We start from the raw sequence: 115,343 nt of genomic DNA on the forward strand, positions 1-115,343 counted from the left end.
TTTCCAGAATAATTTTTTAACTTACACAGTTAGTGAGACACTACCAGCTATTTTGAATTTTAATATCCTCAATGTAGGATTGTTTGACGGAAATATTAATGCAGATGTTTTCCATGCTTGGGTAACTCAGGAACTCCTTTATTCGATTCCTGCAAATTCAGTCCTGGTAATGGACAATGCAACGTTCCATAAAAGATCCGATAGTATTGATGCAATAGAAAAAAGTGGGCACAAGCTAAAAGTATGAGAAGAAAGTTAAGGTGTGATCCATATGAACTTTTTCAAAAATTTATCACTTGACGAAATATATTGAGTTAGCTATAGTAAGCAATTGGGAAAGTAAAAGTATTACCATAATATCTAGGATTTTTTAGAAAGCCATCAATCTTATAAATACCTTTTGTTAATGCCTTAAAATTCATAATTCCAGTGACATCATTTTTATTGTATTTATGCGTTTCGACCTCTAAATCTCCGTATTCATATAAAAAATCTTTTAAGAATTGTGGAAAATTTTCAAATCCTTTTATCTTATCAAATTTTGATTTTACATTTCGACCTTCAAACCAGCCAGAATTCTCAAAATATTTTTGTACTTCTTTTTTAAATTTCATGGTATATTTAATTATAAAAAGGGCTATTTCTAGCCCTTAAATTAATACTCTTCTACCCATTGTTTAGTTTCTGGATTCCATTCTAAAGTATCGGAATAATCTTCCATAATTACTTTTTCAATGCCTGTTTTAAAATCATTAGATACTAGACATTCGTAATCTCCTACGATATAAACTCTTCCTTCTGCATCACAAAGTAACGATGCATTTTCCAAATCATAATAAGCAATTGGAAAGGTTATAATATCTCCAAATTTTATAGGTCTTTTTAAACATTTTTCAATATCATAAATACCTTTATTTATTGCCTTAAAATCCATAATTCCAATAACATCATCTTTATTATACTTATGAGTTTTAACTTCTAAATCCCCATATTCATATAAAAAATCTTTTAAGAATTGTGGAAAATTTTCAAATCCTTTTATCTTATCAAATTTTGATTTTACATTTCGACCTTCAAACCAGCCAGAATTCTCAAAATATTTTTGTACTTCTTTTTTAAATTTCATGGTATATTTAATTATAAAAAGGGCTATTTCTAGCCCTTAAATTAATATTCTTCTACCCATTGTTTAGTTTCTGGATTCCATTCTAGTGAATTACCCCAATTATCTTCTATGATATTTTCAATACCAGCGATAAAACCATCATTCATTTTATAATAACCATCTCCAATTAAATAAATAGCACCATTAACATCAGTATATACTAAATAATGGTCAGGATAAAAATATCCTACTTTATAAAAGGTACCATTAAATGGCAACTCATTTGTTTCGTTGTCTTTTACAAACTCTGATTTAGTATTTAATGTATTAATAACATCAGATTTATATGGCTTATTGTCTTCAATAACTAAGTCCCCATAAGATTTAAAGAAATCCTTTAAATGGGAAGGTAAGTTATAAAAATTTTTAATTTTTTGGTTCAACTTATTTTCTATGTTTCTTCCCTCAAACCAGCCTGCTTTTTTAAATTGCTTTTGTACTTCTTTTTTAAATTCCATAACTTTTGATTTTAATGAATTTCTTTAATTTTAAAATAATGCAACATAGGATTACACGAAGCACATGCTTTTTTGGGCAATCCTTGGACTAGAGGTTCTTTTAAATTATCAATCCTTAAAGCTCTACTTTTAGTTTTGCTTAAAATTTCTCTTGCCTGTTCTATCTTCATGCTGTTGGCTTTCATCCCAAGCTGTTTTTCTGCTTCAAATAAAAACTCAGAAATACAGACTGGCTCTGCACACATGCCGTGGTTTCGCCTGCTTTTAATTGCTGGATCGGCTATTTCTGTTAACCATTCTTGCACCAACTTGTGTCGCCTTCCTATTATTTTGCTCCTTGCAATTCCTTTAGAAGAATAGCTCACCGTTTGATATACTTTCCCATTTATTTCTCCTTCTAAAACCCCAACTGCTCCGGGTCTAGTAAAAGGATCTTTCCATTTAGTAAGAGCATCATCTGCATATTGTCTAAGCAGAACGTTCATATCTATTTTCTTCAAGAAAACTTTCTGCTCTTTTGGTGTTCTTTTACCTTTTACTTTTACCTCCTCAATCTCCTCATAAACAGGGGCTTTTTCTTCTACTTTCTGCTCCGCTTCTTTAGAAAATTACAAACATTCTTTAAGCTTTTTAAAATCTTCAACTATTTTTAAAATTCCCATATCATTTTGTAAACCGAATGATACTAAAACTGCTTTAAGTTTTTCCCAATGTTTACCTAATAAATAAATTCTTGGTCTTTCTTTTTTAGAAATTTTTCTTATTAAATCAAGGGTCAAAAATAATTCTGATAATGTACCTACTCCTCCTTTTTGGACAATAAAAATATCTGAATTACTTATAAGTTTTTCAAGTCTTTCAAATAAGCTTTCACTAACAATATTTTCGGTCAAATAGCAATTTCCTTTTGTACTGCCAAAACTTTTGCAAGTATAACCTAATACAATTCCTCCTTGTTGATAAGCACCTTTTGAGACAGCTTCCATAAGTCCTCTATATCCTCCGTTTTTTACTATGAAGCCTTTTTTTGCAAGAAGCTCACCTATAAGAACCGACTCCTTATATTCTAAGGAGTCGGTATTATTTTGAGCACCACCAAAGAAACAGGCGTATTTCTTTTTTATTTGCTCTTCTTTCATAATAAAGAGTTTAACCGTTTTTCTTTTCCTATTATAAAATCTTGAAAATAAACGTGAATTATTTTTATGGTATCCCAAATATTATCTTCTGTAGCTTCTGGAGAGGCATATACAGAGGTATTATCTCTTAAACCTAATTCTTTAAAAACATTAGCTTTCTTACCATAATCCTGAACAATTTTTTCTAATGCCGTGCTTTCATCAATGTTACAATCTCTGCCATTAAAAGATAACAACGTAAACGAAACATCATTTTCATAACCATTTTCTATATATATTTCAGATTTAGGGAATATTATACTTACGCCATCAGCATCTTCCTCTAGTATATATTCTGCGGGCCAACTAAATTCTTTCATTACTTTTTCGACTATTGAAATACTAAAATAGTCTTTTGGTACGTACATTTTATTTTCCATAATTATTTAATTTTTGTTGCTAAATGTCCTTCTATTTTGTAACCGTTTTGTGATAAATATTCTACTTCTCTGCTAAAGATAGTAGGTATCTTATTTCCTTTATTATCAAGGACAAATTCTTTTCCTACTTTAACATATTTTCCTGCATCAGAAATCGGATCGGTTACAAAACGTATTGGATCTCCTCTTTTTATAGCTTCGTCTAACCAAGGTTTATTAGCTTGTTCCCAAAATTCATCAGTTACTTTTCTATAATATTTGTTTTTATCAATGCTCTCCAAATATTTATATTTTTCTAGCAACTCACCCCATTTGGAAGATCGAAGAATATTAATTCCCCCTTTGTTTACACCCATCTTGGTAACACCTTTTAAAGCTTCACCTCTTCTTGCAACGCTATTTACATCAAAAAGAATTCCTGTTACAGTAGTTGTTTCCTCTGTTGATAAAACTATTTTGTTTCCACCAAATAATGTGCTTTTTTTGCTTCCTATTAATTCTAAGTACTTTCCTCTTAAAAATTTACCAAACTCTTTTCCTGTCTCTGGATTTATAATCTTTTTGGAAGATGGTATTTTTGCCTCTTCATAAAAAGGAACTTTTTGTTCTACTTTTTGTTCGGCTTCTTTTACCGCTTGTTCCGTAGCTTCCTTAGTTTTTCCTGTTTCCAGAGCTTCTTTGGCAGATTGGGAGATGTGTTTGGCTTCTTCTTCCGCTGTTTCTTTTACTGTCTTTTCTATGGTTTCTTCCACAGTTTCTTTTCCTGCTACCGTTCCTATTTTTGCCGCTTTTGAACCTTTTAAAACAGGAATAAGAAACGTAAGAATATCTGGAACTAATTCTCCCAACTCTTTCAGTAAAAAGTAGCTTTTCCCTTCATACGTCAAATACCATTTACCAAAATCCAACAATATTTTGTAGAACTTTTTGCAAATTTTATTTAACAATTCAAATGTATTAGAAAAAAGATTATTAACAAAATTTTCAAATTTTTCGGTGAGTTTATCCGTCATCCTGAAGCCTATTTCATCTCTTAATATCAGGATGACTATCGCAACTAAATCACACAACCCTGCCAAAAATTCTAATATTCCGTTATAAAGCCCCACTTCAAAGGCATGATAGTGTTTTATGATGGTTTGTAAACTTCCATCAGGAATATAGATTTTGGCAAGACCTTCAAGATATCCGTCTGTTATCTTTTGGCATTCATCTATATTTTGATTGATCCATTTTTTTACCACTTTGGAAACGGGATCGTCGTGAGTAATTTTCTTATTAATCTCTGATTTCAAAGCATCATAAGGTTTATGAAAAGACTCTTTTAATGACTTCACCCGGTCTTCCTGCTTGTCATAAAAAAAAGAGTTCGGTAAAAAAGCAGGAGTATATTCTTTTTCAGGCAAATCACCATTCCAGTATTTATCTTCTTTGTATTTTTTGGTTCTTAGCCAATGTCCAATTCCAAAAGCCCAATTAGGAAGATTAAAATCCAAATACTCTCCGCCTTTTATAATCAGCATAAACCAAGAGAAGTCATCAAATTTGTGATTATCATATTCATATTGAATAGCTTTAATCATTAGATCTTTAAAATCTGGTGTACTCTGCTCTTGTTCCACCGCTTGTACTGTTTGTGCTGATACACTAGCTTTCCATGCTCTTTTAATAAATTCTTCTGCAATATCTTTAGGATCATTATCATTCCATGGCAGCTCTCTAAAATACTTATCCTTTAAATCATCAATTACGGCTGATCCAAATTTTACTCGTACTATTTTACCAAAATCAAACTTACCATCATCCGTTTCTATGAAAACTAAGACTTCAAAAGGCCTTTGAGGGTCAGGTATCTTGTTAGGGTCTTCATACATTTTTATGACTTCTTCTCCATCAGGATGAGCATATACTACAAAGTTATACTTTGATGTATCTGAAAAAGCACCATAAGCATCTGCTTGGCTATATGATACCCTTTTTGAAATATCAGCAATCGTAAGATTTCTTTTTTCTATTATTTTTGAAGCTCCAAAAATATTTTTTGCCCATTCATGAATATTTTTCTCCCAGTACTGTCCAAACGGACTATTCTTGAAAGCACTCAATTCCTCAAAAGAATTGCCTGCTAATCCCTGCAACGGGTTTTTATTTCCTTCAAACCCTTGGGTTACTTCATCAAAGGAGAGTATTTTATATCCGGATAAATCTCCGAATTCGTCATCAAAATTTTCCATTTTCTTTGTTTTTAGTTGTTAAACATTTCAATTCATTCAAAGGAAAAAATTGTTTGGAGGTCATATTCTCGGTGAATTTTCTGGTTTGGCTTTCGTTCAACACCAAAAGATCCGGTTGATATTCTTCATCTGACAGAAGCCTTGCATTTTTAAGTCTGTACTGTGCCTGTACCTGATCAACAATCTCAGTATTCTTATTGAGGTATGTTTTTAATCGGATGATATTCTCTTTACGCCATTCTTTATTGATCGTTTCTTTAAGTTCAAGTGTTTTCATAATTTTTCCTTTTTTTGAAAAAGGCAGAGCATAGTGCTCTGCCAGTAATTAATGTCTAGGAAAGTTTATCCAAAATATCTTTGTTATTTTTCACAAACTCATCCAGATAAGAAGCCAAAAGCTCAGTAAAGCCAGTCTTATTATTTTTCAACAGCCAAAGCATATACTGATAGCTTGGTACTTTTACCAGATCGGTATTCATATTACCTTCGGGTTCTGCAACAGGAAGCTCTATAAGATGATTGTCTCCGTAACGAAGGTAGCTCCACGTATCTTTATAGATTACCCATTCCGGAGAAGGAAGTGAAATATTAATTTCTTCTCCTGTTTCCTTGTCTTTGAGTATCTGCTTATATCTGAAGCTTATGAACTGCTGTTCAGATTTGGCATCAATATCCAGCACGCGGATATGTCTTTCGAATTGGGGAAGTCTTGGATGTGCCTGTAGAGGAAGCTCTGTAAGGCTTAATGGTGTATTTTCAATACTGTTAAGGATTTCTTTAATATTTTCCGGTATAATTAAATGTTCGTTCATAATTTTTTATTTTTTTAAGAGAATAATATTTTTCCAAGTATATTCATTGTTAGTGACCCTTGGCCGCCACTTCCTCTTGAGAGATAAAATCTCTTCGGCTGTAGATTAAAAGTAGAATGAAATTGCTGATAAGTAACGCCATTACTTTCCGCAATCACATATACAATTCCGTTATAATAAGCGATGTGAAAGGTTTCATTTCTGACGGGCAAAAAATTTCCCTGATAAATCATCCAGCCTCCATCACCTCCATAATTTGAAAAGCCATAAAATGCTCCATCATCCCCACGGATTCCACCATAAAAAGGACCTACGAAATTAGCCCCGTAGTTACTTAGTCCATTATTAACTGTAAAAGAGACCATAAATCCGGCATTAATATCTGAGATGGAAATTAAATTATCCGTTTGTGCAGACGAGCCCTGAGCAATTGATATAGATGTATCTGTGATTGTTGAACTCCCTGTTATCGAGGTCCAGTTAGCAATTCCCGTAAACTTGCTGTAGGTAAGTCCTGCTTTTACAATGAGCTCGGGTGAGCTGGGATTTGTTAACCCATTATGGGTCACGAATACTTTATAATATCCTTGCGGTTTTGTACTCCAGTTGATTCCAAAATTCAAATTATTGGGAAAGTTCTGCATCACTGTAAAATTATCTACACTATATTCCTCCGGGACTGCAAGGTTGATACCGTTGACATCTCTCACCCTTCTCACTTTGATATAGGCGTTAGAGGAAACATTATCCACAAAGAGATTTAATCCTACTAATGTTGTATACTGAATAAAGTTTTTTGAATTGTCAATAAACGGAAGCAGTAACACGTCTATTCTTGGTGTTCCGGTAGCATAATTTTCGGTAGAAAGTTTCATGTGGTTTCTCCATGCTGTTTTTTCAGCATCATTCAACAGCAGCGGATAATTGGAAATCATATTTTTCCCGTTACTCCATGAAAGCTGTCCGGAAGAGTTCTGAACCATCATCCTGTTAAAAGTTGTATCTGCAGATTTATCACTCAGCCCGGTTACCGAATAATAAAATCCGGAAGCATTGAGGGTCCAGTTAGCTCCAAGAGTCAATCCCGCTCCGGAAACAGTGGTTAAAGAAGAATTTGCTATATTTTTACCCAAATCTCCTGCAGGAAGTTTGGCAACATTTCCATTATCATTCAATCCTATGATTTTAGGATAATCCTGAGCATTTCCGTCTGTTAAAGGAATCTCTAATTTTTTAGCTAATTTCTCCTTTGTTTTAACATTGTATTGAGCCTGGCTTGCCATTCCTTCTGCTACAAGATCTGCATTTGAAATACTGACATGATTATCAGATAATTCCAGAGGAATAGTTCCATCAACAACGGCATGGGTCTTTAAATCACCGTTTTCATCAACAGCATAATCTGTGTAAGATGGAGAACCCGTAGCTGCTACCTGATAAATAGCATTCTTTTCCCTTTCTCCAATGGGAGGTAATTCGCTTACTCTTATAATTTTTCCTATAATTGGCATTTTTTTATTTTTTTAGATTAATAATTATGTTATTTCCAGTCTCCTGAAATGACTTTCTGACCTTCAAGTGATTCTACTCCAAGAAGGTTGTCATTGGGTTCAAAATTGAATCTATCCTCAGTAATTACTTCGGAAGGAACTTCAAATTCATCTGGATTTTCTTCCGTAAATGGCAGGGCATGAGCAACCTTTAATCCTATACTTTTTGCCTGAAGGATGTTCAAAGGAGTAGGAAGTCTTGTGATCCATGGTTTTCCATGTTTTTTACCTTTTGGCTGCTTCAATTCATCCACAATTGATAGATAAAGATCATCTCCGATGACAGGAACTTCTCCGCCTTTCCAGATCTTCCCGGTCGCAAGGTAAAATTGTACCGCATCCTCAAAACCAGGACGTACCGTAACAACCACCCTGGCCATACCACTTTGTAAAAATGCTCTGAATAACGGATCTACATCTTCGGCCTGGTAGAGATTAGACCACTCTGTTTTATTAGCCCAATAATATGGATACAGATAATAGGATATATTTTCCCACTCAAAGGCTTGTTCCATAAACTTAAGGAAGGCTGTGTATTTATCCAGATCTGATGAAAGGTCTGTTTCATAATCCATAAAAGTGCTTCCTGTAGTTAGCCCCGCCATTCCATAGCCATGGGTAGAGTTGGCAGTTCTGTTGATCATATAAGAGATACAGTTTTTACGAAGTACTGTATTCTCGATCTGACGGTAAAACCCTGGATTGGATCCTTTAATCTGGATACCGGTAGCTTTTTCGTCTGCTATTTTTTGTTCGTAAATAGCTAATGCCTTTTCATACCCCTCAATAATAGCATTGAATGTTTTTTGAAGCCATGCATTTCTTGCTTCAGGAGTAAGTTTCAAATTCAATTTCAGAGATCCCTGTATGATTGGACTTTCCCCGGTACCAAAACTAAACTCTAGCTTATTTTTGATATCCAGGTCTTTAATTTTTCCACCTTTCTGTGTACTGTATGTGGTGTCAATCCACTCAGCAGACACTCCTCCGATGGTCACGAAAGCCTGATGTTGCCCATAAAAGCCGTGTGGATAGGTTTGGAAAACATAATCAACTTCTTTTAATAAATACCCTTCCGGAATTTCTACTTCTCCATTTCCATTTACAATCTGAATATTTCCACCATCATTGCCATTAAAGTTACCATCACGAGCACTGAATGATTTGCTTATAGCAAAAGATTCTGCCGGTCTCTCATCAATTTCAATATTATATTTACTTACCCAGTAGTTTAACGTAACTTCATTATTTAAAGAAATATAATTTTCCAGGGGCAAATTCTTTGCATTTCTTGGGTCTTCTGGTTTTACAAGATCTGTTTTTGTTGCAGAATCATTCAATGTCATTCCCAGTGTATGCAGTTTTGCAGGCTGAGGAATCATAAACTCAAACATCATCCGTTTTCCATAATCATAGATCTGATTCTTCATCAGTTTATCTACCCATCGGTAAACACCCACTACATGCTTATCTCCTTTTGTGTTGTCAAAACCATGCTTATTGTTTTCTTCAAACTCTTCAATGATCTTTTCAATCCTTTCCTCATGAACTTTTGTGACGACTCTGTCTAACGCTCTTGCAGTAACATCCTGAGCCTGGGTAAGCGCCTGTCTTGTACTTTCTTCTTTAGATGAATGAGTGGCATATCCTCCTGCAATCCCTGTACTGATAGATCCTCCTCCTGTCATGTCCCATTTGGCATCGAAATGTGCCTGTACATTAGTGTCTCTGGATTCCTGCATCATTTTGGCAATCTCACTCTGCATTTCAAATCTGGTTGCAGTAGTTGTATCCGTAAGTTTTTCTCTTTCCGTATCTGAGGAGGTAGTTGTAGTATTTTCACTTCTCCTAAGTCTTCTGGTTGATTTTTCTCGGTACTCTCTGGCCATAATATTTTCAATATGGGCTACTTCACCTTCAACATAGGCATGCGTGGTCTGCTCCACTTTCAAATAGTCTGCAATACCAATTTGTTTAAATCCGAATCCTGACGGAATAAAGGTATTTTCATCCTCAGTATCTACAGGCTCTTCCTCATCTACCTCAAGTAAGAAGTTATCAGAAAGGCAAGCTCTGGCCTGCAGTTTACTGGCATACATATTGGCCAGCTTTCCATTCGTGAACATAATTTTAACACTTATAGAAGCATCCTGAATTGTATTAAAGTCTAATCCCGGCATACAAAGATCATTTAGAAAAATAATATTTCCTGATCTGGACTTTACATAATAATCACTATTGATGTTTGCTGAACCGTTGCCTGGAGTAAGACTGTAAGAGATATTGCTGACCTCCCAGGATGAATCCGGAACCGTAAGTGCTATGTCAAAAGTAAATCCCTTATGAACATATTTTGGACAAATCTGGTAGGTAAAAGGAACTGCCACTGTTCTTGCCACTGGAATAAGAACTCCTCCTATACTGGTATATCTTTCATGCTCCGTATTGGTATTTTCCACAATAATATTGTTGGATTTTTCAACCGCTTCTTTTACTAAGATATCAATCTCGGAAAAGGTATTTCTACCCTCTAGCAAAATATTAAGGTCTGCAGAGTTTAATGAAGCTGAACGTTCTTCTCCTGCATCTTTCTGAAAATCATACCCCAGTACATCCAATAATGTATCCAAATTTTCCGGCTTTATGGCTCTTAATAGAGAATCTGCCTCTATTTCCTGTCTAAACTGAAAATTAAGTTTAGGTAATTGCGGTTTAGGGATTTCCGGAATTTGCTGGCAAGGATCTGCCGGATCATATTTAATATCCGGATTTCGTACCTGGCAGTATCTATCCTTATTTGCGATTAGGTCTTTATTATACTGCTCAATTAGAGGTGCTATTGCTTTCTGGTGAATTTCTTCTGCTGCCGCATATTCTTTCTGATATTCTGCTTTATATAATCTTTCGATACTGGAAAGGTTTTTCTTTAAAGCTTCATATCTTCCCAGTTTAATCTTTGCTGTAGAGATAAGCTGTTGCTGTTGCATTTCCTGTGTTGGGAAAGTTTCTTTAGGGCCTTCAGAAGCCATTCTTGAAGAAGTTTGCAAGGGAGAAAGAGTCTTATCATCCATCATCAGTTCTTTAGGCAAAACAACTCTTGCCCCAAGTGCTGTCTTCATTTCCTCTTCGCCAGAAACAGAAAGAATGTGATGAGCCAGAAGCACCTGCATGACCACTTCCTTAACGTAAAAATCTTTCTGAGTTACCACCTGATAAATCAGATTATTCCATAAACTGATCAGAGGAGGAGTTGCAGGAGTAGCCAGGGGATCTGTCAAAACGGCTCTTTTAGCAATTACCTGTTCATAAGTACATGTCGTTTTATTTTTTGCTAACCAGGTTCCAAAAACATAGTAAGCCTTATAGGTTCTTTTGAAACCCTCCAAACTATTCGGGCTGTTTGGGTCCGTTGAAATACGTTCCGGATTATTTGCATAATTAGCGGCACATGTTTTCAGTAGTTTTTGTTTTGCTCCGGTTCCATTAACAACCGGGACATAAAAAGCGTTATCATTTTTCAGATCCTGAGGAATAACAATGAATCTTTTATCTTTCTTCGTATCATCAGATAGTTCAGGGCTTCTCAGGCTTACAAATCTGAAAAGTGTTTGTGATGGTGTATTTTCTACAGGAACATCTGTAGTACTATTTTCCATATCGTTCATTTTGTGTAATTTTGTATTGATTTATAAAGGTTAAGATTTTGAAGGTCTTTTTAGTAGAATGTCTTCAGGTTTTAGCCTTATTTTTTTAGGTGGTTTCCGGCAAAAGATGTCCACCTGGAATTTTGAAGTCTAGTTTCATACGCTGTGTTTTTTCTTGAAGCAAATATCCATCGCGGAAGCGACAGAACTTGACGTATAAAAAAGAATTTCACATTTCTATTCTAAGGCTTTGGTACAAACCATTTTAGTATTCTCAATATTTTAATACATTTGTTTAAAACATATTTCAGATGAATTTTGAACAGATCAACTTACACCTTGAAGCTTACAAAGAACACAACCAGATTCTGGATGCAGCCAAATACCTGATCCATTCTTTTGACCTGGAACATGAAAATTTTGCAGGGTTCGGCTTTAGAGAAGAACTTTCTCCTACTTCAATGCTTCTTACAGCAGAAGGGGAGATGGGAGGGCCACAGACTGTAATGATCCCCAAAAATTTGTTTGATTTTGACCTGAACCTTGTTCTGAATATGGTTGCCCACGAAATGCTTCATGTCAGACAAAAAGCTCCGGGACAAGTTATCGAAGACAAAAATGAAAGGGAATTTCAGGCGTATTATGAAATGCTTTTTCACAAAGTGTTTCCGCAGATTCCTGAAGTTTCGGATTTTCATAAAAAATTCTTTGGCGGTAAAGCCCTGGAATATTACAAAAGAATGGGCGAAGGCTCAGTATTACAACAAAAATATGCAGAACAGAAAACAGAAGTAGAACATTTAATTAACGAATTACCATGACAGTAAAACCAGATATCACCTGGGCAGATTTTGAAAAAATAGACATCAGATGCGGAACGATAATCTCAGTGAATGATTTTGAAAAAGCAAAAAACCCTTCTTACCAGCTGGAAATAGATTTTGGTGATTTGGGAATCAGAAAGTCATCTGCACAAATTACTTCTCTATATGAAAAAGAAGAGCTTATTGGAAAACAGATTTTAGCAGTAGTGAATTTCCCTAAAAAGCAGATTGCCAATTTCTTCAGCGAATGTCTTGTGCTAGGATTGTATGGAGACGACAAAAAAGATGTTACACTTTTGACCCCCTCATTGCCTACAAAAAATGGAATGCAGGTAGGATAGACAACAAAACACAATATGATACAAAACATCCCTTTAGAAAGAGTTTTATTCCTTGATATTGAGACCGTTCCGCAGGCTGGATCATGGGACGAGTTATCCGAAACAGAACAATACCTGTGGGATAAAAAGACAAAATTCCAAAGAAAAGAAGAAGTGACTGCAGAAGAGTTTTATGACAGAGCCGGCATCATGGCCGAGTTTGGAAAAATCATCTGCATCACCATCGGAATGGTTGAAAAGAATGAAACGTTAAAAATAAAGAGTTTTTCCGGGCATGACGAAAAGAAAATGCTGCAGGAGTTTGGAGAAATCTTCAACAGCCCAAGGCTTTATAACGTGATTCTCTGTGCTCATAACGGAAAAGAATTCGATTTTCCATGGATTGCCAGACGTTATCTTATCAATGGAATGCAGCCTCCTGCACCGTTTCAGATGTTTGGGAAAAAGCCCTGGGAAATTCCGCATATCGATACAATGGAACTCTGGAAGTTCGGTGATTATAAAAGTTTTGTATCCCTGGAATTACTGGCTCATGTCTTTGGTATTCCTACTCCGAAGGATGATATTGACGGCTCAATGGTTTCATCAATTTACTACATAGAGAAAGACTTGCAGAGAATTGTTGACTATTGTGAAAAAGATGTCTTAACTTTGGCAAATATTTTCCGGCGTATGCGTCAGGAAGATTTGTTGAAAAGGAATATCAATCTAGATTAAAAAATGAAATTTACAGACGATCAAATTGCTGACATTGGTGAGGAAATCATTAGTGTGCTAAAAACCGTATATGACCCTGAAATTCCGGTAGATATTTACGAATTAGGGCTGATTTACGATGTCCAGATCTCCGATGATGCTGACGTAAAAATTATAATGACCCTTACTACTCCCAACTGCCCTGTTGCAGAAACACTTCCTCAGGAAGTAAAAGATAAAGTGGCTGAAGTAGAAAACGTAAAAAGTGTAGATTTAGAGCTTACTTTCGAACCAAGCTGGAATAAGGATATGATGAGCGAAGAGGCGAAGTTTGAGCTGGGAATGCTTTAAAATTACCCTTAATAATATAAAACCCCGAAAAATTATTTTTGGGGTTTTTATTTTAAATATCTTTTGCTATTTCCTTTCCGTCTCTCCTGCTCCATTCACTCCATGAGCCTACATACAAATCCGGAATGGGAAACCCTGCGTAATCCAGAGCTAAAATAGTATGACAGGCAGTAACTCCCGATCCACAGTGAATGATCAGATGATCAGGCTTATTTTGTAATAATTTGCTGTATTTTTCTTTTAAGATTTCAGGACTCAGAAAGTTTCCGCTTTCATCCAGGTTTTCAGAAAAAGGAATATTAACCGCTCCCGGAATATGCCCCGCTACCAGATCAATCGGTTCAGATTCACCTTTATAGCGGTAAGCGTCTCTTACATCAATCACCGTAGAAGAATTGTTTTTCAATTCACTTTCAACAACTTCCAGGCTCGAAACCGGCAGACTCCAATGATCTTTTTCAATCAAAGAAGTTTTCTCAAAGATCTCTTCTCCTGAAGAAAATTCTAACCCGCCTTTTTCTGCAGCCTGCATTCCGCCATCAAGAACCTGAACTTTTTCCAATCCGAAAGATCTTAACATCCACCAGGCACGTGCTGCTGCATTCGAAGCATTTTTATCATCATATACAACAATATGATTACCCTCTGAAATTCCAAGATCTGAAAGTGTTTCAGCAAACTTTCTCACGGAAGGAAGCGGATGTCTCCCTCCAAAAGCTGCATTCTCTCCTATTTCAGCCAGATCTTTATCCAGATCAATGAATCTTGCTCCTTTAATGTGCTTATCAAGGTAAATTTGTTTTACGTCTTTTCCTGTTCTTGCATCAAGAATAACAAGATTTTCTGTTGGAACATTTTTGAGTTCGGTTGGTGAGATGATTGGAGACATTTTGTTGATTTTGGGGTTAATTTAATTATGTTTTGGCTAAAGCCATATATATTTCAATATAGTAAAGCGGGCTAAAGCCCGCTCCTATTGATTATTTTATTCTTCACTCCTATTTAAAAATGAAAAATATCCTTCGCTTTATTATAAGAACTTTCAAAGTTCAGAAGATTCAGTTTATGTTCTGCTTTTTCAACGCTCATAAAGTTGATAACCTGTTCTGTAGGCATATTTCCCACAAGATCATCCTTAGCCATAGGACATCCTCCGATCCCTTTGATGGCGCTGTCAAATCTTCTGCAGCCTTGATCGTAAGCAGCCTTTAATTTTGAATAGGAATCTTCATAACGGTTATGAAAATGTCCTCCGAAGTTGATATCCGGATATTTTGAAGGTATTTTTTCAAACAAAAGAGCAATGGTTTCTGGAGTGGCCACACCGGTTGTATCAGATAATAAGATATCTTTTACACCGATATCTGAGAATTTTTGTGCCCATTGGTCAACATCTTCCCACTTCCACATTTCACCGTACGGATTTCCAAAAGCCATGGAGAAATAGATATTCAGCTGTTTTTCTTCACTTTTTACAAGATCAAGCATTTTAATAATTTCATCAAAAGCTTCTTCCTGACTTTTATTGGTATTTCTGTGCTGAAAAGTTTCAGAAATAGAAAACGGGAAGCCCAGAATATCTACAGACTCATGTTTCAATGCTTTTTCCGCACCTCTGTAATTACCAATAATTGCAGAAACTTTGGTCTTGGAGCGTGATTTGTCGATATTTTTTGCCACCTCATCAGAGTCAGCCATCTGTGGAATCGCTTTCGGGGAAACAAAACTCAGACAATCCAATACATCAAAGCCAACATCCATTAAGGAGTTGATATAATCTATTTTTTTATCGGTAGGGATAAATTCTCCCCATCCCTGCATTGCATCTCTAGGACATTCGGTAAGAAACATTTTTACTTTTTGATTTTCTCAAATATAATAAAACTAAACTACTTAGTATACTGTACATACAAAGCTAACACTATTTTGATTTTCAAAGATTTATATCTGATTTATAATTTCAATACCTGATATTAAATCGCAAATAACGTATTCTCAGCCTCAAATTTGCTAACTTTGTTAAAATTTATGATATCTGATGAGTACAATAGAATTCAACCCTTTGTGGAAAGAAAAATTACTGAACCGTTTTCTTAGCTATGTAAAAATATATTCAACCAGTGATGCAGAAAGTGAAACAACACCTTCTACTGAACGTCAGTGGGATATTGCCAACTATATTACTGAAGAACTGAAGACCATCGGCCTGGAAGATGTTTCTATAGACAGCAACGGCTATATCATGGGCTATGTTCCTTCTAATCTTGAAAATGATGACAGGCCTACTATCGGATTTATTTCACATTATGATACTTCACCGGATTTCAGCGGAGAAAATGTAAAACCTCAGGTTTGGGAAAATTATGACGGAAATGATCTTCTTTTGAACCAGGCAACAGGATTCACCTTATCTCCTTCAAGATTTGAAAGCTTAAAAAAATATATTGGCCAGACATTAATTACCACTGACGGAACAACTCTTCTCGGAGCTGATGACAAAGCGGGATGTGCTGAAATTGTAACAGCCGCAGAATATCTTATCGCTCATCCTGAGATCAAACATGGAAGAATTGCTATAGGATTTACACCAGATGAAGAAATCGGAAGAGGTGCCCATAAATTTGATGTGGCTAAATTTGGTGCAGAATGGGCTTATACTATGGATGGCGGAGAAGTGGGGGAACTTGAATATGAGAACTTTAACGCTGCAGGAGCGGTTGTAAAAATCCACGGATTAAGTGTTCACCCTGGTTATGCTTACGGAAAAATGATCAATGCTGCTCTTTTAGCTGCTGAATTTGCTCAAATGCTTCCTGCTAACGAAACTCCTTCAACAACAAAAGGCTTCGACGGATTCTACCACTTAATGGATATTACAGCTGATATTTCTGAGGCTAAACTTCAATATATCATCAGAGATCATGATGCAGATAAATTTGAAGCCAGAAAGAAATTCATGGAGGAAAAAGTAGCCGAGTTTAATCAAAAACACGGTGAAGGAACTGCTGAAGTAGAGATCAAAGAGCAATACAGAAATATGAAGCAGCAGTTTGAAGGTAAAATGCACATTGTAGATCTTGCTGCAAAAGCAATGACTGAAGCAGGTATAGAGCCTAAGATCAAAGCAATCAGAGGAGGTACAGATGGCGCTCAGCTTTCTTATATGGGACTTCCCTGCCCGAATATTTTTGCAGGAGGAATCAACTTCCACGGACCATACGAGTATGTAGCTTTGGAAAGTATGGAAAAAGCAACCGAAGTTATTATTAATATTGTTAAAGCGTAATAAATCATGAAAAAGGTCTTAGCATCAGCATTCATTTTCTCTTTTATTTTCAGCAGTGCCCAGATTTCTGAATTTCAAAGGGCAGATTCACGCTATGAAAGAAAGAAAACGGCTCTGTATAATAAATATCCTAAGCCTAATGATTTAAGAACCAAGAAAGAATGGCTTTTGACAGAGGATAAAATAACTGCCTACAAGACCGCTTTGGATAAAGCTTCTCTTGAAGATCAGAAAATGATCACTGCAGATCCTCCTACGAAAACAAAAGTGAGTAAAGAAGCAGAATATGATAAAGGTAAAGCCGCTTTTCAAAAACTTTTATATGAAGCTGTAGATCTTGACTTTCTGAACTTTTCTTCGGAAACCTACAAAGCAACAATAAGTTTTGTGGTAGATTCTAAAGGGAACGCTCTTAATCCCAATGTAAAAGGAAATAATGAAGATGTAAACGCTTTCATTGAAGCCGCTTTTTACCGCATTAAAGATAAAGGCAAATGGAAACCCGCTGAAGACAAAGGGAAAACAGTCTCTTCCAATGTTTCTGTTCCTTTAACAATGTCCTTCAGAAAATAATATATAGAACCCGCTACGATGGTAGCGGGTTTCTTTTTCTCTATTTAAAAATATTCCCATAATTCATTATATTATTGATACTAACTTAATATTATTCTTTTGGAAGCATTCAATATCACCCTCTCATAGGGTCATTTGTCCAACTTATATGTTAATCTCATCCTGGATGACATCAAGCTTCAGGGTTTCGCAACTATTATATATTGTTTTGGAATCGCTCCTTTATCATACGAAGGAACTATCTCTCTTTTCAAAAAGAGTATCTGCTGTATCAGAAGAATTTCAGTTTCTAATACATTTTTTATCATAAGAAAACCTCCTTTGCAGTGGCTTTTCTTTATATAAAAGCTACACATAAAATTCATTTACAACACATTAAGACAATTTTATTATATTTACAAGGATGTACAATTTTAAACAATAACATTTAATACCCAATTATCATGAAAACAATGAAAAAACTTTTGAGAAAAGACTTATCTGCCATTATGGGCAGCGGTGGAGATGGCTGTCATATGGGAGGCAACTCTTATAATTGTCAGGACGACTGTCAATGCGCCTGGGGATATGCATGTGAAATGTATGAAGACGGAAATCCTGGACAATGTATCGCTGTAGGCGGTGGAGGAAACCCTGGCGGCGGTGGCTGTATTCCTCCTTCTATTTGTGAAGAACAGCCTTATTAAATAATAAAACCCGGGAGTATTAATACTTCCGGGTTTTTGTTATTCCTGTTTGTATCCAAGAAGATACCTCTCTCCTGGTGAACTTGCAACTATTTTTGATACAAAATTTATATAATTCTTTATGCTACATTTTTTCATGAAAACATCTCTTTCATCAATTCCTGTAACCTCATATGAGAATAAAGTTCGTTTGAATGAAAGTCATCAAACATCATTTATTACTAATACATTTTTTTTATTTCTTTATATTTTCAATTTATTTTTTACTCTTATTTGTTTTCTTAACAATATGATACCCAAACCACACTGCAATCAATGCCATTGCAGAACGGGTTATCACCATCGGAATAATAGAATCTGCTTCCAAAAAACCTAGCAGTGCTGACATTAAAAATGTAACCATCAGCTGCATAAAACCAAGTAATGCCGCAGCTGTTCCCCTTCCTTCCTTGAAGGGTGATAAGGCATGGGCTGACGTGATGGGAAACAAAATACCAATAGCCAGTAATGACAGATACAGCATAGCAATTTCCAATCCTACAGAAAGGTTTTCAGCAGCAATCAGAATATGAAGTGTACATACGATCAGTAAAACAATGGTAGCAGCGAATAAAAGGGTGGCATTGCTTATTCTTTTGATCAGTTTGGGCGTAATATAAGCAGCCGTTATCAAGGCCAATGAGTTGAAGGCAAAAATGAAACTGAATGTACTGCTCGAAAACCCATGGATCTCCATGAATAAAAACGGAGCATTGGAAATGTAAATAATCAAAGAAGCAAACGCAATACTTCCTACCATCGTACTGTTAATAAAATCTCTGTTGGAGATGATCATTTTCAACTGGTCTTTTAATCCTTTTTCATCCAGTATTTCATCATCAGAAAGGTCAATTCTGGTATTGGTTTCCGGTACATATTTGTAGACCATGAAAAATGTGATCAGTCCCATGATGCATAAAAAAGCAAAAGAACTGTTCCAGCCCCAGAATTTAAGAAATACACTTCCCAGTAACGGGGCTGCAATAGGTGCAATTCCACTGATCTGCGACTGTTGCGAAAAGATAGTGACTGCTTTATGCTTATCATACAGGTCTATAATGATTGCTCTTCCTATCACAATCCCGGCGCTTCCTCCGAACGCCTGCAGAAAACGCATCGCCCATAATACATAAATATCCGATGTAAAATAGATGGCTGTAGCTCCTATAATGAAAAGTAAAAGCCCACAGTACAACATGGGTTTCCTTCCTTTTTTGTCCGATAAAGGTCCCCATAAAAGCTGTCCGAAAGCAAATCCGGCAAAGAATACCGAAATAGATATCTGAATATGCCCGATATCCGTCTTAAAGATTTCGGCCATACTTGGGAAAGCGGGAAGATAAAGATCTATACTTAACGACTCCAGCGTGTTGAGCAGTGCAAGAATAAACACTACAATACTTAAATTCTTCTTCATAAATCACAATAAGCCTTTGCAGGCGTTTTTTCAGCTGCAAAATTGCTGTAAAAACAATCGTATTTCAATAAAAGAACTGAAGAAAGTATAGGACAAACTGAAGATTAAAAATGCAATAAAAGATGAAAATATTAATTTAACCCTATCATTATGGTAAATATTGAGGATTATCTTTTTTCATTATTCTTAAAATTATCAGGATTCTGACCCGTATGTTTCTTGAAAAACCTTGAAAAATATGAAGCATCGTTAAACCCGAGTTTAAAAGCAATTTCCTTCACCGTGAGCGCTCCAAAGCTAAGCTCTCTTTTAGCCTCAAGGATAATACGCTGAGAAATCAACTTTTTTACAGTTGTTCCTCTCAGATGGCGCACAATATCATTAAGATGATGGGTACTTATCTTTAACTGATCAGCATAGAAACCCGTCTCTTTATGCACTATATAGTGTCTGTCAATAAGTCCCACCAGTTCCTGAATACGCTGGCGGTCATTCAGTAAAGGTTCCTGAGGGATAATCTGCTCTCCGATGATGATGCAAAATGCCTTCAGATAGGCCTTTAAAAGGTCTGTCCTGGAAGCGGCTTTATATTCCTGCTCCATCAGTGCTATGATGGTACTGCAGGTTTTTTCATTCCCCGGATTTAAAATAAAAGGAATTTCCCCTCCTGTAAGTACGGATTCTATATCACATGCTTCGTTGAAAATTTCTCTGCTTATTGCCATTGCATAGCCTTCCTCTCCTTCCAGTTTCATATTGAATGCCTGTCCGGGTGCAATGATGCAGATCTGATTGTTTTCAAGTTGATAGCTTTCAAAATCCAGTTCTAAGCAGCTGTTTTCATACACTTGTCTGAACCAGATAATTTCAAAAAAATTATGCCGGTGAACATCATGAAAATTTTCAGGACCTGCCGCACTTAGCGTACTCATCTGAAATTCTTCAGAGGTCAGATGGTGAACAGGAATTTCTTTTTCAGGCGTAGTCATCACTAAAGTGTAAAATAATTAACTGGAAACAAAAACCACAGCAAAAAAATGCTGCGGTTCTCTTACAATATTTAAAATTAAATATAATTTTTCGGTTTTATTGGTTTAAAAAAGCATCCCATCCCTGAGCGGTGAGCGCTACCAGCTGGTTTGATCCTCTTGCCACCATAAAGTTTCCATCTTCTTTTTCTACGGCATGTCCTATAATGGTAAAATCCGGATGGTTTTTAATTTTATCAAAATCATTCGGTGAAATTGTGAACAGAAGTTCATAATCTTCACCACCGCTTAAAGCAGTCATTACCGGATTTAAATTCATTTCATCTGCCGTAGAGATGGTAAGGTTATCCAATGGAACTTTCTCTTCATACAATCTGAAACCTACCTTTGACTGATCTGAAAGGTGAAGGATTTCGGAAGCCAGACCATCTGAAATATCAATCATAGACGTTGGTTTAATATCCAACTCTTCCAGAATTGTTTTAACATCTGTTCTGGCTTCAGGCTTCAGCTGCCTTTCAAGGATATAATCATAGCCTTCCATTTCAGGCTGCATATTCGGATCAGCAAGATAAACAGCGTGCTCTCTTTCCAGAATCTGTAAACCCATATAGGCTCCGCCTAAATCTCCTGTTACTACAAGAAGATCGTTTGGTTTTGCTCCGCTTCTTTTTACGATATTTTCTTCATTTTCAATTCCTACAGCCGTAATGCTCATGACCAGCCCAGAATTGGAACTTGTGGTATCTCCTCCTATCAGATCTACTTTATATCTTCCACATGCTGCCTGAATTCCGGAATAAATTTCCTCTAAAGCTTCTACCGGAAAACGGTTGGATACCGCAAGGGAAACCAATATCTGTGTAGGTGTTGCATTCATCGCAGCAATATCGCTTAGGTTCACAACCACCGCTTTATAACCTAAATGCTTTAGAGGAACATACCCCAGATTAAAATGTACTCCTTCCGCCAGTACATCTGTTGTAAGAACTACTTTTTTGTTGCCGGGATTAATGACTGCCGCATCATCTCCTACTCCAAGTTCTGAAGATTCATTGGATAAAGGAAAATACTCTGTCAAATGTTTAATAAGACCAAACTCTCCTAATTTTGAAATGGGCGTCAGCTCCTGTGATTTATCTTCAAACATAAATTTCTTTTTATAAGTGATGATTGATAAATGATAATTGATATTCATGAATACAGATTTTTATTCTGCATCAACCATCATTCATCATTTTATATATTAATTTCTGCCGGGTCAATATTGTGTGGGTGGAAAGGAAACTTCTTGAAGTCTTCTTTCGATAATACAACAGTGTCCGGGGTTTTATATTTATTCATTGCTTCCACTACATCATCCGGTGGAGTGGTCATTTTTCTAAGCATCATATCAATCCATACCCCTGTAGCTTCCGCTGTAGCGCAGTGCATTCCGTCCGGAGTATAGAATTTGTGTACGAAACGGTAGATGGAAGAATCCTCTGCACATCCGTCTATTTCAACACTTACAATAACAATCTGATCTGCATAGATTTCTTTGAAGAAAGAATATCTTTCATGCAGGATTACCGGGCCTATTCCCCATCTGCTCAGCTGGGTAACTCCCATTTTCTCTTTAGTCATAAAAGCCATTCTGGCTTGTGCACAATATTGTACATAGGATGAATTAGCCAGGTGCTTGTTGGCATCAAGATCACTCCATCTTACTTCAAATTTATGGTAGAAAATCATTTGAAAATCGTTTTTGGGTATTATAAAATAATAATCTTCAAAAATACTCAAATAAGATGGTTTATAAAAATTGTACTTTTGAAAAAATAATCTTCCGCATAGGATTACATATACATGAAACAGATCATTATTATCGGAGGCGGTGCTGCGGGCTTTTTCTGCGCATCTAATCTTGACGAAAAGAAATATACAATTACTATTTTAGAGCAGAACTCAGATGTCCTTCAGAAAGTTAAAATTTCCGGAGGCGGACGATGCAATGTGACTCACGCATGCTTTGATCCAAGGGAACTTGTTCAGTTTTATCCCCGTGGAAACAAGGAACTGCTAAGTGTCTTTACTAAATTTCAGCCCGGTGATACAATGGAATGGTTCGATCAGCGTAACGTTCCTTTGAAAATTGAAAATGATAACAGAACTTTTCCTGAAAGTAATTCTTCCCAGACCATCATCAATACTTTTCTGAACGAAACTCAAAAGAAAAATATATCAGTAAAGACAAAATGTACGGTAAAAGAGATTGAAAAACAGGATACAAAGTATATTGTGAAAACCAATTCCGGAGATTTTGAAGCAGATTATATTGTTTACACAACCGGAAGTTCTCCAAAATCGTTGAAAATTATCGAAAATCTGGGTCATAAGATTGTAGACCTTGTTCCTTCCCTTTTTACATTCAATATTAAAGATGAATTGCTGAAAGATCTTCCTGGAACCAGTTTTGAAAACGCTGGTATTTCAATTCCAAAGCTTAAAACAGAAGAAAGCGGACCCTTGCTTATTACGCATTGGGGTCTTTCCGGACCGGCTGTTCTGAAAATCTCTGCGTGGGAAGCGATAAGCCTGGCAAAGCTGAAATACAACTTTGAAATTGAAGTTAATTTTATTTCCATAGATATAGATGAAGCGGAAGAAATGTTCCAGAATTTCAAGCAAAGCAATCCTAAAAAAACGATCGGGCAATCTAAGATCTTTGATATTACCAACCGATTCTGGCAGAAAATTTTAGAGATCTCAAAGGTCGATCTCAACAAACAGGTGGCTAATATTTCCGGAAAAGAAATGCAGAAAGTTCTGGAAAATCTTTGCCAAAAGAAGTTTCAGGTAACCGGGAAATCGACATTTAAAGACGAGTTTGTAACCGCCGGAGGCGTTGATTTAAAGGAAATTAACTTTAAAAATATGTCTTCCAAATTACTTCCTAATTTCTATATTGCCGGAGAAGTTTTGAATATCGATGCCGTGACGGGAGGATTCAATTTCCAGGCTTGCTGGAGTGAAGGATGGCTGATTGCACAGGATCTCAACGGCTTGTAAAAAAATTATTACTTTTAATAAAAACTAAATACATGAAAAAAAATTTCGGTTTCTTTCTTTTACTCTGGTCCTTTTTAGGATACAGCCAGGAAAAAACAATTGTCTCTGACTGGACATCATTCACACAAGCTGTCAATATAGAGCATAAACAGAATTGGAACTTCCGTATAACTGCAAAAATCAGAAAAGATAATGAGGATAATGGTTCCAATTGCGGGCTATGGTGCAGAATAGACAATAAAGATAAGTCTACCGGTTTCTTTGAAAATCAATATTACGGAATCAAAGTTACCCATGAATGGAAACCCTACGAAATAAAAGGAACCATCAGCCCCTCTGCGAAGACCATAAATATTGGTGCATTTGCCCAAAACAACGGTAATTTTTATTTTGACGATTTTAAGCTGGAAATCAATGATGGAAAATCAAAAAAATGGATTGAAATCCCTCTGGAAAATTCAGGTTTTGAGAAAGATATTACATCCGGTGGCTGGTTTGAAGGAATCCATTCTCAGAAAGTAACGCACGTAAAACACTTTACAATTGGAGCTTCAGATTATAAGCCATTCAGCGGCAATAAGTCATTACTGATCAAAGGGCATGACATTATCGGTACAATGCCGCATGGAAAATTTATGGATGTTAACGGCATCAAATTGTATTATGAAGTTTATGGAGAAGGTGAACCCGTGCTTATGCTTCATGGCAATGGCCAATCTATCAGTGCCTTTATGAACCAGAAAGACACCTTTGCTAAAAAATACAAAGTGATCATTGTCGATTGCCGTGAACGGGGACGATCTACGTATGACAAAACGAAAGAACTTACTTTTGATATTCAGACAGAGGATCTTAAACAGTTTTTAGAGAAGCTGAACATCAAAAAAACAAAAATTCTTGGCTGGAGTGACGGAGGAATTCTTGCACTGTCTATGGCAATGAAATATCCCGAAATGGTAGACAAAATTGCCTGTTCAGGAGCCAATATTTTTCCGGAAGGAGTTAAAGATGATGAGTTAAAATCCATAAAAGAAATGCTCGTGAACCTTATTAAAGAGAATAAAGACCATAAAAATGATGTTTTTATAGACCTTTTGAATCTGGATTTGAAATATCCTCAATGGAAGTATGAAGATCTTAAAAAAATTCAGTGCCCATCATTGATTATTGCGGGTGATAAAGACCTTATAAAAACAGAGCATACTGTAAAAATAGCAGAATCTATCCCAAAAGGGCAATTGGCTATTATACCTAATTCAAGCCATTATGCTCCTGAAGAAAAACCGGAATTGTTTAATGAATTAGTCATTGATTTCTTTGAAAATAAATAATACTCTAAAGCGTCAGTATTTAAATTAAAACAGACAATGCTATCTGCCAAAAGAAATATCTCTTTTTTCTTTAAAATCCTTACAATACTTTTAGTTTTAGGGTTCGGGTATTTCTTTTGGCTGATGCTGAAAATTACCTTAGAATATATTCCTTTTAATCCTGAAGTCAGCTTTCTGATGATCAAACAGACGGAAGTAACAGAAAGACCAGAGTATCTCACGTTTTTCTATACTCATGTTTATACAAGTATTTTTGTGCTTCTTTCGGGTTTTCTTGCTTTGCTCAGAAAGAATTTTGGACTCAAAAATTTTCACAGGAATATAGGAAAAATATATATTTTTCTCCTTCTGATTTTTGCCGCGCCTTCAGGTATTTATATGGGTATTTTTGCCAACGGAGGCCTTCTGTCAAAGATTTCCTTCGTTATTTTAGGCTTTTTATGGTGGTTTTCAACGTTGAAAGCTTATCAGCTGGCCAGACAGAAAATGTTCAAAGAACACAAACAATGGATGTGGCGGAGCTTTGCTTTTACATTATCTGCTATTACCCTGAGAATGTGGAAAGTAATTATTGTATATTTATTTCATCCCAACCCGATGGACGTTTATCAGATCATTGCCTGGCTGGGCTGGATTCCCAACATCCTTATTATTGAATATTTAATCACAAAAAAACATCTATGAAAATTCTAAATTATACCCTGATTTCCTTGCTGACAGTTTCCCTGATAAGCTGCAAAAAAGAGGGAAAAACTACTGAATCGGGAAAAGATTCTCTGACCACAAAGAAGGACTCTGTGGTAATCCCCGAGGTTCACAAAGAATATTACGGAATTTATACCGGTGAATTTGCCGGAATGGAAAAGGTTATTGACCCAACCGATGGCTCAGAATATGATGTCAGTAACTACAAAAGAATTTCTTTAAAGATCAACAGAATCACCAAAGACAGTGTTTACGGACAAAGTATCGTTAATGGTAACCAGCGTCCGTTCAGAGGAGTTTTCAATGAATCAACCGCTTCTTTTGTTCTGGATGAACCCGGCAATGATAAAACAGACGGAAGGTTTGAAGTAAAACTGAAAGGAGACAGCTTAACCGGAAAATGGAACGCTTTTGATAAAACTTCCGTAAAAGCCCCTTCAAAAACGCTTAAACTTACCAAAAAAGAATTTGTTTATAACCCTAACTTTATGCTGGATAAGGATTCTGATCTGGTAGACTGGTCAAATTCCAAAGAATTTACCGAAAAATATACAGATGAAGAAACCGGAAAAACGGAAAGCTATAAAACGACTAAAAACCGTTTCGCATCGGAAGCCATCTTCAAACTGAATGCATCGAAGCAAAAGCTTACGGAAAAAGACCTTAAAAACTTAAGAAAGCTGGATCTTGAGATCATCAAAAACTCAGTATTTGCAAGACATGGATATTCCTTTAAAAAAGAAACCTACAGGAATTTCTTTGAGCAAACAGACTGGTATATTCCTGTTTCCAGCAATGTAGATAATGATCTTTCGCCTATGGAAAAGGAAAATGTGGCTTTACTGAACCGTTTTACCAAATATGCGGAAGATAAATATGATAGTTTTGGGAGATAGAGAATAGGTTTTAGGTAGCAGGGATCAGGGATTAGGGGTTGAGGTTAAGCCATCACGGTTTGTCATTCTTACGATAAGATAGAGAATCAGACATCCTACAGCGTAGCACAGATTATCAATCCACGAGAAAGAATTTCCGATGACAATATACATCAGGCTTCCAGGACGGAAGCCTAGTTTTTCTGCGATATGGAAATATTGTGCAAATTCTACCGCAAAGGAAAAAATCAGAATTCCCAGAATCAGTTTCTGATCATTTACTTTTATAAAACTTTTTACAAACGTGTAAAGAAGCATAACCACAATCACATCCCCAAGATAAGCTCTCACGAAGAAAATATCACTTAGTTTGTTGGCAATCAATACTTCTACAAGAAAAATAAATACGGTGAGAAGCAGATACTTCAGGCTGAACTGGAATTTCATTTCAAATTGAGTTTAAGGCATAAAAAATTGGTGTTCCGGGAAACCTCTGTCTGTTCCGCTTTAAGAACTGTAAAGAACAGAAATACTTTTAATACTTTCATCATTTCTAAAATAGAAGAAATTATAATTCAACAATATACAAAAATGAAATTTATAGCTTAAAAATTATTTGTATCATTAATTCTTTTTTTGATACTTTTACAGCCTTAGAAAATAAATCATGAAAAAAACTTATTTACTTCTGCCAATCTTCTTTTTGGCTTCATGTTCAAGCAGCAATGACGATGATACTTCAACAGGTAATAACGGAAACAATAACAACAATGATCCGGTTTTGGTAACCAAAATGACTATGGATGGTGATGTTTTAACGTTTAGCTATAACGGTTCAAAAATTTCTCAGATAAAAAACATTACAGAAGGAAGTGTAACTACATTTATCTATTCAGGTGATCTGATCTCACAATCTGTAGTTAATGGTTCAAATACTGCTCTTACTACTAAATTTACCTATGACAGTAATAACAGGCTAATTAAAAAAACAACTTCAGGAACTGATTTCGGAGGGGCTTGGAACTCAGAATCCAATTATACTTACCAAGCTAATAACAATGTAAAAATTACATATACCGCAACTTCCTCAGCATCAACAAGAAGCGAAACCAGAAATGCAATTTTGAATGCTGATGGTTCGATGAGCAGCTGGACGGGTACTCTTTCAAGAACTCAGAATAATACTACTGAAACCGGAAGCTCTATCTTAAAAACAGTGGTATATGACTCCAAAAATGCTCCTCTAAAAAATATAACAGGATATTTAAAGATTATTGATAATGAAGATGAAAGTGGATCTGCCCACAATACATTAAGCTATAACCACATCATCAGTTATAATAACGGAATCGGAACTGAATGGACCATATTTAAATCTAATTTCGAATATAATTCCAGCGGTTATCCTACAAAAGAAATCCGAAGCTATTATGATAAAACAGGGACTACCACTACAGGTTCCACAGACGTTAATACTTACGAATACAATCATTTATAATACAAGAGAGCCGCTAAGGCTCTTTTTTTTTGCAGACATGTTGATTTTTTCACAAGTAGTAGAATTACACAGGTGATTTTTATATTATTGAGTTGAATGAAACTAAAAATACCATGAAAAAATCAAACATTCAGAAAAGAAAATTAAGCAAAATGGAGCTTAAAGAAATCAGTGGCGGCTCTAACAGACCTGTCTGCCCAAGAGTAATAAGCTGTACAGATCCTCATACCGGAGAAGAACGGTATGGAGTTCCGGGGATGCAGGATGGATTTTGCTGCTAATACAGAATAACCGTAAAAAAAATGATTGGATTAGCCTCCAATCATTTTTTTTATCGCATTCAGCTTCATTAAAGCTTCAATGGGTGTCAAAGTATTGATATCTATTTTCGTCAGTTCTTCACGGATATTCTCCAGAACAGGATCATCCAGCTGAAAGAATGAAAGCTGCATATTTTCCTCAGTCACTCTTTTGATACTCTCAGAAGTACTACCGCTTCCCTGCGTTCTGCTTGCTTCAAGAGTTTTAAGAATCTCATTCGCTCTGTTGACCACTTTGGCAGGCATTCCGGCCAGTTTTGCCACATGAATACCAAAGCTGTGCTCGCTTCCACCCGGAACTAATTTTCTCAGGAAAATAATATTCCCTTTGTTTTCCTGAATAGAAACGTGGAAATTTTTCACCCTTTCGAAATTCACTGTCATTTCATTCAGTTCATGATAATGCGTTGCAAATAGAGTTTTAGCCTGCGTTGGATGCTGGTGAAGATATTCTGCAATGGCCCATGCAATAGAAACCCCGTCATACGTGGAAGTTCCACGGCCGATTTCATCCAATAAGATCAGGCTTCGTTCTGAAATATTATTCAAAATATTGGCTGCTTCATTCATTTCTACCATAAAAGTAGATTCTCCGGCAGAAATATTATCGGTAGCTCCTACCCTTGTAAAGATTTTATCCAGCAATCCGATCTCCGCATGTTTTGCAGGCACAAAACTTCCGATCTGAGCCAAAAGGCATACAATAGCCGTCTGACGCAAGATAGCCGATTTACCCGCCATGTTAGGTCCTGTTACCATGATAATCTGCTGGGAATCTTTATCCAGGAATATGTCATTCGGGATGTATTTTTCTCCTAACGGAAGGGCATTTTCTATAATCGGGTGTCTGGCTTCTTTTAAATCTATAGCATAGCCGTCATTCAGAACAGGCCTTGTATAACTCTCAGAAACAGCCAGTTCAGACAATCCTGCAGCCACATCAAGTTGGGCAATGATATTGGAATTCCCTTGAATCTGATCAATATAAACCATGGTTTCCGCACATACATTTCTATATAGGGAAGTTTCCAGAACGCCTATTTTTTCTTCGGCTCCTAAGATCTGATTTTCGTATTCCTTCAGTTCTTCGGTAATGTATCTTTCAGCATTTACTAAGGTTTGCTTTCTCACCCAGTCATCAGGTACTTTATCTTTATGGGTATTCCTGACTTCAATATAGTATCCGAAAACGTTGTTAAAATCAATTTTAAGACTGGTGATCCCTGTTCTTTCAATCTCTCTCTGGCACATTTCATCCAGGAAACCCCGTCCTTTGCTCTGAAGGTTTCTCAATCTGTCAAGCTCTTCAGAAATCCCTTCTTTAATGATATTTCCTTTCGCAATATTTACCGGAAGCTCTTCATTAAGGTGATTCTGCAAAAATTTAATCAGTTCTTCAAGATCAAATAAAGGATCTAACCAAGCCAGCACATCTGCATAAGGGTGCAATAACGCCTTGATTTTATGAATATTAATTAAACTTTGGCGTAAATATCCCAGTTCTTTAGGTGAAATTTTCTCTGCAGCCAGTTTTCCCATCAATCTGTCAAGATCAGAAATGGATTTTAAAAGCTGGCAGATTTCATATTTAAGAGCATCATTTTCGTTTAAAAAGTCAATCAGGGAAAGTCTTCTCATAATCTCGTCCACAGATTTTAAAGGAAGAATGATTCTCCTTCTCAATAATCTTCCTCCCATTGGAGTAGAAGTCTTATCAATGATATCCAGCAGAGATTTCCCTTGTGGATTGCTTGGATAAACGATTTCAAGATTTCTCAGGGTGAAATTATCCATCATCAGATAATCTTCCTGCGGAATGATCTGCAATTTGGTAATATGGGCAAGCAGATTATGATGGGTATCTTCTACGAGATACGCAAAAATAGCTCCTGCAGCTGTAATCGCCAAGGGAAGATTTTCCACACCAAAACCTTTTAAAGAATTGGTTTTAAAGTGATTGGTCAGTTTTTCGTAGGCAAAATTATACTGGAAAGTCCAGTCTTCAAGCTTAAAGGCATTTTTATTTTTGATCTGTTCCGGAATCTGTGTGCTTCTCTGGAAAATAATCTCACTCGGATCAAAGGTATTGATGATGTGCAAAAGCTTTTCCAGGTTTCCTTCACTTACCAGAAACTCTCCTGTAGAAATATCCACTAAAGCAATCCCATACTTCTCTTTTTCTTTGTGTAATGATAGAAGGAAGTTGTTCTTTTTAGAATTCAAAACCTGATCATTGAAAGTAACTCCCGGAGTAACCAGCTCAGTGACACCACGTTTCACAATTCCTTTCACCATCTTAGGGTCCTCCAGCTGATCGCAGATGGCTACCCTCATTCCTGCTCTTACCAGCTTGGGAAGATAAGAATCTATGGAATGATGTGGAAATCCTGCAAGTTCTACACTGCCTTCTCCATTATTTCTTTTGGTAAGAACAATACCCAGAATCTGGGATGTTTTCACGGCATCCTGCCCAAAAGTTTCATAAAAGTCTCCCACTCTGAAAAGTAAAAGCGCATCCGGATATTTACCCTTGATGGTATTATACTGAGTCATTAGCGGAGTTTCCTTCTTCGTTTTTGCCATAGTAAAAAATGAACCCCAAATTTAAAAAAATAAATTCAGGGTGAGGAAATTGTTTGCAGGTTAATCTTCCCGGCTTTTCTTTATCAGTAATTAATTGTACTTTTCACCCATCAAATCACATTATTTATGGAATTTCCTGTCTTAGAGACTGAAAGGCTTATTTTACGCCAGCTAACTTTTAATGATACCCAGGACCTGTTTGAATATTTTTCTCTGGATGAAGTTATGGAATATTATGATCTGGAAACCTTCAAAACAGAAGAAGACTCAATACATATTATCAGGCATTTTAACAGTGAATTCGAGCAAGGAAAGGGTTTAAGATGGGCTCTGGAGCTGAAATCCAATGGAAAAGTTATCGGAACCTGCGGCTATCACAACTGGCACAAAGAGCATTTCCGCGCTGAAATTGGTTATGAACTTAATCCTAAATTCTGGCAGCAATCCTATATGAAAGAAGCCATTCTTCCCATTTTAACCTATGGATTTGAAACCCTCCGGCTTCACCGTGTAGATGCTTTCATAGACCCTTCCAATATTTCTTCCGAAAAGCTGCTGTCTTCTTTAAATTTCAGCAAAGAAGGAACGTTGAAAGATTATTTTTTTGAAAAAGGAAAATTCGTTGATGCAACGATCTTCGGGCTTATTAATAAATAGGCGGGAAGTCTGAAGATGGGTGATGGAAGTTTATATTGGTCGTTTAACTACTGATCACCTTTAAATAAAAGGTAATCTGTTGATAATAGGCCGTAAACAATCTTCCAGCTTCCAGCCTCCTTCTTCCTTCCTTTATTTTCCTGCTTTCATATGTTTTTCCAAAGCCTCTGAACTTTTCCTATAGGCCCATTTCTGTTTGTAATTTACCCATTTGGCTTTGAAAAGTTTTCGCATCAGCTTATCCGTATACCTCATAATAAAGACATGGTACAGCATACTGGCAAAAACATTGGGTTTATTGGGAAGCGCTCTTAGTGAAAGAGAAAAGCCAGGTTCCAGATATCTGTTGAAATGCCAGAATGCACCTGGAATAAAGAGGGCGTCGCCATGCTCCATGAAAATTTCGTATCCCCTGGCATATTTCAGTGCCGGAAACTTTTCGTAATCCGGATTTTCATAATCGATCTCGTAAACGGTGTGTACAGACAAAGGCACTTTATATAAAAACGAAGACTGTTTCTGGTCAAATAATAAAATTCGTTTCTTTCCTTCGAAATGAATATGCATAAAATCACCAAGATCCACATCATAATGCATTAAAACATGTGCCTCACTTCCCCCGAAGAATAATGTAGGAAGCCTTTTAAAGAACTTTATTCCAAGATCAGGATAAATGAAGTTTTTAAGAAGTTCAGGAAGCCTGTCCGTAATGATATAAAAGAAAATTCGCAGATCTGAAGGTTTGCTTTTGATGGTATCAATATAGTCCTTCATTTTCATACGGGTAACCGGAGCATCGGAACTTTTGGCAGCATCAGCCGGTTTGTTGTCATACAACGGAACTTCCTGATCTCCTGCCTTTTCTTTGATATAGGCAAGATTCCATTTATCAAAAGCATCCCATCGGCTGGCAAAATTCTTAATCAAAAGAGGTTTCTGCTTTTTAAAATAATTTTTCTGAAAATCTTCTTTACTGATATCATTTACAATATCTACGTTTTCGAGGATCATGTATTTTGTATTTAATGCGAAATAAAAATAGTGTTTTTTTAAAACCTGAGAAAATAAGATTAAAAGAGCCGGAAGCTGGGGGAACGATGCCGGGAGTTAAGATTTGCCTGCAAACGTCTGTAGATCAATCCACAAAACCTTTTTACAGAAAACTTAGACTTCTTCTGCTTCAATAGCTTCCTTATTCCAGCTTCAGACTTCCTTACTTTATTAGCAGAGCTCAGATGAAAAATTTATATTTGTGGTAATAAGTGAATTTATGAGAGTCTACAATACCAAACATTTCATTAAAATCCTTTTCAGTTTACACAAAAGTGATACCTTAAAAATTCTTTTCCCGAGTATGATCCTTGTTGGGATATACTCCTGGGGAATTCAGTATCTGGAAGTGGAATATCTGCATCTTACAACAAAATCAGGGGTAAGTAATGTAGGAATGATTCATTCTCTGCTGGGCTTTGTGCTGTCGCTTTTACTGGTTTTCAGGACCAATACCGCTTATGACAGATGGTGGGAAGGAAGAAAGCTTTGGGGAAAGCTTGTCAACGATACCAGAAATTTTGCGATAAAAATCAATACAATACTTGGTGATAACCATCAGGATATTGAGCAGGTTGCAAGGTATTTAAAATTCTTCCCTCACTTTTTGGCCAAACATCTTTCCAAAGAGTCTACCAGGCTCGCTTTGGATGAAGATTTTTCTGAAATTGAACGTTCTTTAAAAAACCATGGTCCAAGCGAAATAATTATCCTGTTAAGCCATAAACTGAATCAATTAAAAAAAGAAGGGAAAATTTCTGAAGTGGAAATGCTGTACTTAGATACCCAGCTTTCAGGCTTTCTGGATGTTTGTGGAGGCTGTGAAAGAATCAAAAACACTCCGATTCCTTATTCTTATTCTTCTTTCATCAAGAAATTCATTATTCTGTATGTTTTTGCGCTGCCCATTGCTTACGTTATTACGATTGGGCTTTTTATGATTCCGCTTACTGTTTTTGTCTATTATGTTTTGATGAGTCTTGAGCTTATTGCAGAAGAAATTGAAGACCCTTTCAACAATGATGAAAATGATATTCCAATGGAGGCCTTAGCTCAGAATATTGAGAAGAATGTTCATCAGATTACGAGCAGAAAATAAAACCTTGTCTAAATGTTTTTGTCTATATTTTGAACCCAAAAAACTATTTACTACTTTTGAATTAAGATAACGGAAAATGTCTTAATACTTATAAAAATAGCAAAGACAAACATCAGCAAAAAGAAAAAAATAATCTCACAAATAATATACAATTGGTACAGAAACTAAAACTGGAAGAACTGAACAGAATAGATGTAGAAACATTTAAGAAGGCTGAAAAAATTCCGTTGGTCATCATTTTAGATAATATCAGAAGCATGCACAATGTGGGGGCAGCCTTCAGAACGGCAGACGCTTTTTTAGTTGAAAAAATAATCCTTTGCGGAATTACACCACAGCCACCCCACCGTGAAATTCATAAAGCGGCATTGGGAGCAACGGAAAGCGTAGACTGGTCTCATGAAACTGAAACCAATACAGCCATTGCTGATCTGAAAAGCAACGGGTACGAAATCATCGGGATTGAGCAGACTACCGGCAGCCAACTTATTACGGATTTTACCATTGAGCGGTCAAAAAAATATGCTTTGATTTTAGGAAACGAAGTAGAGGGAATCAGTGATGAGGTGCTTCCAAATATTGATGTATTTTTAGAAATTCCACAGCTTGGAACAAAACATTCTCTTAATGTAAGTGTGTGCGCCGGAATTGTGATGTGGGAATTTGCAAAAGCATTAAAATAAAAAAACTGCATATGTCCTTAGTAGACAGTGCAGTTTGAAATAAATCTAATAAAAAGTAAAAATGAAAGGCGACAAAGGTACTTTATTTTTTTTTACAAACAAATTTTGACGGCATTTTTTTTGTTTCATCTTAAAAAAAGTCGGGTTTTCAGAAAAAGTTTCGTTTAATTTTTTATAAATTAGCACAATGTTTATCAAGGACTATATCTCAAAAGACTTTCCATGTTTTAGCCTTTCTGACTCCATAGAGTCGGCCAGAAACATATTGGAAGATTTCGGATATTCCCATGTTTTCATCAAAAAATCTCATCACTTCTACGGAGCTATTGCAATGGACTTTCTGTATGAGGAAGATGGCGGAACACTGAAGGATCTGGAGCACCAGATTGAACGGTTTGCGATTCTGGAGGACAACAATGTTATGGACAGCATCCGTCTGTTTTATACTTTCAGCTCCAATGTGATTCCTGTGATTAATAAAAATGAAAAATATCTGGGGTATATTACCTGTGAAGATGTTTTTCAGGACCTTTCCCGTTATCCTTTGTTTTCAGAAACAGGAGCTATTCTTACCGTAGAAACTCCGGCCAGAAAATATTCAATGACGGAAATTACCAATATTGTAGAAAGCAACAACTCAAAGTTTTACGGAGGGTTTATCAGCTTTATGTCTGAGGAGGTAGTTCAGGTCACAATAAAGATCAGTAATGAAAATCTGGCCTCGATAGATGCTACATTTGACCGGTACGATTACAGAATTGTTGAAAAATATTATTCTGATGAAAAATCCGATCTGTTTAAAGACCGTTATGGTTTTTTACAAAAATTCATAGAAATATAACATGAAGGCAGCCATATATTCTCAGAAAAAAGATCTTGATACTTTTTTATATTTAAGTAAGTTTATCTCTGAACTTGAAGCAAGAGATGTAAAATCTGTTCTGTATGATGAAATGGCTGAAGCACTTCAGTTTTCAAAAATATTCGAAACTTTCAATTCTAAGCAGGATCTTCTGGATAAAAAAGTGGATCTTTTCTTCACTTTCGGTGGAGACGGAACGATTGTAAATTCTTTAACCTTCATTGAGGATCTTGAAATTCCGGTGGTAGGAGTAAATACAGGAAGACTTGGATTTTTGGCCTTTTTCACAAAAGAAGAAGCTTTTAAAGAACTGGATTCCATTCTAAAAGGCGATGTAAAAACAAGCCGCCGTGCAGTAATTGAAGTGGTTTCGCCCAAACTGGAAGGAGCTTTCCCTTATGCGCTAAACGACGTTACTGTTTCCAGAAAAGAAACAACATCAATGATTACAGTAGATTCTTATATCAATGATGAGTTTCTGAATGTATTCTGGGGTGACGGTGTGATTATTTCAACCCCTACAGGTTCTACTGCTTACTCTCTGAGCTGCGGAGGACCAATCATTTCTCCCAATAACGAAAATTTTGTCATTACTCCCATCGCTCCACACAATCTGAATGTGAGACCTTTAGTAGTAAATGATAAAGTAGAAATAAAATTCAGGGTGGAAAGCCGTGTACCACAATACTCTCTTTCTTTAGACTCCCGGCTGATACACATAGAAACCGACAAGGAAATCATCATTAAAAAGGCAAAATTCCAGCTTCTTCTGGTGCAGCCCAACAGTTTGAGTTTCTATGAAACCATCCGTCAGAAGCTTCTTTGGGGCCGAGATAAAAGAAACTAGTAATTTCTTAAAAATGATTACCTTTACACGAAATTAAAACACCTAATAAATTTATAATAAAAAGTAAAACATGAGCAGAATTTTTCCGGCAGGAGTTGCCACAGGTCAGTTAGTTACTGATATCTTTCAGTATGCTAAAGAAAACAAATTTGCATTACCTGCAGTAAACGTAATTGGATCCAGCAACGTAAATGCTACAATGGAAACTGCAGCAAAATTAAACGCTCCTGTCATTATTCAGTTTTCAAATGGAGGAGCTGCTTTTAATGCAGGGAAAGGATTAAACAATGACGGGCAAAAGTCTGCAATCTTAGGAGCAATTGCCGGTGCAAAGCATATTCACACTCTGGCTGAAGCTTACGGAGCAACGGTAATTCTACACACAGACCACTGTGCAAAGAAATTACTTCCCTGGATTGACGGATTGATGGATGCTAACGAAGAATTTTTCAAGCAGACAGGAAAATCTCTTTACTCTTCTCACATGTTAGACCTTTCTGAAGAATCTTTAGAAGAAAATCTTGAGATTTCAGCTCAGTATTTCGAGAGAATGGCTAAGCTTCAGATGACTCTTGAAGTAGAAATCGGGGTTACAGGAGGGGAAGAAGATGGTGTTGACAACTCAGACGTTGATAATTCTAAATTATATACCCAGCCTGAAGACGTAGCTTATACTTATGAAAAATTAAAAGCTATTTCTGATAACTTCACAATCGCTGCTGCCTTCGGTAACGTACACGGAGTTTACAAGCCTGGTAACGTAGTTCTTACCCCGAAAATCCTTGACAATTCTCAGAAATATGTTCAGGAAAAATTCGGAACATCTGCTAAACCTATCAACTTCGTATTCCACGGAGGCTCAGGATCTACTTTAGAAGAGATCAGAGAAGCTATCGACTATGGAGTAATCAAAATGAATATCGACACCGACCTTCAGTTTGCTTACACAGAAGGGGTAAGAGATTATATGGTTAACAATATTGAATATTTAAGAGCTCAAATCGGAAACCCTGAAGGAGAAGAAAAACCTAACAAGAAATTCTACGACCCAAGAGTTTGGGTAAGAAAAGGTGAAGAAACATTCTCTACAAGATTGGTGAAAGCATTTGAAGATTTAAATAACGTAAATACTTTAAAATAAGAACTGTAAATTTGTATCAATGTAAAAAGTATTCATAGAAATACATTTACATTGGTGCATTTTACATTTATACATTAATACAAACAAAAATGGCATTCGACTGGTTTAAAAGAAAAGCAAAAAACATTACCACTTCTACTGATGAGAAAAAGGACGTTCCCAAAGGGCTTTGGCATCAGACTCCATCCGGAAAAGTAGTGGAACATGATGAACTAAAGAGGAATAACTATGTTTCTCCTGAAGATGGATTTCATGTGAGAATAGGAAGTGCAGAATTTTTTGACATCCTTTTTGACGGTGGTAAATTTACCGAACTGGATGCCAATGTTGAAAGTATTGATATCTTAAACTTCAAAGATACAAAGCCTTACAAAGACCGTTTGAAAGAAGTAAAAGCTAAAACTAAGCTTACAGATTCTATCAGAAATGCTGTAGGAACCGTAAAAGGAACTGAAATGGTAGTTTCTTGTATGGATTTTGCGTTCATCGGTGGATCTTTGGGTTCTGTAATGGGAGAAAAGATCAGACGAGCGGTAGACTACTGTATCAAGCATAAACTTCCGTATATGATTATCTGTCAGTCCGGAGGAGCAAGAATGCAGGAAGCCACTTACTCGTTGATGCAGCTTGCAAAAGTTCAGGCTAAATTGGCTCAGCTTTCTGAAGCAGGCCTTTTATACATCGCTTACCTTTGTGATCCTACATTCGGAGGAATTACAGCTTCTTTCGCAATGACTGCCGATATCATTATGGCAGAGCCGGGAGCACTGATCGGTTTCGCAGGACCAAGAGTCATCCGTGAAACAATCGGTAGAGATTTACCGGAAGGATTCCAGACATCAGAATTCTTACAGGAAAAAGGATTTGTAGATTTCATCGTAAAAAGAACTGAAATTCAGGATACTGTTGCCAAAACAGTCAATTTATTAGCTGTAAAAGCATAGTATCTGTAACAAAAACAATACAATCTCTCTCTAATTAGGGAGAGATTTTTATTTATGAGGACTTTTAAGATATTTTTCAATACCATCAGAAGTATGAGTTTTAAAAAGATTATCCGTCTTTTATCACTTGTCCTTCCCCATCCTCTTTTCGCTTTACTCAGTTTTTATGCCACGGTAAAGGCATTTACCATTGCACAGAAAAAATTTCCTGAAACAGCCTCCAATAACGGAATTGGAAATGCTTTCAGACACGCGCTTTGGTGCTGCTTCATTATGATGTACTGCTGCAAAATCTCTTCCCCTAAAAAAGCGCTGGATTTCTGCAAAAGAATAACAGATATGCACGAAGAACTTTTCCCTAATGAGCCTTTGGAAACCAAAATGGATCTCCATAACAACAAAATCGGAATGGATTATTTTATGGAAATTCTCCCCGGAATTCACCGCCAGTTTTTTGAAAAGAGTTTCTTTGTTAATGCATTAATCAAAAAAATGGATGACGCAAAGGTTCTGAAAAATCTTGATGATGATTTTGAAGGGCATCTTGTTTATCTGGAAGAGTAATTTTATTCTTTAACGCAACGAATACGCTAAGAAAATATAAAAACTCAATGCCTATTTTCGTCCGCAAGGGCATTTCATTCAGCAATGTTTTCTGAGTGTAGCTGTTTGCTTATTGCTAACGCCTTCGCGAACGAAAAAAGCTTCACTATTAGAATCCTTGCGGACTCTGCGTTATAAACTCTAAAATCAGAAGTTATCATTACTTTTCCTTCACATCAGATAAACAAAAGACTTTAGTTATTTTTGTGGTTTAAAGTATTTTTGATAAGTTTAAACAATTAAATCAATCAGATGGTTCTCAGCAGAATTTGGTCGGCTTTCATTATCATTGCCATTGCCATTGCCAGTATAAAATACGTATCGTCAGGTCACTACAAAACCATATTCAATGATATGGTGGTAGGAAAAGGTGGTGATACAGTGAAGATTGCATCCCAGCCTATGAGCAGCTTCTCTCCTCTTGTAAGAGACAGCCTGATGAAAAAGAATGATTTCGCAGACAGCAGAATTCACTATAAAACAGATTCTTTAAAACAGAATGTAAATGTTTATCGCGTTCAGGAAGCTGACGGAGTCATCGGAACCTCTGAAACTGCGGTGAAGATCTGTCTTGGTCTTATCGGAATCATGACCCTTTTTATGGGATTCATGAGTATTGCTGAAAAAGCAGGAGGTATTAACCTTCTAAGCCGTCTGATTCAGCCCTTTTTCTCCAAATTATTTCCCGATATTCCCAAGAATCACCCTGCTTTCGGTCATATGCTGATGAATTTCAGCGCTAACCTTCTGGGACTGGATAATGCTGCTACTCCTTTTGGACTTAAGGCAATGGAAAGTCTCCAGACCTTAAATCCCAATAAAGATACCGCCAGCAATTCACAGATTATGTTCCTGTGTCTTCATGCCGGAGGAATGACGTTAATCCCGGTCTCTATTATCGCCATCAGAGCCTCTATGGGATCAAAGACCCCTACAGATATTTTCCTTCCTTGCATGATCGCCACTTTTGCGGCAACTTTAGCTGCGATGATTATTGTTTCTTTATACCAGAAAATCAATCTTCTTCGTCCGGTGGTAATAGCTTATGTAGGAGGAATTTCAGCAATTATTGCTTTATTGGTAGTATACCTTGTACAATTGAGTAAGGATGAACTGGATGACTTCAGTAAAGTATTAAGCAATGGTTTAATTCTGTTTATCTTCCTTGTGATTGTATTAGGAGCTGTTTATAAAAAAATTAACGTTTTTGATGCCTTTATTGAAGGCGCAAAAGAAGGCTTCACCACCTGTGTTAAAATTATTCCTTATCTGGTTGGAATGCTGATTGCGATTTCATTACTAAGAACTTCCGGTGTATTTGATGTGATTATTGACGGGATGAAATGGGTAGCCAACGTTGCCAATATGGATCCGAGATTTGTGGATGGACTTCCAACTGCATTGATCAAACCTTTATCCGGTTCAGGAGCCAGAGGAATGATGGTGGATACGATGGCCACATTTGGAGCAGATAGCTTCCAGGGAAAATTAGCGGCAGTACTTCAGGGAAGCTCAGATACGACGTTCTATGTAATTGCAGTATATTTTGGTGCCGTAGCCGTTAAGAATACAAGATACACGGTAATTGCCATGCTTCTGGCCGATTTAGTTGGTGTTATCACTGCAATTGCATTAGCTTATTTATTCTTTGCTTAATAATAAAGTTGCTGGTTGACAGTTGCTGGTTTTTTAATCGTTAAAAAAGATATTAATGAGCTACGAAAAACTTGATATTTATAATATTGCTTTTGAGTTGTTTATTGAAACACATGCACTTTCACTCAAACTGCCAAACTACGAATTATATGAATTGGGCAGTCAGTTGAGACGATCTGCCGATTCCATTGTTACAAACATTGCAGAAGGTTATGGAAGAAACAATTACAAAGGTGACTTTATCAGATTTCTTACTTACTCTCAGGCAAGTTGTGATGAAACAGTTTGCCACTTATCAAAAATCAATCGCCTCTATCCGGATTTAAGCTTAGGCTTTAAAGAAAAATCAGAACAATATAAACTCCTAGGAGGAAAAATCAATAACTTTATAAAATACGTCCAATTAAACTGGAGAACATAAACGCAACTAGCAACTAGCAACTAGCAACTAGCAACTAGCAACAAAACTATTCATTATGATCACAGATAAAGAATTTACCCTAAGACTCATCCGCCAATTAACCCAGGCATTGGAAAAACTGATTCTGGATAAACCTGAAGAAAGTTTAATGCAGAAAGAGCTGGATTTTGATACGTTGATGAGAGATATTTTCAAGATGAGTTTTACAGAGGTTGCTTCCAAAACCAAGGAACAGATGATTGCCATCGTTAATGAAAGACAGGAAAGAGATCATAAAGATTATTATGAAATGTTGGGAAATCTTTTCTATTTCAACAGCAAACATGAAAATAACAAAGATTTTCAGGATAAAGCAAAGACATTCTATGAGCTATATCTTCAGACCAGTGGAATCTTTGCACTCCCAATCATCAACAGAATAAATGAATTAAAAAAAGCACTTGAATAAAGTGCTTTTGTATTTTTAGAATGTAATTTTATAAGTTCCGGTGGAAGAAGTATTGGCTTTCTCTGCCTTTACATACTTTTTAACCCAGGCAACAGATGTAGATGCTACACAAGGATCTGAAATCCCTCCGGCTCTTCTTGCGGAAACAACATTTCCTGCTTTATCTACAGTATAAGCAATGGTAATTGATCCGCTTGCCGTGCAGCTGTGAGAAGGCTGTGCTCCTCCTCTTCCCATTGTTCCGGGAATATAGCCTACCAGTTTTCTATCGATTCCTACTTTACTGTCTCCGTTTCCGTCACCACCTAAAGGATCTCCTGCATTTCCAATTCCTTCACCTGTCCCCTGGCTTCCTGCTTTGGTTCCTCTTCCTTTGATCAGGTTTCCGATAGCAGCATTTCCTTTTCCGTCTCCATTCCCTGTTTTTGAGTTTGCCGCAGCTGCTCCTGATTTTTTGGTATTTTTTGAAGCACTCGTGCTGGTGGCTTCTTTTTTCTCAGCTTTTTTAGATTCCTCTTTTTTAGGAAAAGCAGCTTTTGAATTATTTCCTGTAATGACCTTCTCTTTAACCTCAGTTTTCTTTGGTTCCGGAGTAGGAGCTGGTTCTGGTTTTATAACTGTTTTTGTTTCCGAAACCGGAGTTTCTGCAGGCACTGATGTTACTTCTTCTGTTGCAGCAGCAAGACTTCCAGGCTGTTCAGCTGGCTCTTCAATCCCCTTTCCATTTCTGTTGTCTCCGAAGTTCACCAGCATGGTAGTAACCACTTCAGGATCTTTGTCCAGTTCAGGTTTTAATTTATACAAAAAAACAAAAAGCAAAATAGCAGCCCAGATAAGAATAGAAAGCAGTGCGCTCTTTACTCTATCTTTATTTTCTTCGTTTCTGTTTGCTGTATAGCTTTTCATCTTAAAACGTAATTGTTTCCGGAAATCCGGATCTGTTATTTATCTTTAACGGTTGCAATGGCAATGTTAAATTTATATTTCTCAGCAATTTCCATTACAAAAACTACATCTTTATGTAATGTATTTTCGTCTGCTCTTATCGTGAATGATTTATTGGTCTGGCTGGCCAATTTATCTACAATAATCCTCTCCAGTTCTCCTTTATTTACAGGATTGTCATCCACAAAGAATGAACCATCCGGTTTGATACTTACTGTCACAGGATTCGGAATATTATCATCAACGGCTCCGGCTTTCGGCAGATTCACATCAATAGCGCTTTGATTGGCTGCTGAAGAGGTGATCATAAAGAAAATCAGCATCAACAGGATAACGTCTGTCATCGCTGCTAAACTGAATTCCGGATTTGCTTTATTTCTTCTTTGAATTTTCATCGTAAGAAAATTTATAAAGGTTTGTTGATAAGGTCTAAAAATTCTCCTGACATATTCTGAGCTTTAAGGACAAATTTATCAATCCTTGTCAATAGAATATTATAGCAGAAGTTAGCCGGAATTGCCACAGCAAGACCTACAGCGGTCTGTCCCAAAGCAGTATAGATACCTTCAGAAAGTGTTTTCGGAGAGAAAGATCCTGTGGCATGGGAAAGATTAAAGAAAGCAATAATCATCCCGATTACCGTACCTAAAAGGCCCAACATGGGTGCTATACTTGGCACTACAGCCAAAAGGTTCAGATTTTTTTCCATATTGGCAACCTCTACCTGTGCCTGCGATTCCATAGCACTTACAATATCAGAAACAGGACGTCCTAATCTTGAAATTCCTTTTTCTAAAATTCTTCCTTCAGGAGAGTTCTGGGTTTTGCAGTAATCTCCTGCTGCTTCTATTTTCCCAGCCTTGATGAAGTCTTCGATATTGTTCATGAAGTTGGAATCTGTTTTTGATGTCAGCCTTTTGATAAAGAAAAATCTTTCAAAAAACAGATATAGAGAAAACACTCCCAATAGCAACACAGTGACCATCACTATTTTAGCAAAAGCTCCTCCGTGGAACATAATCTTCCAGAATGAGAACTCTAAGTTGTCCGCAGCAACTGCAGGAGTAGCGATTTGTGCAAATAAAATCTGAGAAAGTTCCGTTAACAGCATTAAATGTAAATTTTATTAAATTTCAACGACAAATGTAGGAGAATATTATGAATTGAACTCTTAAAAATTGCTTAAAAACAACTTAAATTTTGTTACAATTTTACAAACAGCAAATTTCTTTCCAAAATTATTTGAAAAGAAATCCGGTACTAAGAATGAAGGTATCGGCTAATCTTCGTCTACCTCAATATCATCCTGCTTAAATTCGCATTTTAATCTAAAAGGAATCGGTGTATCTGATCCGGTATAGAAATCATCAATGGTTCCTTTCCAGATCACCTGAAGCTCCCCTTCTTCATTTTTTTCAAAAAGAAGCTCATTGTCATAGATATAGGCATCTTCGTCATCGAAAAGGTCTACTTCTGTATAAGTTTCTTCTTCAGAATCATTGATTTTGATAGTTTTTCCTTCTATTTCCGGCGACTCGATAGGGAAATCGAAAATTTCAAGTGAAAGCTGCGGAAAGTTGTATTGTAATGAATCATCCTCTACGTGATCCAAGCTGTCATCCGTAATCACTTCAACCTCTAAAAGGTGTTGTTGGTTGCTGTAAACTGCCTTACAATAAGTATTTCTGATATTGTATTTTAGCGTTTCGTCCGGATGGTAAATTTTTAAAATCCCTTTCATTTTTTCTTAAAAAAGAACTGTAATAATATGATTGCTAAATGTTTTAGACAAAGATAAAAAATTGATTCAAAGTTGAAAGGATTTTGAAAATAATTTTTTAAAATCAATGCAAACAATAAGTCTGAATCTCCCAATAATACTTACTTTTGCTTTCATAAAGATTCTGAAAATGAAAAACATTGTATCAAAAAGTATTCTGGGATTAGGACTGATGATTGGTCTTGCATCCTGCAAAAAATCGGATTCTCCCCTTACAAAAGTAACGCCCAGCAACCTGGATTCTATTGCTTCCAATTATTACGAGCAGTACCTGAAGCTATACCCGTTAGATGCTACAGCACAGGGAGATACAAGATATAATGACCAGCTTCCTATCAATATTGATAAAGATTTTATCTCAGGAGAAATAGCATTCTACAATTCTGTGCAAAAACAGCTGGAACATGTAGATTATAAATCCCTTTCTGATGAAGATAAGGTAGTGTATGATGTTTTGGATTATACTTTAAAAGATAAAACTGAGGCCTATGCCTACCATCCGGAATATATTCCTTTTACTCAATTTGGAGGACTTCCGCTTACTTTTCCTCTGTATGGGAGCGGACAGGGCAATCAACCTTTTAAAACAGAAAAAGACTACAGCGACTGGCTGAAAAGAATGGAAAAATTCCCGGAATGGATGAATGCCGCGTCAGACAATTTCCGCGAAGGAATCAACAATAAGATTGTACTTCCTAAAAAACTGGTTGTCAAGATGATTCCTCAGATGAAAGCAGAGGAAATCACCACTTCTGACATAGAAAAGAATATTTTCTATGGTCCGATAAGAAATTTTCCGAAAAGCTTCTCTCAGGCTCAGAAAGAAAAATTCTCGGCACTTTATAAAGAGGCTATTACCAAAAAAATTATTCCGGCTTATACTAAAATGGGAACATTTTTAGAAAAAGAATACCTTCCGAAAGCAAGAGATACAGACGGATACAACAGTCTTCCAAACGGAAACGAGATCTACAACTATTATGTAAAAAGCTGGACAACCACTAAGAAATCTCCTGAAGAAATTAATAAAATCGGACTTCAGCAAGTAGCTATGCTTCGTGCAGAAATGGAAAAAGTAAAGCAGCAGGTAGGTTTTACAGGAACTCTTGAAGATTTTATCACTTTTGTTAAAACGGATCCAAAGGCAATGCCTTATAAAACGTCTAAAGAGGTTTTAAATGCATTTAACGGGATCTTAACTAAAATCACTCCGAAGCTGAAAACCATGTTTAATGTAACACCTAAAACAAAGTTTGAGATCAGACAGACGGAGAAATTCAGAGAAGCAAGTGCCAGTGCAGAATATATGCCGGGAACTCCGGATGGTAAAAGAGCTGGAATATTTTATGTCCCGTTACCGGACCCTGCCAAATTTAATGTTACTTCAGGAATGGAGTCTCTTTTCCTTCACGAAGCCATTCCGGGGCATCACTATCAGATGTCTCTTCAACAGGAAAATACTAAACTCCCTAAATTCATGAGATTCGGATGGTTCGGAGCGTACGGCGAAGGATGGGCTCATTATTGTGAGACTTTAGGCCCTGAGTTTGGTTTATATACAGATCCTTATCAGAAAATGGGTTACCTGAGCGATCAGATGCTGAGAGCGGTAAGACTTGTAGTAGATACGGGACTTCATACCGGAAAAATGACAAGAGAAGAAGCGATCAGATATTTCTTAAGCAATATTTCTTATGATGAAGGGGCTGCCACTGCAGAAGTAGAAAGATATATGGCGATGCCGGGTCAGGCTTTAGGGTATAAGATAGGGTCTTTAAGAATCCGTGAGCTGAGAGAAAAATATCAGAAAGAACTTGGGAACAAATTCAATCTGGCAAGCTTCCACGATGAAGTGTTAAGCCAGGGGTGTCTTCCTCTGGATGTTCTGAACAGAAAAATGGAGCTTTGGGCTCAAAAACAAAAATAAATTTACACTAATAAGGGTACTTCGTTAATCGGTACCCTTTTATTTTGTTCTTCTAAATAAAGAAATTAATATGATCACAGAAAGCCTCAGATCTCTTTTTAACAGAGATTTAAGTAAATTAAAAACAGAGATAGAAGCCTATCAAAAAGAAGAAAATCTTTGGAAGATTGATAAAAACATTGCTAATTCTGCGGGTAATCTAACCCTTCACTTGGTGGGAAATATCAATCATTTTATAGGAGCACAGCTTGGAAACACCGGATATGTAAGGCATCGTGAGCTGGAATTTTCATTAAATGATGTTCCTAGAGCTGAACTTATTGAAAAACTTGAAGCCACCATAGCAATGATAGATTCCGTTCTGCCGCAATTGTCTGAAGAAGATCTTAAAAAAGAATATCCATTGGTTGTTTTTGAGAGAGCCATGACAACAGATTACTTTCTGATCCATCTGGTTGCTCATCTTGATTATCATTTGGGACAGATTAATTACCACAGAAGGTTATTGGACATTTAATCCATCAATTAACAACTAAAATAACGCAACGATCACAAAGTAATTGTTGCGTTTTCTTTTTCGTTCGCAAGGCCGTTTCACTCAGCTAAGAAAACATTGTCCTGGCCAAACGAAGTACCTCTTTGCGATATTTGCATTAAAATACAACGGGTTACTTCTCAAACATCATTTTCGTAATAAAATCCTTTTCTCCTTTTCCTCTTGCCGGAGAATATTCTCTTCCATAGAAAATGATCTGAAGGTGAAGCTTATTCCATACTTCTTCAGGGAATAATTTCTTGGCATCACGCTCCGTTTCCACCACATTTTTTCCGGAGGTAAGTTTCCACTGTGTCATCAGCCGATGAATGTGAGTATCTACAGGAAAAGCAGGAAATCCGAAACCCTGGCTCATCACTACTGATGCGGTCTTGTGCCCTACGCCCGGAAGCGCTTCCAATTCTTCATAAGTTTGCGGAACAATACCGTTATGTCTTTCCAGCAGAAGTTCTGCCATCCTTTTAAGGTTTTTGGCTTTGGTATTGGATAGTCCGATTTCTTTAATTAATTCCTTGATCTCAAATTCTTCAAGTTTAGCCATTCTTTGTGGCGTTCCTGCTACCGCAAAAAGATCTGGGGTCACCTGGTTAACTTTTTTATCTGTGGTCTGTGCGGAAAGTGCTACAGCTACCATTAATGTATAGGGATCGGTATGATCTAACGGAATAGGTGTGGTGGGATATAATTTATCCAGTTCTATCTGAACAAGCTCAGCTCTTTGTTTTTTTGTCATGTATGCCTTAAATTTGAACAAAATTAAATCATTATGCTGAAAGTTGGAGATAAATTACCTGAATTTGAAGGATTCAATCAAGACGGAGAAACGGTAACCTCATCAAAGTTAATAGGAAAAAAACTGGTGGTTTTCTTCTATCCGCAAGCGAATACACCAACCTGTACTGTGGAAGCCTGCAACCTGAGTGATAATTATTCCAGGCTTGAAAAAGCAGGATACCAATTACTGGGAGTAAGTGGCGACACTGTAAAGAAACAGAAGAACTTCCACAGTAAATTTGCATTTCCCTATGATCTTATTGCAGATGAAAACCGCAATATCATTGAGAAATTCGGGGTATGGCAGGAGAAAAAAACGTTTGGAAAAACGTATATGGGAATTGTAAGAACCACTTTTATTTTCGATGAAAATGGTATTTGTACAAGAGTGATTGAAAAAGTAACGTCAAAGACTGCTGCTGAGCAGATTCTGGAAGGATAACTTTTTTTTAAACACAGATATCACAAATATTTTCACAAATAACACAGATATATTATTGTGCTATTTGTGAAAATATTTTTTTATAGATTTATTATTCTGTTTCGTAATAATTTAACTCTTCTGTTTCACCAGGAAGTGTAACGTGCTTTTTAAACCTTAATCCCAGCTTTTCAATGAGCTTTTGGGAAGAAACATTATCTTTTGAAATGATGGCGGATATTTTTGTTAATCCAAACTCATCCATTCCAATAGATTTAACCTTCTGAGCAGCTTCAAAAGCATATCCTTTACCTTCGAACTCTTCCAGTAGAGAATATCCTATATCCACAATATCCAGCCCTTCTCTTTCGAAGATTCCTACTGCCCCTACTTTTTTATTTCCCTCTTTAGTTACTAAAAGATAGTTTCCAAATCCAAGTCTTTCAATTTGGGGAGCAAATCTATTGAGGATATAATTTTCGGCGTCTTCCACAGAATTAACATTCCGGTTTCCGATATGTTGAATGAATTTGGGTGTGTTGTAAAGCTCAAAGACGAAATCTTTGTCTTCACTGGACATGGGACGAAGGATTAATCGCTCTGTCTCATAGGTATTATCTGCGTTTGGGTGTTTTTTGGGGTTCATCTTTCTTTGGTTCTTCCTTTTTTTCGATTTTTAAAAGTCTCGGGTTATTAACGCATTTTTTATTGTAAAGCTCAATATAGGTTCCATTGTCTTTGACATTGCTTACAGCACCTGTAGATTTATTTACTGTAACTGTATAATGCGTTTTCTGGTATGGACATTCCTTTGAGGTGAGTTTTCCAAGGTCCAGATAGTAATTCGACTTGTCTTCATGATAATTACCTGCAAGGTCCTTAAACTCCTCATCTATCATATATCCGTCAGCAGCTAATACAACAGCTGCTTCCTGGGCATTATCAATTCTGTCTACAAACTTCTTCAGTCCTTCGACAGCCGTAACGTAATTTACTTTACCTCCTTCTGAATAAGCGATATAATAAAAGCTGCCTTCACTGGGAAAAAGATTAAATCCAGAGAATTGAGGAGTATAATTTACCTTACCCGAAATCTTTATTTCCTGACCTTTACCATAGCTGTTGTAGACCAACACCCATGAATCTACCCTGCTACCCGGGTTGATTTGCTGTAAAACAGCAGGAATGCTTGAAAACTTTTTCTTCTCCTGGGCAAATCCTAAGATTCCCAAAAGTAAAAATGTAAGAATTGTAAATCGGGTTGCGGTTTTAATCATAATTTAAAAATCAGCAGAAAATATAACAAATATTACATGAACTTCTCGCCCTTCTTAAAGCTCTTCAAATCAAGAACATAATCTTTAATGAGCTGATCATTATCCCGGGGACAGATGAGAAGTGCCTTATCTGTGTCTACAACAATGTAGTTTTCAAGGCCATCAATGATAACAGCCTTATTATTATTCTTTAACCGGATGATATTCCCTTTTGAATTATAAGAAAGTAAATGTTTCAGTTTTACAGCGTTTCCGTCTTTATCTTTTTCCGTATTTTCATATACAGAGGTCCATGTCCCAAGATCACTCCATCCTAAATCTGAAGGAATTACATATACATTCTTGGCTTTTTCCAAAATCCCGTTATCAATGGAAATTTTCTGTACCTTCGGATAGATGGTTTCAATACAACTGTTTTCTTTTTCTGAGTTGTACTCACAAGCCATAAAATGCTGCATCATCTCAGGAAGATAAAGATTAAATGCGTGGTGAATGCTTTTTACATTCCAAACAAAAATCCCTGCATTCCAAAGGAAATCACCACTTTCCAAGAAGCTTTGGGCTATTTCAAGAATAGGTTTTTCAGTGAATGTTTTCACTTTAAAATATTCAGATCCCTTTTTTTCTACAAACTGAATATAGCCATAACCTGTATCAGGTCTTGTAGGAGTGATTCCTAATGTTACAAGATAATCATTTTTTGAAGCCACCTCAAACGCAAGCTCTACTTTTTCCAGAAATGTATCCTCTTTAAGAATAAGATGATCAGCCGGCAATACAATCATGGTGGCATCCGGATTAATCTCAGCAATTTTGTTCGCCATATACAGATTACAAGCTGCTGTATTCTTCATAAGCGGCTCACCCACAATATTCTCTTCAGGAATCTCCGGAAGCTGCTGATGGGAAACATGAACATATTCTTTATTCGTAATCACGAATATCTGCTCTTTAGGAATTACCTTGCTGATTCGGTCATAGGTCTGCTGAATCATAGTACGCCCGGTTCCTAAAATATCCTGAAACTGTTTTGGAAATTTCTGCGTGCTCATAGGCCAGAACCGGCTTCCGATTCCTCCAGCCATGATAACACAATATCTATCTGATTTTGACATTCTTAGCTACATTTTTCTACCCTCGCTAAAGGCTTAAAAGAATACTTCCTTCCAGTAGCCAGGTTCTTACAAAGATAGTTTTTTTTAACCAGACCTTCTAATAAATACTTTTCGTTGCGATAGATAAAAAATTCGCCCTTTTTAAGTTCCTCGATAAATTGCAGAGTATCATCCTGCTTCTCAGTATGGAAATATCTTACCAGATCAGGGCTTGCCATAAAATTGGCTTTGGGTGATTTTGAAAACTTTATGATGATAGGCTTCAGCTCTTCATCATAAATTTCAAGACTTTCCAGAAGCATATTTCTGAAAGTTTCTTTCCATTCGTTGCCATGAGGCGAGATTCTTCTTCCATATTTTTCGAAAGCAATCAGATGTGCCAGCTCGTGAGTAAGCACAAAGAAAAAAAGCTGCGGAGTAAGAGTAGAATTTACCGTAATTTCATGAGAATTGTCCGGAAGCTTTCTGTAATCCCCAAGTTTTGAATTTCTGTTCCTTGTAACTTTTATATGTATATAGTAATCTGCAAACCAGATTCTTAAATATTTAAGTGTATTTTGAGGTAAGTATTTTTCTAATGATTGAATTGGCATTTTACAAACTTAATGGAATTCCTGCATAGAAATTCAATAGTTTAAGACTAAAAAGATAATTATATTTTGCCTGCGCTACTGATCCCCGTGCATTTGCATAATTATTTCTCGCCACGTTGACGTCATAGATAGTGGTTTTACCGGCAGCATAACTTTTATCTGCAAAATCAAGAGCCAGTTTAGAGCTTTTTTCAGCTTCCACTGCCGCCAGATACGTTTCATAATTGGCATCAGCATCAAACTGAGCTTTCTGAACATTTTGTCTTACCGTCTGTTTCTGTTGCTCTAAGGTATTTTTGGCTATGCTTTCGTTGATTTTGGACTGCTCTACCTGAAGTTTTGTTTTCCCTTTATTGAAGATAGGAATATTAAGTGATACCCCTACATTTTGTCCGAACTGATCTTTATATTGTTCAAAAAAAGTTCCCTGCACAACACCCGGCATAGCATCAAACTGCCTGTTATAAAAAGTATTAAGACCAGCATTGGCTGTCAACGTAGGCCAGAATGCCGTTTTACTTACCTCAGTTTGCGCTTCTGCAGATCTTATCCGGCTTTCGGCCGCTTTGATCTGGGGTTGTATATCATACGCCGTTGCAAGCACTTCATCTACAGTATTAAGCTGTAAATCAAGTTTTTCCGGAACATTCACATCTTCAACATCAAAACCCTTATAATCTGACAGTTGTAATAGCTGAGCAATAGCAAACAAAGCGCGTCCAACATTTACTTCTGCTGTTTTAAGGTTTTGTTTTTCTCTTGCCAATGCCGCTTCAGCCTCTGCCAGAACCGTCTGCGCAGTTGTTCCAACCTGAGTTGTGATCTTAGCTCTGTCAAACTGTTTCTGAGCATTATCCACGGCACTCTGAGAAATTTTAACGATCTCTTTATTCAATAAGGTGTTCAGGTATTGTTGAGCGATCTGAAGAGAGATATCATTTTTAATGGTTTCAATGTCATATTGACTTGCTTCTACATCAAACTGGGCTTTTCTTACATTTTTCTCTAATCTCCCATTATTATAGAGCAGAATATCGGCTCCCAGACCAACATTGTTATTGAATCTATCGTTTCTAAAGCTTCCTGCTCCTAATGAGCCTTGCCCAAAACTTACTCCATTTGTAACACTAGCTGATACAGAAGGTAAATACTCTTTTTGGGCTGCTTTAAGATTATATTCCTGGTTTTGTTTGTTATACTGATTTTGGATAACCTGAAGATTATGCTCCACTGCATAGCTTACACATTCTTTTAAGGACCATTTCTTCTGAGCACTTAAACCCAGATAACCTAATCCAAAAACGATGATCCAAACTTTTTTCATATTGTATATGTTTATTTGTTTTTAATGGCCATATGGAATCGCATCATATTAAGCAATATTTGTATTTACAAATCAGAGCGATTTCATATTAAGATTTTTCAATATTAGACGAATTAAATATAAAAAAGTTACAGATTGAAAAATTATATTTTATTTTAAAAAAACTTTTGGGAATTTTGTACCATGACAAATGAACAATATCAGGAAGCTATCGATTGGCTTTTCGTACAGATGCCCAACTATCAGATAGATGGACAGAAAGCTTATAAACCTGGGCTTGACAACATAACAAAGCTTTGTGCTTTTTTTGGAAATCCTCAGGATAAAATAAAGTGTATTCACATTGGCGGCACCAATGGAAAGGGTTCTTCAAGCAATATGCTGGCATCGGTTCTTCAGGAAGCTGGTTATAAAACCGGATTGTACAATTCCCCACACCTTATAGACTTCACAGAGCGCATTAAAGTGAATGGAAGAAATTGTAATAAAGAATTTGTCTTTGATTTTATTCAAAAGCTGAAAACGATTCCGGAATATATCCGTCCCTCTTTCTTCGAATTTACAACCATCATGGCTTTTGAATATTTTTATCAGCAACAGGTAGATTTTGCCATTATTGAAGTAGGATTGGGAGGAAGACTGGATTCTACCAATATTATTAAACCATTGATTTCGGCTATTACCAATGTACAGCTGGATCATCAGAATATTCTTGGAGATACCATCGAAGAAATTGCCACGGAGAAAGCTGGGATAATTAAAAGCAATATCCCAATTGTTTCCGGGGACGAGAACGAAGCCGTTAAAAATATCCTTCAGGAAAAAGCAACGGAAGAAAATGCTCCATTTGTAGATGCTACTCTTATTAATACAGATCTGGAATCTGATCTGAAAGGAAACTATCAGAAAAAGAACATCAGAGTTGTAATGGCCGCGGTAGAAGAATTAAGAAAACAAGAAATAGAGATTGCTGACGGAGCATTGGAAAAAGGACTTCTCCATGTGCATCAGAATACAGGATTTATTGGCCGTTGGTTTGAATTTTCACAACATCCGCTTACGATTTGTGATACGGGGCACAATCAGGCAGGTTTGGAGTATGTTTTTTCACAATTAAATTCAATTGAGAGGCACAAGCATGTCATTTTGGGATTTGTGAATGACAAAAAAATAGATGATGTAATGAAAATGCTTCCTGAAAATTCTGAGTTCTATTTTGCAAAACCGTCTGTCCACAGGGGAAGACACCCGGAAGATTATGAAAACATGCTTCAGGAGGCGAAAATTTTTTATAAAATTTTTGATTCCGTGCAGGAAGCGTATCTCGCTGCAAAAGAACAATGTACAAATGAAGAAATGATTTTTATTGGCGGAAGCAACTTTGTAGTGGGAGATTTTTTGGAAAAAAATTTGGAGATTAAAGAATAAGTCGTATATTTGCACCACTCTAAACAAGAGAACAAGTATAGAGGGTTCTTAGCTCAGTTGGTTCAGAGCATCTGGTTTACACCCAGAGGGTCGGGGGTTCGAATCCCTCAGGACCCACAGAAAAGGAAACGAAACCTTTCAAAAAAATTCGGGTTCTTAGCTCAGTTGGTTCAGAGCATCTGGTTTACACCCAGAGGGTCGGGGGTTCGAATCCCTCAGGACCCACAGAAATCTCTCTTTTTTAAGGGAGATTTTTTTATTTTTATCCCTAAGCATTTAAAAGCGTCCTGCGCTTTCCTTATATTTATTTACCTTTGTCTGCATTTGAATTTCGCCTGACGTGAAGGAACTCCATCTCATATCATTCAATTATCCCTACCCTCCTTCTTATGGTGGGATCATTGATGTATTTTATAAGATTAAGGCCTTGTCTGATCTGGGAATAAAAATTCACCTTCACTGTTTTGTAGATCAAATCCCTCATAAGATTGATCCGGAGGTCAAAGCGATTACGGAAAATCTGTTTTTTTATCAAAAGAGAAAGAATCCACTCCTCTATTTTTCAGGAACACCTTTCGCAGCAGCTATCAGAGATTCTAAAGCCCTTCTTAAAAACCTGGAAAAGAATAAAGCTCCGATCTTGTTCGAGGGTTTACAGACAACGCATATTATCCGGTTTCTGAAAGAGAATAACCAAAAACTCTATCTTCGCCTTCACAACAACGAAGCTGAATATTATAAAGGCCTTTCCGGGTCAGAAAAAAATCTATTCAAAAAGATCATCTACACCATTGAATCTTTAAAATATACAGGATATCAGAAAAAGCTTTTAAAGAAATTCGAAGCCGTATTCTGCTTGTCTGAAAAAGAGTATCATGAAGTTGAATCCTATTCAAAGAATGCACATTTGATTCATATTTTCCACGGCAACCCATCCGTAAAGCAACTGGATAAAAAAGGAAGTTATTTTCTTTTTCACGGAGATCTCACCACTGCGGACAATAAAAGAGCATTGAATGAGACTATTGAGTTATTTAAAACGCTTCCCCAATATAAACTGGTTGTCGCCTCAGATCGGGCCAGTGAAGATATTAAAAGCAAGATTTCGGCAGTTGAGAATATCAGCCTCACTCCTATTGAAACTACAGAAAACCTTTATCGTCTTCTGGAAGCTGCTCATGCCAATATTTTGATTTCTTACCAGAATTCAGGAACAAAGGTGAAGCTTTTCAATACGCTTTACAACAGCCGTTTTGTAATTATTAATGGTAATATTACGGATGATCCTGTTTTAACAAATTTATGCCTGTATGGTACTGATATGAGGCAAATCCGCCAGCATATTATTACCTCAGCTGAAAAAGACTATCATGAAACGGAAAAAAGAAAGAATATTTTAGAAACAAGCCACTCTGATAAAGCTAAAGCCGAAGAAATAATAAAGCTGATTTTTAAAAATTAACCCTGTCCACAACTTTCTGAATATTAAATTCTTCAAGACAGGCCCAGTCGCCTCTGTAACATTCTTTATCTCCAAAAACGGAACATGGCCTGCAGCTAAGATCTTTCACCTGAACCGCATCTTCTTCGCTCTGTCCAAATCCTAAAAATCCGGCATAAGGGTGAGTTGCTCCCCAAATAGAAACACATCGCGTTCCTACAAGACTTGCAAGGTGCATATTGGCAGAATCCATGGAAATCATCAGTTCTAATCCGGCAATATAATTAAGTTCTTCTGTAAGATTTAATTTTCCGGCAAGGTTTTTTGTATTAGGAATCTCTTCTTCCCATTTTTCAAGGGTTTCGGTTTCTTTTTTACCTCCTCCAAAGAAGTACACTGTATGTTTCCGAGCCAGAATTCTTACCAGCTCATACGACTTCTCCAAAGGAAGCATTTTTCCCTTATGCTGGGCAAAAGGAGCGAACCCTATTCCTGATTTCTGCTCCGAAACCGGCCTTAATTGATGAGAAAGTTCAATACTGAATCCCATTTCACGAAAAACATCAGCGTAACGTTCTACCGTTTTTTTAAGCTGAACCTTTTCCAGATTCCATACATCCGTAAGATGTTCTTTTTCCTCTTTCCCTTTATCTATTTTGAAGACCTTAAGTCCTTTTCGTCTGTATATTCTGTCTAAAACCTTGGTTCGGATTACATCATGGAGGTTGGCAATACAATCAGGATTAAATTCACGGATCAGTTCATTACTCAGTTTTCTCAATCCAAAAAGACCTTTGTAATCATCCAGATCAATTCCCTTAAAAGTTACATTGGAAATTCCCGCAAACAGAGACTCAAAGTTTTTCCTGGAAACCATAATAATTTCCACACCGGGATTCTGCTCCAGAAATTCTCTGAAAACAGGTACTGTCATTGCAACATCTCCGAATGCGGAAAAACGATATGCTAAAATTCTGGTCACGATTATGATTTCAGCTGGTAAGCAACTGCATAAAACTTGATCTGCTTTGTCATCGCCATCAGCCCGTTAGCTCTGGAAGGTGAAAGAAATTCCTGTAGTCCTATTTCTCCGATAAAATCAAAATCAGAATCCAGGATTTCCTGAGTGGAATGTCCACTGTAAATACTCACTAATAGAGAAACGATACCTTTGGGTAAAATACCATCAGAATCTGCATTAAAGAAAAGTTTCCCTTCTTTAAATTCAGCATCAATCCAAACTTTGCTCTGGCAGCCTTTAATAAGATTTTCTTCTGTTTTCTTATCATCCGGTAAGCCTTTCAGTTCTTTTCCAAGATCAATGATGTACTCATACTTTTGCTCCCAATCGTCAAGAAAAGCGAATTCGTCTATTATTTCCTGCTGTTTTTCTTTAATGGTCATTTTAAATCAAATTTCTTTTGCAAAGATAACCAATTTTGTAAAAATTATTTACCGGATGCTTTTTCAAAAAGCTGCAGGATTTTTGTTTCTTCATTCTCCCAGCAAAAAACATCTGCTGCCTTATTTAATTCACTTTGATAATACTGTCTTCCCCTATGAAGAACAAGATTAATTGCTTTCTCAATGGTTTCAGGCTGATGATCCGGAATAATTTCTCCTACATTAAATTGATTTTTTATCCTTTGCATCTCCGGAAAATTAATCATCACAAGCGGTACTCTAGACTGTATGTAATCACAAACCTTATTGGGAAGCGAATAATAGTAGCTTACCCCGTTGTTTTCTTCAAGACTGAATCCCGCATCAGCAGTTTTGGTTATTTCCCTAAGATTTTCCGGTTTCAGCTTACCCAGGAAAAATACTTTATCCTGCAGTTTTTCCTGAATAACAAGTTCCTCATATTCTTTTTTCTTTGGTCCGTCACCTGCAATTTTCAGGACAGCATCTTTAATATGATGCATTGCCAAAATCATTTTTTCTATACCTCTGGATTGATTAATTGCTCCCTGATACAGAATAATTTTAGGCTTATTATCGGGAATTTCCGGTGCAGAAAGAATTTTTCTCGGAATATTTCTAACCACTACCGGATTCACATTGTATTGTTCATGAAACCATTCTGCGTAGCTTTCACTTTCTGTCATCATCAAATCCATGTGAGGAACGAGCTTTCTCTCTAGCACTCTCCAGAATTTTTGCGAAAATCTGTTCTGAACCGATGGCATTTCCGTGAAAATTTCATGGCTGTCAAAGACTAGCGGAATGTTCAATTTTCTGGCAATGAGATAATTTGGCAGAAGTGCATCAATGTCATTGGCATGAAGGATCGTATCTTTGTCCGCTTTTTTCTTCAGCTCTTTATATAATTTCCAGTTGAATTCAAAATAAGCGGTCTTTAAACTTTTAGACTTTAAGCTGATCCTTGAAAAAGAGTAAGGACGCTCCATTTTTTCATTTCCTTCCCAGTCGTTACCGATCAGTTCTATAGAATATCCGTTGTCAAAAAGGGTTTTGCATACCTTCTCTATCCGTTGGTCAGTATACAGATTACTAAAAGCAGAAGTAATTATTTTTTTCCTCATCAATCTTTCTTATCTAGCATTAAATAATAGATTTGAATGAAACAAATAAGCCCGTTTGGTATAATAACCGGCCAAAGCATTCCATTAAAGATACCATAAATGACAAAACAAATACAGCCAATCATATTGACCACTCTTATTTTTCTTACATCTTTCAGTATGAAACTCAATACGATAAAAAGAGAAGCAGAATAGCCGATGTAATTAGTAATTTCAGTATTCATGGGGGAAATTTAAGGAGAACAAACTTAATCATTTTCAATAAGATAATAAAATTTTTTCTGCCATAAAGTCATTAATTGTTTTTTGGTAAAATATTTGTAATTTAGATAATGAATAAAAGGTAATGCTGCCTTTGTTCTAATGAGATATATTATGGATTATAAGTTTTCACAAGGTTTGAGCCAGGTGTTCAAACAAAGCAAAAGCGAAGCTAAAAGGCTGAAAAGTGAATTTCTTAATACAGAACATCTACTTTTAGGTATTATAAAAACGGAAAACTCTGCAAAAGAAATCCTTCAAAACCTTAATGCGGATTTAACACAAATCAGAAGAAAAATTGAAACTTTAAATACAGCAAGTCTAAATCCTATTTCTGAAGAGGTTACCAATATTTCTTTCACCAAGATGGCAGATCATGCCATTAAACGTGCAGAGTTAGAATGCCGCCAATATAAAAGCAATGAAATTAATACCGTTCACCTGCTTTTAGGTATTCTTTATAAATATGAGGACCCTACTTCAAATATTCTGGGAGCTTATGACATCGACTACGAAGGAGTTTCAAGAGAATACCAGACTATGCTTAAAAATTCAGGCCAGTCTCCTCAGATGAGTGCTTATGACGATGATGATGAGAGAGAAGAATTTGAGCAAATGAGAAAGCCTACAGGAAATCTAGGTTCTGCAAAAAGTAAAACGCCTACTTTGGATAACTTTGGTAGAGACCTTACTTCTTTGGCCAGAGATGGAAAACTGGACCCGGTGATCGGGCGTGAAAAAGAAATTGAGAGAGTTTCTCAGATCTTATCGCGTAGAAAGAAGAACAACCCTCTTCTTATCGGGGAGCCGGGAGTTGGTAAATCTGCCATTGCTGAAGGTTTAGCATTAAGAATTCAACAGAAAAAAGTGTCCAGAGTTCTTTACGGAAAACGTGTGATCACTTTAGATCTGGCAAGTTTAGTGGCCGGAACTAAATATCGTGGTCAGTTTGAGGAAAGAATGAAGGCCATTATGACGGAGCTGGAGAAAAACAGAGATGTCATCTTATTTATTGATGAGCTACATACCATTGTAGGTGCGGGAAGTTCTACAGGAAGTTTAGATGCTTCCAATATGTTCAAACCGGCTTTGGCAAGAGGAGAAATTCAATGCATCGGGGCCACTACACTGGATGAATACCGTCAGTATATTGAAAAAGACGGAGCTTTGGAAAGAAGATTCCAGAAAGTAATGGTGGAACCTACTTCTATTGATGAAACTGTTCAGATCCTGAATCAGATCAAAGATAAATATGAAGAACATCATAATGTAATCTATACTCCGGAAGCAATTCTGGCTTGTGTCAATCTGACATCGAGATATATTACAGACCGTTTCTTACCGGACAAAGCGATTGATGCAATGGACGAAGCCGGATCACGTGTTTATATCAAAAACATGAAAGTTCCTACAGAAATCATTGATTTTGAAAAGAAAATCGAAGATATCAAAGAACTGAAACAAAAAGCAGTAAAAGCTCAGGACTATCTGGAAGCCAGAAAGCTGAAAGATGAGGAAGAACGTCTTCAGATGGAACTGAATTCGGCGCAGGAAAAATGGGATAAGGATGTAAAAGAGAAAAAAGAAACCGTAACAGAAGAAAATGTAGCGGAAGTGGTTTCTATGATGAGCGGTGTTCCGGTAACGAAAGTTGGTAAGAACGAGCTTGACAAATTGGCCCAAATGGATGAGAAGCTGAACGGAAAAGTAATCGGTCAGGAAGATGCTGTGAAGAAAGTCGTTAAGGCTATCCAAAGAAACAGAGCAGGTCTTAAAGATCCTAACCGCCCTATCGGTACCTTTATTTTCCTTGGAACAACCGGGGTTGGTAAGACTGAATTGGCTAAAGTAATGGCAAGAGAGCTATTCGAATCCGATGAATCTCTGATCAGAATTGACATGAGTGAATACATGGAGAAATTCGCGGTTTCGAGATTAGTAGGTGCGCCTCCGGGATACGTTGGATACGAAGAAGGTGGTCAGCTGACAGAAGCAGTAAGAAGAAAGCCTTACGCAGTGGTTCTTTTGGATGAGATTGAAAAAGCTCACCCGGATGTATTCAATATTCTGTTACAGATTCTGGATGAAGGACACGTTACAGACAGCTTAGGAAGAAAAATTGATTTTAGAAATACCATCATTATTCTGACCTCAAACATCGGAACAAGAGATCTTAAAGATTTCGGAGACGGTGTAGGATTCGGAACTTCTGCGAAGAAAACCACTTCAGACTCAAGAGCAAGAAGTACTATTGAAAATGCCCTTAAAAAAGCATTTGCACCAGAATTCTTAAACAGAATTGATGATATTGTGATCTTCAACTCTCTTGTACAGGATGATATCAAGAAAATTATTGATATTGAACTGAATAAACTTTATGGCAGACTTGAAAAACTAGGATATAAAGTAGATCTTACTGAAGAAGCAAAAGACTTTATTTCTGAAAAAGGATGGGATAAAGATTTCGGAGCAAGACCATTGAAACGTGCCATCCAGAAGTATATTGAAGACTTATTGGCAGAAATGCTGGTAAACAAGCAATTGAGCGAAGGAGAAACCGTAGTTCTTGACCTTAATGAAGCAAAAGACGGATTGATCGGGAAAACGCAGAAAACGAAAAAATCACCTGCGGAGAAATCTTCTCAATCTTAATTAAATAAGAAAGTAAATTTCAAATAGAAAATCCCTGGGAAATTTTCCCGGGGATTTTTGTTTTTCTAGGTTTAGGCTAAAGCCGAATGAATTTTATTTTTCTGATTAAACGGGCTAAAGCCCTACCACAAAACCAATATTCGGGATCAGGCCGCTGGAAAATACGCTGGAATTCTGCTTCCATAGCACGTTATACATTAAACCCAGCTGCATAAAAGAGCTATTTCCAATTCGCTGCATATATCCTCCGCCCAAATACAAGGCATTCTCTTCTGTATTATATTTATAATCGTAGTATTTATCTTTATAATCAACAAAATAATGCTGATAGTTGGCTCCTACATAAAATGATCTGGCGAAGTAGTAATTCACAAAAGGACCTACTCCAAACATGGTGGATTTATAATAATCAGAAGTCTGCCACGAAACACTCCCTAAGACTCCGCCTTCGAAATCATTCGTAAACCTGTAACCTACTCTTGGTGATGCGGACAGATTAAACGCGCTGTTGCTTCCAAATCCTAATCCAATGCCACCTCCAAATGTCCACTTACTGTTTTCCTGCATCGGCGTATCTGCTGAAATTTGGGAAAAAACTGACCCTGAAGATATCAGCATCATAGAAATAATAAACTTTTTCATATGTTATATTTTTGGTCTTACAATTATGCTCTCGTCTGTTTCCGGCTGCAGAGAGGTTGATAAAAAAGGGCTTAAGACGCTATCGTTTTTATCAATGTTTAAAATTATGGTTTTTTTACGAATCTATTTAGTTGTATTTTTGCCGCATCAAACTAAGAACTCCCGTTAAGAGTTTCGTAAAATTGAAATACAATGAAAATAGTAGTAGGCCTCTCCGGAGGTGTAGATTCTAGTGTTACAGCATATTTGCTGCAGCAGCAAGGCCATGAGGTAGTGGCTTTATTCATGAGAAACTGGAACGATGCTTCCGTCACATTAGAAGATGAGTGTCCATGGATTGAGGACAGTAATGATGCCCTTATGGTGGCACAAAAGCTTGGAATTCCTTTCCAGGTGATCGACATGAGTGAACTTTACAAGGAACGCATTGTTGACTATATGTTTGCCGAATATGAAAAAGGCAGAACTCCCAACCCTGATGTATTGTGTAACAGAGAAGTAAAATTTGATGTTTTTATGAAGACCGCAATGTCTTTAGGAGCAGATAAAGTAGCAACAGGACATTATGCAAGGGTAAATTCTACTTTTGATGAAAACGGTAAAGAAATCTTCCACCTTCTGGCAGGAAAAGACAACAATAAAGACCAGTCTTATTTCCTTTGTCAGCTAAGTCAGGATCAGCTTTCAAAAGCGTTATTCCCGATTGGAGAACTTACAAAACCTCAGGTAAGAGAAATTGCAAAAGAAATCGGGCTGGTAACAGCAGATAAAAAAGATTCTCAGGGGTTATGTTTTATCGGAAAAGTCAGTCTTCCTCAGTTTTTACAACAGCAATTAAAACCTAACGAAGGGGAAATTGTAGAAATTTTCAAAGATTCTCCTTTATTTTCGGAAGAAAAACCTGAATTCACCTCCAAAGAAGAAGAACTTGAGTTTTTATCAAGAAAAATCAATTATAAAAAATCTGACGGAAAAGTTATCGGGAAACATCAGGGAGCCCAGTTTTTCACGATCGGACAAAGTAAAGGTCTTGGTATAGGCGGGCACAAAGAAAGCTGTTTTATCATCTCCAGAGATATGGAAAACAACATTCTTTTCGTAGGAGAAGGAAGCCATTTTCCTGGGCTTCATAAAAAAGCTTTGAAAATTGACAATTCTGAACTGCACTGGGTTCGTGAAGATATGAGACTTCAGAACGGAGGATCTATGGAAGTAATGGCCAGATTCAGATACAGACAGCCTTTGCAGAAAGCGACGTTATATCAGTTTGAGAATGCTTTTTATATTGAATTTGACGAGCTTCAGTCTGCTATTGCCGAAGGACAGTTTGCTTCATGGTATATCGATGAGGAATTGATCGGTAGCGGCGTGATTTCATAAGAGTTTTTGAATGAAGAGGTTTAAACTACATCGAAATTGTTTTTTAAAGAAAATAATTTTTTTAAAAATTTTCTGTAACGTTTTTTTTGTTCTCATACTTACTGAGTAAATAACAATAAAAATACTACTATGAAAACATCTGCAAAAAACCAGTATGCTTATGTAAACAATATTCTGATTGCACTTGTATCCGCTATTTTCGGTTATAATTTTTATCAGGCCATTGTGCATCCGGAAAAATCCAATATCGCGATCAGTCTTATTTTAGTAGTCCTGACTTCCGTTATGGTTCGAAAATATGGCTATCAGCAGGTAAAAGAAGAAAAGAAAGATATTTAATATCAAATAAACATTATAAAGCCCGGAACATTTTTGTTTCGGGTTTGTTTTTAATAATGAATTTTACTTTATCTTTTCATTGACATGACTTGAGATAAAAATCAATGTAACAATACATTCTGTTATTAAGATCATCAAAAGAAATCCAACAGGCCTTCCCAGCATAACTCCTCTGATAAGCTTGATAATTCCTAAGAGGAAAATAAATCCTGCGAAATAATGTGTCGTACCTGAAATAGCTCCTTTCAAAGTTTTTAGAATGAAAAGCGAAGCATAAAATCCTGGAACCAGAATGAGATAGAACTTCAAAAAGTCAGGTCCTTTAAGAATAACCGGATTAAATGTCTGATGGACTGCCATAAGCCATATAAAGCCTATCACAACCGGAACTGAATGAATGATGAATTTTTTCATAATGGTTAGTTTTATTATCCTCCACAACCACCGCAACCACCGCAGCCGCCTCCACAACCATCTCCTCCGCTGCAGCTTGAGCCACCACAACTTCCTCCGTCATTATTTTGCTTATCTTTTCTGTTAGCGTCAGAAAACTCCTGATCTCCTATAATTGAAACAATAGTTCCCAGAATGAAAATAATCCCGAATACAACTCCAATAACCATTAACCCTGAAAAGTTATCTCCTTCTGTACACGACAATAAAAGCAGTGACACAAATATTGGGGCTAAGAAGGCCATTTTTCTCAGCCAGGATTGTACTTTAGATTTTTTCTTAATTTCTTTCCAGATTTCTTGGGGCGCTTCTTGCCGGAAAACCTGCCGATAACTTGCTAAAGTATCTTCAAACCATTTCTGATGTTTTTCTTTCTCTGCGAATCCACCTTTCGAAGGATGATGATGAAGCGGTCTTTTTAAGATGTGGGGACAAAATTCCTCCCAATAATTCTGGGTGTAGATCAGATGCATATGCCATACTTTATCCACAATTTTACTGGGAGAAGCTCCATGGGGAAGAATACAGCAGAGATACAGGAACTTTTTGTATTCTTCAATTGCTTTTCTTGCGAAATCAAGACTCCAGCGTTCTTCTTTGGCCAGCTTTTTTGAAAAAGGGAAATCAGCCCCGGGAGCATCAAGGGAAAATGCCTGTATCCGGCTCCAGAGGCACTCATCTTTTACTATCATTTTTGTTTCCATTGTTTTGATTTTTGTTTTTCTATTCAAATATCAATGGATTATACAATATAAAAGTCTCTCAAAAGTCTTTTTTGGTTTGATAAAAATCTTAAATTAGTCTTATAATACATACCATGAAAAAGGAAGATATTCTGCATCTTGAGAAGCTCATGAATTTCTTAAGCCGGCAATTTTTAAAGAAAAACCATTGGGAAGATGTTACAAAAACTGAATGGTCTTATATCAGTGCTGAACTGAATGATCTGATTATCAAGGATCATTCAGAAAAAGAGATCAAAAAAGAGCCAGATCTTCTGGGAACAAATTATCTGTATGAGCATCTGATCATCAATAAACTGAAAAAATTCAGACAGAACGAAAATGCAGTTCTGAGCAGGCCCAATCTCGCCAAGCTGAGTTTAATTGTGAAAGTTCTGGGGTATTCCAATTATATCGATTTCATCAATTCTAATACGGAAGCATTCAATTTTAACGATCTCAGAATTGACATGAATAAGATTAATCTGAACACCGCTCTTTTAGACCGTTTAGTAGGCTGCTGGTATTCTTATAACAGAAATCTGCCCGATAATCCTTTGATGGCAAAAGAAGACCGTATATGGCGTTCTGCGATGGAAATTTATAAGTCTGAAACCACCGGAGAATATTTTATTGAAAGAAGCGGTGGTGATCATCACAAATATTTTGGAAAAGTAACAGCCTATTCTGATTATGTTTTCATCATCATGAACAGCAATACATTTATCCGCCAGAGACATTTCATTTCAAGGATAAAGGATAGTAAAGAAAAACTTAAGAACCCAGACTATAAACTCCATGAAATCCACTTTATAAGTACGTGCATCAGCTTCAATCAGGAGCCGATTGCTTTGTTTGAAATCTTCAGAAAAGCGGACAGAAAAAACTTTATTTCTGATTCCATCAGCTTTCCCATTGACAGTGACGAAATCCCTGAATCTATCATTAAACAACTTGAAGATACGGAATCTAACCGGATTGATTACAGATAGTTTTTTTAAAAAAAACTCAACAATAAACATCATCATCAATCTATATATAACGCCCCCGAAATATTTTTATTTCGGGGTTAATTATAATTCTTCTATGTCTAGAATACATTTAACTCTTAAAAATCAATTGATTACCGCAATTTTTATCTAAATTGATAGTTCTAAATATGAACCTTTCAATCGCAGTGCTATGGAATATTATGAATTGTATGAAGTTTTGAAAAAGCATTTTGATTCCGGAAAAAGCAGTCCTAAACTCAAAGAACTGAATGTAAGCATTGAATCAGTCCCTTTTGAATCCAAGGTTTGTGACCTTCTTTATGGCTCAGAAAATCAGCATTGCAGCAAACATCAGCAAACCCTCGAAATCAACAAAAACGGCTATCTCTTTTACAACCAACCTGCTGTAGACATCAAAGATTTTGATATTGAATGCAATAAAAGGTTTGAGTATCATATTCTGAAGCGGGCAGATACTGAAACAGCCGAGGAAGCTCTGTTTTTCTTTCATGGACTGAATGAAAAGAAGTGGGATAAATACCTGCCATGGGCATATGAACTGGCTCAAAGAACACAAAAGGCTATCATTTTGTTCCCCATTGCATTTCATATGGACCGTGCAGACCCTATCTGGAGTGACCGCCATCATATGATGGAAGTGGTTAATTTCAGAAAGAAAAAATATCCGGAAAACATGAATTACTCTTACGTGAATGCAGCCATAAGTTCCAGACTGGAAGCTCATCCACAAAGAATTTTCTGGTCCGGACTTCAGACATATTCGGATATTACTGAGGTGGTAAAAAGTATTAAAAACGGTAAAATCAAAAGTATTTCTCCAGAAGCAAATCTGGATTTATTTGGCTATTCTATAGGATCATTTCTTTCTTTAATTATCAAAATGGCTGATCCGAATCAGTATTTTACCCGTTCAAAAGTGTTTTGTTTTTGTGGAGGAATGACGATCGACAGGATGTTTCCGATCTCAAAATATATCATGGATACCCAGGCAACCGTTAAAATGCAGTCTGTTTTTACGGAATTGCTGAGCGCTGATTTTAAATCGGATCCACGTCTTAAACATTATCAGAATGAATCGTTGCATCCACAGGAAAGCTGGTTTAAAAAAATGCTGCGCTACAATTATTTTCAGAAAGAAAGAGAAGAAAGAATTCAGGAAATCCAATCTCAGATCAAAGCCTATGTTTTGGAAAAAGACAGTGTTGCTCCTCCTATAGAAGCTCTCAATACGCTGCGGGGCGGCTACAGGAATATCAATGTAGACATTGAAATCAAAGATTTTCCGTTTGAGTATTCCCATATGGTTCCGTTTCCGCTTACCCATAAACATTCAAAAGAAGTTACGGAAGCATTTCACCAGTTTGTACAGTCGGCCAGTGATTTTTATAATTCCTGATGATGGATTTTTCAGGGATAAAAGAGGGTAAGGAATAGTTTAAAGAATAATAATATGAGATCCATGGTGTATGTTTTTAGGTTAATACTTATCAACTGACCAGCCAGTCTTTAAAATCTTTCACACGGTCTCTGCTGACCGTAATTTCCTCTTCCGGCTGAAATTCAAGATCCACTTTGTAGTACGGTGAAGTATGAATATTTTTGATATAATCCGAACTGATAATGAACTGTCTGTTCACCCGGAAAAACTTTTTCGTATCCAGAACATCTTCCAACTCATCAAGCGTAAAATCTGATGGATAAGTACGGTCTTCCGTCTGAAGATAAACGATTTTATTTTCACTGAAAAAGCAGCTTATTTCGTGAGTCTGAATAATCTTAAGGTTGTAGCCTATTTTTACAAGCACTCTGGAAAGGGTAGATTTTTCTTTTCGGATTAACTGTTTGATATCCTGAGAGCCATTGGTGTCATTGGCAGGAATGAAGGATTTAAATTTCTCCACTGCTCCTTCCAGGTCTTCATCAAGAATGGGTTTTAAGAGATAATCAATGCTGTTCAGCTTAAAAGCTTTCAGGGTATATTGGTCAAAGGCTGTCGTATAGATGATGAAACCTTTGGTAGGAGCTTTTTCAAAGATATCAAAAGACAGTCCGTCTCCTAAAACAATATCGGAAAAGATCAGCTGTGGATGTTCGTTTTCAGAAAACCAGGCAACTCCTTCTTCCACTGATTCTATTTTAGCAACTATCTCTATTTCAGGAAAGTTATTCAGCATTCTCTCCAGTTTCCTTGAAGCAGGTTTTTCGTCTTCTATAATGACAGTTTTGATCATTGAGTTTAAATTTTGGTTTTCAGATTTTGGAAAATAAAGGTAGATAAAAGTGGATACATTTTAATACTTTATCGTTCTTTTATCTTTCCTGAGTTCTTTTTCAATCATATTATTTTCCCATTCAGAATCAAAAAGAAATAGTTTTGCTGCTTTTACGAGAATAATAAATGCCCAGATTGCAAGGATGGTATACCTGTCAAATAAACTCAAATGAATAATTTTTTCACCAAAAATATCATCAGGAATGATCAGAACGGCAAACAGGGCAAATATAAAAATGCTTTTATAGAATTTTCTGATACTATTCGTTCTTTCAGAGGCTGTTTCGTAATCCATGATTGTATATGTTTTTAGTTATGATTATTGTTTATAGTGTTTTTATTTTCTGTTTTTCATCTTTCTCCATAAGCTCTCTTATTTTTCTTTCTTCCCAGCTTTTACCAATTCCGAATACGCTTATGGCATGAAATGCAATTCCTACTCCCCATCCCAGTGCAGGCCATAAAAACCATAAATATCCGGGAGCAGTTATAATGTTCAGTATTGCTAAAAAAGGAATAATGATGCAGTAAGAGGTAAGATTTCCATAAAATTCTTTCAGATCTTTCACTCTTCTTGAAGCTTTTCTGTAAGCAATTGTTTCTTTGTCAGGTAAAATTTCCATAATGTTTTTTTTAGAGGTTGATTTGTTTTTTCTTGAGTCAAAGGTAGCTCAGGAAAGTACCACAAATCAATTTTATATGACCGAACGGTAGATTATCCTATCTGAACTGTAAAAACCTGTCATTAATAGATAAACGGAATTAATTTTTTAGTACTTTTTCTGTATTCAATATACTCATCTCCAAACTGTTCTGTCAAAGCCTGTTCTTCAATCTTAATCCTGTAGGCGAAGGCCAAAAACGGAGGTAAAAAAGCAAAGATCAATGAAAGCCAGTTATTTAAATACAAACCGAGACCCAAAGAAGTCAGTAGAGAAAAAGCATAGGAAGGATGTCTCAGATATTTATAAAATCCCTCTTTTTTAATTTTATGATCCTGTCTGATAGTAACATCTACTGTAAAATATTTTCCCAAAGATCTGATGATCACATATCTGACAAGAATCCCGATAAGAATAAAAAGTTCACCCAGATATAAAATCCAGATGCCGTCAATTATTGGAAAATGAGTCTGATAAGACACAAATACTGAACTTGCAATGGAAAAAGGAATGGCCAGCCATAAGATATTCAGTGTAGATTTATCTTTGTTTTTCTGATCTTCTTTACCGGATTTCAACATGTTCTTGTAAAGGAATTCCGTGATAAACCAAGCGGCCATTGAAATGTAGAATAGAATTGATAAAGCATTCATTTCAACAAATTTAAAGTTAAAAGTATTTTGAAAAAGATAATTTATTTAGTGATCTTTCTGTTTATCCATCAGTTCCTTGATCTTCTTATCTTCCCATTTTTTGATAAAATTAACACGGGGCAGAAAAACGGTAACCGCATGTGCAGCAAGCCCTATTCCCCAGAAAGTTGCCGTAAAAAAGTTTTTAAACTGAAAATAGCTTTCGCCGGGCTTCAGATGCATACAATTATAGACAACAATCAGGGCATTCACTGCGATATAAGCGAATAAATGTCCGTAAAATCCACGCAGTCTTTCTACCTGTCTTCTTGCCCGTTGATAATCCATATCGTTTTCGTCAAATGTTTCCATAAGCCTATTTTTTTTGTTTGTTCATAATTTCACGAATCTTCTTTTCCTGCCATGATTCTCCTACTCCAAACACCTGAAATGCATGAGAAGCAACACCTATTCCCCATCCCAGTACAGGAAACCAGAACCAGTGATTTCTACTGCTTGTAAAAAGGTTAATAAAGATTAAAAAAGCGCTTACCGTACAGTAAGAAATCAGGTTCATATAAAAACTCTTAATCTCTTTTACTCTCTTTTGTGCCCGTTTATAAGCAGCTGAATCATCCTCTGGTTTCGAGCTGGAAATATGCGGCTTAGTTATCAGCATTGGAAGTTTTACTTTAAAATGATCTTCGGATTTTTCGATGAAGACATTTCGTTCTGTAAGAAGGGAATAACGCTGTACGATATTAGCAAGACCAATTCCCGAGCTTTCCTTGATCTGTTCTCTTGCCTGAAGATTATTTTCAATACAGAGGGTATTTCCATCTGAAAAAATTCTAATGATCAAAGGTCTTGATGATGTTGCAAAATTGTGCTTGATACAGTTCTCCAACAATAGCTGCAAAGCTAATGGAACAACGTATTTCTGATAGTCTTCTTTGGCAACATCAAAACTAAAGTCCACACTGTCTTCAAACCTTGTTTTCAAAAGATCGCAATAGGTTTTTGCAAATTCTATTTCATCTTCTGCCGTTACCAGTTCTTTATCTTTTTGTTCAAGTACATATCGGTAAATCTTTGACATTGAAGCCGTAAACTTTTGTGCCTGTTTTGGATTTTCATCAATCAGAGAGCTTAAAACATTCAATGAATTGAAAAGGAAATGGGGATCCAGCTGGTTCTTTAAACTTTCAAACTGGGCATTAGCAGATTTGGCGATAAGCTTCTGTTCCACTACTTCTTTTTTGGAAGTCTTTTTCAGTTCTTCCATGAAACTTCTGGCATGAAGAAATGCGGATATCAGCAATGCAATATTGATGGTAAACCAATTCAGGAAATTATATTTTCCAAGGAAAAACTCTTCTGTAGTAGCCGCTTTCTGAATAAGTACAAAATTGACATAATTGCAAAAATAGACCAGCACAAAATTGGCCACAATAATTGAAATGATACTGATAACGGCCCTTTTGGTGGTAGCTTCAGACCACGGAATTTTCTTATTCAGAAAACTGTTCAGCAATCCATTTCCTCCTCCCAGCACAAAGGAATAAATAAAAGAAATGAGTATTGTATACAAAAAGTTTTCAAGGTTCTTTTCTTCTGTAAAGACAAAAAAGAAAAACATGGAGACTGCAAGTGATATCCAGAATAGTACGATAAAGTTTTTCCGTTTCATGATCTGTTTTCTTGACTCAAAATTAGTTTTTATTAAAGGTATCAAAAATTAATTGTTACCGAAGGGCTGATTTTCCTTTCCGAATGGTATTAAAAAACCTTCACGCGAATGAAGGTTGGTTTGTAAGTGAAATATGGAGAAAACTATTTTGCTTTTTCTACCGGTAAGCTTAAGAAATAATCAGCTTCTCCCTTTCCCCAGTTTGGATCTAAAGCCGTTTTGGGTTTATAGGTGTTAAATTTTGCCTGAGCCGCTTTAAACATCTCCAATCCTTTGGTTTTGCTGCCTCCGTACTGTTCGGGAGTAAAATAGACATCTTCTGCTTTGATCAGCGCAATTCTCGGATTCGAAGGATCTAATTTCTCCGCAATATTCATTTCCTCAGCAGCTCTTGCGCCATCTGTCATATAACGCTGTGCTGGATTCACCATCATTCTCAGAGAATAAGACATTTTTCTCAGCAGGTGAATTTCGGCATTATCAGTTCCTGCAAGATTCTGAGCCATTGAAAGATGCTTCTCTGCCTGGTCCGCAATACCATCCAATTCCTGCATTTTTCCGTCTCTCATCAGGGTTCTTCCTTTTTGGATATAAGAAAATGCAGCATAGTAAGCCGGAAGCCATTTTGTACTTTCTTTACTGCCTATTCTCTGAAAATCATTCGCCAGAGTCTGGAAATCTTCTGAGGTTTTGCAGGTTTCAATTCTAGCTATTTTTTCAGACATTATTTTGTCATAATCTGCCTGTGCAAAAGCTGTTAAGCTCACAAAAGCTAAAGCAAAGCTTAAAAGGTATTTTTTCATGATATCAAATTTTAAAAGTGAGTTATATTTTTTGTTCTAAGGTATGTTTTTATAAATTATTATTGATGGCATCATCTGTTTTATCTACTCCGAAGCTTATAAATGCTCCTATGAAAACAAACGTATTGACTGGCGGAACAATGGCAGAACTTCTGGAACCATTGGCTGAGAAATTATAGCCATATATATTCTTTGATCCTAAGATATTACTGATACTCAATACAAATACCGGAAAAGCTTTCGCATCTTTTTTACCGATATTCGGAAGATAATTAACACTGAAGTTTAATGCGTTATAATCTTTTAATCTTCCTTCATTTCTGGTATAATTAATCACTTCCCCATTTTCAATTTTAGAAGCTATGTCATAATAAGGGCGTCCTTTTGCATACGTATAAGATAAATTTACCCCAAGTTTCCATTCCGGAATAAATCTTTTTGCGACTGCTGAAAGCGTATGTTCTGCCGCAAAACTCGGCTGCAGGCTTACCGGATAATTCAGAAAATCTCTTTTTGAATCCAGATAGGAGTAGCTGATCCAATAGTCAATATTTTCAAATGTTTTTTTATTGTCTCTCCAGAAAAATTCCAGCCCTTTTGCATATCCGTATCCATCATTGTTTAAAGCCGTCTGAATCTGCTGATTTTGCTCTTTATTCTGGGTAATATTGAACGTCTTAATCAACTGGTCATATTTCTTGTAAAACGCCTCAAAACGTAAAGTTCTGCCCTCTGAAGCTCTCTGAACCTGGAAAATATAATGTTGTGATTTCTGGAAACCAAGATTTGCAGGGCCATTGATGTATTTACTTTCCGGATTCTGATAAAAAAGTCCGTAAGCCAAGGAAGTGGTCCAGTCTTTTGCAAGACGATAGGCAATAGCAAAACGAGGCGCAATATTATCCTTTCCTAAAAAAGAAGAATGCTCTGCTCTTACTCCTATTTTTGCTGATAAAGCATTGCTGAAGCCAAGATCTGTTTCCACGAAAGCAGAGGAGATCAAATCTTTATAATGTTTCTGTACTGCTTCAAAATTCAGATTTTCATCGGTATTATTCAATTCAATTCCTCCTCGTACTGCACTGATTCTGTTGATTTTTCTTTCAAGAACAGCTTTGAAATTCAGATAATTTCCATCGGTAAGAAGCTGGCTTCTGTTGGATTCAACGTCATTGGTTTCTGTAGAAAAATGAAGATCCGATCTGTTGTAAGAGTAAGAACCTCCTACATTCAAAAGATACTTCCCGAATTTCTGTTTAAAAGAGAGGTTATGAAATGTATTTTTACCGTTAAGCTTTACCAGACTGAATTCGGGTCCGGGTTCAAGACTTTCTGATCTTACCCCCATTTTATTGGAATTGAACATTCCGTAATATTTGAAAAAGCCTCCTGATTTTGTTTTAAATCTGAAATTCAGATCTCCGTTAAGACCTTGCGGAGCTTCTATAAAGTCTGTATTAAAATTAAAGACTTTCTGCATCAGGCTTAAAAGAGAATATCCTGCTGTAGCTCCGTAGGAATAGTTTTTATTATCTCCTAACTTTTGAAATCCCGCACTCAGAAAAATGGGTGAAATACCAAAGTTATAGGAAGTTTCATCGGGAAGATCAACACTTTCCAGCATTAAAGCACCGGAAAGAGCCTGCCCGTACAATGCAGAATAACCACCACTTGAGAAGATATTTCCTTTAAAAAGAGAGGTATTGAACTGGTCTCTTCCTGCAATCCCCGGAACAGAATTAGAAAAATAATTGTTGATAAGACTTCCGTCCATAAAGATTTTAGACTCCGTTCCTGTTCCTCCTCTGATGAAAAGACCTTCAGTTCCTCCTACTTTTTGAACTCCAGGAAGGTAGGTCAAAGCGGAAGAAATCTGTCCGTCTGCTCCTGCTGTGGTATAAATATCAATGGGTGTAAGCAATGCTGTTGCTCTTTTTTTATCGCTGGCTTCAATAGATCCTGCAGAAACTACTACTGCATCTATCTCACTGATCTGTTCCTTAAGATCAACATTCAAAGAAACATCCTGATTCTCAATAGTAACAGTTCTTTCAATATTTTCATATTTTGGATGGGTAAATGTTATGATGTGAGTCCCTTTTTCTGAAGTTTCGAAGGTAAAATTCCCCTGAGCATCTGTTGTAGTGCCATCATAGGTATCTTTCAACGTAACATTTACTTCAGCTACTCCTTTGTTTTTGTAGGATACTTTTCCTGATATTTTCACCTGGGAATATCCCATGATGGAAGTGAGAAGGAGAATCAGAAACAGTATGTTTTGTCCTTGTGTTTTCATTTTTATTGTTTTCTGGATCAAAAATAGCACAAGAAATGCCTTTCTGTAAAAAATTTATTACCGAAGGGCATTCTTTTGCTACCGAATGGTAATTAATGAATCGGAATGCAAAAATCCACGACCATCTTCCCTTCCGGATGTTCCTTAAAATTGGTGTGATAGATTTCATAGGTAAAGGTTCTTCTTGTAGAATACGCAATGCTTTTTGAAAGTTTTGCAGAAAGCCGAGTGACTGGAAAACCCGAGATCCCAGTAGTAACAAGCTTAAATATTCTGTGGAAATGAAACGGAGAATAGGCACTTACCTTTGAAACTTTTTCCAGAGAAAGATCCTCATCAATATGACTATCAATATATTGAATTGTTTTCACAATCCGCTTTTTATACTCTTCCAAATTACATGTGTTAGTTCACAAAGATATTTTTCCATGCTGAAATTCTGTTGCCTATTATTGTTATTGTAAGAAAGTCATTCCGTTTTTTGTCACAGGATATCCTCTTCAAAATGGTATAATAAGTCTTCAAACCATATTGCAGAAGAACTTTTCCCAGTAAAGAAAGCAGGCAGATATTGGTGTCAACGAGACGGATGTTTTTCTTTGCTGATGGAGGTATACAGAATAATCATTTTCTATTTGTTTGCTGCCTTCGGGATTTGATCTATGAATGGCTTTCTATCCACTAAAAATAAGTTTTTTCACCTCGTTTTAAATACATTTAGCCTCCAGAGCTAAGTTTTCAGAATTTAAGGCTAAAACAAGCTGTATTACAGTTGTTACTCAAGCTTGTTTTTTCAAAAAAGAGTGAGATCATAAAGCGCTTTGGAAAATCTTTTTTAAATTTATCCTAAAATCACTATAAATCATTAAAAAAATGAAAGTACAAACATTAGCATTATTGGCGGGATTTGCCGTTTTTGCAGTTTCATGCGGAACCACAAAAACGTACTCCGTAAATGCCAAAAGCGGAACACAGACAGGAGGAACGGCGAAGTTTACTCAAAATGGAAATGAAGTAACAATGAAGCTTGACATCACCAACCTTACTCCTGGAATCCATGCAGTACACATTCATGAAAAAGGAGACTGCTCTGCAGCAGACGGAACCTCTACGGGAGGCCACTGGAATCCTTCCAAGAATGATCATGGTAAATGGGGTGCCGAACATTTCCATATGGGAGATATAGGAAACCTGGTTGCTGATCAGACTGGAACGGCAACATTGACTTTCAAGACAGATAAATGGTGTCTGGGTTGTACAGATGAGTCTAAAAACATCATTGGAAAAGGTCTTATTGTACATGCCGCTGCAGATGATTTCCATACCCAGCCTACCGGAAATGCCGGAGGAAGAGTGGGATGTGTAGAAATTAAGTAATCTACTTTATTCAATAAAAAAACCGCTAATCTTTTAATTAGCGGTTTTTTTATGTTTAGGATTTAGCTCCCATATCTGATACAATATTCATTGCTTCCTGCAGGTAAAGATCTTTTTTCAGATTCTTGATCCACATTTCAGATTTCTTCCTGAAAGCTTCGTCTTTTTTCTCTCTTTCAATTTCACTTGGATACATGATAAACTGAAGTCCGTTTTCAAATTTTGTCAAAGCTTTGAACTTTTCAATCTGAGATTTTCTGTTCTTCATCAGTTCATTAAACTTCGTAATATTCAAAGTGATATTTTCTTCTTTATCCAGTTTTTCTCTCCATTGAGCAGATTCTAATAACAACTGATAATTGCTGTTTTTAGCCATTCTTTCTGCACTTGCTTTTTCCAGTGCCTGAATATTGAAATAGTTCAGTTTCTGGAATTTTGTAGGTGGAATCTTGTCCCAGGCCAGGGCATAATCATCATATCGCTCTCCTACTTCAGCATACGTAAAGAAATCTTTCATCTGAATATCAGAAACAATTCCTTTTCTCTGTGTAGATTCTCCTGTAATTCTGTAAAATTTCTGGATTGTCAGTTTTAAAGATCCAAAATCATCTTCCGTGTTCAGGAATCTGTTCAGATCAACAAAAGTCTGAACGGTTCCTTTCCCGAAAGACTGTGGAGATCCAATGATCATCGCTCTGCCATAATCCTGCATTACTCCTGCAAGGATTTCTGAAGCTGAAGCTGAAAGTTCATTTTGCATAATAACAAGCGGGCCTGTCCAGATTGGCGTTTCATTTTTGTTCTTAAGCGTCTGAATTTTTCCGTTTCCGTCTTTCACCTGAACGTAAGGACCAGCTTCCATGAAAAGCCCCATGATATCTCCTACTTCAGTTAAAGAACCTCCACCATTATTCCTAAGGTCCAGAATGATTCCCTGAATATTCTGTTCTTTAAGCTTAATGATTTCATTTTTGATATCATCAGAAGCATTTCTTCCTTTTGCGTTTTCAAAATCAGCATTAAAACTTGGAAGGTTGATGAAACCGTATTTTTTACCATTGGGAGTATTCGCTACAATACTTCTTGCAAAAGTATCTTCAATAGCAACCTCTTCACGGATCATGGTTACATCTTTAATGGTACCATCTTTTTTCTGAACCGTTAATGTTACGGGCGTTCCTTTTTCTCCTCTGATGAGTCTTACCGCTTCATCCGAAAGCATTCCCACCACATTTACAGCATCTTCTTTCGGTTTTGATCTTACTTTCAGGATTTTATCTCCTTCTGAAAGCTGCTTGGATTTCCATGCCGGTGCACCAATGGTAAGAGCTCCTAAGTAAAGGTTTCCTTTTTTCTCCTGGATCAGGGCTCCGATACCAATTACTTTTCCGGTAAACTGAGTATCAAAATCTTCTTTATCTTTTGGAGAATAATAGTTGGTATGCGGATCGAATACTTCGGTATACGCATTCATATACACGGTAAACCAATCCATTTTCTTTCTCTTTTTGAATCTTGTAAAGGTATCTTTTACAAGGTCTTTTACTTCATCAGTTGCTTTTTTGATCTTCTCGTCCTGAGTAAGTGGCTTAAACTTGATCGTATCTTTCAGTTTGTATTTCTGAACAGAGTCTTTCTTTTCTTTCTGAGCTTCTTCTTTGCTGTTCATCGACTCAACTTCCTGAAGGATATTGTATTTGATGAATTTTTTCCACTCATTATACTGTTCCTGTTTGTTGGCAGGTACTTTTTTAAGTTTTGGCTCAAGAGTAAGTGTTTCATCTTCCTGAAGATTGATGGGCTTACTGAAAATATCCTGAGTGATTTTATCAATCTCATCCACTCTTTGGTAGAGTCTGTCGATTGTAAGCTTATAGAATGTAAGATCACCTTGTCCGATATAGTCATCCAGTTTGGTTTCATGCTTGCTGAATTCATCCATATCAGATTGCAGAAAATATCTTTTTGCCGGATCTACCAACTCGAAATAATGCTTATAAACGTCCTTTGAATAGGCATCATTGATAGATTTCGGGCTATAATGCAGATAAGAAAGTGTATTTTTTACGCTCACCATTATCGTCTGCATCTTTTCATCGTCATTCTGTGGCGAGTTGAAACAAAACATTAGACTGGTTAATGGAATCAGGAGTAAAAATTTATTCAGTTTGAAATTTTTCCACATAAACTGTCTTTATTTATTAATTTTTTTTAAATAAGTATACTATTAGTAGCAGTAAGTTTGGTACTGTTACAAATGATCAAATTTAATACCTTATTTACAAATATCGTCAGTTTTGGCCATTTTTATTTAAAGAGATTTGCAAATAATCAAAACAATGTTAGTCATTTCCTATTATCAGGCTGTTTCATTACAAAGTTATACAGATCAGTCTTTTTTCAGACGTATCCTAAGTTTTATTTTTTTTATTAAAAAATAAAAAACACATACCACAAAAAATAATTTTCAGACATAAAGGCATAAAATATGCAGAGAATTAACCATACAAATTCAAAATATTAAGTTATGAAAAGTTTACTATGGTTAGTAGCAGTCATCTGCATCGTTGTTTGGCTATTGGGAATGTTAGGAATAGTTCCCGGAATGAGCACAGGTTATTTAATTCACGTTTTACTGGTCATTGCCATTATTGTTATTCTTTATAATATCATATCCGGCAGAAAACCTCTCGACTAGTTTAATAGTTGTACAACCACTTCAATTAAAACTGAAATGAAATTCATATTAAATTTCCTTCATTTCAGTTTTATTTTTTCCCCTTTGTACTTTTCCTTATCTACACTTGGTTCCTCATTCTATAAGTCAAAGTACAAGAATCTTATTTATCTTTTCGCAACAGCCAATCCCAATCTGGTATTTTATTGCGTCTGATTTTTACCTACATTTGATGTGTTGAAAATCTATTGGTTCAATTCTGAAAATAAACAAACTCACTCTATTTAAATAAAAAATTAAAGATAATTTATGGAAAGACCACTTATTCTGGTGACTAATGATGACGGAATTACAGCTCCCGGTATTAGAAATCTTGTCAGTTTTATGAATGAAATCGGAGAAGTAGTGGTTGTAGCCCCCAACTCTCCTCAAAGTGGAAAAGGCCACGCTATTACCATCAATTCAACCCTAAGTTACGAAGAAGTTACGCTGGACGGCCCGCAGACAGATTTTTCCTGCAGCGGAACTCCTGTTGACTGTGTAAAAATGGCTCTTGATAAAATTCTGACCAGAAGACCTGATATTGTGGTTTCAGGAATCAATCACGGAGCAAATTCTTCTATCAACGTAATCTATTCAGGGACCATGTCGGCAGCTGTAGAAGCCGGTGTAGAAGGAATTCCTGCAATTGGATTCTCTTTACTGGATTTCAGCTGGGAAGCAGATTTTACCCAAGCTAAGGAATTTATTCAGAATATTGTAAGAAGAACATTGGAAAACCCAATGCCTAAAGGTGTTGTACTAAATGTCAATATTCCTAAACTTCCTGCATCAGAAATAAAAGGAGTAAAAGTCTGTAAACAGGCCAATGCCAAATGGGAAGAAAGCTTTGATGAAAGGATTAATCCACATGGTAAAAAATATTACTGGCTTACGGGTTATTTCAACAATATGGATGATTCTGAAGATGCTGATGAAACGGCATTAGCTAACGGATATATTTCTATCGTTCCGGTGAAGTTTGACCTTACAGCTTATGAATATATGAAAACATTGGAAGATGTAATGACTTTTGAAGATGTAAAAGAAGTAAAATAACAAGGAGATAATAAAAGCGTGAAATCAGATTTCACGCTTTGCTTTTTATATGGCTAAAATAATATTTTATCTTCTTTTCTGAGTTCTTCCAGATAAGCCTTTTTTTCATCTCTGTAAAAAAGGTTCATCGTTTCAAAAGGGATTAACTTCAGGTCTTTATTGACAATATGTACGCACGACTTCTTCACTGCCCGTACATCAAAATCATGAGCATCCATAAAGTTCATGATAATTATTCTGAAAAGGTTATCATAGTCGAGATCCGGGGCACACACTTCCGGCAGACAGCACAGTAACTGATTGACTTTAGGCTGAACTTTATCTACTGAAATTCCGGTACTGAAAATATCCAGCAGCTGCATATGCAAACCCTTATCCTGTTCGTAAACAATGGTATTCCTTGATTCATTATTCAGAAGATCAGCAGGATTGATATATCGGGTCAAAGGAATTGTTTCCCCCTGAAGTTTTAAAATATATCCCATAGCCAGGGAATCCGGATTACATGGAACCGGAATGATATCATCAGAGTTTAACAAAGGAAACTGATTGATTATTTCCTGTCTTACCTCAGTTAAGGTAATTTTTTCATGAGCAGAATCTTCCCGGTTTCTTCCGGCGATTTCAACGGGCTGGAAGGTAATGCCTCTCACACATTTCTGTTTCAGGGCAAACTCTATAATTTTTCCAATTTCATCAATATTTTTATCTTTTTGAAGGACGATAACCAATGTAGTAGAAAGGTTAAGCTCATTGAGCTTTTCCAGTGCTTTCATTCTGACTGCAGTAAGATCCTTGCCTCTGAAATCTTCCAGTACTGCAGGTTTAAATGAATCAAACTGGAGGTATATTTCAAACTCAGGAGCATAGGTTGCCAACTGTTCAGCAAATCCAGGATCATTGGCTATTCTGATTCCGTTGGTATTCAGCATCAGATGTTTGATAGGTTTTGACTTGGCAATATCCATAATTTTGAAAAAATCCGGATGAATGGTAGGTTCTCCCCCACTGATCTGGACAACGTCCGGCTCCCCTTCATTTTTCACAATAACATCAAACATAGCTTCAATCTCTTCCAGACTTCTGTGACTTCCATAATGAGGTGAGGACATCGCATAACAGGTTGGACAGGTCAGGTTACAACGATCTGTAACTTCTACGATAGAAAGACAACTATGCTGTTCATGATCTACACAAAGCCCACAATCATAAGGACAGCCATATTCCACATCGGTCCCGAAATGGAGCGGCATTTCAGAGGCTTTATTATAGTTTCTTATATTTTTATAATAATGTACATCAGAAGCTATTTTTGTTTTAAAAAATCCATGATCCGGACATCTTTTTGTCATAAAAACAGCTTCATCCTCTATGATAATCTTTGCTCCCACCCTTTTCAGACATTCCGGGCAGAGACTTATTGTATAATCGTAATAAGTATAGTTTCTTACTGGCATAGCAAAATTTTTAAAGTCCTCCGCAAATATAGCCGCTGATCAATCCACAGATCAGAAGGGATATAAGCATTGTTTGAATAAATTGTTTTTTGCTGAATTTCCGGGCTCCTTTCCTTTCATAAATAAGTTTTGTAATAAAAGCGACGATGAGGGAAAAAACCAGTGCAACCAAAATAATCGCACCTACAATCATTACAACTACCCCAGCCAGATTTCCTACTTCCAAAATAGTTAAGGTTTTCATTTTAAATATAAAATTTTGGTGTTTATAGTATAAATATAGTAAATAATTACACAGATACAGACCATTTGAATCATACCAAGGTTTCCTATGATCTCAACCCTTGGTTTTATAAAATCTAAAAAGAATCTGAAAATAAAATAGCCAAGCATAAACAATTGAAAAATAAAACCGGAAGGATATTTCTTAAGGTTCTGAATATATTTTAGTCCTATCCAGAGAACAATTAAAAAAGCTATTTCATACAAAGCAACAGGATGCCTGAGGTATTGATCTCCCAAATGCATTCCAAAAACAGAATCAGTAGGAATGCCATATGTTTCTTCATCAATCCCTGTAAGAAAACACCCTATTCTGCCTATAATCATGGCCAATATCAGGGGAAAAACAATAAGATCTCCCGTACTTTCTTTGTGATGCACTATCTTTTTTGCCATCTCTACTCCCAATAAGCCAAAAGCCAGCCCTCCCACAATGGTGTTGTTTGACCAGAACTTTCTGATAGAAAAGTTTTCAAATAATGCATAAGGGTTTTCAAGATTACCGATTAGCTTGGAACCTATCAAAGCTCCGGCAGTAGCTCCTATTAAAACCGCGGCAGAAGTATTGAAAGAAAGCTTTTCTGTTGACTTACGCTTCAGATAAAAATAATATCTCATTCCCAAAAACATTCCAACCGCCTCAAAGAGAGGATGTGCAAGGATTGTTTTGCCAAAAATGTTAAAAGTTACAGGAAAATCCATTATTTCAAAAATACACTATTTCATATTATTCACTACCTTTATTCTGACAAATAATTACAAAATGCGTATAGAATATGACATAAAACTGGGGTTCAAGGATGTAATGTTCCGCCCTAAACGTTCTACTTTAAAATCCCGTTCGGAGGTTGATTTGAAAAGAGAGTTTACTTTTAAGCATACTAAGAAAAAATGGACTGGAGTTCCCGTAATTGCCGCCAATATGGACACCGTAGGAACTTTTGAAATGGCGGTAGAACTAGCCAAAGAAAAAATCATTACTGCTATTCATAAACATTATACTCCTGAAGAATGGAGTAAGTTTCTGGAAAGCCAGCCCGAAAGTATTTATCAATATATTGCATTAAGCACAGGAACGGGAAAGCCAGACGAAGAAAAGATAAAACAGATTCTCGAAAAGCACCCCAAAATTGAGTTTCTCTGTATAGATGTAGCCAATGGTTACTCTGAGCATTTTGTCGATTTTGTGAAAAGAGCAAGAGCGAATTTTCCAGAGAAAGTTATTATAGCCGGAAATGTAGTAACCGGAGAAATGGTAGAAGAACTTCTTTTGGTAGGTGCAGATATCATAAAAGTAGGTATTGGTCCGGGATCAGTTTGTACTACCAGAGTAAAAACAGGAGTAGGATATCCTCAGCTTTCTGCGATTATTGAATGTGCGGATGCTGCGCATGGGCTGGGCGGACAAATCATTGCTGATGGAGGATGTAAAGTACCCGGAGATGTAGCAAAAGCCTTTGGTGGCGGCGCAGATTTTGTAATGCTGGGCGGAATGTTTGCCGGACATGACGAAAGTGGTGGCGAAATGATAGAAGAAAACGGTAAAAAATATCGCCTTTTCTATGGTATGAGTTCTAAAACAGCAATGGATAAACATTCCGGAGGCGTAGCAGAGTATCGTGCTTCTGAAGGAAAAACCGTGAAAGTGCCCTATAAAGGCCCGGTAGCAGATACTGTAAAGGATATATTGGGAGGTGTAAGATCTACCTGTACTTATGTAGGTGCTTCGAAGCTTAAAGAGCTGTCCAAAAGAACAACCTTTATCAGGGTTCAGGAACAGGAAAACCAGATTTTTAAGGAATAGAAATAAAAGGCTTTAGATAAATGTTCTAAAGCCTTTATTCTTTTGTTCTGATATATTTTTTATTGAAATATTTTTGAAGCTGATCATTTACATAAGTCTCCTGTTCTTTTACAGAAGCCATTTCATCCATATATAAAACTCTTGGAACTTCTTTTATTTTGTCTACTACCACAGAATCCTGAGAGGATTTTTTAATATTATCTATTCTTTCATTCATCTCTCTTTCATATTCGTTAAGATCTGTAGTCAGAAGCTCCTTGACTATATTTTCACCGTTGAAATCAATATTAAAATAAGAATATTTTGCCGGGAAAACCTTTATTTCAGGTAGAAAAACAATGAGCAGAGAAACCCACCAGAATCTTTTAATTCTTTCAAATTTAAAATATAATAACAGTGAAGAAGTAAGCAGAAAATAAAAGAGTATACTTTCAAACTGTCTTGCGATAGAGGTAAGAATATAACTTGTAAACAGTAAAGGAAGAAAGGAAACGTACCAGAATAAAGCTGATTTTTTACATGTTATCTGAGTGGTGATTTTTTTCAGATCTTCTTCAAAAACCTTAATAAACAATGGAAGTACGGCAATAACCTTAAGTCCCACATAGGCAGTATCAGCACCCAAAAGAGCAATTCTCTTCAACCATTTTACCATTCCATTTTCCACTTCTCCCATCCTGTTAAAATTTCCTGGTGCAAGAAAACATACAAGTAAAAAAGCTGTTCCCAACATCATCAAAAAGAGATTTTCTCTATTCCGTTTCTGATAATAAGAGAGTACTAAAATTCCTTCAATTATCAATGCCAGAATTTCATTAGACCCCATGAGAATAATAATAAGCAAAGATGAAAGATAAAACCATATTTTCTGCTTTGAATCCTCATATTTTTTGAAAAACCAGAGTAAAATACCGGACAAAATAACAGGAACAAAATAGATATTAGAACCTGTGATCCAGAAATAATGTTCTGGTAGACTTACCAATAGCATTGTGTAGAAGAAAAACAATAGAAATCCTTTTTTTAGAGACTCTTTAGTAGAATAGTTGAAATATTCTTTAAAGTTTAATGCTGAAACTCCAATAAAAGAAAGCATCAGAAAGACAGGATATATTTTCGGAACAATATTTTTACTGTCATAAAATACAGGATTAAACATATTGAGAGAATATCCGAAATATCTGCCTCCCCATGTTGTATAGGTATCTATAAAACATTGTACCAGCCCAAGTTTTCTGGCGGCATAAGAGCAAAAATAATCATCGGTCTGATATACATTAAATCTACTAATGTATGCCAGACCGATGAATAGTAAAACGGACAAGAATAATACTATATTCTGTGCTTTTTTCATTTTCTAAGTTAACATTCCACCGTCAACGTTTAACGTCTGTCCGGTAATGTAAGCAGACATCTCACTGCCTAAAAATACACAAGCATTGGCGATATCTGCGGGCTGTCCTCCTCTCTTCATTGGAATTTCTTCTCTCCATCCCTGAACTGTTTTCTCGTCCAGCACAGCTGTCATTTCTGTTTCAATAAATCCAGGGGCAATCGCATTACATCTGATATTTCTTGATCCTAACTCCAGTGCCACAGATTTTGTAAATCCGATAACTCCGGCCTTTGAAGCTGCATAGTTGGCTTGCCCGGCATTACCTTTCACTCCTACTACAGAAGTCATATTGATGATAGATCCTGATCTTGCCTTCATCATCGGCTTAATTACTGCTTTTGTAAGGTTAAATACTGAATCTAAGTTTACTTTGATTACTTTATCCCAATCTTCTTTGGACATTCTCAATAAGAGATTATCTTTGGTAATCCCTGCATTGTTTACCAAAATATCAATCTGCCCGAACTCTGCCATTACATCATCCACCAATTTCTGAGCGGCATCATAATCTGATGCATCAGATTGATATCCTTTAATTTGGGTTACAGAACTTAAAGCTGCTTCTAATTCTTTTGCTTTGTCTACAGAGCCAGCGTAGGTAAATGCTACTTTTGCCCCCTGCTGGGCAAACATTTCAGCGATACCCTTACCGATTCCTCTTGTAGCTCCGGTAATTAGTGCTACTTTTCCTTCTAATATTTTCATATCTATTGACAATTATTTTCTTTTATAACTCGTTCAGCCAGTGACAGCTGTCTCTTCATGTTTTTACAATTCCTTTCTGGAATAAAACGGTTTGCAAAGATATTATAAAATGTTATTCAACCCATTGAATTTGTCAAAATACTGACTTTTTTTTGATGATTATCAGGATTTTTACTAAAGTTAACCGGAATTATTTTTAAATCTGGTGAAATAAATAAAATCTTTTTTCTTACTTTTATCTAATCTCAATACTTCTTTTTGCCAGAAATATGTATCCTAAATAATATCTTTCAAAGGTTCATTCTGAAAATTGCAAACCCCGAATTTTCCTTCTTTTTTACCATAATATTCCGGGGTGATATCGTTAAAGGTTTCTTCAGCAATCGTACTTTCTTCTGCATCTATCAAGCCGTACTTTCATGTCCTTTTATTCTGAATAATCAGATAAGGATAAGCATTGATGTTTACGATCTGTTTTGAAAATTTATGCAGGGTCTGACCATTGTTTCCAATGATTTTATTTTCATTATTTTCATTACTGATCAGGGCTTTTCCGTCTTCAAAGTTATAATCTTCTTTAAATTCCCGGGTGCTGAGCTGCTTTCCGTTAAAATCATACAGAAATCATTTTTTATCTTTTAAAACAAAAAGCCTGTTCTTCCCTGAAAAACGGATCTTTTCAGAATAAGGAATGATTTCCTTCCTTGTCTTTTTCGAAAGGATCACCTTCATATATTGGTTAGTCTGCGCTGTACAGACTATAGAACACAATATAAAACTAATGTCTTCAAGAAAAATTAAATAGAATTATTGACAATAAGAACGATCTCCCCTTTTAAAGTTTTACTCTTTGAGAACTCAATTAATTCATTGATTGTTCCTCTTTTAGTTTCTTCAAACTTTTTAGAAATCTCACGGCTTAAGCTTACTTTGGTTTCTTCTCCGAAGAATTCTTTAATCTGCTCCAAAGTGGTATTAATTTTATGAGGACTCTCGTAAAGAACGATGGTCTTTTTTTCTTCAGCAAGCTGCTTCAGCTTTGTTTGTCTTCCTTTTTTCTGTGGCAGAAATCCTGCAAATAAGAATTCATTATTGGGAAGTCCTGAAACCACCAGTGCCGGGATAAGCGCTGTTGCTCCCGGAAGGCAGATCATGTCAATATTATTGCCCGCTCCTGCTTTTGCCAGTAAATATCCGGGATCCGAAATACCAGGCGTTCCTGCATCAGTAATAATAGCGATATTCTGGCCGTTTTTAAGGTCTGTAATCACTTTCTCTGTTGCCTGGTGCTCATTGTGCAAATGATAAGATTTTAAAGGCTTTGATATTTCAAAATGTTTTAAAAGTACACCGGAAGTTCTGGTGTCTTCGCATAGAATATAATCAACTTCTTTCAGTACGTTTACCGCTCTGAAGGTCATATCTTCAAGGTTCCCGACGGGTGTGGGAACAAAATATAGGATTCCGCTCAAAATTATAAGAATTTATTTTCTACCAATATCCAAAGTCTCTGAGCGTATTCATCCACTTTATTCCATTTTCTTTCATAATACAGATCACTAAGATATTCTTTAGCTTCTTCCAGTGTTCTGAATTTGTTCAGCTGATATACGGTATCATTCAGATCTGTCTGGCTTCCTTCAAAAAGCATTTTTGTGAAGGCAAGTCTGTCATTAAGATCCAGCTTAAATTCTGGTTTCAGCTTATCTGCTTCCATGAATTGGGTTGGAATATTGGATTTCAGAATGCTTCCTGCGTCTTCTTTTACAACCGGAGAAGTTTTCTCTTCTTTGGAAAGCTCCAGGTGGTCGTCATCAAAAAGTGACTGAACAGCCTTCATTCCTTTGATACTGGCAAGTTTTATTTTTTTCTCCCGATGGTATTCTTCTAAATTTTCGAAGCTCTCATCAGAAGGATGTTTATCTGTTTCTTCACGAACAGGTTTATCGATTTCAACAATTTTTCTTCGGTCATAGACTTCAGCCAGAATGCTTTCTTCTTTTGTTTCTTCTGAATAATCATTTTTAATATCGCTCAGAATATTCTCCACATTGGAAGTTTCTGTAGCCATTTCTCCCTGTTCTATTGAAACATTTGAAGCGACAAACTGTTCTTCATTTTCTTCAATCAATATTTCATCATCAAGTGTTTCTGTATCAAAAATACTTGGAATGGTTTCTGTTACAGAAGATTTTGCATCGTCTGCTAAAGCAAAATCATTTTCTTTTTCAGATTCCGATTCAGTAGCTTTTTCTTCCTGTTCTTGTATTTCATTAAGCTGATTATTGAAAATACTTTCTTCCTCCGTCACTTCATGATGAAACAAGTCTTCATTGAGATCTTCATCCGAATCCGGTCTGGAATTAGCCAGAATTTTATCTTCATCTACAAAGCTCAACACAGCTCTCTGTTCCTCTGAAATTTCATTTTCATCAATTTCGTTCAGTTCATTATTGAAAGCAGCTTCTTCTTCCAGCGTTTCATTACCAAAAGACTTTTCCTGACTTTCAGAGGCGTTTCCAATCTTATTTTCTTCTACAAAACTTACGATATTTTCGTGGAATTCGTTTTCTACAATTTCATTCAGCTGATTATTGAAAACAGCTTCCTCTTCTTCAGATCCGTCTGAATAAACTTCATTTTCATCAATTTCATTCAGTTCATTATTGAAAATAGCTTCCTCTTCGGTCACTTCATTTCCGTTATCATGATGTTCTGCTTCTCCTGAAACAAAAGAGATATACTGATGATCCGGATTCTGTGCCGGATGGTCTGCTGCGAAGTATTCAATATTTTTTTCCAGCAGTTTCAAAAAAGAAATCCTGTTAGCAAGCTCATCTACAAGATCTTGCTTGGAAAGTAATTCGTCTATATTGCTTATTTTGTCCAGATTATCAATGATATTCATGGATTCAAAAAAAATCTTTTCCTTTAAATCTTGGATATTCTGCATAATAAGATTCTTATTAAAATTGCTTACTTTTGATGTTAAAAATATACGGCTAATTTAACAAATGTTTTTAGAAAATACAATTAATCATTCCAAACAAAGTGGTTGGATGGAAGTGATTTGTGGCTCTATGTTTTCCGGCAAAACCGAGGAACTGATCCGCAGATTGCGAAGAGCGGAAATGGCAGGGCAGAATGTGGAAATTTTTAAACCAAAGATGGATGTACGGTACTCTGAAGAGGATGTAGTGTCCCATAATCAGAATAAAATCCGCAGTACAGCAGTAGAAAACCCTAATGAAATTCTTCTGCTGGCTTCCAATTGTGATGTAGTAGCCATTGATGAAGCTCAGTTTTTTGATGAAAGTATTGTGGATGTGGCCAACCAGCTTGCCAATAGCGGGATCAGAGTGGTGATTGCAGGATTGGATATGGACTTTTTGGGACGGCCGTTCGGACCAATGCCTAATTTGATGGCGACTGCCGAATATGTTACAAAAGTGCATGCTATTTGTAAGAGAACAGGTAATCTGGCCAACTATTCCATGAGAACTTCCCAGGGAGATAATCTGGTAGAATTAGGAGAAACAGAAAGTTATGAAGCAGTAAGCCGCCGTGTTTTTATTGACGAAGTACTTTCAAAAAGAAAATAATAAATGGATAAAGGCAAAACAGAGAAATAAGCTGTTTGCATCAAAACATAATATTCACTTAATATAAAATGAAAAGCGGAAAAGCTTTATCGTAAAATATTAAAAAGGAAAAAACAGATGATCTCATAAATCTTTAACCTTTTACTATTTTACCTTTTTGCTCTTTCGCTGAAAATAAAGCAGAAAGGGTATCAATGAATTATACAGTACAACACATTGCAGAGATTACCAATGCACAGGTCATTGGAGACGGAAATCTATTGATCAAAAATATAGCATATGACAGCAGAATTATTTATTCTACGAGGAACACTGCTTTTATTGCGATCAATACACATAAAAATTCCGGTGAAAAATTTATCGAATCTGCAATGGACAGGGGTATCAATGTCATTATTTCTGAACATCATTATCCTGAGTTTGAAAACATAACCTGGATTATTGTTGAAAATTCCGTAGAGTTTCTTCACAAATTAGCCAAATATCATTTCGAACATTCTCATTTACAATCTATCGGAATTACGGGAAGTAACGGTAAAACTATTTTAAAAGAATGGCTCTACCAATGTCTGTGGAATGAATTTCCTACCGTTAAAAGCCCTAAAAGTTTTAATTCCCAGATTGGTCTTCCTTTGTCTCTTCTTCAGATCAATAGTTCTCATCAGCTGGGAATTTTTGAAGTGGGAATTTCAAAACCTGATGAAATGGAAAAGCTTGAAAATATTTTCCATCCTCAGATCGGATTACTAACTCATATTGGAACCGCTCACGCTGCCAACTTTTCTTCCGAGGAAGAATTGATTGATGAAAAAATTATTCTTTTTAAAAATTCCGAAGTCATCATTTATAATGGTGACAATTCTCTGGTTGATCAAAAAATAAAAAAATCCTATTCTGACAAAAAATTAATTGCTTACGGTTTTAAAAAAGAGAATCAGGTTTTCATCAAAAATAATATTTCTAAGGATGATAACATCATTGTTGAATATTTGGGTGAAGAAATCAGTTTTCCGGTTCATCAGAGAGACGAAGCTACATTAACCAATGCTATGGCGCTTATCTCTGTGCTTAAGGAACTGAATATCGGAAATAAAAAGATCGTTGAAAAAATCAACCTTTTAAAAGCCGTTGAAATGAGGCTTGAAGCGATTGAAGGAATTAAGGGCAATATTGTCATCAACGATTCTTTTAATCTTGACCTCGATTCTTTGAAGACTGCTCTTCAGTTTTTGAATGAATACAACAAACCTAAAAAATCATTGGTCCTTACAGACATTGTAGGAGTGAACTCCAATGCCAAAGAATTGTACGAAGAAGTTTCTGAACTGGTGAATGAACAGCATTTTGATTCTGTATTCTTAATCGGTGATGAAATATCAAAATTTAGTGAATTATTTAAAGCTAAAACCTATACTTTTATTGATACCAAAGAGCTGATTGAAAGTAAGTACCTTACTGAAATAGAAAATCAGATTATCTTACTGAAAGGAGCTAGAAAATTTGAGATTGAAAAACTGAAAGATATTCTTGAACTCAGAAAGCATGATACGGTATTGGAAGTAAACCTTAATGCAATTCTTCACAATATCAACTATCATAAATCATTGCTGAAGCCCGGAACTAAAATGATGGCCATGGTAAAAGCCAATGCCTATGGCTTGGGAAGTTTTGAAGTATCAGAATTTCTTCAGCATCACCATATAGATTATCTTGGGGTAGCTTATGCTGATGAAGGAGTTGAACTTAGAAAGAAAGGGATCACCACTCCTATTATTGTGATGAATCCTGAACAGCACAGCTACCAGACGATTATTGAATATAACCTTGAGCCTGAAATTTACAGTTTCAGAGTATTGGAATTATTCTATGAAGCAGTTCAGAAATCCGGTTATGATAAAAAATATCCTATTCATATTAAACTGGAAACAGGAATGCACCGTCTTGGTTTCAAAGATTTTGAACTGGATCAGTTAAGCGAAACTTTAAGACGAAAAAATGTAAAGGTTCAAAGTATGTTCAGTCATTTATCATCTTCTGATATGCCTGAAGAAAAAGAATTCACGCTGAAACAGCTGGAGGTTTTCGAGAAAAATTCAAGCTGCCTCATTGAAAAATTAGGCTACACTCCTATCCGACACATTCTTAATTCAGCAGGAATCACGAGCTATAAAGATCATCAGCATGATATGGTAAGAATTGGCATCGGTATGCTGGGAGAATCTGCAGATCCTGAAATTCAGAAACAATTACGATCTGTGGTAAGCTTTAAAACTGTAATTTCACAGATATCAACCGTTGAAAACGGAGAATCTGTAGGCTACAGCAGAAGGTATAAAGCAGATCATCCTACAAGAATTGCAACGATTCCTGTGGGATATGCAGACGGAATTCCAAGACTGATCGGAAACCAGGTAGGAAATGTAGGGATAAATAAAACACTGGCACCTATCGTAGGAAATATCTGTATGGATATGATGATGATCAATGTAGACTATATTCCGAATGTAAAGGAAGGCGACACGGTAACTGTTTTCAACGCCAAACCAAGTTTAAAAGAATTCGCAGGCTACTGCAAAACGATAACCTATGAAGTATTAACCTCCATTTCACCACGGGTGAAACGGATTTATATAAAAGATTAACTATGAGAAAACTCCTGATTCTGCTTTTCATATTCCAACTGTTATTGATCCATTCTCAAGTAAAAAAAAATCTGGTAATTCCGGAGAATCCCAAAATAGGACTATCGCTTGCCGGTGGTGGTGCCAAGGGTTTTTCACATGTCGGAGTTCTTAAAGTACTGGATTCGTTAGGAGTGAAAGTAGACTATATTTCCGGAACAAGCATGGGAGCTATCGTAGGCGGATTGTATGCCGCCGGATACTCCGGAAAAGAAATAGAAAAAATAGTCATGGATACGGATTTCTATTCTCTTATTATGGATCCAAAGTCCCGGCAGGAAGCCAGCTTTTTTAACAAATCCGTAGACAAATATCTTTTATCCATTCCGCTTAAAAACGGAAAAATCACACTTCCCTCTTCTATCAGCACCGGCCAAAGAAACGTTTATCTTCTGAAAGAACTTTTCAAAAACGTTTCCAATATTGAAGACTTTTCTAAGATGCCCATTCCATTCTTATGTGTTGCTACCAATCTTGAAAGCGGAAATATGCAGATCTTTGAGAAAGGAGATCTCGTGCAGTCTATTATGGCAAGTTCGGCATTTCCTTCTTTAATGGATCCTGTAAAAATTGGCGACAGCATTTATATTGACGGAGCAATGACGGTAAACTATCCGTCAAAGCCTTTAAAGGACAAAGGAATTGATATTGTCATTGGTGTGGACCTTAACCAGGATCTCTCGAAAAGAGAAGATTTGAACAATATTATAGCCATTCTTAACCAGGTTATTGATTTCGGAATCAAAAGAGATACCCGCAGACAATACAAATACACAGACATCAATATCAAACCCAATCTTAAAGGCATGTCTGCCACAAGCTATGATGACAAAAAGAAAATTTTAGATAGCGGATATGTGGAAGGTTTAAAATATTCCAAGATATTGGATCAGCTGCCGAAGAGACCATTTGACCGTCTCAGACAGCAGGTAAATCCAATATATTCCAACGTTTATAAAATAGACAGTATTTCCATCGAAGGAAGTAAAATTTATGGAAAGAACTATACGCTGGGAAAAATGGGATTGCGTCTCCCTTCTCTGCAGACGTATGGAAATATTAATAAAATGATCGATAAACTGGTTGCTACCAACAACTACAAATTTATCAATTATGACATCGTTCAGGAGAATAATACTAACTATCTGAAGCTTTACGTGACTGAAGATGATACCCGTCATTTTTTAAAATTTGGCCTCCATTATGACGAGGTTTTTAAAACAGGACTTCTTTTGAATTATTCTGCAAAAAGACTTTTATTCAAAAATTCAAACCTTTCTCTGGATGTTGTTGTTGGGGATCGTCTCAGATATTACCTGAATTATTTTGTAGACAACGGATACATTCCGGGAGTTGGCCTTTATTCCTCCGGAATGAGCTTCGATATAAAGAATATAGATAATTATGTAGTAGACCGCTGGGAATGGATCAGAAACGAAGCTTATATACAGTCTATTTGGAAAGATAAATTTGCCATTGGCGGCGGTATAAGCCATGATTATTTCAAAGCAGAAAACAGCAATGGAGATAACAGGCGTTACAGCCGTTTTCTGAACCCTTATGCCTTTATTAAAACCGATACTCAGGATGATAAGGAATTTCCTACAAAAGGGGTTTATTTTGCTGCAGAAGGAAAGGTTATAGATCTTTTAAAGTCTGAAGTTGATAAAAGAATCATTCAGATCAAAGCAGACCTTAAACTCAATATTCCACTTAACAAACAATTCAGTTATCGTCTCAATCTGTTTGGAGGAATTACTATCGGTGAAAACCTTCCTGCCTACTATCAATATAGATTGGGAGGAATTTTTGAGCAGAATCTCATCAATTTTAAAAGTTTTGGAGGATTCTATTTCGCCCAGCTTTATACAAACAATGTCATACTGGCATCTAATGATATCCAGTTTAAGTTTAATAAAAACTATTTTATCAGTGGAAACTTTACCTTTGCAAATTTATCAAACGATATCAAGTTTGAAGAAGCAGTGAAAGTAAATTATAGCTCACTGGGAATAACGGCAGGTTACAAATCTCCTTTCGGACAGATCAAAGTAAACTTCAGCCACTCACTTAAAAATAACCAAAAAGGTATATTCAGTGTTATTTTAGGACACTGGTTTTAAAAAAATGATACAGTTCTTTTATGAAAACTTACCAGAGTCGGTAAGTGCAGATTACAAAAAATGGCTGGAAGATCTCATTCTTTCAGAAGGAAAAAAATCAGGAGAAATCAATTACATTTTCTGTGATGATGAATATCTTCTTAAGATCAATCAGGATTATTTGCAGCATGATTATTATACAGATATCATCACTTTTGATTATGTAAAAGGCAAGACAATAAGCGGTGAGATTTTCGTATCTTTGCAGCGCATTTCTGATAACGCCTCTACCCTTTCCCGAGATTATGAAGAAGAATTAAGAAGGGTTTTAGCGCATGGTATTTTACACCTTGCAGGCTATAAAGACAAGACGGAAGAGGAAGAAAAAGAGATGCGGAGAATGGAAGATCTGTATCTGGATAAATACAGGGATTCAAAGTTTTAAAATTGAAGAATCACTTAAGGTCCGGCATCTAAAGCACTCTATTCTAGCAACAATATAGGTTTACCTAGAGTGCATTCTCCAAAAATGTTTCACGTGAAACATTGGTTATAAAGATAAGGTTTAAAGCTTAAAACAAGCGAGATAAAAATGATTTCAGAAATATATGATGTAATAGTGGTAGGTGCAGGACATGCAGGTTGCGAAGCCGCTGCGGCAGCAGCTAACCTCGGTTCAAAAACCCTACTTGTTACAATGAATATGCAGACCATCGGGCAGATGAGCTGCAACCCGGCGATGGGCGGAATCGCAAAAGGACAGATCGTAAGAGAGATTGATGCAATGGGAGGATATTCCGGAATTGTAGCAGACAAATCTGCTATCCAATTCAAAATGCTGAATCTTTCAAAAGGTCCTGCGATGTGGTCTCCGAGAACCCAAAATGACAGAATGCTTTTTGCCGAAGAATGGCGCTTAGCATTAGAAAATACTCCCAATCTTGATTTCTTTCAGGATATGGTGAAACAACTGATTGTTGAAAATAATAAAGTAGCCGGAGTGGTTACTTCTTTAGGAATTGAGATTAAAGCAAAATCTGTAGTTCTTACCAACGGAACTTTCCTTAACGGATTAATTCACGTTGGAGATAAACAATTAGGCGGAGGAAGAATGGGTGAACCAAGAGCTTTTGGAATTACAGAACAACTGGTCACTTTAGGTTTCGAAGCAGGAAGAATGAAAACCGGTACTCCACCGAGAGTAGACGGAAGAAGTTTGGATTATTCAAAAATGGAAGAACAGAAAGGAGATGAAAATCCTCAAAAGTTCAGTTATCTTGATACTCCGAAATTGACAAAACAGCTCAGCTGTCATATTGTATATACCAACGAAACCGTACATGATATTTTAAGAGAAGGTTTTGACAGAAGTCCAATGTTCAATGGTACCATTCAAAGTTTAGGCCCAAGATACTGTCCAAGTATTGAAGATAAAATTAATCGTTTTGCAGAAAGAAACAGACACCAGCTTTTTGTAGAACCGGAAGGATGGAAAACGGTGGAGATCTATGTAAACGGATTCAGCTCTTCTCTTCCTGAGGATGTACAAATCAAAGCAATGAAACATATTCCAGGATTCGAAAATGTAAAAGTTTTCCGTCCAGGTTATGCTATTGAATACGACTACTTCCCTCCTACCCAATTAAAACATACGCTCGAAACCAAATTAATTGATAATTTATATTTCGCCGGACAGATCAATGGAACAACCGGATATGAAGAAGCAGCAGGTCAAGGATTAATTGCCGGAATCAATGCACACAATAAAGTTCATGAAAAAGGAGATTTTATCTTAAACAGAGATGAAGCTTATATTGGAGTATTGATTGACGACCTGATCACAAAGGGAACGGAAGAACCTTACAGAATGTTTACTTCACGTGCAGAATACAGACTTCTTTTAAGACAGGATAATGCTGATATCAGATTAACAGAGAAAGCATACCATTTAGGATTAGCAAAAGAAGACAGATTAAGACGAGTTGAAACCAAAATATCTGAAAGTCAGTCACTTGAAGAGTTTCTTCGAGAAACTTCTTTAAAACCAGGTATTATCAACCCGGTTTTAGAATCTATTGAAAGTAGTCCTGTAGATCAGGCCTACAGAGCAGCTCAAATCCTTACAAGACCTAATATGACATTAGAAAAGCTGGACGAAATTGATTTTATTAAAGAAATTTCTACTCAATATAATGAAGAAGTAAGAGAGCAGGCAGAGATCAATATTAAATATAAAGGATATATTGAGAAAGAAAAGGAAAATGTAGCTAAACTGAATCGCCTTGAAAATATTAAAATCCCGGAAGACTTCGATTATACAAAACTAAGCAGTCTTTCTGCAGAAGCAAAACAGAAGATGACAAATGTTCGCCCGAAGACAATTGCCCAGGCAGGAAGAATAAGCGGTGTTTCTCCGGCTGATATCAATGTATTACTAGTTTATTTAGGACGTTAATAAAAAATGTTTCACGTGAAACATTAAAGACAAAAACAAAAATTAAGGTATTTAAAAGCGTAAAAAACTTCTGGATATCTTAATTTTTTATCATATTAAAGATATTTACTTCAATGAAAATAAAAGATCATTTTCTTTCACAGGAAATATTTGAAATTAAAGAGACAGAAACAAAAGGTGTATTTAAAACCACTCCTATCCCATCCAATATTTCCAGATATTATGAAAGCGAAGATTATATTTCTCATCACCAGGATTCCGGAAGTATGAAAGAAAAGCTTTATAAATTTCTTCAGTCTTTCAATCTGCAGTACAAAAAGAATATACTCGTAGACAGAATAAAAAAAGGATCAAAAGTTCTTGACTACGGATGCGGTGCCGGAGAGTTTGTAAAGTATATAGAAAATGATTTTGAAACCTACGGATTTGAACCGGATTCTGATGCAAGAAAAGCAGCAAAAGGAAAAATTACAAAGGCTTCCATCTTAGATAATATAAATAAAATTGAAGAAAAGACCTTAGATGCTATTACGCTCTGGCATGTATTTGAGCACATCGAGAATCAAGATGAAATGCTTGCTATTTTCCATGGAAAATTAAAAGAAAAAGGAATTCTTGTTATTGCTGTTCCTAACCCTACTTCTTATGATGCGAAACATTATAAAGAGTATTGGGCAGCTTATGATGTCCCAAGACATATCTATCATTTTTCAAAAAAAGGTATGGAAAACTTAATTTCTAAAAATCCTGACTGGAAAATGAGAAAGATCAAACCTTTGGTTCTTGATTCTTATTATATCTCCATGTTGAGCGAAAAATATAAAAAATCACCGCTATTTTGGATAAAAGCCATGGTTTACGGAACAATTTCTAACGCAAAAGCCTTATTTTCGAACGAATTTTCAAGTTTGATATACATTATCGAAAAAAGATAGAAAATCGATTTTTGACCCATTTATGAAGGTCAATTTTCGGCATCTTTAGCTTAAAAATCAAAAACTCACGATTTTTTCTCCTGAGTTTTCTTTTTTCCGGAATACATTTATATTTTAAATCCTACATCTATTTTGTAAAGACTTAAAAATAAAATAGAAATTTACCTTCCTTACCTATCAATAAAAAATATCTCCCCTACTCCATTTTAATAATAAAGAAAAATATAGATCATCTCATCAGTAATTTATGTACTTAAAGCTTTTATTTAAGTTTCTAACTTAGTATTCAATAAAACCATAAAAACAAGCGAAAAAAAGAAGAAATTTAGCTTTAACAAGATAAATTATCACAAAAACAGCTTCAATTTAACTTCAAAATAAAATAAGATACAAATACTCTAAAAAAGATAGAAAATCGATTTTTAAACTATTTATGAAGGTCATTTTTCGACGTTTTATTGAAAATAAAAAATTAAACCTGAACAGGTAAATATATTTCTACCCACAAGCAAAATTGAAAATCGAATTTCCTCTTAAAATAATTCTTCCACTATATAAAAACAAAAAAGAACTCCCCTACTCCACTTTATAATTTTTATTAAAATAATTTTTCTCTATTAAAAAAAAAATTGATGAAAATTGATTGGTTACTATTTTTTGAGAAAATCGGAATAATAAAAATTAATAATCCTAGAGAATTCAAAATTCAAAACTCAATACTCAACAAAAAATTTGAAAATAGAAGGCTATAAACTTCATAGCAAATTTTTCAGTCTAAAGAAATAAAAAATCAAAAACGAACTAAAATTTATCCTGGAAAAAGTTCTAAAAAAATCAAAAAGGCATTAACTTACTCATTTTATTGCACTTACGCAATTATTTCTAATATTATGGAAAATGATCATATGAAAATGATAAGGAATAAAACAGTTAACAAATTAGTTTAATCATTAATATACAATAAGATACAAGATAGTCACTTATATGTGAAATAAAAAAAATAAATTTAAATCTCCAGGATTCACAAAAATTTGTATCTCTACTTTTATAAAAGAAATTTAAAATTAAAACAAGCAGAAATACTATTTCCAGAAATCTTTCATTTTTAAATCAATCTATCATATTTTTTCCAAAAAAAGATGAATAAAGTCTTATTCCAATTAGAAGAAAAAATCACAAATCCTCCTTCCAACTTTCTAATAATTTTCATAAAATTATATCAATTTCTCTTTCTATATTTTTCGAAATACAAGGTATAATTTATAGAAGAAACACCTCTCTTTATATCAATAGTATTGCAAAAATCATGGTCATTTACCAAATCAAAATGAGAATAAAAACAGAAATAAAGTCTCCTATATACATAAATTTTACAAGAATATTGTGATCATAAAATTCCTGAAAAACATAAGTCACTGAAAGAGAATTCAACCTATCTATATATAACTACAAGTTATCTCTAAAATAGTATTAAAACACCGATCAATAAAGGATTTTAATTAAATCTAAGAAATAAAAAAAGCCTGCTAATTATATTAGCAGGCTTTAAAATATATTATATTTCCTATTAATTATTGATGGCAGCTACGCCTGGTAATTCAAGTCCTTCAAGACTTTCAAGCATTGCTCCCCCACCGGTAGAAACATAACTAACCTGATCAGCATATCCGAATTGCTTCACGAAAGCAACACTGTCACCGCCTCCCACTAAAGAAAAAGCTCCCAATCTTGTTGCTTCTGCGATACTCTCTCCTAATGCAACTGTTCCAGCAGCAAAATTTGACATTTCAAAAACTCCAATCGGGCCATTCCAAAGAATTGTGCGTGAATTCAGCAATACATCATTAAACTGATCTCTTGATTTAAGACCAGCATCAAGTCCCATCCATCCTTCAGGAATAGCATAAATATCAGCTTCTTTTATTTCTACATCATTACTAAAGCTTTCAGCGATGATAGCATCAGACGGAAGATATACTTTTACTTTATGTTCTTTGGCCTTTCCTAAGATCTCAAGGGCCAAAGGAAGTTTATCTTCTTCTACAAGAGAAGTACCGATTTTTCCTCCAAGAGCCTTAATAAAGGTAAATGCCATACCTCCGCCAATGATCAGATTATCTACTGCAGGAAGAATATTTTCTATAATGGTAATTTTAGTTGAAACTTTAGAACCTCCCAGAATAGCTGTAACAGGTTTTTCACCACTTTTTAAAACCTTATCGATAGCCTGAAGCTCCTTAGCCATTAGTAAACCGAAATATTTAGTTGATGGGAAATACTGAGCTATTACTGCTGTGGAAGCATGAGCTCTGTGCGCTGTACCAAACGCATCATTTACATAAGCATCTCCTAATTTAGCAAGCTTCTCAGCAAATGCAGCATCTCCTTTTTCCTCTTCATTATGAAAACGTACATTTTCCAATAGTAAGATCTCCCCTGGTTTCAAATCTGCAGCTGCCTGCTCTGCTTTTTCTCCGATACATTCGTCTACAAACTTTACTTCCTGTCCTAAAACAGAAGAAACTTCACCTACAATATGTTGAAGGGAAAATTCATCCTTAACCTCTCCTTTTGGTCTTCCAAGGTGCGTAATCAAGATGACAGAACCACCATCATTAAGAATCTTTTCCACTGTAGGTTTCACAGCAACAATTCTTGTGTTGTCTGTCACTTTCAGTTGATCATCCTGCGGAACATTGAAGTCCACTCTTACCAGAGCCTTCTTATCTTTAAAATTAAGATCATTGATTGTTTTCATAAATAGATTTATTTTTTACTTAGCCTTATGAGACTGTTCTGCAGAAATCCGTTTTAGTTTTTGTAAAAATCTCGCAGGAACAATTTCATAAACCTCATTGAATTTTTGTTTCACAAATGTAAGGTTTTAAACTTTTTCAACAGTTTGATTAAAATAAAAGTTTTCAAAAACTTTCCCCGAACCCAATCACCCATTAATCAACAATTCTTTCTCTTATAAAAAAAAGAATAATGTAGTTGTTGTTGAGTATTGTTAGTTTCGGGGATAAGTTTTAGGCTAAAAATTGATAACATTCAACTTTTATTCAACTCATATTTAACTCACATTATAAAACTCTGTAAACCTGCAATTTCACATACTTATTAACAAATGTTGATAACTTTGAAACAAAGCCATTATTAGTTATTTTATTATGGAAAAATCTGGGGATAGCTGAAGAAAACATCTGGAAAGTTGTGGGAAAAGTTTGAGGAAAGATTTTCTATTACGAAATAAATTCATCTTTAAAAATAGAAAGTTGAGAAAAGTTTTCCACAGTTATTCACATACCTTTTCACAATTAACTCAGGGTTTACTAACACGAATTGTTATTATTCTTACCTTTGTAAGGAAATAGAATCTAATAAAGCTTAATAAGAGTATTATGAAAAGAAAAATTGCTATTGCAGCGGACCATGCAGGCTATGAATATAAGGAGATTGTTAAGAACTATCTTTCAGAACGTTTTGAAGTACAGGATTTTGGAACGTTTTCCACAAACAGTGTGGATTATCCGGACTTTGTACACCCTGCTGCAACCTCTGTGGAAAACGGAGAAAATGAGCTTGGAATTCTGATCTGCGGAAGCGGAAACGGAGTTCAGATCACTGCAAACAAACACCAGAAAATTAGATGCGCTTTGTGCTGGATGCCGGAGATTGCAACACTGGCAAGACAGCATAATGATGCCAACATGATTTCAATGCCGGCAAGATTTATATCTAAAGAGCTGGCGCTTGAAATTGTAGATAAATTTCTTTCAACAGACTTCGAAGGTGGAAGACACCAGAACAGAGTTGATAAAATTGCAGTTTGCTAAATACTATAATAAGGCTTGTAAATTACTTTGCAAGCCTTATTTATTTTTTATTCGTACATTTGCAGTGTCCAATAGAAATTACACTCTATTATTCCCCAAAGCCTTTCTTATATTTGAAATATATTTAATAGAAGGTTTTTCTCTTTTCTTCTCCAGAATTGTATTAAATTTATACAAAACTAAAGCTCCCGTTGTAAGCAAACTGAAAGATAATTTCTGATGATTTACGGAAAGATCCTAATGATGAAATTGAATGACCTTGTAGAAAGGAACGGATAAGGAAAATTTAGAAAAAGGTCTTACCTGGGATAAGACTAAATTAATTAAAAGAAAATTAAAATGCCAAAAAAAAGAAAATATATAAGTCATAAAAATGATTTAAAAATGATGGAGATCGGAAGAATGATCCTCCGTTTTATGAATGCAAATTCATCCAAAATTTATAATTATAAGCAGATCGCTGATGGAATAGATTACAAAAATCCAAGACAAAGAGAACTTGTCATCCAGGCACTGCATAAACTTCAGGGATCTGAAAAGATTAAAGAAGTAGAAAAAGGAAAATATATAGTGAACCTGAAAATTGCAGGAACGCTTACCGGAATAATAGATTTCAACCAAAGCGGAAATGCATATGTAAATGTGGAAGGACTGGAAGATGATGTCTTCGTTCATTCCAAAAATGTAAAGGATGCCCTGCAGGGAGATAAGGTTCTTATTATAACTTATCATTATAAAGGAAAGAAACTGGAAGGTTCCGTTCTGGAAGTTTTGGAACGAAACAGAACAGAGTTTGTAGGAACCTTTCAGAAGGTTGCCCACAAAGATTTTGGGTTCGTAGTTTGTGATAAAAAATCAATCAACACAGATATCTTTATTCCGAAAGGAAAATTCAGCACTGCAGAAGATGGAGATAAGGTCATTGTAAAAATGACAGAATGGAGACCCGGGGATAAAAATCCGGAAGGTGAAATTATTCAGGTATTGGGTACCCCGGGAGAACACGAAACGGAAATCCACTCTATTCTCGCAGAATATGGCCTCCCTTATGAATTTCCATCGGAAGTAGAAGCTGATGCAGATAAAATTGACAGAAGCATCACAGATGAAGAGGTGGCAAAACGTTGGGATATGCGTAATATCTGTACATTTACCATTGACCCTAAGGATGCAAAAGACTTTGATGATGCTTTATCCATCAGAAAACTGGAAAACGGAAACTGGGAAATCGGAGTTCATATTGCAGACGTATCTCATTATGTAGTGCCGGGAACTATTCTTGATGATGAAGCCTATCAGAGAGCTACTTCAGTATATCTGGTTGACAGGGTTGTGCCGATGCTGCCGGAAGTTTTGAGTAATGATGTTTGCTCCCTTCGTCCACATGAAGATAAATATACTTTTTCAGCTGTTTTTGAATTGAATGACAATGCTGAAATTCAGAAACAGTGGTTTGGAAGAACCGTTATCCATTCAGACAGAAGATTTACTTATGAGGAGGCTCAGGAACGTATTGAAACCGGACAGGGAGATCTTGCGGAAGAGATCAACACACTCGATAAGCTGGCAAAAATAATGCGTAATGATCGTATCAGAAAAGGAGCGATTACTTTTGACAGAAGTGAAGTAAGATTTAATCTTGATGAAAATAATGAACCAATTGGTGTGTACTTTAAAATCAGTAAAGACTCCAATCACCTGATCGAGGAATTCATGCTTTTAACCAATAAAAAAGTATCAGAATTTGTATCGCTTTCAAGAAAAGGTGAGATCACCAACAATACTTTTATTTACAGGGTTCACGATGATCCGGATCCCGCAAAGCTGGAATCTTTGAGAGACTTTGTTGCTACTTTCGGATACAAAATGGATCTGGCCAATACCAAAAAGGTTGCCGCATCTTTGAATAAACTTCTTCATGATGTGAAAGGAAAAGGGGAAGAAAATATGATTGAAACTCTTGCGATGAGAAGTATGAGCAAAGCAGTATATTCCACAGAACCCATTGGCCACTATGGTCTTGGTTTTGAATACTACAGCCACTTTACCTCTCCTATCCGCCGTTACCCGGATTTATTGGCTCACCGTCTTCTTCAGCATTATCTGGATGGAGGAAAATCTCCAAACAGAGGTGAGCTTGAAGACAAAGCAAAACACTGCAGCGCCATGGAAAGACTGGCAGCAGATGCGGAAAGAGACTCCATCAAATTCATGCAGGTGAAATTCATGGAAAAGCATCTGGGAGAAACTTTCAGAGGTGTAATTTCCGGAGTGGCAGAATTTGGTTTCTGGGTTGAGATTCCTGAAAACGGAGCGGAAGGATTGATCAAATTGAGAGATCTTGTAGATGATTCCTATATGTATGATGCAAAAACCCATGCCGTATACGGAATAAGACATGGAAATAAATATCAGCTTGGAGATGAAGTTCAGATCAAAGTGGTAAAAGCCAATCTGATTCAGAAACAGCTTGACTTCCAGATCGTGAAGTAATGACGAGAATAGATAAATACATTGTATTTAGTATTTTAAACGCAATATTATTGGTAACAGTAATTTTTAATACTGTTATCAATTTTTATCTTTTTGTATTGGTTCTGATTGTTCTTGTTATATTATGTAATATTCTAATTAAAAGAAATATTATCAATATCAATAAGCAAGGAAGAAAATATTTTTTTGGAGTCACTTTTCCATTGATAATAAATGGATTCTTTCTTATCAATTACGTTACAGGAATAAATCCTACCAAAGAAACATATTGTTTCAGAAACATGGTTTCAGAGGTTGGAAGCGTACGCAGCCATCAGAAAGGAAAGACAACTTACGTTTATTTGAGTGGAAACGCCTACGAATATTCTTACATGACCAGAAGTTTTTGGATAGATTATAAAAGAATGCTTTTTAAAAATCAGGTTATTTATACCTTTGAAAGGGGTATTTTTGGTCTTAAAATCAGAAATGATTTCGAGTTTGTTTTCAATGAAAACTGTTTGGAAGAATAAAAAAAATTGCTGAATATACTTTACAAAAATATAAGACAAAAGAGGTTATTTCTAAATGGAATGACCTCTTTATTTTTTGTTGTAAAAACTTTTGAATACACGCTCCTCTCCTATTTCATTAAAAATTTCACATTAAACTCTCCTTAAAATCCACTTGATATATCACAACTTTATTGAATAATTAAATCATAAAGTATAACTTTGTATAAAACGGAATGAATTTTTATTCATTTTTAAACCCCACTTAATGTTAGAACTTGTACTATCTGCCATCATATTAGGATTTATGCTGAGCCTGGTTTTCATAGGACCTATTTTTTTCCTTCTCATTGAGACCAGCTTTTCCAGAGGCCCAAGGCACGCCCTGTCTTTGGATCTCGGAGTAATTACTGCAGATTTATTATGTATTGTTGCAGCCTACTATGCCAGTACAGATATTGTAAGTTTAATTGATAAACATCCCGGGTTTTACAGGATAACCTCTATTCTTATTTTTATCTACGGAATTGTAATGCTGGTGACCAAAACAAAGATGCATCTTCCCGGCGAAGAAAGGATTATCGGCCAGAATTATATTAAAACATTTTTCAATGGTTTTTTCTTTAATCTTCTCAATGTTGGAGTCATCCTTTTCTGGCTGGTAACGGTAATTTCCGTAAGGAATCAATATCCGGACACCAGCAGTTTTATTTTATACATCAGCATAGTACTGGCTACTTACCTGTCTATAGATCTTGCCAAGATATTTCTCGCCAAGCAGTTTCACGATAAATTAACACAAAAACTGGCCAACCAGATCAGAAGAGTTGTTGGCTGTATTCTTATTATCTTCAGTTTCTTTATTTTCCTGCAGAGTTTTAAAAAGTTCAACCAATTTGAAAAACAGCTGGAGGAAGCAGAAAAGAAAGAAGTAAAATATCAAAAAGCAAAATGAAAAAAATGATCTTTCCAAAGTCTCTTAAAAAAGGAGATAAAATAGCTGTTATTTCCCCTGCCGGAGCGGTAGATGTCCCTCAATTGGAAAAAGGAATAGAAATGATTAGAAGCAGAGGTTTTGAACCCGTTCCCGGGGAACATCTCTACACTAAATTTTCAAACGGATATAATTATGCCGGAACAGAAAAGGAAAGAGCAAAAGATATCAACTGGGCTTTTAATGATACGGAAATAAAAGCGGTATGGGCTTCCAGAGGAGGTTATGGATGCCAGCATCTTCTTCAGCATCTGAAGCTGAAAAAGTTTATGGAAAACCCGAAATGGTATATTGGATATTCCGATAATACAGTCATACAAAGTTATCTGTTGAAAAAAGATTTTGTTTCCATTCATGGGCAGACCATCAAGACATCCAGTTTTGGTGTGACAGATGAAAGCTATGATCTGATTTTTGATATTCTGAAAGGTAAAAAACCAAAATATACTCTAGAATCTCACCAATTGAATAAAGAAGGGAATATTGAAGGAGAATTGGTTGGAGGGAATTTAGCCCTTATTTACGCCCTTTTAGGAACCAAATATTCTTTTGACTTTAAAGACAAGATTTTGTTTATCGAAGATATTGGAGAAAACTTTTATGCACTGGACCGTATGATCATGAGTCTGGAGCTTGCCGGGGTCTTCAGTAAGATCAAAGGACTTATTGTGGGTGGAATGACCAATATGGGTGATGAAAAGGATAATCAAAGCTATGAAGATAGCTTTGATGAATTTGCTTACAAACTGATTTCTGACAGAATTTCGAAGTATAAATTCCCCGTTGCATTTGCTTTTCCTAATGGGCACATTAAGGACAACAGACCACTTTTAATCGGAGCCAATGTGAAAATGAATGTGGATAGCAATGTTAAGATTGATTTTTAAAATACCATTACTCCCCCAACTCTAAAACTTACAGTATGGCCCATCATAATGATTTTGGAAAAATAGCAGAGAATCTTGCTGCTGATTATCTTCAGAAAAACGGCTATACAATTAAGGCCAGAAACTTTCGCTTTAAGCAGAACGAAATTGATATTATTGCTGAAAAAGATAATCTGATTATTATCGTGGAAGTGAAAGCAAGATCTACCGATGTCTTCCTCCTTCCTCAGGAATCTGTAACCAAAACAAAGATAAAATCTATTGTTTCCGCAGCTAATCATTATCTGGAAGAATTTAATAAAGATCAGGAAGCCCGATTTGATATTATTTCCGTTCTTCCTGATGATAATAAAAACTTAATAGTTAACCATATCAAAGATGCTTTTCAGGCCTTTGATGCGAACTAATAAATCAATACAACAATGTTTGAATGTATCAGGATCATGACATTGACAGTGTACAGCATTCGGACATTTAATAACCAATTTTATGAAGACAATATTGATCACCGGAGCAACTTCCGGTATAGGTAAAGCCACTGCAGAGCTTCTTGCAAAACAAGGAAACAGAATCATTGTTTGTGGAAGAAGAAGTGAGGTGCTGGAATCTGTGAAAACAGAACTTTCTGATTATACCGAAATATTTAGTTTGAAATTTGACGTAAGGAATCTTGAAGAAGTAGAAGCAGCCATTAATTCCCTTCCTGAAAACTGGAAAGAAATTGATGTTCTGATTAATAACGCAGGGAATGCCCATGGGTTAGATCCTCTTTCTGCTGGTAAGACAGATGACTGGGATTCTATGATCGACGGAAATGTAAAGGGATTGCTCTATGTTTCTAAAATGATCATTCCGATTATGAAAACTAAAAATTTAGGTCATATAGTAAACATCAGTTCTGTAGCAGCAAGACAAACCTATGCGAATGGAGTAGTGTACTGTGCAACGAAGAAAGCAGTAGATGTTATTTCGGAAGGAATGAGGTTGGAGCTTACCGAATTTGGAATCAAAGTAACCAATATCCAGCCGGGAGCTGTAGAAACGGATTTCTCTCTGGTGAGATTCAAAGGAGACAGTGAAAAAGCTTCAACAGTGTACGCAGGCTATGATGCCCTGAAAGCGGAAGATATTGCTGATGCCATTGCTTACTGTGTAAATGCACCGAAACACGTTACTGTTTCTGATATGACCATCTATCCAAGTGCTCAGGCTGAGCCAAGAACGATTTATAGAAAATAGTCCAAAATAATGGAGTAAATTTGCAGAGTATTAAAAGTAATTTTGCTCTTGCAATGTTGCTGTTTAGCTTAAAACAAAAAAATGAAAATTCTATATCTTGAAACATCATCTAAGAACTGTTCAGTAGCAGTATCAGACAATGAAAAGCTTATATGCCTTTGTGAAGAAGTTTCTGAAAACTATAAACAGTCCGAAAGCTTACACACCTATGTGGAGTGGGCGTTGGAAGGAGCGGGAATTTCACTTAAAGATATCGAGGCAGTTTCTTTAGGAAAAGGTCCCGGATCTTATACCGGTTTAAGAATTGGTGCTGCCTCTGCGAAAGGCTTTTGTTATGGACTCAGAGTTCCTTTGATTGCAGTGAATTCTCTTGAAAGCATGGTAGAGCCTTTTTTAGGCGATAACTACGACTTTGTTATACCTTTGATCGATGCAAGGAGAATGGAGGTGTATACGGCTGTTTATGATGGTGGGACAGGGAAGGAGTTATCTGATACGGAAGCTAAGATTTTAGACGAAACTTCTTTTGAAGAATTTAAAGATAAAAAAGTTCTGTTTGCAGGGGATGGTGCTAAAAAGGCAAAAGATATTCTGAATCTCCCTGATGCCGTTTTTAAAGAAGATGTTTATCCTTCTGCACAATATCTCATCAGAAAGACACTGGAAAAAATAGAAAACAAAGAATTTGAGGATATGGCCTATTTTGAGCCTTTTTATCTCAAAGATTTTCATGGAGTAAAGAAAAAGAAAAGCGAAGAGTAAATCTTCGCTTTTTTATGTTATTGAGGTTTTGATGGAACCTGTGAAGTTGGTCTTTTCACACCAGGGTTTTTATCATTTTTATCTTGCTTCTGTGGGGAAGGATTTGTCTGTAACGGAGTAGTACTTTGCAGATCTACATTTTCCAGTTTCTGTACTTTCCCGCTGTTCATTTGTGGAAGTCCCGTATTTTGAGTATTAGGCTGTAGGGGTACTCCTGACGGCTGTTGAGGAATAGAATTTCCTTTATTATCCGTTGCCTGGAAGCTCAAATCACTTTTCAGGTAATTCAGCATTTCTTTGGCTCTAATTCCTTCAGATGTTTTAGAATAATTCAGGGCAATCTGCTCAAGCTGGAGAATCATTACTTCCTTTCCACTGGATTTTCCTGCATTGAATGCATTTAAAAGGTACAGCTTAGGAACCAGCGCATCTTTGGGATACTTCTGAATCGTCTGATCGATCACATCCTTACTTTCTGCAAATTTTTCAGATTCAAATAGAGCATATGCCTTTTTGTATTCGTTTTCAACTTCTTCGGTTGATTTTACAAACGATTTATTCTTGGGATTTCTGGCGAATTCTGCATAAGAAGTATATGGATAATCTGCCAGGAGAATTTGTTTTGCTCTTTCAGAAGCTTGTGGATTTTTCTCATAATTCATGGCAAAAATCTCATACAGCGCCTGTAACATCACTTTTTCTTCCGGCTTTACATCTACAAGGTCATAAAGCGTTTTTGTAGCCAGTGGGGTATTGGTAAAATAATTCTGATACATAATTCCCAGACCTAGTGAAGCAGTATCTCTGTCCTTTTTTAACTGAGACAATTTCCCCTGATCTGTAGGGATCTGTTCAATATAATACGCAGGCTCAAAACGTCTTGGATTAGGCGCTGAAGTTACTCCTAACGCTTCATTCTTCATATCTTCAATAGTGGCCATTTTCTTGGAAGAACGCCAGTTATCGGCCAGGGCACGGTCTCCCCAGATTTGCTTAAACGAAGAGGTTCCTTTGCTTACCGTTCCTGAATTACTGAAATAAAAACCTTTTGTAGTTACGCCAAAGTCCTCAAAAGAATTGGCACTATTGGCAAAAATAGAATTGGCGCTGTAATCACCGGTATCAAAACCTTTAATTCTTTCTGCACGTCTTCTTTCCTGTTCCTCTTTCTCTTCCTTAATCTTTAATTTTGCAATATATTTTGTGAAATAATCTGTTTTCTGACTGTCATTCATCTTGGCCAGAGAAAGAATACTGTCATTCTTTTTAATCAGGTAATAGTTTTTAGAAATCTTCTTAATGTATTCAGACTGGTCTTTTAAAAGGATTTTTGAAGGCTCATAAGTCATTACAGCAAGCGCAGAATCATAATAACTTCCGGCTCCGATATAATCATTCTTATCAAGGTAGCTTTTACCTATTTCATAATATGCCAATCCACGGATCTGAGGATCAGAAACCTTTTCAAAAAGAGATTTTCTGAAAAATTGCTGTGCTTCATCCTTTTTGCCTGCTTTATTGGCCATTAGCCCTAAAGCATAATAAAATTCATTCTTTCTGGAGCCATACATCCCTTTTTTACTGATTCCTTCCAGGTAGTTTTTTGCTCCCGCATAGTCGCCTTTACCGTTAAAAGTTTTGGCAATGGCAACCTGAGATTTTACTTCAAATTCGAAATCACTGGCGTATTTATATGCTGCAGCATAGCTTTCCCTTGCTTTATCATTCTGGTTAAGATTTTCCAGCACCTGACCTCTCAGATAAGCGATTCTGCTTTTCAGTTTTCTGTCCGAATTCAGTTCAAAAGCATTATCAAGTTCTTTAGCCGCTTCCTCTTTTTTACCAGCATCAAGAAGAGATTCAGAATAATAAATGCTCAGTAGTTTTGCATAGCTTTTACTGATATCTTCACTTTTCAGTTTGGCAAATGTTTCATGCGCTCTGTGATAATCTTTGATTTTATCATATGCAAGCCCCTGATAAATTCTTGCGAGTGCAATTCTTTTATCATCTTTCATACGGGTGAAAACATAATTGAGGGCATCCAGGGCTTCAAGAGATTTACCACGATAAATTCTTGCCTGCGCAAGGATCATATAGGCATCAAAAATCTGCTTGTTTTTCTCTTCACCATTTCTGGTAACAGAATATTTATTAATTGCTTTTAAAGCTTTTGCTTCTGCAATTTCCAGCGTAGTAGCTCCTTTGGCTTGCTCACCGTCAGGTCTTGAAGGTCCATTTCCCTGAGGTCCGCCAGGAATATTCGGAATTCCTGAATTGCCTCTTCCTGAAGGTCTGTTGGCTACTTCTGCCATCTTCATAGAGTTTTCTGCAAAAGCTTCAGTTTGCCCAAGATCACTTCCCAAAGGTTGTTCTTCGTAAGTAAGAATAGGGATATAAGGCGCATAGAAGTTATCCTTATGTCCTTTGTCTCTGGATGTAAACTCACTGTTTAATGCATCTTTCGCATTAAAGAGAGTGTTGTAATATGTGGAAAATCCTTTCAATACTCTTGAACGCTGCTCCGGCTTTTTTGTTTTGGTAGCACAGGAAGCAACAAGACATATGACTAAAAGGAATAATATATTCTTTTTCATTATTCAATATAACTCGCTAATCTGCTTTTTATTATCAGCAGTTTGATGATTTTGTAAAAATAATAAAATTTTATAATGAATAATATTTATATTTCTTGCGGAAATATTTTATTTCTTCTTTAATGAGCGCTTCAAGTCTGATCATCTTTTAAATCAGAGAAGATTCTTTCAGGATTTTATAAACAAGATGGGTAGGAAGCCCCATAATGGTATAATAGCTTCCTGTAAGGCTTGTGATCTTCGCCATTCCCAGCCATTCCTGAACACCATAACTGCCAGCTTTGTCAAAAGGCTTATAGTTTTGAATATAATAAGTTATTTCTTCATCCGAAACCTTGTCCAGAGTAACATCGGCTACATCCGTTTCGGTAATCGTTTTTTCAGCTGTTTTGATGGTAATTCCCGTATACACCTGATGCGTTCTTCCGGAAAGATTTTGAAGCATCTTAAAGGCATCCGCTTCATCTTTAGGTTTTCCAAGGATCAGATTGTCGATAGCAACTACCGTATCAGCAGTCAGAAGCACTTCACCTTCTTCCAGGTTTCTGAAGGCTTCAGCCTTTAAATCAGAAAGGTAAGCGGCAGATTCCTCTATTTTAATATTTTCCGGGATAATTTCTTCACAGTCTATTTTTACGACCTCAAAATCAAAACCAAGGCTTGAAAGAAGTTCTTTTCTTCTTGGGGATTGTGATGCTAAAAGTAATTTCATACAGATACTTATACGGATTGAGTATTATCGTCATGCCAGTTCCCCTGAACTTTCATTACCTGTTCAATCACATCACGAACAGCACCCGTTCCTCCTTTTTTCGGGGAAATATAATCGGAAATTCCTTTTACTTCAGGAACCGCATTTTCAGGACACGCCGCAATAGCTGAACTTTCCATGATATGAATATCCGGAAGATCATCACCCATCGTCAGAATTTCTTCGTTTTTAAGATTATATTTCTTCTTAAAATCTTCAAAATCATCTATTTTATTATGAGACTTCGGATAGTAATCCTGAATACCCAGATAATTGATTCTGTGTTTTACCATTTCATCATTTCCTCCGGTAATAACCCCGATTAAATAATTGTTTTTTAAAGCTTTTACTACTGCATAACCGTCCAGAACATTCATTACCCTGCACATATTTCCTCCGGGAAGCAGATATACACTTCCGTCTGTGAAAACGCCGTCAACATCAAATACAAATGCCTTAATATCTTTTAATTTCTCTTTATAGCTCATACATTTTCTGAATAGAATGATTCATTGTTTTATAAATGTCAAGACTTTCGTCTTTCAATAACTGCTCATGCAGCTGTAAAATCCTTACATCATTTCTTACGGCTGGCCCTGTTTGTGCCATTTTAGGTTCAATTTCATGAATTTTATGAACCGTTTCATCAATGAGGGGTAAGAAATAATCAAACGGAATATCCTGGGAATCTGAAATTTCTTTAGCCCTTGAAAAAAGATGATTCACAAAATTGCAGGCAAATACAGCTGTCAGGTGAATATATTTTCTTTTTTCGTGATTACTATCCATCACCCTTTCCGAAATCTTTGAAGCAAGATCAAACAATATCTTTTGATCTTTTTCATTTTCCGCTTCTATAAAAAACGGAATTTTTTCATAGTCAAGTTCCTTGGATTTTGAAAAAGTCTGCAATGGGTAGAAGCTGGATTTTCGATAGTCTCCTGCAAGAACTTCTTTTGAAAGTGATCCTGAGGTATGGGCAACCAGACAGTCTTTTCCGGTTATCATCTTCGAAACTTCCCCCACAGAATGATCACTTACACAGATGATATAAAGATCTGCTTTTTCCAGATGATCTGTAGCGGAAGGAATATTTAATTCTTCAGATATTTTCTTCAATTCTTTTTCGTTCCTCCCAAATAGCTGGGCCACAGGAATGCTTTTCAACGTGAAAGCTTTTGCCATATGATAGGCAACATTTCCGGAACCGATGATTACAATTTGCATATAACAAATATAAGATTTTAAGCTGAGCCGGGAAAGGAAGATTGCTTCAGAAATCCTCTTCTTCAATATAGGCACGTTTATTGCGTAAGTGTCTCATATTATTTTTAATATTTACATTGAAAATTGAATTTTTAATTTAACTTTCAGCTATTTTTGTAATCCAAAACAATGAAGGCATCTTATGAAGATTAAGGACGCGGAAATTATTTCGTTGATGCAGAATCCACGGACCCAGGATAAAGGGGTTCGTGCCTTGATGGACGCCTATCAAAGCAGATTGTACTGGCACATAAGAAGAATTATTGTGGACGGAGATCTTGCACAGGATACTTTGCAGGAAACTTTTATTAAAGCATATCAGAATTTTCATCAGTTCAAAAATGATAGCCAGTTGTATACCTGGTTGTACAGGATCGCTACCAACGAAGCACTGCAGCAGGTCAACAAAATGAAAAAGATGCAGAAAACTGATGAGGATCCGGAGTATCATATGCAGAATCTCGTCGCAGATAATACAGAAGGAGATGCTGAAGAGATACAGGTTTTACTGCAGAACGCTATACACAGCCTGCCCGAAAAGCAGAAACTGGTATTTATGATGCGGTATTATGATGATTTGCCCTACGAAGAAATATCAAAAATTGTAGATATGTCTGTAGGGACTTTGAAAACAAATTATCATTATGCCAAACAGAAAATAGAAGATTATATTAAAGAAAATTACGAAAAATAATTTTTGACCAACAAAGATGAAAGAGTTCGACATAGAAAAATTAGAGCGTAAAAACATTTACACAGTTCCTGATAATATGTTTGAAAATATTCAGGAGAGCGTTATGAATGATATAAAGACAAGTAAAAAAGCACCTGTCTTTAAGCTGAACTGGATGTATGCAGCAGCGGCATCGCTGGCTTTGATTTTTGGAACAACGTATGTTTTTAATTCAGATAACGATTCCACAGAACAGATACTGAACTCTAAAACAGCTTATGTAGCCAATAACGAAGCGCCGAAAACAGAAAGTGAGCAGGCTTATGAAACTTTAAAATCTGATTTAACTTCTGTTGAAAATAATAATCAAACAGTTGAAAATCAAAAAAATAACAATGTTTACGCTGCTAAAAGTGTAAGCGAAACTAAAAAAACAACAGAGAGCCCTAAACCGGTGAAAACTGTGAAGAAAAAAGAAGAAACACGAATGAATGAATATCTGGACTCGTTTTCTAATTCTGAAATTGCAGAGTTAGCAAGTAATTCGACTCAGGACGTTTATTTGGATATTTATAATTAAAAGAAAATGAAAAAGATATTATTGACGTTTTTGATTATTTATGGCTTTGGATTAAATGCCCAAAGAACAGATTATGATTGGAAAAAGATGGATCCTAAACAAAGGAAAGAAGTCATCAATAATCTTTCTCCGGAAGAGAGAAAAGAACTTCTGAAGAAATTCAGGAACAATATGATCATGGATAATCTGAATGTCGATCCGGATGATAAAGCCGAATTTACACAATTGTATAATGAATATCTGGATAGCCAGAAGCAGATAAAAAGTCAGTTTAATTCCAACTTTGATCCCGAAACTTTATCGGATGACGAAGCCAAAGCTAAGTTGCAGCAAAGTTTTGAAGTAGGGCAGAAGCTATTGGATAACAGAAAAAAATATGCAGATAAAATGCAGCAGGTAATTCCCTGCCAAAAAGTTCTGAAGCTGTTTCAATCCGAAAAGATGATGAAGGATAAAATGGATGAAAGAAAACCTCACGGAAATCATAATGCTTCGGGATCCAAACAGAACCCATAATAGTTTATTTTTTTAATGTTGGACGGCTCTTACAGATCTTTCTGTGAGAGCCGTTTAATTTTTTATCAGAATGTTTAATTTTGTAAAAAAACAAAGATGAAAATAAGACTGTTATTTTTCCTGTTATCCACATTTATTTCTGCTCAAAAAAATCAATTTATAGAACTCAGGAGAAATATTAAAGATAAAACTCATGCTGCCCAGTCTCTTACATTACTTGACAGAAGAGAAGATAAATTCATAGGAATTATTTCTCACAGAAAAGACCCCTATGAAGTAAAATTTGAAAAGGAAGATCTGGAAAAATTATTTTCTGACTGGTTTTTAGAGGATAACAAACAACGGGGGAATGATAAGTATTTCCTTATGCTTGAATATCTAAAAGTGAAAGATATACCAACAGAAAGATCAGTGAAGGGACATTTGGAAATGGGAGTGTCTACTTTTGTCAAAAAAGATGATCAATATTATTTTTTAAAAAAGAACAGACTTTCAAAAGATTTTCAACAGAAAGATCATGCCTATATTACAAGAGCTGTAGCTGCCAGTATATCAGCAGAATTATCCAATATTGTAAAAGATTCATATAGTGTGAAAAGATTGAATATTCCAATTTCTGAGGCGGATCTTGAAAATTATGAAAAAATAATATCTGAACAGTTGCCAGTTTTTAGTTCAGCATCTCTTACAGATGGCGTTTATAGAGACTATCAATCATTTGCAGAACAAAAGCCTGATAAAGAGCTTATGGTAAAAAAGAATAAAGAAGGGGTAATTAAAGGGGTGAAAAGAGTTGATGATTATGATATTCTAAACAGAGAAGTTTTTGCAGTTGTAGATAATGGAATTGCCTATAAAAAAACACCAGTAAGTTTTATTGAAATTGATAAAGATAATAATGGCTTATTTATAACAGCCTCTGAAGAAGAGCTCTTTCCACAGAATAATACAATGACTATTGCAGGAGCGTCTTTCGGTATAGTAGGCGGTATAGTAGGTGCTGTAATAGATGTTGCTTCCTCAAAAGTCCGCAAACAGAATGCAAAGTATCATAGAGTAGGGATTGATGCACTTACAGGGGCATATATTTTACCGGAAGACTTTGGCAAAACAAAATAATATTTGAAAAGAGAGAAAATTTTCCCTCTTTTCTTATTGTTATCTGTGTTTCAGTTAAAAGAAAGAATTAAGAATGAAAAATTCTCTTGCAATTTCTTATCTTTGCAAATTACAAGATTCTTAAATGAAAAACATACGAAATTTTTGCATAATCGCTCATATCGACCATGGTAAAAGTACCCTGGCAGACCGTCTATTGGAGTACACGAATACCGTTACCCAAAGAGAATTACAGTCTCAGACGCTTGATGATATGGATTTGGAGAAAGAACGTGGGATTACAATCAAGTCACACGCCATCCAGATGGATTATGAGTATAAAGGAGAAAAATATATTTTAAACCTTATTGATACCCCGGGACACGTTGACTTCTCTTATGAAGTTTCCCGTTCTATTGCTGCCTGTGAAGGTGCTCTTCTTATTGTAGATGCTGCACAGAGTATTCAGGCTCAGACTATTAGTAACCTGTATCTTGCATTGGAAAATGATTTGACAATTATTCCTATTCTGAATAAAATTGACCTTCCGTCTGCAAACCCTGAAGAAGTAACCGATGAGATTATGAACCTTATCGGGTGTGAATATGAAGATGTATTAAGAGTTTCCGGAAAAACAGGTGAAGGTGTTCATAACCTTCTTGAGCAGATTGTGGAAAGAATTCCTGCACCCGTAGGAAATCCTGATGGTCCGCTTCAGGCTTTAATCTTTGACTCCGTTTACAATCCTTTCAGAGGTATCGAAGCTTATTTTAAAGTAGTGAACGGAAGTATCACTAAAAATGAAAAAATCAAATTCTTCGCAACAGGAAAAGAATACGGAGCTGATGAGGTGGGTACCTTAAAACTGAAGCAGGTGCCGAAGAAAACAATCCATTGCGGCGATGTAGGATATCTTGTATCGGGTATTAAAGATGCCCGTGAAGTAAAAGTAGGTGATACCATCACTTCTTTTGAAAAACCTGCTGATGCACCGATTGATGGATTTGAGGAAGTAAAACCAATGGTATTTGCCGGGATTTACCCAATCGATTCGGAAGATTTTGAAGAATTAAGATTCTCTCTTGAAAAATTAAGACTGAATGATGCTTCTCTGGTTTTCGAACCGGAAAGTTCAGCAGCTCTTGGTTTTGGTTTCCGTTGCGGATTCTTAGGAATGCTTCACATGGAAATTGTTCAGGAGCGTCTTGACAGGGAGTTCAATATGAATGTGATCACTACGGTACCGAA

Annotated in this window: 118 protein-coding genes and 2 tRNA genes (1 of these 120 running past the window's edge); 60 read left to right on the top strand and 60 right to left on the bottom strand. The window is 36.1% G+C overall.

What is annotated here, in order from left to right; translation table 11 throughout:
* Positions 1-247, top strand: a 247-nt coding sequence (locus EK417_RS17525) for a transposase (RefSeq protein WP_181446085.1), incomplete at its 5' end; no start/stop codon positions are given.
* 67 nt (positions 248-314) lie between these two features.
* On the opposite strand, the gene EK417_RS17530 is transcribed toward EK417_RS17525, so the two are convergent.
* From EK417_RS17530 to EK417_RS21475, 11 genes are all read right to left on the bottom strand, one after another.
* Positions 315-614, bottom strand: a complete 300-nt coding sequence (locus EK417_RS17530) for a hypothetical protein (RefSeq protein ID WP_136522898.1) — start codon at positions 612-614, stop codon at positions 315-317.
* A 41-nt stretch (positions 615-655) separates the two neighbouring features.
* Positions 656-1,126, bottom strand: coding sequence for an SUKH-3 domain-containing protein (locus tag EK417_RS17535; RefSeq protein WP_136522899.1), 471 nt, complete (start codon positions 1,124-1,126; stop codon positions 656-658).
* A 41-nt stretch (positions 1,127-1,167) separates the two neighbouring features.
* Positions 1,168-1,623, bottom strand: a complete 456-nt coding sequence (locus EK417_RS17540) for an SUKH-3 domain-containing protein (RefSeq protein WP_076595100.1) — start codon at positions 1,621-1,623, stop codon at positions 1,168-1,170.
* 11 nt (positions 1,624-1,634) lie between these two features.
* Positions 1,635-2,123: a YwqJ-related putative deaminase gene (locus tag EK417_RS17545; protein ID WP_136522900.1), complete on the bottom strand. Its 489-nt coding sequence runs from the start codon at positions 2,121-2,123 to the stop codon at positions 1,635-1,637.
* A 108-nt stretch (positions 2,124-2,231) separates the two neighbouring features.
* Positions 2,232-2,762, bottom strand: a complete 531-nt coding sequence (locus tag EK417_RS17550; protein WP_136522901.1) for an LOG family protein — start codon at positions 2,760-2,762, stop codon at positions 2,232-2,234.
* Positions 2,759-3,181 (bottom strand): hypothetical protein, encoded by a 423-nt coding sequence (locus tag EK417_RS17555; RefSeq protein WP_136522902.1) that lies wholly within the window; start codon positions 3,179-3,181, stop codon positions 2,759-2,761. Before EK417_RS17555 ends, EK417_RS17550 begins: the two co-directional genes overlap by 4 nt.
* Positions 3,182-3,183: 2 nt before the next feature.
* The gene (locus EK417_RS17560; RefSeq protein WP_136522903.1) at positions 3,184-5,415 is read right to left on the bottom strand and encodes a hypothetical protein; all 2,232 of its coding nucleotides are present in this window, start codon (positions 5,413-5,415) and stop codon (positions 3,184-3,186) included.
* The gene (locus EK417_RS17565) at positions 5,402-5,692 is read right to left on the bottom strand and encodes a hypothetical protein (protein ID WP_136522904.1); all 291 of its coding nucleotides are present in this window, start codon (positions 5,690-5,692) and stop codon (positions 5,402-5,404) included. The genes EK417_RS17560 and EK417_RS17565 overlap by 14 nt, the downstream gene beginning before the upstream one ends.
* A 55-nt stretch (positions 5,693-5,747) precedes the next feature.
* A complete protein-coding gene (locus EK417_RS17570) occupies positions 5,748-6,227 on the bottom strand; it encodes a hypothetical protein (protein ID WP_136522905.1) in 480 nt (159 codons plus the stop codon).
* A 14-nt stretch (positions 6,228-6,241) separates the two neighbouring features.
* Positions 6,242-7,738, bottom strand: coding sequence for a hypothetical protein (locus tag EK417_RS17575; protein WP_136522906.1), 1,497 nt, complete (start codon positions 7,736-7,738; stop codon positions 6,242-6,244).
* 29 nt (positions 7,739-7,767) lie between these two features.
* Positions 7,768-11,442 (bottom strand): hypothetical protein, encoded by a 3,675-nt coding sequence (locus EK417_RS21475; protein WP_228457967.1) that lies wholly within the window; start codon positions 11,440-11,442, stop codon positions 7,768-7,770.
* 290 nt (positions 11,443-11,732) lie between these two features.
* On the opposite strand from EK417_RS21475, the gene EK417_RS17585 reads away from it, so the two are divergent.
* Genes EK417_RS17585 through EK417_RS17600 form a run of 4 tightly spaced genes read left to right on the top strand, consistent with a single transcriptional unit; the run spans position 11,733 to position 13,633 of the window.
* Positions 11,733-12,242 (top strand): hypothetical protein, encoded by a 510-nt coding sequence (locus tag EK417_RS17585; RefSeq protein WP_110368430.1) that lies wholly within the window; start codon positions 11,733-11,735, stop codon positions 12,240-12,242.
* Positions 12,239-12,586, top strand: coding sequence for a tRNA-binding protein (locus tag EK417_RS17590; protein WP_136522907.1), 348 nt, complete (start codon positions 12,239-12,241; stop codon positions 12,584-12,586). Before EK417_RS17585 ends, EK417_RS17590 begins: the two co-directional genes overlap by 4 nt.
* A gap of 15 nt (positions 12,587-12,601) precedes the next feature.
* Positions 12,602-13,303, top strand: a complete 702-nt coding sequence (locus EK417_RS17595; RefSeq protein WP_110368428.1) for a 3'-5' exonuclease — start codon at positions 12,602-12,604, stop codon at positions 13,301-13,303.
* A 3-nt stretch (positions 13,304-13,306) separates the two neighbouring features.
* Positions 13,307-13,633, top strand: coding sequence for an SUF system Fe-S cluster assembly protein (locus tag EK417_RS17600; protein ID WP_076352964.1), 327 nt, complete (start codon positions 13,307-13,309; stop codon positions 13,631-13,633).
* Between the two features lie 52 nt (positions 13,634-13,685).
* Here the strand turns inward: EK417_RS17600 and EK417_RS17605 are convergent, their stop codons facing one another.
* Together EK417_RS17605 and EK417_RS17610 are read right to left on the bottom strand one after the other, a co-directional pair.
* Positions 13,686-14,522 (bottom strand): sulfurtransferase, encoded by an 837-nt coding sequence (locus EK417_RS17605; protein ID WP_136522908.1) that lies wholly within the window; start codon positions 14,520-14,522, stop codon positions 13,686-13,688.
* Positions 14,523-14,635: 113 nt separating this feature from the next.
* Positions 14,636-15,484 carry a hydroxymethylglutaryl-CoA lyase gene (locus tag EK417_RS17610; RefSeq protein ID WP_136522909.1) on the bottom strand — a complete coding sequence of 283 codons (849 nt, stop codon included), beginning with the start codon at positions 15,482-15,484 and terminating at the stop codon, positions 14,636-14,638.
* A 187-nt stretch (positions 15,485-15,671) separates the two neighbouring features.
* Between EK417_RS17610 and pepT the strand changes: the two genes are divergently transcribed.
* From pepT to EK417_RS17625, 3 genes are all read left to right on the top strand, one after another.
* A complete protein-coding gene (pepT, locus tag EK417_RS17615) occupies positions 15,672-16,919 on the top strand; it encodes a peptidase T (RefSeq protein ID WP_076595110.1) in 1,248 nt (415 codons plus the stop codon).
* Between the two features lie 6 nt (positions 16,920-16,925).
* A complete protein-coding gene (locus tag EK417_RS17620) occupies positions 16,926-17,492 on the top strand; it encodes a hypothetical protein (RefSeq protein WP_136522910.1) in 567 nt (188 codons plus the stop codon).
* Positions 17,493-17,935: 443 nt separating this feature from the next.
* Positions 17,936-18,178, top strand: coding sequence for a hypothetical protein (locus EK417_RS17625; protein WP_076595113.1), 243 nt, complete (start codon positions 17,936-17,938; stop codon positions 18,176-18,178).
* A gap of 256 nt (positions 18,179-18,434) precedes the next feature.
* Here EK417_RS17625 and EK417_RS17630 read toward each other — a convergent pair whose 3' ends face one another.
* The 4 genes from EK417_RS17630 to EK417_RS17645 form a co-directional block, all read right to left on the bottom strand.
* The gene (locus EK417_RS17630; protein ID WP_136522911.1) at positions 18,435-19,634 is read right to left on the bottom strand and encodes a multidrug effflux MFS transporter; all 1,200 of its coding nucleotides are present in this window, start codon (positions 19,632-19,634) and stop codon (positions 18,435-18,437) included.
* Between the two features lie 167 nt (positions 19,635-19,801).
* Positions 19,802-20,623 carry a helix-turn-helix domain-containing protein gene (locus EK417_RS17635; RefSeq protein ID WP_136522912.1) on the bottom strand — a complete coding sequence of 274 codons (822 nt, stop codon included), beginning with the start codon at positions 20,621-20,623 and terminating at the stop codon, positions 19,802-19,804.
* A gap of 97 nt (positions 20,624-20,720) precedes the next feature.
* On the bottom strand, positions 20,721-21,773 hold the full coding sequence (gene thiL, locus EK417_RS17640) for a thiamine-phosphate kinase (protein WP_076595306.1): 1,053 nt from the start codon (positions 21,771-21,773) through the stop codon (positions 20,721-20,723).
* An 89-nt stretch (positions 21,774-21,862) separates the two neighbouring features.
* Complete coding sequence (locus EK417_RS17645; protein WP_047427802.1) at positions 21,863-22,357, bottom strand: acyl-CoA thioesterase; 495 nt, start codon at positions 22,355-22,357, stop codon at positions 21,863-21,865.
* 114 nt (positions 22,358-22,471) lie between these two features.
* On the opposite strand from EK417_RS17645, the gene EK417_RS17650 reads away from it, so the two are divergent.
* Genes EK417_RS17650 through EK417_RS17665 form a run of 4 tightly spaced genes read left to right on the top strand, consistent with a single transcriptional unit; the run spans position 22,472 to position 26,606 of the window.
* The gene (locus EK417_RS17650) at positions 22,472-23,674 is read left to right on the top strand and encodes a BaiN/RdsA family NAD(P)/FAD-dependent oxidoreductase (RefSeq protein ID WP_076595116.1); all 1,203 of its coding nucleotides are present in this window, start codon (positions 22,472-22,474) and stop codon (positions 23,672-23,674) included.
* A gap of 32 nt (positions 23,675-23,706) precedes the next feature.
* A complete protein-coding gene (locus EK417_RS17655) occupies positions 23,707-25,005 on the top strand; it encodes an alpha/beta fold hydrolase (RefSeq protein ID WP_136522913.1) in 1,299 nt (432 codons plus the stop codon).
* A gap of 36 nt (positions 25,006-25,041) precedes the next feature.
* Entirely contained in the window at positions 25,042-25,689 is a 648-nt protein-coding gene (locus EK417_RS17660) for a DUF2306 domain-containing protein (protein ID WP_136522914.1), read from the top strand.
* Positions 25,686-26,606, top strand: coding sequence for a YARHG domain-containing protein (locus EK417_RS17665; RefSeq protein WP_136522915.1), 921 nt, complete (start codon positions 25,686-25,688; stop codon positions 26,604-26,606). Before EK417_RS17660 ends, EK417_RS17665 begins: the two co-directional genes overlap by 4 nt.
* A 24-nt stretch (positions 26,607-26,630) precedes the next feature.
* Here the strand turns inward: EK417_RS17665 and EK417_RS17670 are convergent, their stop codons facing one another.
* Positions 26,631-27,032 carry a ribosomal maturation YjgA family protein gene (locus tag EK417_RS17670; RefSeq protein ID WP_136522916.1) on the bottom strand — a complete coding sequence of 134 codons (402 nt, stop codon included), beginning with the start codon at positions 27,030-27,032 and terminating at the stop codon, positions 26,631-26,633.
* Between the two features lie 220 nt (positions 27,033-27,252).
* Here EK417_RS17670 and EK417_RS17675 point away from each other — a divergent pair, with 220 nt between their 5' ends.
* Both EK417_RS17675 and EK417_RS21200 read left to right on the top strand, forming a co-directional pair.
* Positions 27,253-28,083 (top strand): hypothetical protein, encoded by an 831-nt coding sequence (locus EK417_RS17675; RefSeq protein WP_136522917.1) that lies wholly within the window; start codon positions 27,253-27,255, stop codon positions 28,081-28,083.
* Positions 28,084-28,196: 113 nt separating this feature from the next.
* Positions 28,197-28,364, top strand: coding sequence for a hypothetical protein (locus tag EK417_RS21200; protein ID WP_168802028.1), 168 nt, complete (start codon positions 28,197-28,199; stop codon positions 28,362-28,364).
* A gap of 30 nt (positions 28,365-28,394) precedes the next feature.
* Here the strand turns inward: EK417_RS21200 and mutS are convergent, their stop codons facing one another.
* Positions 28,395-30,986, bottom strand: coding sequence for a DNA mismatch repair protein MutS (gene mutS, locus EK417_RS17680; protein WP_136522918.1), 2,592 nt, complete (start codon positions 30,984-30,986; stop codon positions 28,395-28,397).
* Between the two features lie 126 nt (positions 30,987-31,112).
* Here mutS and EK417_RS17685 point away from each other — a divergent pair, with 126 nt between their 5' ends.
* Complete coding sequence (locus EK417_RS17685) at positions 31,113-31,643, top strand: GNAT family N-acetyltransferase (protein ID WP_136522919.1); 531 nt, start codon at positions 31,113-31,115, stop codon at positions 31,641-31,643.
* A 132-nt stretch (positions 31,644-31,775) separates the two neighbouring features.
* Here EK417_RS17685 and EK417_RS17690 read toward each other — a convergent pair whose 3' ends face one another.
* Positions 31,776-32,654, bottom strand: coding sequence for a cupin-like domain-containing protein (locus tag EK417_RS17690; protein WP_136522920.1), 879 nt, complete (start codon positions 32,652-32,654; stop codon positions 31,776-31,778).
* 259 nt (positions 32,655-32,913) lie between these two features.
* Between EK417_RS17690 and EK417_RS17695 the strand changes: the two genes are divergently transcribed.
* The 10 genes from EK417_RS17695 (at position 32,914) to EK417_RS17740 (ending at position 41,397) form a co-directional block, all read left to right on the top strand.
* On the top strand, positions 32,914-33,792 hold the full coding sequence (locus tag EK417_RS17695) for a bestrophin family protein (RefSeq protein ID WP_136522921.1): 879 nt from the start codon (positions 32,914-32,916) through the stop codon (positions 33,790-33,792).
* 152 nt (positions 33,793-33,944) lie between these two features.
* A complete protein-coding gene (locus EK417_RS17700; protein ID WP_110367387.1) occupies positions 33,945-34,475 on the top strand; it encodes an RNA methyltransferase in 531 nt (176 codons plus the stop codon).
* Positions 34,476-34,662: 187 nt separating this feature from the next.
* Positions 34,663-35,316, top strand: a complete 654-nt coding sequence (locus EK417_RS17705; RefSeq protein WP_047426603.1) for a CBS domain-containing protein — start codon at positions 34,663-34,665, stop codon at positions 35,314-35,316.
* Between the two features lies 1 nt (position 35,317).
* The gene (locus EK417_RS17710; RefSeq protein WP_076595126.1) at positions 35,318-36,184 is read left to right on the top strand and encodes an NAD kinase; all 867 of its coding nucleotides are present in this window, start codon (positions 35,318-35,320) and stop codon (positions 36,182-36,184) included.
* Between the two features lie 70 nt (positions 36,185-36,254).
* Positions 36,255-37,325, top strand: coding sequence for a class II fructose-bisphosphate aldolase (gene fbaA / locus EK417_RS17715; RefSeq protein ID WP_076595127.1), 1,071 nt, complete (start codon positions 36,255-36,257; stop codon positions 37,323-37,325).
* An 89-nt stretch (positions 37,326-37,414) separates the two neighbouring features.
* Entirely contained in the window at positions 37,415-38,269 is an 855-nt protein-coding gene (gene accD / locus EK417_RS17720) for an acetyl-CoA carboxylase, carboxyltransferase subunit beta (RefSeq protein WP_047095043.1), read from the top strand.
* A 54-nt stretch (positions 38,270-38,323) separates the two neighbouring features.
* The gene (locus tag EK417_RS17725; RefSeq protein WP_110367388.1) at positions 38,324-38,833 is read left to right on the top strand and encodes a DUF6973 domain-containing protein; all 510 of its coding nucleotides are present in this window, start codon (positions 38,324-38,326) and stop codon (positions 38,831-38,833) included.
* Positions 38,834-39,124: 291 nt separating this feature from the next.
* Positions 39,125-40,528: a nucleoside recognition domain-containing protein gene (locus tag EK417_RS17730; RefSeq protein ID WP_136522922.1), complete on the top strand. Its 1,404-nt coding sequence runs from the start codon at positions 39,125-39,127 to the stop codon at positions 40,526-40,528.
* Between the two features lie 55 nt (positions 40,529-40,583).
* The gene (locus EK417_RS17735) at positions 40,584-40,949 is read left to right on the top strand and encodes a four helix bundle protein (protein WP_110367390.1); all 366 of its coding nucleotides are present in this window, start codon (positions 40,584-40,586) and stop codon (positions 40,947-40,949) included.
* A 55-nt stretch (positions 40,950-41,004) separates the two neighbouring features.
* Positions 41,005-41,397, top strand: a complete 393-nt coding sequence (locus EK417_RS17740) for a hypothetical protein (protein WP_136522923.1) — start codon at positions 41,005-41,007, stop codon at positions 41,395-41,397.
* 15 nt (positions 41,398-41,412) lie between these two features.
* On the opposite strand, the gene EK417_RS17745 is transcribed toward EK417_RS17740, so the two are convergent.
* From EK417_RS17745 to EK417_RS17760, 4 genes are all read right to left on the bottom strand, one after another.
* On the bottom strand, positions 41,413-42,303 hold the full coding sequence (locus EK417_RS17745) for a ferric siderophore ABC transporter substrate-binding protein (protein WP_136522924.1): 891 nt from the start codon (positions 42,301-42,303) through the stop codon (positions 41,413-41,415).
* 35 nt (positions 42,304-42,338) lie between these two features.
* Complete coding sequence (locus EK417_RS17750; RefSeq protein WP_076595132.1) at positions 42,339-42,737, bottom strand: ExbD/TolR family protein; 399 nt, start codon at positions 42,735-42,737, stop codon at positions 42,339-42,341.
* An 11-nt stretch (positions 42,738-42,748) separates the two neighbouring features.
* Complete coding sequence (locus EK417_RS17755) at positions 42,749-43,453, bottom strand: MotA/TolQ/ExbB proton channel family protein (RefSeq protein WP_136522925.1); 705 nt, start codon at positions 43,451-43,453, stop codon at positions 42,749-42,751.
* 168 nt (positions 43,454-43,621) lie between these two features.
* Positions 43,622-44,083: a hypothetical protein gene (locus EK417_RS17760; RefSeq protein ID WP_076595133.1), complete on the bottom strand. Its 462-nt coding sequence runs from the start codon at positions 44,081-44,083 to the stop codon at positions 43,622-43,624.
* Positions 44,084-44,252: 169 nt separating this feature from the next.
* Here EK417_RS17760 and EK417_RS17765 point away from each other — a divergent pair, with 169 nt between their 5' ends.
* Positions 44,253-46,049 (top strand): DUF885 domain-containing protein, encoded by a 1,797-nt coding sequence (locus EK417_RS17765; protein WP_136522926.1) that lies wholly within the window; start codon positions 44,253-44,255, stop codon positions 46,047-46,049.
* 70 nt (positions 46,050-46,119) lie between these two features.
* Positions 46,120-46,566, top strand: coding sequence for a DinB family protein (locus tag EK417_RS17770; protein ID WP_083688785.1), 447 nt, complete (start codon positions 46,120-46,122; stop codon positions 46,564-46,566).
* Between the two features lie 151 nt (positions 46,567-46,717).
* Here EK417_RS17770 and EK417_RS17775 read toward each other — a convergent pair whose 3' ends face one another.
* On the bottom strand, positions 46,718-47,338 hold the full coding sequence (locus EK417_RS17775) for an endonuclease III domain-containing protein (RefSeq protein ID WP_076595135.1): 621 nt from the start codon (positions 47,336-47,338) through the stop codon (positions 46,718-46,720).
* A 33-nt stretch (positions 47,339-47,371) separates the two neighbouring features.
* Here EK417_RS17775 and bcp point away from each other — a divergent pair, with 33 nt between their 5' ends.
* The gene (gene bcp / locus EK417_RS17780) at positions 47,372-47,821 is read left to right on the top strand and encodes a thioredoxin-dependent thiol peroxidase (RefSeq protein WP_076595136.1); all 450 of its coding nucleotides are present in this window, start codon (positions 47,372-47,374) and stop codon (positions 47,819-47,821) included.
* Positions 47,822-47,912: 91 nt separating this feature from the next.
* Here the strand turns inward: bcp and EK417_RS17785 are convergent, their stop codons facing one another.
* Genes EK417_RS17785 through EK417_RS17805 form a run of 5 tightly spaced genes read right to left on the bottom strand, consistent with a single transcriptional unit; the run spans position 47,913 to position 52,109 of the window.
* Entirely contained in the window at positions 47,913-48,446 is a 534-nt protein-coding gene (locus EK417_RS17785; protein WP_136522927.1) for a GNAT family N-acetyltransferase, read from the bottom strand.
* Positions 48,415-49,077 (bottom strand): hypothetical protein, encoded by a 663-nt coding sequence (locus tag EK417_RS17790; RefSeq protein ID WP_136522928.1) that lies wholly within the window; start codon positions 49,075-49,077, stop codon positions 48,415-48,417. The genes EK417_RS17785 and EK417_RS17790 overlap by 32 nt, the downstream gene beginning before the upstream one ends.
* Positions 49,078-49,109: 32 nt before the next feature.
* Positions 49,110-50,192, bottom strand: a complete 1,083-nt coding sequence (locus tag EK417_RS17795) for a mannose-1-phosphate guanylyltransferase (protein WP_228408019.1) — start codon at positions 50,190-50,192, stop codon at positions 49,110-49,112.
* A gap of 2 nt (positions 50,193-50,194) precedes the next feature.
* Positions 50,195-50,785: a SprT-like domain-containing protein gene (locus EK417_RS17800; protein WP_136522929.1), complete on the bottom strand. Its 591-nt coding sequence runs from the start codon at positions 50,783-50,785 to the stop codon at positions 50,195-50,197.
* A gap of 1 nt (position 50,786) precedes the next feature.
* Entirely contained in the window at positions 50,787-52,109 is a 1,323-nt protein-coding gene (locus EK417_RS17805; protein ID WP_110367398.1) for a TolC family protein, read from the bottom strand.
* Between the two features lie 183 nt (positions 52,110-52,292).
* Between EK417_RS17805 and EK417_RS17810 the strand changes: the two genes are divergently transcribed.
* From EK417_RS17810 to EK417_RS17825, 4 genes are all read left to right on the top strand, one after another.
* Positions 52,293-53,537 carry a bifunctional folylpolyglutamate synthase/dihydrofolate synthase gene (locus EK417_RS17810; protein WP_136522930.1) on the top strand — a complete coding sequence of 415 codons (1,245 nt, stop codon included), beginning with the start codon at positions 52,293-52,295 and terminating at the stop codon, positions 53,535-53,537.
* Positions 53,538-53,579: 42 nt separating this feature from the next.
* A tRNA-Val gene (locus tag EK417_RS17815) sits at positions 53,580-53,654 on the top strand.
* A 33-nt stretch (positions 53,655-53,687) separates the two neighbouring features.
* Positions 53,688-53,762 (top strand) — tRNA-Val (locus tag EK417_RS17820).
* A gap of 115 nt (positions 53,763-53,877) precedes the next feature.
* A complete protein-coding gene (locus tag EK417_RS17825) occupies positions 53,878-54,999 on the top strand; it encodes a hypothetical protein (RefSeq protein ID WP_076595142.1) in 1,122 nt (373 codons plus the stop codon).
* Here the strand turns inward: EK417_RS17825 and EK417_RS17830 are convergent.
* The 4 genes from EK417_RS17830 to EK417_RS21480 are packed head-to-tail and all read right to left on the bottom strand — an operon-like array spanning position 54,989 to position 57,748.
* Positions 54,989-55,912: a glycosyltransferase family 9 protein gene (locus tag EK417_RS17830; RefSeq protein ID WP_076595309.1), complete on the bottom strand. Its 924-nt coding sequence runs from the start codon at positions 55,910-55,912 to the stop codon at positions 54,989-54,991. The genes EK417_RS17825 and EK417_RS17830 overlap by 11 nt on opposite strands.
* Positions 55,913-55,962: 50 nt before the next feature.
* On the bottom strand, positions 55,963-56,382 hold the full coding sequence (locus tag EK417_RS17835) for a SufE family protein (protein WP_076595143.1): 420 nt from the start codon (positions 56,380-56,382) through the stop codon (positions 55,963-55,965).
* A gap of 44 nt (positions 56,383-56,426) precedes the next feature.
* Positions 56,427-57,524 (bottom strand): glycosyltransferase, encoded by a 1,098-nt coding sequence (locus EK417_RS17840; protein ID WP_076595144.1) that lies wholly within the window; start codon positions 57,522-57,524, stop codon positions 56,427-56,429.
* The gene (locus tag EK417_RS21480; protein WP_076595145.1) at positions 57,524-57,748 is read right to left on the bottom strand and encodes a uroporphyrinogen decarboxylase; all 225 of its coding nucleotides are present in this window, start codon (positions 57,746-57,748) and stop codon (positions 57,524-57,526) included. Before EK417_RS21480 ends, EK417_RS17840 begins: the two co-directional genes overlap by 1 nt.
* 151 nt (positions 57,749-57,899) lie before the next feature.
* Between EK417_RS21480 and EK417_RS17850 the strand changes: the two genes are divergently transcribed.
* Positions 57,900-60,437 carry an ATP-dependent Clp protease ATP-binding subunit gene (locus EK417_RS17850; protein WP_136522931.1) on the top strand — a complete coding sequence of 846 codons (2,538 nt, stop codon included), beginning with the start codon at positions 57,900-57,902 and terminating at the stop codon, positions 60,435-60,437.
* A gap of 114 nt (positions 60,438-60,551) precedes the next feature.
* Here EK417_RS17850 and EK417_RS17855 read toward each other — a convergent pair whose 3' ends face one another.
* On the bottom strand, positions 60,552-61,079 hold the full coding sequence (locus tag EK417_RS17855) for a hypothetical protein (protein WP_136522932.1): 528 nt from the start codon (positions 61,077-61,079) through the stop codon (positions 60,552-60,554).
* 192 nt (positions 61,080-61,271) lie between these two features.
* Here EK417_RS17855 and mnmA point away from each other — a divergent pair, with 192 nt between their 5' ends.
* The gene (gene mnmA, locus EK417_RS17860) at positions 61,272-62,459 is read left to right on the top strand and encodes a tRNA 2-thiouridine(34) synthase MnmA (protein WP_110367400.1); all 1,188 of its coding nucleotides are present in this window, start codon (positions 61,272-61,274) and stop codon (positions 62,457-62,459) included.
* 129 nt (positions 62,460-62,588) lie between these two features.
* Positions 62,589-62,798, top strand: coding sequence for a hypothetical protein (locus tag EK417_RS17865; protein WP_076595149.1), 210 nt, complete (start codon positions 62,589-62,591; stop codon positions 62,796-62,798).
* Positions 62,799-62,861: 63 nt separating this feature from the next.
* Here EK417_RS17865 and EK417_RS17870 read toward each other — a convergent pair whose 3' ends face one another.
* Together EK417_RS17870 and EK417_RS17875 are read right to left on the bottom strand one after the other, a co-directional pair.
* The gene (locus EK417_RS17870; RefSeq protein ID WP_076595150.1) at positions 62,862-63,212 is read right to left on the bottom strand and encodes a hypothetical protein; all 351 of its coding nucleotides are present in this window, start codon (positions 63,210-63,212) and stop codon (positions 62,862-62,864) included.
* A 14-nt stretch (positions 63,213-63,226) separates the two neighbouring features.
* Entirely contained in the window at positions 63,227-63,955 is a 729-nt protein-coding gene (locus EK417_RS17875; protein ID WP_136522933.1) for a glycine-rich domain-containing protein, read from the bottom strand.
* Positions 63,956-64,068: 113 nt separating this feature from the next.
* On the opposite strand from EK417_RS17875, the gene EK417_RS17880 reads away from it, so the two are divergent.
* Positions 64,069-64,965 carry a hypothetical protein gene (locus EK417_RS17880; RefSeq protein ID WP_136522934.1) on the top strand — a complete coding sequence of 299 codons (897 nt, stop codon included), beginning with the start codon at positions 64,069-64,071 and terminating at the stop codon, positions 64,963-64,965.
* A gap of 190 nt (positions 64,966-65,155) precedes the next feature.
* On the top strand, positions 65,156-66,382 hold the full coding sequence (locus tag EK417_RS17885; RefSeq protein WP_136522935.1) for a DUF6051 family protein: 1,227 nt from the start codon (positions 65,156-65,158) through the stop codon (positions 66,380-66,382).
* Between the two features lie 91 nt (positions 66,383-66,473).
* On the opposite strand, the gene EK417_RS17890 is transcribed toward EK417_RS17885, so the two are convergent.
* The 9 genes from EK417_RS17890 to EK417_RS17930 all read right to left on the bottom strand — a co-directional run bounded on the left by EK417_RS17890 (position 66,474) and on the right by EK417_RS17930 (position 73,712).
* Positions 66,474-67,217, bottom strand: coding sequence for a LytR/AlgR family response regulator transcription factor (locus EK417_RS17890; RefSeq protein WP_081906405.1), 744 nt, complete (start codon positions 67,215-67,217; stop codon positions 66,474-66,476).
* A gap of 60 nt (positions 67,218-67,277) precedes the next feature.
* Positions 67,278-67,553, bottom strand: coding sequence for a 2TM domain-containing protein (locus EK417_RS17895; protein WP_110367405.1), 276 nt, complete (start codon positions 67,551-67,553; stop codon positions 67,278-67,280).
* 31 nt (positions 67,554-67,584) lie between these two features.
* Positions 67,585-67,881, bottom strand: coding sequence for a 2TM domain-containing protein (locus tag EK417_RS17900; RefSeq protein WP_110367406.1), 297 nt, complete (start codon positions 67,879-67,881; stop codon positions 67,585-67,587).
* Between the two features lie 122 nt (positions 67,882-68,003).
* A complete protein-coding gene (locus EK417_RS17905; protein WP_076595155.1) occupies positions 68,004-68,573 on the bottom strand; it encodes a methyltransferase family protein in 570 nt (189 codons plus the stop codon).
* A gap of 45 nt (positions 68,574-68,618) precedes the next feature.
* A complete protein-coding gene (locus EK417_RS17910; RefSeq protein ID WP_076595156.1) occupies positions 68,619-68,924 on the bottom strand; it encodes a 2TM domain-containing protein in 306 nt (101 codons plus the stop codon).
* A gap of 4 nt (positions 68,925-68,928) precedes the next feature.
* Positions 68,929-70,242 (bottom strand): 2TM domain-containing protein, encoded by a 1,314-nt coding sequence (locus tag EK417_RS17915; protein WP_076595157.1) that lies wholly within the window; start codon positions 70,240-70,242, stop codon positions 68,929-68,931.
* A 143-nt stretch (positions 70,243-70,385) separates the two neighbouring features.
* The gene (locus EK417_RS17920; protein WP_110367408.1) at positions 70,386-71,045 is read right to left on the bottom strand and encodes a hypothetical protein; all 660 of its coding nucleotides are present in this window, start codon (positions 71,043-71,045) and stop codon (positions 70,386-70,388) included.
* Positions 71,046-71,094: 49 nt separating this feature from the next.
* A complete protein-coding gene (locus EK417_RS17925; protein ID WP_136522936.1) occupies positions 71,095-73,341 on the bottom strand; it encodes a TonB-dependent receptor in 2,247 nt (748 codons plus the stop codon).
* Between the two features lie 92 nt (positions 73,342-73,433).
* Positions 73,434-73,712 (bottom strand): helix-turn-helix domain-containing protein, encoded by a 279-nt coding sequence (locus tag EK417_RS17930; RefSeq protein ID WP_136522937.1) that lies wholly within the window; start codon positions 73,710-73,712, stop codon positions 73,434-73,436.
* A gap of 502 nt (positions 73,713-74,214) precedes the next feature.
* Between EK417_RS17930 and EK417_RS17935 the strand changes: the two genes are divergently transcribed.
* Complete coding sequence (locus tag EK417_RS17935) at positions 74,215-74,718, top strand: superoxide dismutase family protein (protein WP_076595161.1); 504 nt, start codon at positions 74,215-74,217, stop codon at positions 74,716-74,718.
* A gap of 55 nt (positions 74,719-74,773) precedes the next feature.
* Here EK417_RS17935 and EK417_RS17940 read toward each other — a convergent pair whose 3' ends face one another.
* The gene (locus EK417_RS17940; RefSeq protein ID WP_136522938.1) at positions 74,774-76,903 is read right to left on the bottom strand and encodes a carboxy terminal-processing peptidase; all 2,130 of its coding nucleotides are present in this window, start codon (positions 76,901-76,903) and stop codon (positions 74,774-74,776) included.
* A gap of 342 nt (positions 76,904-77,245) precedes the next feature.
* Here EK417_RS17940 and EK417_RS17945 point away from each other — a divergent pair, with 342 nt between their 5' ends.
* Together EK417_RS17945 and surE are read left to right on the top strand one after the other, a co-directional pair.
* A complete protein-coding gene (locus EK417_RS17945; RefSeq protein ID WP_047426491.1) occupies positions 77,246-77,416 on the top strand; it encodes a lmo0937 family membrane protein in 171 nt (56 codons plus the stop codon).
* A gap of 288 nt (positions 77,417-77,704) precedes the next feature.
* Positions 77,705-78,493: a 5'/3'-nucleotidase SurE gene (gene surE, locus EK417_RS17950; protein ID WP_076595163.1), complete on the top strand. Its 789-nt coding sequence runs from the start codon at positions 77,705-77,707 to the stop codon at positions 78,491-78,493.
* Positions 78,494-78,546: 53 nt separating this feature from the next.
* Here surE and EK417_RS17955 read toward each other — a convergent pair whose 3' ends face one another.
* The 3 genes from EK417_RS17955 to EK417_RS17965 are packed head-to-tail and all read right to left on the bottom strand — an operon-like array spanning position 78,547 to position 80,934.
* Positions 78,547-79,950 (bottom strand): radical SAM protein, encoded by a 1,404-nt coding sequence (locus tag EK417_RS17955; RefSeq protein ID WP_136522939.1) that lies wholly within the window; start codon positions 79,948-79,950, stop codon positions 78,547-78,549.
* A 10-nt stretch (positions 79,951-79,960) separates the two neighbouring features.
* Positions 79,961-80,194: a hypothetical protein gene (locus EK417_RS17960; RefSeq protein WP_110367414.1), complete on the bottom strand. Its 234-nt coding sequence runs from the start codon at positions 80,192-80,194 to the stop codon at positions 79,961-79,963.
* Entirely contained in the window at positions 80,191-80,934 is a 744-nt protein-coding gene (locus tag EK417_RS17965; RefSeq protein ID WP_170872055.1) for a prolipoprotein diacylglyceryl transferase, read from the bottom strand. Before EK417_RS17965 ends, EK417_RS17960 begins: the two co-directional genes overlap by 4 nt.
* 61 nt (positions 80,935-80,995) lie before the next feature.
* Between EK417_RS17965 and EK417_RS17970 the strand changes: the two genes are divergently transcribed.
* Positions 80,996-82,036 (top strand): GMP reductase, encoded by a 1,041-nt coding sequence (locus EK417_RS17970; RefSeq protein ID WP_136522940.1) that lies wholly within the window; start codon positions 80,996-80,998, stop codon positions 82,034-82,036.
* Between the two features lie 34 nt (positions 82,037-82,070).
* On the opposite strand, the gene EK417_RS17975 is transcribed toward EK417_RS17970, so the two are convergent.
* The 5 genes from EK417_RS17975 to EK417_RS17990 form a co-directional block, all read right to left on the bottom strand.
* The gene (locus tag EK417_RS17975; protein ID WP_136522941.1) at positions 82,071-83,390 is read right to left on the bottom strand and encodes a DUF6056 family protein; all 1,320 of its coding nucleotides are present in this window, start codon (positions 83,388-83,390) and stop codon (positions 82,071-82,073) included.
* Between the two features lie 3 nt (positions 83,391-83,393).
* Positions 83,394-84,137, bottom strand: a complete 744-nt coding sequence (gene fabG / locus EK417_RS17980; RefSeq protein WP_076595169.1) for a 3-oxoacyl-[acyl-carrier-protein] reductase — start codon at positions 84,135-84,137, stop codon at positions 83,394-83,396.
* A gap of 276 nt (positions 84,138-84,413) precedes the next feature.
* Positions 84,414-84,545, bottom strand: coding sequence for a hypothetical protein (locus tag EK417_RS21610; protein ID WP_262509788.1), 132 nt, complete (start codon positions 84,543-84,545; stop codon positions 84,414-84,416).
* Positions 84,546-84,934: 389 nt separating this feature from the next.
* The gene (gene rsmI, locus EK417_RS17985) at positions 84,935-85,609 is read right to left on the bottom strand and encodes a 16S rRNA (cytidine(1402)-2'-O)-methyltransferase (protein ID WP_110367417.1); all 675 of its coding nucleotides are present in this window, start codon (positions 85,607-85,609) and stop codon (positions 84,935-84,937) included.
* A gap of 2 nt (positions 85,610-85,611) precedes the next feature.
* On the bottom strand, positions 85,612-87,090 hold the full coding sequence (locus EK417_RS17990; protein ID WP_110367418.1) for a DUF8457 domain-containing protein: 1,479 nt from the start codon (positions 87,088-87,090) through the stop codon (positions 85,612-85,614).
* Between the two features lie 61 nt (positions 87,091-87,151).
* On the opposite strand from EK417_RS17990, the gene EK417_RS17995 reads away from it, so the two are divergent.
* From EK417_RS17995 to EK417_RS18020, 6 genes are all read left to right on the top strand, one after another.
* Positions 87,152-87,739 carry a thymidine kinase gene (locus EK417_RS17995; protein WP_062672824.1) on the top strand — a complete coding sequence of 196 codons (588 nt, stop codon included), beginning with the start codon at positions 87,152-87,154 and terminating at the stop codon, positions 87,737-87,739.
* A 194-nt stretch (positions 87,740-87,933) separates the two neighbouring features.
* Positions 87,934-90,381, top strand: coding sequence for a bifunctional UDP-N-acetylmuramoyl-tripeptide:D-alanyl-D-alanine ligase/alanine racemase (locus EK417_RS18000; protein WP_136522942.1), 2,448 nt, complete (start codon positions 87,934-87,936; stop codon positions 90,379-90,381).
* 2 nt (positions 90,382-90,383) lie between these two features.
* On the top strand, positions 90,384-92,543 hold the full coding sequence (locus tag EK417_RS18005) for a patatin-like phospholipase family protein (protein WP_136522943.1): 2,160 nt from the start codon (positions 90,384-90,386) through the stop codon (positions 92,541-92,543).
* A 4-nt stretch (positions 92,544-92,547) separates the two neighbouring features.
* Positions 92,548-92,967 (top strand): rRNA maturation RNase YbeY, encoded by a 420-nt coding sequence (gene ybeY / locus EK417_RS18010; RefSeq protein ID WP_076595174.1) that lies wholly within the window; start codon positions 92,548-92,550, stop codon positions 92,965-92,967.
* A gap of 147 nt (positions 92,968-93,114) precedes the next feature.
* Complete coding sequence (gene mnmG / locus EK417_RS18015) at positions 93,115-94,977, top strand: tRNA uridine-5-carboxymethylaminomethyl(34) synthesis enzyme MnmG (protein ID WP_136522944.1); 1,863 nt, start codon at positions 93,115-93,117, stop codon at positions 94,975-94,977.
* A gap of 113 nt (positions 94,978-95,090) precedes the next feature.
* The gene (locus EK417_RS18020; RefSeq protein ID WP_076595176.1) at positions 95,091-95,912 is read left to right on the top strand and encodes a class I SAM-dependent methyltransferase; all 822 of its coding nucleotides are present in this window, start codon (positions 95,091-95,093) and stop codon (positions 95,910-95,912) included.
* 1,567 nt (positions 95,913-97,479) lie between these two features.
* Here EK417_RS18020 and EK417_RS18025 read toward each other — a convergent pair.
* A complete protein-coding gene (locus EK417_RS18025) occupies positions 97,480-98,670 on the bottom strand; it encodes a phosphoglycerate kinase (protein WP_076595177.1) in 1,191 nt (396 codons plus the stop codon).
* Between the two features lie 643 nt (positions 98,671-99,313).
* Here EK417_RS18025 and rpiB point away from each other — a divergent pair.
* From rpiB to tsaB, 8 genes are all read left to right on the top strand, one after another.
* A complete protein-coding gene (rpiB, locus tag EK417_RS18030; protein ID WP_034694035.1) occupies positions 99,314-99,748 on the top strand; it encodes a ribose 5-phosphate isomerase B in 435 nt (144 codons plus the stop codon).
* 339 nt (positions 99,749-100,087) lie between these two features.
* Entirely contained in the window at positions 100,088-102,241 is a 2,154-nt protein-coding gene (rnr, locus tag EK417_RS18035; protein WP_136522945.1) for a ribonuclease R, read from the top strand.
* Positions 102,241-102,753, top strand: a complete 513-nt coding sequence (locus EK417_RS18040; RefSeq protein ID WP_136522946.1) for a hypothetical protein — start codon at positions 102,241-102,243, stop codon at positions 102,751-102,753. Before rnr ends, EK417_RS18040 begins: the two co-directional genes overlap by 1 nt.
* Positions 102,754-103,000: 247 nt before the next feature.
* On the top strand, positions 103,001-103,687 hold the full coding sequence (locus EK417_RS18045; protein ID WP_136522947.1) for a LysE family translocator: 687 nt from the start codon (positions 103,001-103,003) through the stop codon (positions 103,685-103,687).
* A complete protein-coding gene (locus EK417_RS18050; protein WP_136522948.1) occupies positions 103,684-104,613 on the top strand; it encodes a S66 peptidase family protein in 930 nt (309 codons plus the stop codon). Before EK417_RS18045 ends, EK417_RS18050 begins: the two co-directional genes overlap by 4 nt.
* Positions 104,614-104,648: 35 nt before the next feature.
* On the top strand, positions 104,649-105,020 hold the full coding sequence (locus EK417_RS18055; protein ID WP_136522949.1) for a YraN family protein: 372 nt from the start codon (positions 104,649-104,651) through the stop codon (positions 105,018-105,020).
* A gap of 82 nt (positions 105,021-105,102) precedes the next feature.
* Positions 105,103-105,852 carry an SDR family NAD(P)-dependent oxidoreductase gene (locus EK417_RS18060; protein WP_136522950.1) on the top strand — a complete coding sequence of 250 codons (750 nt, stop codon included), beginning with the start codon at positions 105,103-105,105 and terminating at the stop codon, positions 105,850-105,852.
* A gap of 81 nt (positions 105,853-105,933) precedes the next feature.
* On the top strand, positions 105,934-106,614 hold the full coding sequence (gene tsaB / locus EK417_RS18065) for a tRNA (adenosine(37)-N6)-threonylcarbamoyltransferase complex dimerization subunit type 1 TsaB (protein WP_110367428.1): 681 nt from the start codon (positions 105,934-105,936) through the stop codon (positions 106,612-106,614).
* 17 nt (positions 106,615-106,631) lie between these two features.
* Here tsaB and porW read toward each other — a convergent pair whose 3' ends face one another.
* From porW to EK417_RS18085, 4 genes are all read right to left on the bottom strand, one after another.
* Positions 106,632-109,211: a type IX secretion system periplasmic lipoprotein PorW/SprE gene (gene porW / locus EK417_RS18070; RefSeq protein ID WP_136522951.1), complete on the bottom strand. Its 2,580-nt coding sequence runs from the start codon at positions 109,209-109,211 to the stop codon at positions 106,632-106,634.
* A 148-nt stretch (positions 109,212-109,359) separates the two neighbouring features.
* Positions 109,360-109,923, bottom strand: a complete 564-nt coding sequence (locus EK417_RS18075) for a Maf family nucleotide pyrophosphatase (protein ID WP_076595188.1) — start codon at positions 109,921-109,923, stop codon at positions 109,360-109,362.
* Positions 109,924-109,931: 8 nt separating this feature from the next.
* On the bottom strand, positions 109,932-110,450 hold the full coding sequence (locus EK417_RS18080) for a KdsC family phosphatase (protein ID WP_034694018.1): 519 nt from the start codon (positions 110,448-110,450) through the stop codon (positions 109,932-109,934).
* On the bottom strand, positions 110,440-111,189 hold the full coding sequence (locus EK417_RS18085) for a Rossmann-like and DUF2520 domain-containing protein (RefSeq protein WP_136522952.1): 750 nt from the start codon (positions 111,187-111,189) through the stop codon (positions 110,440-110,442). Before EK417_RS18085 ends, EK417_RS18080 begins: the two co-directional genes overlap by 11 nt.
* A gap of 181 nt (positions 111,190-111,370) precedes the next feature.
* Here EK417_RS18085 and EK417_RS18090 point away from each other — a divergent pair, with 181 nt between their 5' ends.
* The 5 genes from EK417_RS18090 to lepA all read left to right on the top strand — a co-directional run.
* Entirely contained in the window at positions 111,371-111,922 is a 552-nt protein-coding gene (locus tag EK417_RS18090) for an RNA polymerase sigma factor (RefSeq protein ID WP_076595191.1), read from the top strand.
* Between the two features lie 16 nt (positions 111,923-111,938).
* On the top strand, positions 111,939-112,481 hold the full coding sequence (locus EK417_RS18095; RefSeq protein WP_110367432.1) for a hypothetical protein: 543 nt from the start codon (positions 111,939-111,941) through the stop codon (positions 112,479-112,481).
* 6 nt (positions 112,482-112,487) lie between these two features.
* On the top strand, positions 112,488-112,997 hold the full coding sequence (locus EK417_RS18100; protein WP_076595193.1) for a hypothetical protein: 510 nt from the start codon (positions 112,488-112,490) through the stop codon (positions 112,995-112,997).
* A gap of 96 nt (positions 112,998-113,093) precedes the next feature.
* The gene (locus EK417_RS18105; protein WP_136522953.1) at positions 113,094-114,116 is read left to right on the top strand and encodes a hypothetical protein; all 1,023 of its coding nucleotides are present in this window, start codon (positions 113,094-113,096) and stop codon (positions 114,114-114,116) included.
* A gap of 124 nt (positions 114,117-114,240) precedes the next feature.
* On the top strand, positions 114,241-115,343 hold the 5' portion of the coding sequence (gene lepA, locus EK417_RS18110; protein ID WP_076595195.1) for a translation elongation factor 4. It continues 694 nt past the right edge of the window; 1,103 of the gene's 1,797 nt are visible here — the first part of the coding sequence; the start codon lies at positions 114,241-114,243; its stop codon lies off the right edge, out of view.

It is taken from the genome of Chryseobacterium candidae (genome assembly GCF_004916905.1).
In the GTDB taxonomy this organism is placed as follows: Bacteria; Bacteroidota; Bacteroidia; order Flavobacteriales; family Weeksellaceae; genus Chryseobacterium; species Chryseobacterium candidae.

Bases quoted from the DNA above. Each gene is read 5' to 3' on its own strand.
- EK417_RS17530 (WP_136522898.1), bottom strand. From the start codon at position 614: ATGAAATTTAAAAAAGAAGTACAAAAATATTTTGAGAATTCTGGCTGG.
- EK417_RS17535 (WP_136522899.1), bottom strand. From the start codon at position 1,126: ATGAAATTTAAAAAAGAAGTACAAAAATATTTTGAGAATTCTGGCTGG.
- EK417_RS17540 (WP_076595100.1), bottom strand. From the start codon at position 1,623: ATGGAATTTAAAAAAGAAGTACAAAAGCAATTTAAAAAAGCAGGCTGG.
- EK417_RS17550 (WP_136522901.1), bottom strand. From the start codon at position 2,762: ATGAAAGAAGAGCAAATAAAAAAGAAATACGCCTGTTTCTTTGGTGGT.
- EK417_RS17555 (WP_136522902.1), bottom strand. From the start codon at position 3,181: ATGGAAAATAAAATGTACGTACCAAAAGACTATTTTAGTATTTCAATA.
- EK417_RS17560 (WP_136522903.1), bottom strand. From the start codon at position 5,415: ATGGAAAATTTTGATGACGAATTCGGAGATTTATCCGGATATAAAATA.
- EK417_RS17565 (WP_136522904.1), bottom strand. From the start codon at position 5,692: ATGAAAACACTTGAACTTAAAGAAACGATCAATAAAGAATGGCGTAAA.
- EK417_RS17570 (WP_136522905.1), bottom strand. From the start codon at position 6,227: ATGAACGAACATTTAATTATACCGGAAAATATTAAAGAAATCCTTAAC.
- EK417_RS17575 (WP_136522906.1), bottom strand. From the start codon at position 7,738: ATGCCAATTATAGGAAAAATTATAAGAGTAAGCGAATTACCTCCCATT.
- EK417_RS21475 (WP_228457967.1), bottom strand. From the start codon at position 11,442: ATGAACGATATGGAAAATAGTACTACAGATGTTCCTGTAGAAAATACA.
- EK417_RS17585 (WP_110368430.1), top strand. From the start codon at position 11,733: ATGAATTTTGAACAGATCAACTTACACCTTGAAGCTTACAAAGAACAC.
- EK417_RS17590 (WP_136522907.1), top strand. From the start codon at position 12,239: ATGACAGTAAAACCAGATATCACCTGGGCAGATTTTGAAAAAATAGAC.
- EK417_RS17595 (WP_110368428.1), top strand. From the start codon at position 12,602: ATGATACAAAACATCCCTTTAGAAAGAGTTTTATTCCTTGATATTGAG.
- EK417_RS17600 (WP_076352964.1), top strand. From the start codon at position 13,307: ATGAAATTTACAGACGATCAAATTGCTGACATTGGTGAGGAAATCATT.
- EK417_RS17605 (WP_136522908.1), bottom strand. From the start codon at position 14,522: ATGTCTCCAATCATCTCACCAACCGAACTCAAAAATGTTCCAACAGAA.
- EK417_RS17610 (WP_136522909.1), bottom strand. From the start codon at position 15,484: ATGTTTCTTACCGAATGTCCTAGAGATGCAATGCAGGGATGGGGAGAA.
- pepT (WP_076595110.1), top strand. From the start codon at position 15,672: ATGAGTACAATAGAATTCAACCCTTTGTGGAAAGAAAAATTACTGAAC.
- EK417_RS17620 (WP_136522910.1), top strand. From the start codon at position 16,926: ATGAAAAAGGTCTTAGCATCAGCATTCATTTTCTCTTTTATTTTCAGC.
- EK417_RS17625 (WP_076595113.1), top strand. From the start codon at position 17,936: ATGAAAACAATGAAAAAACTTTTGAGAAAAGACTTATCTGCCATTATG.
- EK417_RS17630 (WP_136522911.1), bottom strand. From the start codon at position 19,634: ATGAAGAAGAATTTAAGTATTGTAGTGTTTATTCTTGCACTGCTCAAC.
- EK417_RS17635 (WP_136522912.1), bottom strand. From the start codon at position 20,623: ATGACTACGCCTGAAAAAGAAATTCCTGTTCACCATCTGACCTCTGAA.
- thiL (WP_076595306.1), bottom strand. From the start codon at position 21,773: ATGTTTGAAGATAAATCACAGGAGCTGACGCCCATTTCAAAATTAGGA.
- EK417_RS17645 (WP_047427802.1), bottom strand. From the start codon at position 22,357: ATGATTTTCTACCATAAATTTGAAGTAAGATGGAGTGATCTTGATGCC.
- EK417_RS17650 (WP_076595116.1), top strand. From the start codon at position 22,472: ATGAAACAGATCATTATTATCGGAGGCGGTGCTGCGGGCTTTTTCTGC.
- EK417_RS17655 (WP_136522913.1), top strand. From the start codon at position 23,707: ATGAAAAAAAATTTCGGTTTCTTTCTTTTACTCTGGTCCTTTTTAGGA.
- EK417_RS17660 (WP_136522914.1), top strand. From the start codon at position 25,042: ATGCTATCTGCCAAAAGAAATATCTCTTTTTTCTTTAAAATCCTTACA.
- EK417_RS17665 (WP_136522915.1), top strand. From the start codon at position 25,686: ATGAAAATTCTAAATTATACCCTGATTTCCTTGCTGACAGTTTCCCTG.
- EK417_RS17670 (WP_136522916.1), bottom strand. From the start codon at position 27,032: ATGAAATTCCAGTTCAGCCTGAAGTATCTGCTTCTCACCGTATTTATT.
- EK417_RS17675 (WP_136522917.1), top strand. From the start codon at position 27,253: ATGAAAAAAACTTATTTACTTCTGCCAATCTTCTTTTTGGCTTCATGT.
- EK417_RS21200 (WP_168802028.1), top strand. From the start codon at position 28,197: ATGAAAAAATCAAACATTCAGAAAAGAAAATTAAGCAAAATGGAGCTT.
- mutS (WP_136522918.1), bottom strand. From the start codon at position 30,986: ATGGCAAAAACGAAGAAGGAAACTCCGCTAATGACTCAGTATAATACC.
- EK417_RS17685 (WP_136522919.1), top strand. From the start codon at position 31,113: ATGGAATTTCCTGTCTTAGAGACTGAAAGGCTTATTTTACGCCAGCTA.
- EK417_RS17690 (WP_136522920.1), bottom strand. From the start codon at position 32,654: ATGATCCTCGAAAACGTAGATATTGTAAATGATATCAGTAAAGAAGAT.
- EK417_RS17695 (WP_136522921.1), top strand. From the start codon at position 32,914: ATGAGAGTCTACAATACCAAACATTTCATTAAAATCCTTTTCAGTTTA.
- EK417_RS17705 (WP_047426603.1), top strand. From the start codon at position 34,663: ATGTTTATCAAGGACTATATCTCAAAAGACTTTCCATGTTTTAGCCTT.
- EK417_RS17710 (WP_076595126.1), top strand. From the start codon at position 35,318: ATGAAGGCAGCCATATATTCTCAGAAAAAAGATCTTGATACTTTTTTA.
- fbaA (WP_076595127.1), top strand. From the start codon at position 36,255: ATGAGCAGAATTTTTCCGGCAGGAGTTGCCACAGGTCAGTTAGTTACT.
- accD (WP_047095043.1), top strand. From the start codon at position 37,415: ATGGCATTCGACTGGTTTAAAAGAAAAGCAAAAAACATTACCACTTCT.
- EK417_RS17725 (WP_110367388.1), top strand. From the start codon at position 38,324: ATGAGGACTTTTAAGATATTTTTCAATACCATCAGAAGTATGAGTTTT.
- EK417_RS17730 (WP_136522922.1), top strand. From the start codon at position 39,125: ATGGTTCTCAGCAGAATTTGGTCGGCTTTCATTATCATTGCCATTGCC.
- EK417_RS17735 (WP_110367390.1), top strand. From the start codon at position 40,584: ATGAGCTACGAAAAACTTGATATTTATAATATTGCTTTTGAGTTGTTT.
- EK417_RS17740 (WP_136522923.1), top strand. From the start codon at position 41,005: ATGATCACAGATAAAGAATTTACCCTAAGACTCATCCGCCAATTAACC.
- EK417_RS17745 (WP_136522924.1), bottom strand. From the start codon at position 42,303: ATGAAAAGCTATACAGCAAACAGAAACGAAGAAAATAAAGATAGAGTA.
- EK417_RS17750 (WP_076595132.1), bottom strand. From the start codon at position 42,737: ATGAAAATTCAAAGAAGAAATAAAGCAAATCCGGAATTCAGTTTAGCA.
- EK417_RS17755 (WP_136522925.1), bottom strand. From the start codon at position 43,453: ATGCTGTTAACGGAACTTTCTCAGATTTTATTTGCACAAATCGCTACT.
- EK417_RS17760 (WP_076595133.1), bottom strand. From the start codon at position 44,083: ATGAAAGGGATTTTAAAAATTTACCATCCGGACGAAACGCTAAAATAC.
- EK417_RS17765 (WP_136522926.1), top strand. From the start codon at position 44,253: ATGAAAAACATTGTATCAAAAAGTATTCTGGGATTAGGACTGATGATT.
- EK417_RS17770 (WP_083688785.1), top strand. From the start codon at position 46,120: ATGATCACAGAAAGCCTCAGATCTCTTTTTAACAGAGATTTAAGTAAA.
- EK417_RS17775 (WP_076595135.1), bottom strand. From the start codon at position 47,338: ATGACAAAAAAACAAAGAGCTGAGCTTGTTCAGATAGAACTGGATAAA.
- bcp (WP_076595136.1), top strand. From the start codon at position 47,372: ATGCTGAAAGTTGGAGATAAATTACCTGAATTTGAAGGATTCAATCAA.
- EK417_RS17785 (WP_136522927.1), bottom strand. From the start codon at position 48,446: ATGAACCCCAAAAAACACCCAAACGCAGATAATACCTATGAGACAGAG.
- EK417_RS17790 (WP_136522928.1), bottom strand. From the start codon at position 49,077: ATGATTAAAACCGCAACCCGATTTACAATTCTTACATTTTTACTTTTG.
- EK417_RS17795 (WP_228408019.1), bottom strand. From the start codon at position 50,192: ATGTCAAAATCAGATAGATATTGTGTTATCATGGCTGGAGGAATCGGA.
- EK417_RS17800 (WP_136522929.1), bottom strand. From the start codon at position 50,785: ATGCCAATTCAATCATTAGAAAAATACTTACCTCAAAATACACTTAAA.
- EK417_RS17805 (WP_110367398.1), bottom strand. From the start codon at position 52,109: ATGAAAAAAGTTTGGATCATCGTTTTTGGATTAGGTTATCTGGGTTTA.
- EK417_RS17810 (WP_136522930.1), top strand. From the start codon at position 52,293: ATGACAAATGAACAATATCAGGAAGCTATCGATTGGCTTTTCGTACAG.
- EK417_RS17830 (WP_076595309.1), bottom strand. From the start codon at position 55,912: ATGACAGTACCTGTTTTCAGAGAATTTCTGGAGCAGAATCCCGGTGTG.
- EK417_RS17835 (WP_076595143.1), bottom strand. From the start codon at position 56,382: ATGACCATTAAAGAAAAACAGCAGGAAATAATAGACGAATTCGCTTTT.
- EK417_RS17840 (WP_076595144.1), bottom strand. From the start codon at position 57,524: ATGAGGAAAAAAATAATTACTTCTGCTTTTAGTAATCTGTATACTGAC.
- EK417_RS21480 (WP_076595145.1), bottom strand. From the start codon at position 57,748: ATGAATACTGAAATTACTAATTACATCGGCTATTCTGCTTCTCTTTTT.
- EK417_RS17850 (WP_136522931.1), top strand. From the start codon at position 57,900: ATGGATTATAAGTTTTCACAAGGTTTGAGCCAGGTGTTCAAACAAAGC.
- EK417_RS17855 (WP_136522932.1), bottom strand. From the start codon at position 61,079: ATGAAAAAGTTTATTATTTCTATGATGCTGATATCTTCAGGGTCAGTT.
- mnmA (WP_110367400.1), top strand. From the start codon at position 61,272: ATGAAAATAGTAGTAGGCCTCTCCGGAGGTGTAGATTCTAGTGTTACA.
- EK417_RS17865 (WP_076595149.1), top strand. From the start codon at position 62,589: ATGAAAACATCTGCAAAAAACCAGTATGCTTATGTAAACAATATTCTG.
- EK417_RS17870 (WP_076595150.1), bottom strand. From the start codon at position 63,212: ATGAAAAAATTCATCATTCATTCAGTTCCGGTTGTGATAGGCTTTATA.
- EK417_RS17875 (WP_136522933.1), bottom strand. From the start codon at position 63,955: ATGGAAACAAAAATGATAGTAAAAGATGAGTGCCTCTGGAGCCGGATA.
- EK417_RS17880 (WP_136522934.1), top strand. From the start codon at position 64,069: ATGAAAAAGGAAGATATTCTGCATCTTGAGAAGCTCATGAATTTCTTA.
- EK417_RS17885 (WP_136522935.1), top strand. From the start codon at position 65,156: ATGGAATATTATGAATTGTATGAAGTTTTGAAAAAGCATTTTGATTCC.
- EK417_RS17890 (WP_081906405.1), bottom strand. From the start codon at position 67,217: ATGATCAAAACTGTCATTATAGAAGACGAAAAACCTGCTTCAAGGAAA.
- EK417_RS17895 (WP_110367405.1), bottom strand. From the start codon at position 67,553: ATGGATTACGAAACAGCCTCTGAAAGAACGAATAGTATCAGAAAATTC.
- EK417_RS17900 (WP_110367406.1), bottom strand. From the start codon at position 67,881: ATGGAAATTTTACCTGACAAAGAAACAATTGCTTACAGAAAAGCTTCA.
- EK417_RS17905 (WP_076595155.1), bottom strand. From the start codon at position 68,573: ATGAATGCTTTATCAATTCTATTCTACATTTCAATGGCCGCTTGGTTT.
- EK417_RS17910 (WP_076595156.1), bottom strand. From the start codon at position 68,924: ATGGAAACATTTGACGAAAACGATATGGATTATCAACGGGCAAGAAGA.
- EK417_RS17915 (WP_076595157.1), bottom strand. From the start codon at position 70,242: ATGAAACGGAAAAACTTTATCGTACTATTCTGGATATCACTTGCAGTC.
- EK417_RS17920 (WP_110367408.1), bottom strand. From the start codon at position 71,045: ATGAAAAAATACCTTTTAAGCTTTGCTTTAGCTTTTGTGAGCTTAACA.
- EK417_RS17925 (WP_136522936.1), bottom strand. From the start codon at position 73,341: ATGAAAACACAAGGACAAAACATACTGTTTCTGATTCTCCTTCTCACT.
- EK417_RS17935 (WP_076595161.1), top strand. From the start codon at position 74,215: ATGAAAGTACAAACATTAGCATTATTGGCGGGATTTGCCGTTTTTGCA.
- EK417_RS17940 (WP_136522938.1), bottom strand. From the start codon at position 76,903: ATGTGGAAAAATTTCAAACTGAATAAATTTTTACTCCTGATTCCATTA.
- EK417_RS17945 (WP_047426491.1), top strand. From the start codon at position 77,246: ATGAAAAGTTTACTATGGTTAGTAGCAGTCATCTGCATCGTTGTTTGG.
- surE (WP_076595163.1), top strand. From the start codon at position 77,705: ATGGAAAGACCACTTATTCTGGTGACTAATGATGACGGAATTACAGCT.
- EK417_RS17955 (WP_136522939.1), bottom strand. From the start codon at position 79,950: ATGCCAGTAAGAAACTATACTTATTACGATTATACAATAAGTCTCTGC.
- EK417_RS17960 (WP_110367414.1), bottom strand. From the start codon at position 80,194: ATGAAAACCTTAACTATTTTGGAAGTAGGAAATCTGGCTGGGGTAGTT.
- EK417_RS17965 (WP_170872055.1), bottom strand. From the start codon at position 80,934: ATGGATTTTCCTGTAACTTTTAACATTTTTGGCAAAACAATCCTTGCA.
- EK417_RS17970 (WP_136522940.1), top strand. From the start codon at position 80,996: ATGCGTATAGAATATGACATAAAACTGGGGTTCAAGGATGTAATGTTC.
- EK417_RS17975 (WP_136522941.1), bottom strand. From the start codon at position 83,390: ATGAAAAAAGCACAGAATATAGTATTATTCTTGTCCGTTTTACTATTC.
- fabG (WP_076595169.1), bottom strand. From the start codon at position 84,137: ATGAAAATATTAGAAGGAAAAGTAGCACTAATTACCGGAGCTACAAGA.
- EK417_RS17990 (WP_110367418.1), bottom strand. From the start codon at position 87,090: ATGCAGAATATCCAAGATTTAAAGGAAAAGATTTTTTTTGAATCCATG.
- EK417_RS17995 (WP_062672824.1), top strand. From the start codon at position 87,152: ATGTTTTTAGAAAATACAATTAATCATTCCAAACAAAGTGGTTGGATG.
- EK417_RS18000 (WP_136522942.1), top strand. From the start codon at position 87,934: ATGAATTATACAGTACAACACATTGCAGAGATTACCAATGCACAGGTC.
- EK417_RS18005 (WP_136522943.1), top strand. From the start codon at position 90,384: ATGAGAAAACTCCTGATTCTGCTTTTCATATTCCAACTGTTATTGATC.
- ybeY (WP_076595174.1), top strand. From the start codon at position 92,548: ATGATACAGTTCTTTTATGAAAACTTACCAGAGTCGGTAAGTGCAGAT.
- mnmG (WP_136522944.1), top strand. From the start codon at position 93,115: ATGATTTCAGAAATATATGATGTAATAGTGGTAGGTGCAGGACATGCA.
- EK417_RS18020 (WP_076595176.1), top strand. From the start codon at position 95,091: ATGAAAATAAAAGATCATTTTCTTTCACAGGAAATATTTGAAATTAAA.
- EK417_RS18025 (WP_076595177.1), bottom strand. From the start codon at position 98,670: ATGAAAACAATCAATGATCTTAATTTTAAAGATAAGAAGGCTCTGGTA.
- rpiB (WP_034694035.1), top strand. From the start codon at position 99,314: ATGAAAAGAAAAATTGCTATTGCAGCGGACCATGCAGGCTATGAATAT.
- rnr (WP_136522945.1), top strand. From the start codon at position 100,088: ATGCCAAAAAAAAGAAAATATATAAGTCATAAAAATGATTTAAAAATG.
- EK417_RS18040 (WP_136522946.1), top strand. From the start codon at position 102,241: ATGACGAGAATAGATAAATACATTGTATTTAGTATTTTAAACGCAATA.
- EK417_RS18045 (WP_136522947.1), top strand. From the start codon at position 103,001: ATGTTAGAACTTGTACTATCTGCCATCATATTAGGATTTATGCTGAGC.
- EK417_RS18050 (WP_136522948.1), top strand. From the start codon at position 103,684: ATGAAAAAAATGATCTTTCCAAAGTCTCTTAAAAAAGGAGATAAAATA.
- EK417_RS18055 (WP_136522949.1), top strand. From the start codon at position 104,649: ATGGCCCATCATAATGATTTTGGAAAAATAGCAGAGAATCTTGCTGCT.
- EK417_RS18060 (WP_136522950.1), top strand. From the start codon at position 105,103: ATGAAGACAATATTGATCACCGGAGCAACTTCCGGTATAGGTAAAGCC.
- tsaB (WP_110367428.1), top strand. From the start codon at position 105,934: ATGAAAATTCTATATCTTGAAACATCATCTAAGAACTGTTCAGTAGCA.
- porW (WP_136522951.1), bottom strand. From the start codon at position 109,211: ATGAAAAAGAATATATTATTCCTTTTAGTCATATGTCTTGTTGCTTCC.
- EK417_RS18075 (WP_076595188.1), bottom strand. From the start codon at position 109,923: ATGAAATTACTTTTAGCATCACAATCCCCAAGAAGAAAAGAACTTCTT.
- EK417_RS18080 (WP_034694018.1), bottom strand. From the start codon at position 110,450: ATGAGCTATAAAGAGAAATTAAAAGATATTAAGGCATTTGTATTTGAT.
- EK417_RS18085 (WP_136522952.1), bottom strand. From the start codon at position 111,189: ATGCAAATTGTAATCATCGGTTCCGGAAATGTTGCCTATCATATGGCA.
- EK417_RS18090 (WP_076595191.1), top strand. From the start codon at position 111,371: ATGAAGATTAAGGACGCGGAAATTATTTCGTTGATGCAGAATCCACGG.
- EK417_RS18095 (WP_110367432.1), top strand. From the start codon at position 111,939: ATGAAAGAGTTCGACATAGAAAAATTAGAGCGTAAAAACATTTACACA.
- EK417_RS18100 (WP_076595193.1), top strand. From the start codon at position 112,488: ATGAAAAAGATATTATTGACGTTTTTGATTATTTATGGCTTTGGATTA.
- EK417_RS18105 (WP_136522953.1), top strand. From the start codon at position 113,094: ATGAAAATAAGACTGTTATTTTTCCTGTTATCCACATTTATTTCTGCT.